This is a genomic window from Pseudomonas sp. C5pp, from assembly GCF_000814065.1.
Taxonomy (GTDB): Bacteria; Pseudomonadota; Gammaproteobacteria; order Pseudomonadales; family Pseudomonadaceae; genus Aquipseudomonas; species Aquipseudomonas asiatica.
This window is the reverse complement of record NZ_JWLN01000001.1, coordinates 1-113240: the sequence shown is the minus strand read 5'-3', so window position 1 is coordinate 113240 and position 113240 is coordinate 1. Positions and strand designations below refer to the sequence as shown.

Below are 113240 nucleotides of genomic sequence, written 5' to 3'. Positions count from 1 at the left end.
GCTCCGGCGCCAGGAAACCCGGCGACTGCTGGCTGTCACGCCAGTTCTTGATGTCGAGCTTCTGCTGCGCCACGTAGAACGAGCCGCAGTAGATGTATTCGCGACGCTTGCGACGCTGTTTGTCCAGGTACTTGGCGAAGTCGTCCATCAACTTGAACTTCTGGTTCAAGTCTTCGTCGCCGTTCATACCCGAAGGCAGCAGCAGGCTGGCAATACTGACTTTGTCGAAATCTGCTTGCAGGTAACGCCCGTAGCGGTCGGCTGTCTCGAAGCCCAGGCCGGTGATGACTGCCTTGGGCTGCATGCGCGAATACAGGGCCACACCACCTTGGGCAGGCACCTCCGCGTCGCAGGCATAAAGGAAATAGCCATCGAGCTGGAAAGCTGGGTCATCGAGTTCAAAGGCCGAGGCGCGGGTATCCTGAAGGCAGATGACGTCGGCATTCTGGGCTTGCAGCCAGCTGAGCAAACCACGCTCGGCCGCAGCCTGAATGCCATTTACGTTCACACTGATGATCCGCATAAATGGCCCCAAAAATCTCGTGCGTGTATGATACCCGAGCTCAACCCATTTAGCTAAATCCGTGGTGTCCGGGACTATCCATGCAGCCGTATCAGCGCGACTTCATCCGTTTTGCCATCGATCGCGGGGTACTGCGTTTCGGTGAATTCACCCTGAAATCGGGGCGTACCAGCCCGTATTTCTTCAATGCCGGCCTGTTCAACACCGGTTCCGCCCTGGCCGAACTGGGCCGTTGCTATGCCGCAGCCATCGTCGACAGCAAGATCCCGTTCGATGTGCTGTTCGGCCCGGCCTACAAGGGCATCCCGCTGGCAGCGACAACTGCCGTGGCCCTTGCCGATCAGCATCAGCTCGATGTGCCATGGTGCTTCAACCGCAAGGAAGCCAAGGACCACGGTGAAGGTGGCAGCCTTGTCGGTGCACCGCTGGCCGGTGACGTGCTGATCATCGACGACGTGATCACCGCCGGTACCGCCATTCGTGAGGTCATGCAAATCATCAATGCCCAGCAGGCCAAGGCCGCTGGCGTGCTGATCGCGCTGAACCGCGAAGAGCGTGGCAATGGCGAGCTGTCGGCGATCCAGGAAGTGGAACGCGACTTCGGTATTCCGGTGGTCAGCATCGTTTCGCTGACCCAGGTGCTGGAGTTCCTGGCCGATGATCCACAGCTGAAGCAGCATCTGCCGGCGGTCGAGGCTTACCGGGCGCAGTACGGTATCTGATCCGGGCCTGGAAATGAAAAAGGCGACCTTCTTGTGAAGGTCGCCTTTTTTTGTGTCGCCTGTTCCGGCCTCTTCGCGGGTAAACCCGCTCCCACAGGATCTCCACAGCCCTCAAAGGCGGTGCTGTACCTGTGGGAGCGGGTTTACCCGCGAAGAGGCCGGGACAGGTTAACGATCAGCGCTGCTTGCGGTTGGTAATCAGGGTACCCACGCCGCTGTCGGTGAAGATCTCCAGCAGCACCGCGTTCGGCACGCGGCCGTCGATGATGTGGGAGCTATTCACACCGCCCTGCACGGCATCCAGCGCGCACTTGATCTTCGGCAGCATGCCGCCGTAGATGGTGCCGTCGGCGATCAGTTCATTGACCTGCTCGGTGGTCAGGCCGGTCAGTACCTCGCCCTGCTTGTCCATCAGGCCGGCAATGTTGGTCAGCAGCATCAGCTTCTCGGCCTTCAGTGCCTCGGCTACCTTGCCCGCCACCAGGTCGGCATTGATGTTGTACGACTCACCGTTGGCACCCACGCCGATCGGCGCGATCACCGGGATGAAGTCGCCCTTCACCAGCATGTTCAGCAGGTCGGTGTTCACACTCACCACTTCGCCCACGTGGCCGATGTCGATGATTTCCGGGGTGGTCATCTCGGGCGTCTGGCGGCTGACGGTCAGCTTGCGGGCGCGGATCAGCTCCGCGTCCTTGCCGGTCAGGCCGATGGCGCTGCCGCCGTGGCGGTTGATCAGGTTGACGATGTCCTTGTTGACCTGGCCACCCAGCACCATCTCCACCACGTCCATGGTCGCCGAGTCGGTGACGCGCATGCCGTCGATGAAGTGGCTTTCGATCGACAGGCGCTTGAGCAGGTCGCCGATCTGCGGGCCACCACCGTGGACCACCACCGGGTTGATGCCCACAGCCTTCATCAGCACGATGTCACGGGCGAAGCCGGTCTTGAGCTCCTCGCTCTCCATCGCGTTGCCGCCGTACTTGATCACCAGGGTCTTGCCGACAAAGCGGCGGATGTAAGGCAGTGCTTCGGACAAAACCTCGGCTACATGGGAAGCGGCATCGCGATCGAGGGTCATGCAGGGCTCCTGTAAGGAACAGATAGTCGGTCAGAACGGCAGTTGCAGCTCAGGCTCAACCCGCAGCAACTGGGTACGGAAAACATCCTTGATACGTTGCAATTCGGCGTTGCTGTCAGCCTCGAAGCGCAGCACCAGCACCGGGGTGGTGTTGGAGGCGCGAACCAGGCCCCAGCCGTGGGCGTAGTCCACCCGCACACCGTCGATGGTGGTCAGGTTGGCTTCGCCCCAGTCGGCGTCGCGTTGCAGTGCATCAATGATGCTGAATTTACCCTCGTCGGTCACATCAATATTGATTTCCGGCGTGGAAATATCGTTTGGGAACGCGGCGAACAGGTTTTCGGCACTCTCCCCGGCCTTGCTGAGGATCTCCAGCAGGCGCGCGGCGCTGTAGATGCCGTCGTCGAAACCGTACCAGCGTTCCTTGATGAAGATGTGACCGCTCATCTCGCCGGCCAGCAGCGAGCCGGTCTGTTTCATCTTCTTCTTGATCAGTGAGTGGCCGGTCTTCCACATCAGTGCGCGGCCGCCGTGCTGCTCGATCAGCGGGGTCAGGCGACGGGTGCATTTGACGTCGAAAATGATCTCGGCACCCGGGTTGCGCGACAGTACGTCCTGGGCAAACAGCATCAGCAGGCGGTCGGGGTAGACGATGCTGCCGGTGTTGGTCACCACGCCGACGCGGTCGCCGTCACCGTCGAAGGCCAGGCCGATGTCGGCGCCGGTTTCCTTGACCTTGGCGATCAGGTCTTCGAGGTTCTCCGGCTTGCCCGGGTCCGGGTGGTGGTTGGGGAAGTTGCCGTCGACTTCGCAGAACAGCGGGATCACTTCGCAGCCCAGGGCTTCGATCAGTTGCGGCGCGACCACGCCGGCGGCACCGTTGCCGCAGTCCACGACCACCTTGAGCTTCTTGGCCAGCTTCACGTCCTCGACGATCTGCTGGAAGTAGCGGTCAAGGATCTCGACCTTTTCCACTCGGCCTTTGGCGCGGGTCAGGTCGTTGGTTTTCAGGCGGGTCAGCAGGGCCTGGATCTGTTCGTTGGCCAGGGTATCGCCAGCGATGACGATCTTGAAGCCGTTGTAGTCCGACGGGTTGTGGCTACCGGTCAGCATCACGCCGGACTTGCCGGCCAGCACGTTGGCTGCGTAATACAGGGCGGGGGTGGGCACCAGACCGACGTCGCTGACCTGGCAGCCGGCATCGACCAGGCCCTTGATCAGCTGTTCGACCAGCATCGGGCCGGACAGGCGGCCATCGCGGCCGACCGAAACCTGCGGTTCGCCCTGGGCCAGGCTCTGCGCGCCGATGGCGCGGCCGATCCAGTAGGCGGTTTCGGCGTGAAGGGTTTTGCCGACCACGCCGCGAATGTCATACGCGCGGAAAATGCTGTCTGGCAGTGCGGCGGGGACCAGGTGGGCCATGTCGTTCATCTCTGGAAGCTCCATTAGTCAAAGGCTTTCTGGGCAGGCGCAAACTGAACGCTTGGACGGTGGTTTCGCCAGAGAGTTCGCCATCCTTGGCCTGAACGGTCATTTCTCGGCTCAGTGGCTGCCGGAATGGCCGAAGCCGCCAGCGCCGCGCTGGCTTTCATCGAACGCTTCGACGATGTCGAAATGGGCCTGTACCACCGGTACCAGCACCAGCTGGGCAATGCGCTCGCCAACGGCGATGGTGAACGGTGTGTTGCCGCGGTTCCAGCACGACACCATCAACTCGCCCTGGTAGTCCGAGTCGATCAGCCCGACCAGGTTGCCAAGCACGATGCCGTGCTTATGGCCCAGGCCCGAGCGCGGCAAGATCACCGCCGCCAGGCCAGGGTCGCCGATGTAGATCGACAGGCCGGTGGGGATCAGCAGGGTCTGGCCTGGCTCGAGGACGGTGTCTTCCTTGAGCAGGGCGCGCAGGTCCAGGCCGGCGGAGCCGGGGGTGGCGTACTGCGGCAGGGGGAATTCGGTGCCCAGGCGTGGGTCGAGGATCTTGGCTTGAAGAGCGTGCATGTAACTTATTGAACCTGATTGAGTCGTTCGGCGATGAAGGCGACCAGTTGCCGGGCAATCTTGCCCTTGCTGGTCTGCGCGAAGAGGGTCTGGTGCTGCTGGCGGTCGATCACGGTCAAGGCGTTCTCCTCGCTGTTGAAGCCGATGCTGGGGTTGGCCACATCATTGGCGACGATCAGGTCGAGGTTCTTGTCCTTGAGCTTGCGCGTGGCGTAATCGAGCAAGTGCTCGGTCTCGGCGGCGAAACCGACGCTGAACGGGCGGTCGGTGCGGCCAGCGATGGTGGCAAGGATATCGGGATTGCGCACCATCTGCAGCAGCATGCCGTCGCCGGTCGTAGGATCTTTCTTCAATTTTTGCGTGGCAACGACTTCCGGGCGGTAGTCCGCAACCGCCGCAGAGGCGATGAACAGGTCGCACGGCATGGCCGCTTCACAGGCCGCGAGCATGTCCCGCGCGCTGACCACGTCGATACGGCTGACCCGGTCGGGGGTCGGCAGGTGCACCGGGCCAGTGACGAGGGTGACCCGAGCCCCGGCTTCGGCGGCCGCTTCAGCCAAGGCGAAGCCCATCTTGCCGGAGCTATGATTGGTGATGTAGCGCACCGGGTCGATGTTTTCCTGGGTCGGGCCGGCAGTGATCAGCACGTGCTTGCCGGTCAGTGCCTGGCGCTTGAAGCTTTCCGCGGCACACCAGGCCAGGTCGGTGGCTTCGAGCATGCGGCCCAGGCCGACGTCGCCACAGGCCTGGCTGCCGGACGCTGGGCCGAACACCTGGATGCCCCGGCTCTTGAGCAGTTCGAGGTTGGTCTGGGTGGCCGGGTCGCGCCACATGGCCTGGTTCATGGCCGGGGCCACGGCGACAGTGGCATCGGTAGCCAGTACCAAGGTGGTCAGCAGGTCGTCGGCCATGCCTTGGGCCATGCGCGCCATGAGGTCGGCGGTGGCCGGGGCGATCAGCACCAGGTCGGCCCACTTGGCCAGTTCGATGTGGCCCATGGCCGCTTCGGCGGCAGGGTCGAGCAGGTCCATGTGCACCGGGTGGCCCGACAGCGCTTGCAGGGTTAGCGGGGTGATGAACTCTGCACCACCACGGGTCATGACGACGCGCACCTGCGCGCCGTGCTCCAGGAGTCGGCGAATCAGTTCGGCGCTTTTGTAGGCGGCAATGCCACCACCCACGCCGAGAACGATGCGCTTGCGATACAGCCGCTGCATAGGCTTGCCTTTTTCCAGTGAGAGCGGGCGACGACGTTTGAAAATGCCTGCGGCGGAACGTCGCATGTACGAGGCGAAATAGATTAACACAGGGCCGAAATGGGCCGCAGCAAGGGCAGAGGAGCGGGATGAATATCAGGGAGTGGCCGGCTGAAGAGCGGCCGAGGGAGAAGTTGCTGCAGCGTGGGGCCGGAAGCCTGACGGACGCGGAATTGCTGGCTGTATTTCTCGGTTCAGGTGTGCGAGGGCGCAATGTCGTGGAGCTGGCGCGAGGTCTGCTCGTGAAGTTCGGGGGGTTGCGCCAGTTGCTGGAGGCCGACCGAGAGGCCTTCGTCGGCGAGCTTGGGTTGGGCCCGGTGAGGTACAGCCAGCTGCAGGCGCTGCTGGAGATCGGGCGCAGGCACCTTGCAACTTCGATTGAGCGTGAATCCGCGATGGACAGCCCGGCAACGGTGAGGCGCTATTTGAAAGCGATGCTGCGACATGAAGTCAGCGAGGTGTTCGGGTGCCTCTTTCTCGATACCAAGCACAGGCCGTTGGCGTTTGAAATCCTCTTCCGAGGCACGATAGATCGGGCCAGCGTCTACCCGCGGGAAGTGGTGCGGCGGGCATTGCTGCATAACGCAGCGGCCTTGATCCTGTGCCACAACCACCCCTCGGGCAACAGTGAGCCCAGCCAGGACGATGTGCATTTGACCCTGTCGTTGAAGCGGGGGCTGGCGTTGATCGATGTGCGGGTGCTGGATCACATCATCATCGGTGACGGGGAGCCGCTGTCGATGGTCGAGCATGGGTGGATTGTGGCCTGATGGAAAACTGGAGCTTTGTGCTGCCAGTACCGGCCCTTTCGCGGGTAAACCCACAGGGATAGCGCCATGTTGAAAGTTGGCGCGGTCCCTGTGGGAGCGGGTTTACCCGCGAAGAGGCCGGTGCAGGCTTACTTGTTCACAGACACCTTGCTGAAATCCAACCGCCCGAACGGGCTCACCTGATACCCCTCGACCCCTTGGCGCAGCAGGGCCGCCGCCGTCGGGTGCGCCAGCGGCACCCACAGCGCCTGTTGCTGAATCAAGGTTTGCGCCTGCTGGTAAAGCCGGCTGCGCACACTCTGGTCGTTGGTGGTGCGCCCGGCGCTGATCAACTGGTCCAGGCGGCTGTCGCAGAAGCGTGCGAAGTTGGTCCCCGACTTCACCGCGGCGCAGGAAAACTGCGGGCTGAGGAAGTTGTCCGGGTCGCCGTTGTCGCCCGCCCAGCCCATGAACAGCAGGTCATGCTCGCCCGCCTTGGCGCGGCGGATCAGCTCGCCCCACTCGATCACGCGGATCTCTGCCTTGATGCCGATCTTGGCCAGGTCGGCCTGCAGCATCTGCGCACCGAGGCTGGGGTTGGGATTGAGCAGGCTGCCCGACGGGCGGGTCCAGATCGTGGTGCTGAAGCCCTCGGCCAGGCCGGCCTTGGTCAGCAGGGCCTTGGCTTTCTTCAGGTCCAGCGGGTAGCCGGGCAGGTCCTTGGCGTAGCTCCAGGTATTGGGCGGGTAGGGGCCGTTGGCGGCCACCGCGGAGTCTTCGAACACGGCCTTGAGGTAGGCCTGCTTGTCGAAGGCCAGGTTGATGGCCTGGCGCACCTCCGGCTTGTCCAGCGGCGGGTGCTGGCTGTTGATGGCGACGAAGGCGGTCATGAACGCTGGGGTGGTGGCCACCTTGAGGTTGCCGTCCTTGCCAGCTTCGGCAATGTCCAGCGGCTTGGGCGACAACGCGACCTGGCACTCGCCGCGCTTGAGCTTCTGCAGGCGCACGTTGGCATCGGTGGTGATGGCGAAGATCAGCGGGTCGACCGCCGGCTTGCCGGCGAAGTAGTCAGGGTTGGCGCGATAGCGTACTACGGCGTCCTTCTGGAAGCGCTGGAAGATGAACGGCCCGGTGCCGATCGGCTGGCTGTTGAGCTTCTCCGGCGTGCCGGCCTTGAGAAGTTTGTCCGCGTACTCGGCGGAGTAGATCGATGCGAAGCCCATGCTCAACGTGGCCAGGAACGTGGCGTCCGGGTGGTTGAGGGTGAAGCGCACGGTGTTTGGCGCGGGTGCCTCGATCGCCTTGATCAGGCTGCCTAGTTGCAGCGACTGGGCATGCGGGTAGCCGCCCGGCGCGGTCTTGTGCCAGGCATGGGCGGGGTAGAGCATGCGCTGGAAGCTGAACAGCACATCGTCGGCGTTCAGTGGGCGGCTTGGCTTGAAGTAGGCGGTAGTGTGGAAGTTCACATCATCGCGCAGGGTGAAGTCGTAGATCAGGCCGTCGGCCGATACCGTCCAGCTGGCCGCCAGGCTCGGCACCACCTTGCCTTGCGCCGCGTCGAACTCCACCAGGCGGTTCATCAGCACATCGGCTGTGGCGTTGGTGGTGGTCAGTGAGTTGTACTGCACCACGTCGAAGCCTTCGGGGCTGGCCTCGCTGCAGACGCTCAGCGGGGCGGCCTGGGCAACGCTGGCGGCGATCAGGGCGCCTGCGGCGAACAAGGAGTTGAACAATAAGGAAAGGGCGGCGGCACGCATAGTGGCTCCTTGGCTGTCAGTGGCCCATCTGCCAGTGCAGTCTGGAAAAGGCCTACCCTAGTGTGCCCGTCGGGAAATGACCACACCCTTTTTTACAAAATTGGCGACGAGCGGTCGACGGCTGGCGGGGCCTGCCGCTATGCTGGCCCGGCGCGTCGGGGCTCGTGTCAATATTCATCTAATGTTGTTGCGGCCGAGTCTTTCTGGTATAAAGCAGCGCTCTTTTCTAGGGGCTCGGCCTGTCGCATCAGCGAATGCGGCCGATAAGACCTCCAGAATCACGGCGCCCAGGCGCCAAAGACTGAGAGATTAAGCGGCCAACCCATGCCGGGTTGGGCATGTGGTTTTAGAGGGCTGAGTCATGTCGAGAGTCTGTCAAGTTACTGGTAAGGGTCCAGTAACCGGGAACAACATTTCCCACGCAAACAACAAAACCCGTCGTCGTTTCCTGCCGAACCTGCAGCACCACCGTTTCTGGGTTGAATCCGAGAAGCGTTTCGTGCGTCTGCGCGTATCTGCCAAAGGCATGCGCGTTATTGACAAGCGTGGTATCGACGTAGTGCTGGCCGAGCTGCGCGCTCGCGGCGAAAAGTTCTAAGGAGAACGTCATGCGTGAATTGATCCGTCTGGTTTCGAGTGCTGGCACTGGCCACTTCTACACCACCGACAAGAACAAGCGCACCACTCCGGACAAAATCGAGATCAAGAAATACGATCCGGTTGTTCGCAAGCACGTGGTGTACAAGGAAGCCAAGATCAAGTAATTGTTCGGCGACCTGAAAAAACCCGCCTCCGAAAGGATGCGGGTTTTTTTATGCCTGTTCGGGCCTCAGATCATTTCTGCTCGAACATCACATAGATCTTGCGGCAAGGCTCCAGCACCTCCCAGGTGCCCTTGAAGCCAGCCGGGATGACAAACCGGTCACCGGCACGCAGGGTCTTGGCTCCGCCATCCTGGTCACGCAGCACCGAGACGCCCTGGACGATCTCGCAGTACTCATGCTCCGTGTAGTTCACCGTCCACTGCCCGACCTCGCCTTCCCACACGCCCGCGGCAAACTGCCCGCACGGGCTGGAATAATGGTTGTAGACCGCCTGGTCGGGCTCGCCCTTGAGGATTTTTTCCGCCGCCGGACGGTAGCGTTCGGCCTCGGTAATGACCTGCGCGAAGTCGATTATGCTGTCGATACTCATGGTTCGGCTCCTGTTGTTGTTTAATAAAATGCACATGAGTAGGCTTTTGAGCCTTTCGTGTCAAATATATTGATAGTTTACACCGGCTGGTTTAGGGTGTCGGTAGCCAAAATGCCCTCGACGCTGGGGCAGAATTCTGACAACGCCTGTGAGTCCTCAGTGCGGCGTTGCACCTAAACAAGAGGAGGAGTTTCGTATGACCACCCTGACTCGTGCGGACTGGGAACAACGTGCCCAGCAACTGAAGATCGAAGGCCGTGCCTTCATCAACGGCGAATACACCGATGCCGCATCCGGTGAAACCTTCGAGTGCCTGAGCCCGGTCGACGGACGCTTCCTGGCCAAGGTTGCCAGCTGCGATCTGGCTGATGCCAATCGCGCTGTGGAAAACGCCCGTGCCACCTTCAATTCCGGCGTGTGGTCGCAGCTGGCCCCGGCCAAGCGCAAGGCCAAGCTGATCCGCTTCGCCGACCTGCTGCGCAAGAACGTCGAAGAGCTGGCGCTGCTGGAAACCCTGGACATGGGCAAGCCGATCGGCGACTCCTCCAGCATCGACGTACCTGGCGCGGCCAATGCCATCCACTGGACTGCCGAAGCCATCGACAAGGTCTACGACGAAGTCGCCCCGACCCCGCATGACCAGCTCGGCCTCGTCACCCGCGAAGCGGTGGGTGTGGTCGGTGCCATCGTACCGTGGAACTTCCCGCTGCTGATGGCCTGCTGGAAGCTCGGCCCGGCCCTGGCCACCGGTAACTCGGTAGTGCTCAAGCCGTCCGAAAAGTCGCCGCTGACGGCCATTCGCATCGCCCAGCTGGCCATCGAAGCCGGTATCCCGGCTGGCGTGCTGAACGTGCTGCCAGGCTACGGCCACACCGTGGGCAAGGCCCTGGCCCTGCACATGGACGTCGACACCCTGGTATTCACCGGTTCGACCAAGATCGCCAAGCAGCTGATGGTTTACGCGGGCGAATCGAACATGAAGCGCATCTGGCTGGAAGCCGGCGGCAAGAGCCCGAACATCGTCTTCGCTGACGCTCCGGACCTGCAAGCTGCCGCCGAAGCTGCCGCCAGCGCCATCGCCTTCAACCAGGGCGAAGTGTGCACCGCCGGCTCGCGCCTGCTGGTCGAGCGTTCGATCAAGGACAAGTTCCTGCCGATGGTGGTCGAGGCCCTGAAAGGCTGGAAGCCAGGCAACCCGCTGGACCCACAGACCACTGTCGGTGCCCTGGTCGACACCCAGCAGATGAACACCGTGCTGTCGTACATCGAGGCTGGCCACAAGGACGGCGCCAAGCTGCTGGCCGGCGGCAAGCGCACCCTGGAAGAAACCGGTGGCACTTATGTCGAGCCGACCATCTTCGACGGCGTGACCAACGCCATGAAGATCGCCCAGGAAGAAATCTTCGGCCCGGTGCTGTCGGTGATCGCCTTCGATACCGCCGAAGAAGCCATCGCCATTGCCAACGACACGCCGTATGGCCTGGCCGCTGGCATCTGGACCTCGGACATCTCCAAGGCCCACAAGACCGCCCGCGCCGTGCGCGCTGGCAGCGTCTGGGTCAACCAGTACGACGGCGGCGACATGACCGCGCCGTTCGGTGGCTTCAAGCAGTCGGGCAACGGCCGTGACAAGTCGCTGCATGCGCTGGAGAAGTACACCGAGCTGAAGGCGACCTGGATCAAGCTGTAATCCCGTGGGGCCGCTTCGCGGCCCATTCGCGGCACAAGGCCGCTCCTACAGGGGTATGCGTTTCCCTGTAGGAGCGGCCTTGTGCCGCGAATGGGCTGCAAAGCAGCCCCAAGAACTCAAGAGGTCAAGGATGCGTTGGGGTACCTACTTCGCCGTACTGGCATCGGTGCTAAGCGTCGGGCTGGCACTCGGCGTGAGCATGCCGCTGGTATCCCTGCGGCTGGAGGCCTGGGGCTACGGCAGCTTCGCCATCGGTGTAATGGCCGCGATGCCGGCGCTGGGCGTGCTGGTAGGTGCCAGTCTGGCCAGTCGCCTGGCCGGCTGGGTCGGTGTGCCCTCGGCCATGCGCCTGTGCCTGTGGGGCGGGGCGCTGTCGATTGGCCTGGTCGCACTGCTGCCCAGTTACCCGCTGTGGCTGCTGCTGCGGTTGCTGATCGGTATGTCGCTGACCGTGGTGTTCATCCTCGGCGAAAGCTGGATCAATCAGCTGGTGGTCGAGCAATGGCGCGGCCGCCTGGTGGCGTTGTACGGCAGCAGCTATGCTCTCAGCCAGCTCGCCGGGCCGCTGGTGCTGGGCTTTCTCGGCTCGGATGACGATTTCGGCTTCTGGGCCGCTACCGGCCTGCTGCTGGTGGCGCCGCTGATTCTCCTGGGCCGTGGCGGGGCACCCAGCACAGAGGCCTGCAGCGTCACCTTCGGCGACCTGTTCGCCTTCTGCCGGCGCTTGCCGGTGATCGCCTGGGCCATTGCCCTGTTTGCCTCGTTCGAGGCGATGATCCTGACCTTGTTGCCGGTGTATTGCCTGCAACAGGGCTTCAGCACCGAAATCGCCCTTTTCATGGTCAGTACCGTGGTGGTGGGCGACGCGGTGCTGCAGCTGCCCATCGGTGCGCTGGCCGATCATATGTCGCGGCGCGCTCTGTTCACTGGCTGTGCGGTGACTCTTCTGGTATCCAGCCTGGCGATCCCGGTGCTGCTGCATACACCAGCGATCTGGCCGCTGTGGGTGCTGTTCGGGGCCAGTGCGGGGGGCTTGTTCACCTTGTCGCTGGTGCTGATTGGTGAGCGCTACCGGGATGATGCGCTGGTGCGGGCCAACGCCCATGTGGCGCAGCTGTGGGGTATCGGCTGCCTGCTCGGGCCGTTGCTGGCTGGGGCAGGGAGCCAGTGGATCAGCGGGCATGCATTGCCGTTGCTGATGGCGGCGGGGGCTGCGGGGTTGGTGGTGTTGACCCGGCGGCGCGGAGCGTTTGAGCCGGCTTCTGCCTGATTGTTTTTTGGGGCCGCTTTGCGGCCCATCGCGGCGCAAGGCCGCTCCTACAGGAGATACGCGATCCCATGTAGGAACGGCCTTGTGTCGCGATGGGCTGCAAAGCAGCCCCAAAATCGCCGCTACAACATCTTCTCCAGGCCAACCGCCTTGCTGATCCAGGCATTGAACCGCCGCCAAATCCCGCCCGGCTCGGACGTGAGCATGCGTCGCCTGCCATTTTCTTCGGTCACCCACACCATCTGGTTACCCACCAGCGTCGGCTGGTAGCTCAAGGCCGGGGCCATGCCCTGTACCGCCAGTGCGCGGGTGTACTCGGCCAGCTCCGGGCTGTCCACCAGCACCCCGACCTCGGTATTCCACAACACCGAACGTGGGTCGAAGTTGAACGAGCCGATGAAGGTCTTGCGCCGGTCGAACACGATCGCCTTGCTGTGCAGGCTCGAGTCCGAACTGCCATGGAAGCTCAAGCTGTGCCGGGCGCTGGGGTCACCGGGTTGGCGGCGCAGCTCATACAGTTGTACGCCATGCTCCAGCAGTGCCCGCCGGTATGGTGCATAGCCGCCATGCACTGCCGGCACGTCGGTGGCCTCCAGCGAGTTGGTCAGCAGCTTGACCGAGATACCCGCGTCGGCGCTGTGGGTGAGGTACAGCAGGCCGGACTCGCCGGGCACGAAGTACGCCGATACCAGGATCAGCTCGCGTTGCACCTTGCTCAAGTCAGGAGCCAGTTGCTGGGTCAGCAGTAGTTGCGGGTCCGGTTCGTCATCGGCCAGCACCTTGCTCGGCGCATCCCACAGCGCCTGGGCATGGGCCCAGATCAGCTCGTTGCGCCAAACATCCAGGCGTGGCTGCGACTGGTAGGCCATCAAGCGGTCATACAGGGCTTTGCGCTGGGTCCTGGCTTCGGCCAGTGACACTTCCAGGCGGTGGCGGCTGGCGCGCAGGTCGCTGGCATCCGGGTCGTGCCAAAGGAAGTCGGTAATCGGCCGGCTCAGGGCGCTGTTCCAGTATTGGTCGAAACTGTGACCGAGCTGTTCGGCCACCGGGCCGACACCCAGCAAGTCGATGTCGGTGAAGTTGAGGTTGGGTTCGGCATCGAAATACTCATCGCCCAGGTTGCGCCCGCCGACGATGGCCATGCTGTTATCCACCAGGAACAGTTTGTTGTGCATGCGCCGATGCTGGCGCGACAGGTTGAACAGGCGGCCCACCGCGCGCGTCACGCCGGTGCTGCGGCCCAGGTGTAGCGGGTTGAACACCCGTATCTGGATGTTCGGGTGGGCATCGAGGGTGCCCATGATGACGTCCAGGCCATCGCTGGTGGTGTCGTCGAGCAGGATGCGCACACGCACGCCACGGTCGGCGGCGCGCAGCAGTTCATGAACCAGTGCACGAGTGCTGAGGCCATCGTGGACGATGTAGTACTGCAGGTCGATGCTCGCCTGGGCGTTGCGGATCAGTTCGGCACGGGCGCGGAACGCCTCGTTGCTGTTGGGCAGCAGGCGAAAGCCCGAGCGGCCGTCGTACGGCGCGGCCTGGCGCAGTACCGAGCGGCCGAAGGCCGAGTCGTTGGCGGGTAACGCCTGGCTGGTTTCGCGGGGCGTGCCGACGCTGGCACAGCCGGCAAGACCAAGCAGTAGCACCAGCAGCAGAGGCAGGGCTCGCTGGAGTCTCAAGGGTGGATCGTCCTGTGCAGCAAAGGCTTAAATGGTTGGACCGTGGCGGGCGGCGCAAAGTTACGCGCCGGCGCTTTCTTCTTCCAGTAGACGAAGGGCGGTTTCACCAACCCTGCGCACGGCAGCTTCGATCTGCGGCGTGGGCCGTGCGGCGAAGTTCATGCGCAGGCAGTGGCGGAACTTGCCCGAGGCCGAGAAAATACTGCCCACGGCAACCTGCACGTCCTGCTCCAGTAAAGCCCGGTTCAGGCGCAGCGTATCGAAATGTTCGGGTAATTCCACCCACAGCATGAAGCCACCTTGCGGTCGACTGACCCGGGTGCCCGTCGGGAAGTAGCGGGTCACCCAGTCGCTCATCAGATCGCGGCCACGCTGGTACTGGCTGCGCATGCGCCGTACGTGGGGCTGGTAGTGCCCACCGGCGATGAAGTCGGCAATGGCCAACTGTGGCTGGCTGGCCGTGCTTCCAGTGCTGATGTATTTCATGTGCAGCACCCGCTCCAGGTAACGACCGGGCGCCACCCAACCAACCCGCAGGCCGGGGGCGAGGGTCTTTGAGAAAGAGCTGCAGAGCAACACGCGGCCGTCGTCGTCAAACGACTTGACGGTGCGTGGGCGCGGGTAGGTGTAGGCCAGGTCGCCGTATACATCATCTTCCAGGATGGCCACATCGTAGCGCTGGGCCAGGCTCAGCAGTGCCTTCTTGCGAGCCTCGGGCATGATGTAGCCGAGAGGGTTGTTGCAGCTGGGGGTGATCTGGATGAGCTTGATTGGCCACTGCTCCAATGCCAGCTCCAGCGCCTCCAGGCTGATGCCGGTAACCGGGTCTGTGGGGATTTCCAGGGCTTTCATGCCCAGGCCCTTGAGGGTTTGCATGGCGCCGTGGAAGCTGGGGGAGTCGACCGCGACGATATCGCCCGGCTCGCATACCGCTCGAATGCTGCAGGACAGCGCCTCATGGCAGCCAGTGGTAATCACCAGGTCGGCCGGGCCAAGGCGGCAGCCGGAGTCGAGCATCAGCCGGGCCACCTGTTCGCGCAGGGCCATGTTGCCGTGGATGTTGTCGTAGTACAGCCCGGGCATGTCCTGCCGCCGGCTCAGTTGGGCAAGGCTGCGCAGCAGTGGCTTGAGGGTGGGGCTGTCGATGTCGGGCATGCCGCGACCGAGTTGAATCACGCCCTGGCGTGGGGTACTGCGCACCAGCTCGAGCACCTGCTCCCATTGCGAGATGTCCACCGGGCGCTGGGCCGGGCGGCTGACGGCGGGCAGGGCCGGCAGGTGGCGGTGGTCGTTGACGAAGTAGCCGGACTTGGGCCGGGGCGAGACCATGCCGCTGTCTTCCAGCATGCGGTAGGCCTGCTGCACGGTGCTCAGGCTGACCCCGTGCTCCACACTCAGGGCGCGCACTGACGGCAGGCGCTGGCCGGGGCGGTAGAGGCCCTGTTCGATACGGGCACCGAGCAGTTCGGCGAGGTTCAGGTAAAGGGTCACGGCATACTCCTGCGCTGCAATAGCGTGGCGACCGGTACAGTTGCGCTGAAAATACAGCATTCAGTCGGCCTGCGGCCAATTCTGTATGGGAATAATAAGGCTGTATTGGATCTGTATTGCCGGTGCTGTCGACGCGCATGCTTTCTCCACAGTATCAACTGAACGAGAGGATGCGGTGATGGGTGGCATGAGCGATGTGCGCTTGCAACTGTTGGCCAAGGAACTGGAAGCCGGGCAGCAAGCCAAGGTGTTCAACGCGCCGGAAGGGTTGGGGCGTTGGGGGCTGATGCTGCATCGCTGGCACACCCGCAGGGCGCTGTTGCAGTTGACTGATGACGAGTTGCGCGATATCGGGCTGAGCTGGGAGCAGGCCCGGACCGAGGGGCGTAAGCCCTTCTGGAAGGACTGATGCGATCGTTGTGGGAGCGGCCTTGTGTCGCGAAAGGGCCGCACAGCGGCCCCAGGATATTTGCATCACTGCATGAATTGCCGGGGCTGCTTCGCAGCCCTTTCGCGACACAAGGCCGCTCCCACAAGGGGCAGTGCGCGGCTTTCAGATCAGCTCTTTCAGGCGATGCCACAGCATCCCCAACGCCAGCAGCGGCGAGCGCAGGTGCTGGCCGCCGGGGAAGGTGATGTGTGGCACCTTGGCAAATAGGTCGAAACGCCCGCTTTCCTGGCCGCTGATGGCCTCGCCGAGCAGGCGTGCAGCCAGGTGGGTGGCGTTGAGCCCATGGCCGGAGTAGGCCTGGGCGTAATACACGTTCGGCTGGCTTGCCAGGCGGCCAACCTGCGGCAGGCGGTTGGCGCCGATGCCGATCATGCCGCCCCACTGGTAGTCGATGCGCACGTCGGCCAGTTGCGGGAATACCTTGAGCATTTTCGGCCGCATGTAGGCGGCGATGTCCTTCGGGTCGCGGCCCGAATAGTGGCAGGCACCGCCGAACAACAGGCGCTGGTCGGCGGACAGGCGGTAGTAGTCCAGTGCCACACGCTGGTCACATACCGCCATGTTCTGCGGTAGCAGCGAACGGGCACGTTCTTCGCCCAGTGGCTCGGTGGCGATGATGTAGCTGCCGGCTGGCAGCACCTTGCCGCCCAACTCGCGGTTGAGGTCATTATGGTAGGCGTTGCAGCACAGCACCAGGGTTCTGGCGCGTACCCGGCCTTGGGCGGTGTGCACCTGTACTTCCGGGCCGTAATCGATGTGTGTGACCTCGGACTGCTCGAACAGCTTCACGCCCAGGCGGCTGGCCACGGCGGCTTCACCCAGGGCCAGGTTGAGCGGGTGCAGGTGCCCGGAACCCATGTCGACCAGCCCGCCGACATAACAGTCGGCACCGACCACGCTGTGGATATCGTCCTTGCCGACCAGGCGCAGTTCATGTGCGTAGCCAAGGCTGCGCAGTTCTTCAGCATCCTCGGCAAAGCCCAGCAGCTCGGCAGGTTTGTTGGCCAGGTCGCAGTAGCCCCAGGTCAGGTCGCAGGCGATGGCATGCCTTTCGACGCGCTCGCGGACGATCTGCACCGCTTCCAGGCCCATCAGTTTCAGGCTGCGCACGCCTTCCTCGCCGATGATCGGGAGGAATTGCTCCAGGCCGTGGCCGACGCCACGGATCAGTTGCCCACCATTGCGCCCACTGGCGCCCCAACCGAGCTTGCGCGCCTCCAGCAGGATGACCGAAAAGCCGCGCTCGGCCAGTTCGATGGCGGTGTTCAGGCCCGAGTAGCCGCCGCCAACGATACACACGTCGGCGCTGTGCTCGCCTTGCAGGAAGGAGTGGTCGGGGTGTGGCGCGCTGCTGGCGGCGTAGTAGGAGACGGCGTGCTGCGCGCTGTGGATCATTGGGCAGGTCCTGAGGCTGGTGGGCTGAGGGGGAGGAGGATAAGCCGGGGCTTCGGGGAGGGGCAACCGGCCTCATCGCCGGCAAGCCAGCTTCCACAGGGTCCGCGTGGCACTTGAGACCGACGGTGTCCCTGTGGGAGCCGGCTTGCCGGCGATTGGCCTTATAATTCAACCTCAGTTCTCAGACTTGTACCCGGCCATGTCCTGCAACCGCCACAAGATCCACTTCCTGCGCGAACTCATCCCTTCCTTCGAGTGTGAGCCCGGCTGCCACGACTGCTGCGGCCCGGTCACCACTTCGGCGGAAGAAATGGCCCGCCTGCCGCGCAAGTCCCAGGCCGAGCAGGACGCCGCCCTGGAGCACCTGGACTGTGTGCACCTGGGCCCCAACGGCTGCACGGTGTATGAAGAGCGCCCGATGATCTGCCGCCTGTTCGGCACCACCCCGCGCCTGGCCTGCCCGCGTGGCCGTGGCCCTGAACAGATGATCGAGCCCGCTGCCGAGCAGCTGGTCCACCAGTTCATTGCCACCACCCGCCAAGTGCTGGTCTGACTTCAGTCCGGGATCGGCAGGCAAAGGCTCTCCTTCACCTCTTCCATCACGATGTAGCTCTTCGATTCGCGCACGTGCGGCAGCTTCAGCAGGATGTCGCCTAGCAGCTTGCGGTAAGAGGCCATCTCGGAAATACGCGCCTTCACCAGGTAGTCGAAGTCGCCTGAAACCAGATGGCATTCCAGCACGTGGGGCAGTTTCAGCACCGCGCGGCGGAACTCCTCGAAGGTGTCGCCCGATTTGTAGTCCAGGCTGATTTCCACGAACACCAGCAGGCTGCCCTTGAGGTGCTGCGGGTTAAGGCGGGCGTTGTAGCCCATGATGATGCCCTCGCGCTCCAGGCGGCGGACCCGCTCGGTGCAAGGGGTGGTGGAAAGCCCAACTTTCTCGCCCAGTTCGGTGAAGGAAATACGCCCGTCATTCTGCAGGATACGCAGGATGTTACGGTCGATCTTGTCCAGTTCACGCTTGCTCTGGTGCTGGGTTCTCATAGGGGATGCCCCTCCGTGAAAGGCGATTTTGCCGAGAATTCTCGCCAATAATAGGCTTTTATATAGTGAATTGCACTGCCTTCAAATTCCTATACTGCGCGCATTCATGCCATTTCAATAAAAGTCTGCGGCGCGCCGCGTGCGAGGGATAAAACGATGCGAGTTCTGGTACTTGGTAGCGGTGTGATCGGAACCGCCAGTGCCTACTATCTGGCCCGGCAAGGTTTCGAAGTAACGGTGGTCGATCGCCAGCCGGCGGTGGCCATGGAAACCAGCTTTGCCAACGCCGGCCAGATCTCGCCCGGCTATGCCTCGCCCTGGGCCGCCCCAGGCGTGCCGCTGAAGGCCATCAAATGGCTGCTGGAGCGCCACGCGCCCCTGGCCATCAAGCTCACCGGCGACGTCGACCAGTACCTGTGGATGGCACAGATGCTGCGCAACTGCACCGCCAGCCGTTACGCGGTGAACAAGGAGCGCATGGTGCGCCTGTCCGAGTACAGCCGTGACTGCCTCGACGAACTGCGCGCCGAAACCGGCATCGCCTACGAAAACCGCAGCCTGGGCACCACCCAGCTGTTCCGTACCCAGGCCCAGGTGGATGCCGCGGCCAAGGACATTGCCGTGCTGGAGCAGTCCGGTGTGCCTTACGAGCTGCTCGACCGCGACGGCATTGCCCGCGTCGAACCGGCCCTGGCTGGCGTCAAGGGCATCCTGGCCGGCGCCCTGCGCCTGCCAAACGACCAGACTGGCGACTGCCAGCTGTTCACCACCAAGCTTGCCGAAATGGCCGTGAAGCTGGGCGTGGAGTTCCGCTTCGGCCAGGACATCCAGCGCCTGGACTTCGCGGGTGACCGCATCAATGGCGTGTGGATCGACGGCAAGCTGGAAACCGCCGACCGCTACGTGCTGGCGCTGGGCAGCTATTCGCCGCAGATGCTCAAGCCGCTGGGCATCAAGGCCCCGGTGTACCCGCTGAAGGGCTACTCGCTGACCGTGCCGATCACCAACGCCGACATGGCCCCGACCTCGACCATTCTCGACGAGACCTACAAGGTCGCCATTACCCGTTTCGACAACCGTATCCGCGTCGGCGGCATGGCGGAAATTGCCGGTTTTGACCTGTCGCTGAACCCGCGTCGGCGCGAAACGCTGGAGATGATCGTCAACGACCTTTATCCTCGCGGCGGTGATCTGAGCCAGGCCAGCTTCTGGACCGGCCTGCGCCCGGCGACCCCGGACGGCACGCCGATCGTCGGTGCAACGGCGTTCCGCAACCTGTTCCTGAACACCGGTCACGGTACTTTGGGCTGGACCATGGCGTGCGGCTCCGGTCGCCTGCTGGCCGACCTGATTGCGCGTAAGAAGCCGCAGATCAGTGCCGAAGGCCTGGACATTTCCCGTTATGGCAACAGCCCGGAAGTGGCCAAGCACGGGCAGACTGCGCCGGCTCACCAGCAGTAATAGCCTGCACCGGCCTCTTCGCGGCTAAAGCCGCTCCCACAGGGATCGCATGTGCTTGGGCATTGTGCGGTCCCCTGCGGGAGCGGCTTTAGCCGCGAAGAACCCAACACCGTTTTCAACCTGTGAACCACCATAAGGCAGCCGCCATGCGTCCCGCCCGCGCCCTGATCGACCTCCAGGCCCTGCGCCACAACTACCGTCTGGCCCGTGAACTGACCGGTGCCAAAGCCCTCGCCGTGATCAAGGCCGACGCCTACGGCCACGGCGCCGTGCGCTGTGCCCTGGCCCTGGAGGCCGAAGCCGACGGCTTTGCCGTGGCCTGCATCGAAGAAGCGCTGGAGCTGCGCGCCGCCGGTATCAAGGTCCCGGTGTTACTGCTGGAAGGTTTCTTCGAAGCCAGCGAACTGGCTCTGATCGCCGAGCACGACCTGTGGTGTGTGGTGCACTCGCTGTGGCAACTGGAAGCGATCGAAAAGACCCAGCTGCACAAGCCGCTCACCGTCTGGCTCAAGCTCGACAGCGGCATGCACCGCGTCGGCCTGCACCCCAAGGACTACCACGAGGCCTACCAGCGCCTGCTGGCTAGCGGCAAGGTCGCGCGCATCGTGCTGATGAGCCACTTCGCTCGCGCCGACGAACTGGATGCCGACGCTACCGCCCAGCAGATCGCCGTGTTCGAGGCCGCACGCCAGGGCCTGGCCGCCGAGTGCAGCCTGCGCAACTCTCCCGGTGTACTGGGCTGGCCGCACGCCCCCAGCGACTGGGTGCGCCCGGGCCTGATGCTGTACGGTGCCACACCGTTCGAAGTGGCCCAGGCCGAGGCCGAGCGCCTGCAACCGGTGATGACCCTGCAATCGCGGGTGATCAGCGTGCGCGAACTGCCTGCCGGCGAGCCGGTGGGCTATGGCGCCAAGTTCGTCAGCCCACGGCCAACCCGCGTTGGTGTGGTTGCCATGGGCTATGCCGATGGCTACCCGCGCCAGGCGCCCAACGGTACCCCAGTGCTGGTCGCCGGCAAGCGCACCCAACTGATCGGCCGAGTATCGATGGACATGCTCAGCATCGACCTGACCGATGTGCCGGAAGCCACCGTCGGCAGCCCCGTCGAACTGTGGGGCAAGCATGTGCTGGCCAGTGAAGTGGCTGCGCACGCGGGTACCATTCCGTACCAGATTTTCTGCAACCTGAAGCGGGTACCTCGGGACTACGTCGGCGAATGACACGCTGAAGCGGACAGGTTGAGGGGCGGTGTGTTGTAAATACTGAACGGCATTGCCATGATATCGTTCACATCCACCCCCCTTTCCACCGTTTCAGGAGGCTCCAGCTTTGGACGTCGGCGAACGACTGCAAGCCATCCGCAAGCTCAAGGGCCTGTCCCAGCGTGAACTCGCCAAGCGTGCCGGCGTGACCAACAGCACCATCTCGATGATCGAGAAGAACAGCGTGAGCCCGTCGATCAGCTCGCTGCGCAAGGTGCTGAGCGGCATTCCCATGTCGATGGTCGAGTTCTTCTCGGTCGAACTGGAACCTGAAAGCCCCACGCAGATCGTCTACAAGGCTCATGAGCTAATCGATATCTCCGACGGTGCGGTGACCATGAAGCTGGTCGGCAAGTCGCACCCCAACCGTGCCATCGCCTTTCTCACCGAGGTGTATCCACCGGGTGCCGACACCGGCGCCGAAATGCTTACCCATGACGGTGAAGAAACCGGCATCCTGCTCGAAGGCCGCCTGGAGCTGGTGGTCGGCAACGAGATCTTCATTCTTGAAGAGGGCGACAGCTACTACTTCGAAAGCACCCGCCCGCACCGCTTTCGCAACCCGTTCGACCGGCCGGCGCGGCTGATCAGTGCGGCGACGCCTTCAAACTTTTGATCCAGCGCAGTGCATTGATTCGGCAATACCCCTTTCCCGTGTGGGGTCGTTTCACGGCCTCTGGGTTCCCGCTATACTTTTCAACGCTCGCCGATCCGTGGCCGCGAGCGTGATTAGCCACCATGAGGGTGTTCGCGTGAACCAAATCAAGAAGATGCTGGCCGTACCAGCAGCCGTATTCGCCCTCTGGGCAATGAGCGCAACCGCTGCGACCAATGATGACATCGCCAAGCGCCTGGAGCCGGTTGGCCAGGTGTGCGTCCAGGGCCAGGAGTGCAAAGGCATGGAAGTGGCCGCCGCCGCAGGTGGCGGTGGTGCCAAGACGCCGGACGAGATCATCGCCAAGCACTGCAATGCCTGCCATGGCTCCGGCCTGCTCGGCGCACCGAAGATTGGCGATACCGCGGCGTGGAAGGAACGCGCCGACCATCAGGGCGGCCTGGACGGCATCCTGGCCAAGGCCATTACCGGCATCAACGCCATGCCACCGAAAGGCACCTGCGCGGACTGCTCGGATGACGACCTGAAAGGGGCGATCAAGAAAATGTCCGGGCTGTGAGAAACAGCTGAATTGCATGAAGCCCGCCGTTGATGGCGGGCTTTGTTTTTGTGGTGCCTTTACCGGCCCTTTCGCGGCTAAAGCCGCTCCCACAGGTACAGTGCAGGCTTCAAGGATTGTGGGGCCCCTATGGGAACTCACAGGTGCAGCACAGGACTCAAGGGCAGTGAGGTCTCTGTAGGAGCGGCTTTAGCCGCGAAAGGGCCGGCACAGGCAACCAACCCACCAAAGCCCATGTCCAACCCCTGAACCCATGGATGTCTCAGGAGGCCCAGATGCACCTCTGCTCCATCGACCAGGCCGTCGAGCAAGTCCTGTCGCGCCTGCCAGCCCACATCCACATGGGCCTGCCGCTGGGCCTGGGCAAGCCCAACGCCTTCGTCAACGCGCTTTACGCCCGCATCCGCGAGCTGCCCGAACGGCGCCTGACTATCTACACCGCCCTGTCCCTCGGCCGCCCACCGCTGGGCGATGGCCTGCAGCGGCGCTTTCTTGAGCCCTTCGTCGAGCGCGTCTTCGCCGACTATGAAGAACTTACCTACCTCGCCGACCTGCGCAACGACAGCCTGCCGCCGAACATCCAGGTGGAACAATTCTTCATGCAGCCCGGCAGCCTGCTGCATAGCGATTCGGCCCAGCAAAGCTACATCAGCAGCAACTACAGCCACGCAGCACGTGACATCAACGCCAAGGGCCTGAACCTGATCGCGCAGTTGGTGGCCGCCACGCCCGAGAGGCCGGTGCACCTGAGCCTGGCCTGCAACCCCGACATCACCCTCGACCTGCTGCCGATGATCGCCAAGCGCCGCGCCGCCGGCGAGACCATCCTCATGCTCGGCCAGGTGCATGCCGAGCTGCCTTACATGCCGGGTGACGCCGAGCTACCCATCGATGCGTTCGACCTGCTGATCGATACAGCCGAGCAACGCCGCCTGTTCTCCACGCCGAACATGCCGGTCAACACCCAGGACCACTGCATCGGCCTGCACGCCAGCAGCCTGGTTCGCGACGGCGGCACGCTACAGATCGGCATTGGTGCCATGGGCGATGCGGTAGCTGCCGCACTGCTGGCGCGCCAGGGTGACAACGCCTGTTATCGTGCCGTGCTCGACGCGCTGGGTGCTGGCTCGTGGCAAGCGCTGATCGAACGGGAAGGGGGCCTGGATACCTTCGCCCAAGGCCTGTACGGCTGCAGCGAGATGTTCGTCAACGGCTTGCTGGCGCTGGCCGAAGCGGGCCTGTTGCGGCGCCCGGCGGACGAGCAGGGGGCGGCAGTGCTGCATGGCGGTTTCTTCCTCGGCCCCCAGGCGTTCTACCAGCGCTTGCGCGACATGCCGCTGGAACAGCGCGCACGGTTTGCCATGACGCGTATCAGCTTCATCAACGAGCTGTACGGGCAGGAGGAACTCAAGCGCCGCCAACGCCGTGATGCGCGCTTCATCAACACCGTGTTCGGCATGACCCTGCTCGGCGCCGGGGTGGCCGACCAGCTGGAGGATGGCCGTGTACTCAGTGGCGTGGGCGGGCAGTACAACTTCGTTGCCCAAGGCCATGCGCTGGAGAGCGGGCGTTCGATCCTGCTGCTGCGCAGCTGGCGTGAGGCGGGCGGGGAGGTGACCTCGAACCTGTTCTGGAACTATGGCCATTGCACCATCCCCCGGCACCTGCGCGATATCGTGGTGACCGAGTACGGCATTGCCGACCTGCGTGGGCAGACCGACAGCGAGGTGATTGCGCGGTTGCTGGCGGTATGTGATTCGCGGTTCCAGCAGGGGCTGATCGAGCAGGCAAAGGACGCCGGCAAGCTGGCCAGGGATTTTCAACTCGAGGCGTGCTTTACCGACAATACGCCGCAGCGGCTGGAGGCGATCAGGGCGCGGCATTCGCGGTTGTTCCCGGAGTATCCGCTGGGCACGGACTTTACGGCTGAAGAGCGGGATTTGCTGCGGGCGCTGAACTGGTTGAAGAGCAAGTTCAAGCTGAGCGAGGTGCTGGAACTGGGCAAGGCAGCGCTGGATGCGCCGGGGCCGGAGGGGTATGAGCGGCATCTGGGGCGGATGCAGCTGGACCAGCCGCAGGGGCTGAAGGAAGAGCTGTACCAGAGGCTGTTGCTGGCGGGTTTACAGGCTACAAGATAATTCCAGAGGCACACCGTCCCCTGTGGGAGCGGGTTCACCCGCGAATGCGATGGCACATTCGAAATCGCATTCGCGGGTAAACCCGCTCCCACAGGGATCGCGGTGTGGTATCACTCGATGAAGCTGACCACACCACCTTCCAGCGACTTCACCCGGGCCAGCGACTCGACGCGATAGCCCTGGCTGTCCAGCTCGGCACGGCCGCCCTGGAACGACTTCTCGATCACGATACCCAGGCCGGCCACGGTGGCGCCGGCCTGCTTGATGATCGAGATCAGGGCCTGCGACGCCTTGCCGTTGGCCAGGAAGTCGTCGATCACCAGCACGCGGTCGCTGCTGTTGAGGTGACGCGGCGAGATGGCCACGGTGTTCTCGGTCTGCTTGGTGAAGGAATACACCGAGGCGGTCAGCAGGTTCTCGGTCAGGGTCAGCGACTGGTGCTTGCGGGCGAAGATCACCGGCACGCCCAGCTTCAGGCCAGTCATCACCGCCGGGGCAATGCCCGAGGCTTCGATGGTGACGATCTTGGTCACGCCCGCGTCGGCGAACAGGCGGGCGAACTCGTCACCGATCAGCTGCATCAGCGCCGGATCGATCTGGTGGTTGAGAAACGCGTCGACTTTGAGAACCTGATCGGAAAGCACGATGCCTTCTTCGCGAATCTTCTGATGCAGTGCTTCCACTTTGTTTTCCTCGATGTAGCAAAGGTGGCCGCAAATAGCGGCAAAGTTAAAGAGTAATGGTTGATCAGCGTTTGAGCATTGCCCGGATATCGGCCAAGGCGTTGTTGCCCCGTGCAGCCTTTACCTCGACCGGCGCATCGTCCAGGCCTTCCCAGGCCAGGTCGTCCGGTGGCAGTTCGTCGAGGAACCGGCTGGGCGTGCAGTCGATGATTTCACCGTACTGCTTGCGCTTGGCGGCGAAGGTGAAGGCCAGGGTCTGGCGCGCCCGGGTGATGCCCACGTAGGCCAGGCGGCGTTCCTCTTCGATGGTGTCCGCCTCGATGCTGGAGCGGTGCGGGAGGATTTCCTCTTCCATGCCCATGATGAACACGTAGGGGAATTCCAGGCCCTTGGAGGCATGCAGGGTCATCATCTGCACACCTTCGGCGTTCTCTTCCTCTTCCTGCTGGCGCTCGAGCATGTCGCGCAGCACCAGCTTGCCGATGGCGTCCTCGATGGTCATGTCACCCTCTTCGTCCTTCTTGAGGGTGTTCTTCAGCGCTTCGACCAGGAACCAGACGTTGCTGATGCGGAACTCGGCAGCCTTGTCGCTGGCGGTCTGCTGGCGGATCCAGTTCTCGTAGTCGATATCGCGGATCATCTCGTGCAGCGCGGCAATCGGGTCTTCCAGGGCAACCTTGTGGCGCACCCCGTCCAGCCAATGCTTGAAGCGCTGCAAACGCTCGGTGTAGCGGGCGTCCAGATGCTCGCCCAGGCCAAGCTCCTCGCTGGCGGCGTACATCGAAATACCGCGCTCGGTGGCGTAGTTGCCGAGCTTTTCCAGGGTAGTGGAGCCGATTTCGCGGCGCGGTACGTTGATCACCCGCAGGTAGGCGTTGTCATCGTCCGGGTTCACCAGCAGGCGCAGGTAGGCCATCAGGTCCTTGACCTCCTGGCGGCCGAAGAAGCTGTTGCCGCCCGACAGGCGATACGGCACCTGGTGGTGCTGCAGCTTCAGTTCGATCAGCTTGGCCTGGTAGTTGCCGCGGTAGAGGATGGCAAAGTCGCTGTACGGGCGGTTGGTGCGCAGGTGCAGGGTGAGGATTTCCATGGCCACGCGTTCGGCCTCGGCTTCCTCGTTCTTGCAGCGGATGACGCGGATCTCGTCGCCCACGCCCATCTCGCTCCACAGCTGCTTCTCGAACGCGTGCGGGTTGTTGGCAATCAGCACGTTGGCGCAGCGCAGGATGCGGCTGGTGGAGCGGTAGTTCTGCTCCAGCATCACCACCTTCAGGGAGGGGTAGTCCTCCTTGAGCAGCATCAGGTTTTCCGGCCGGGCGCCACGCCAGGCGTAGATCGACTGGTCGTCGTCGCCCACCACGGTGAACTGGTTGCGCATGCCGATCAGCATCTTCACCAGCAGGTACTGGCTGGCGTTGGTGTCCTGGTATTCGTCCACCAGCAGGTAGCGCACGCGGTTCTGCCAGCGCTCCAGCACATCGGGGTGTTCCTGGAACAGCTTGACCGGCAGCAGGATCAGGTCGTCGAAGTCCACCGCGTTGAACGCCTTGAGCGTGCGCTGGTAGTGGGTGTAGACGATGGCGGCAGTCTGCTCGCGCGGGTTGCGCGCCTTCTCCAGGGCCTCGGCGGGCAGGATCAGGTCGTTCTTCCAGGCACCGATCATGTTCTTGATCTCGTCGATGCCGTCGTCGCCGGAGTATTCCTTCTGCATGATGTCCGACAGCAACGCCTTGATGTCGGACTCGTCGAAGATCGAGAAACCCGGCTTGTAGCCCAGGCGCTCGTGCTCCCTGCGGATGATGTTCAGGCCCAGGTTGTGGAATGTGCACACAGTCAGGCCGCGGCCTTCCCCCGGGCGCAGCAGGGTGGCGACCCGTTCCTTCATCTCGCGGGCGGCCTTGTTGGTGAAGGTCATCGCCACGATGTACTGGGCACGGATGCCGCAGTTCTGGATGAGGTGGGCAATCTTGCGCGTGATCACGCTGGTCTTGCCCGAGCCTGCACCGGCGAGCACCAAAAGAGGGCCGCCGACATAGTCACGGGCTTCCTGCTGCCGGGGATTGAGTCGGGACATGCTAGAAACCGGGGGTCGCCAGAAAATAGCCGCGCATTCTAACAGGCATGGGGCGTTTGTGGCGCGACCGTCTGACGTCTGAGTCAAATATGTAAACGGGATTTGCCGGCTGGCGCAGTTTCGCGCAGGATGCACGACAAAATACGTCGGGATGCTACACCCGTAAAAACATGTATTAAATTGAAAATCATTTTCATTAATGCAGTAGCATACCTGGCAGTTTCCGTTGCACCGTGAAGCCTAAGGAGCCCGCTTGTCCACGCCTGTCGAACCATTGCGTTTGCTGCTGTTGGCCGATGAGCCGGAATGGGGCGCGCTGCTACGCGAGTGCATGCCTGCCCAGGGTGGCAGCGCCGTGCTGCTGACGGCGCCGAACTGGGACTCGGTCGACAGCCTGTTCAACCAGGACCGCCAGGCTGTCGTGCTGGCAACCCCGGCCCTGCAGCCCGCGCCTGGGCGCTGCGAGCTGCCGACCATCCTGCTGCTCGACCACGAGCCTCAGTTAGCGCCCAGCGCCGTCAGTGATTGGCTGGTGCGTGACCAGCTCAATGCCGACACCTTGCGTCGCTCGCTGCGCCATGTGCGCGAGCGCGGCGTGCTGGTGGCCACCTTGCAGCGCCTGGCCGAGCAGGACCCGCTGACCGGCATCGCCAACCGCCAGGGCTTCCAGGCCTTGCTGACCGCGCGCCTGGCCGAGAACGACGGCCGTGGCCTTGCCCTCGGCCACCTGGACCTGGACAACTTCCGCCACGTCAACGACGCCCTTGGCCACCAGAGCGGCGACCGCCTGATCCTGCAGGTGGTGGCGCGGCTGAAACAGCAACTGGAGGCGGGCGACCAACTGGCGCGCCTGGGCAGCGACGAGTTCGCCCTGCTGATCGACACCCGACGCGACCCCAACCGTGCCGAGTGGATTGCCGAGCGGATTGTCGAGGCGTTGGCCGAACCCTACTGGATTGACGGCGAAAGCCTGCTGCTGGGCTGCAGTCTGGGCCTGGCCCATGCCCGCGCCCAGGGTGGTGCCGACCCGCTGATGTGGCATGCGCACATCGCCATGCGCCAGGCCAAGGGCAGCCAGGGCTGCACTTTTCATGTGTTCAACGAACGTATCAACCGCAACGCCCGTAGCCTTGCCGATCTGGAAAGCGAATTGCGCCGCGCCCTGCGCCGGGATGAGCTGGAGCTGCATTACCAGCCGCGGTTGAACCTGGCCGACGGGCATATCGTCGGCCTCGAGGCGCTGGTGCGCTGGCGGCATGCCGAGCGTGGCCTGTTGCCGCCCAGCGAGTTCGTGCCGCTGGCCGAGCAGAGCGGCCTGATCGTGCCGCTGGGCTACTGGGTGATTTCCCGAGCCCTGCGCGACATGCAGGCGCTGTGCGAGCGCGGCCTGGAGCCGCTGCACATGGCGGTCAACCTGAGCTTCCGCCAGTTCCAGGACAGCCAGTTGCTGGCGACCTTGAGCCGCCTGATTCTCGAACATGGCGTGGATGCCCGCTGGCTCGAATTCGAGCTCACCGAAACGGCGGTGATGCGCCGCAACGAGCTGGTACGTCAGACCATGGACGCCCTGGGGCGCCTGGGCGTGCGCTTCTCGCTCGATGATTTCGGTACCGGGTTCTCTTCGTTCGTGCACCTAAACAGCCTGCCGATCACCTTGCTCAAGGTGGACCGCAGCTTTGTCGCGGAGATGGAAATGCGCGAGGAGAACCGCAAGCTGGTGCACGCCATGATCAACCTGGCGCACAACCTCAACCTGGAGGTGGTGGCCGAAGGGGTGGAGAGTGAAGAGCAGATGGCGTTGCTGCGCGGGTTTGGCTGTGACCAGGTGCAGGGCTTCCTGGTCAGCAAGCCGCTGCCGGTGGGGGAGTTGATGGAGTTCTTGCTGCAGGCGACCGGCTGCCAGTTGGGCACAGCCCTTTAGGGCCCTTTCGCGGGTGAACCCGCGAAGAGGCCCGCAAGTCAGGCCGAAGCCGTCGCCGCTCCACCAATCCCGGCCTTGCCCAAAAGCCGCTTCATCCGCCACTCAAAGCCAAAGGTCAGTGCCACCGCCGCACACGCCAGCCCCAACGCCAGCCCCCACCACACCCCGACCGCGCCACCGCCCAGGGTAAAAGTGAACAGCCAGGCGCTCGGCGCCCCCACCAGCCAGTAGCACACCAGGCCGATCAGGAAGGTCGTCTTGGCATCCTTCAGCCCACGGATCGAGCCCATCGCGATCGTCTGCATGCCATCGAACAGCTCGAACCACGCAGCCACCATCAGCAACTGCACCGCCAGCTGGAAGATCGCCGCAAATGCCGGGTCGTCACGGTCGATGAACAGCCCCACCAGCGCATCGGGCAGCAGCCAGAACAGCGCGGCGAAGGCAAACATGATCATCGCCCCGAAGCCGATGCCCACCCGCCCGGCGCTGCGCGCCGCCAGCAGGTTGCCGGCGCCGTAGTACAGCCCCACGCGCATGGTCACCGCATACGACAACCCGGTTGGCACCATGAACGCTGTGGAGACGATCTGCAGGGCGATCTGGTGCGCCGCCAGCTCGGTACTGCCCAGCACGCCCATGCACAGCGCGGCGAAGGCGAACAGGCCGACTTCCACCATGTAGGTGCCGCCAATCGGCAAGCCCAGCCGCCACAGCTCGCGCAGGGCCGGCAGCGAAGGGCGCGACAGGCCCTTACGTAATGGGTAGGCGGCATAGGCCGGGTGCCAACGGATATACAGCGCCAAGGCAATGGCCATGCCCATCGACACCACTGCGGTGACCAGGCCGATGCCCATCAGGCCCAGCTTGGGCAGGCCGAACATGCCTTCGATCAGCGCCACGTTGAACAGGTAGTTGAGCACCGTGCCGACCAGGCTGATGACCATCACCGGCGTAGACCGGCCTAGCGCGCTGGTGAAGCCGCGTAACGCCATGAAGGTCAGGTAGCCGGGCAGCGCCAGTGGCAGCAGGGTGAGGAATTCGGCGGCCGATGCAACGTTCTCGGGCTTTTGCCCGAACAGCAGCAGTACCGGCTCAAGGTTCCACAGCACCAGCGCAGCGAACAGCGCCAGGCCCCAGGCCAGCCACAGGCCACCTTGCGCCAGGCGGGTGGCGCCCTCGATGTCGTTGGCGCCCTTGCGAATGGCCACCAGGGTGCCGACCGCAGCGATCACGCCAAGGCAGAAGATCGACACGAACGAGTAGCTCGCCGCGCCCAGGCCGCCACCAGCCAGGGCTTGCGGGCTGATGCGGGCCATCATCAGGGTATCGGTCAGCACCATCAGCATGTGCGCCAACTGCGAGGCGATCAGCGGCCCGGCCAGGCGCAGCAAAGCCTTGAGTTCTGTGGTGGGCGCGACATGCATGGGGGCAGTCCTTTTCCTGGGGTGATCAACGAAGGGCGATTCTGAGGCTTTGGTCAACTTTGCACAAAAAGATAAATGCGATCATTGGCATGAGTCTGACTCATGTATATATGCTTCCCGGTGATTCATTTCTCAGCCCCGTATGGCAGGTGCCTCATGTCTCGTCAGCTCCCCCCGCTGTATGCCCTGCGCGCATTCGAAGCCGCCGCGCGGCTAAGCTCCTTCACCCGTGCCGGCGAAGAGCTGTCGATTACCCAGAGCGCGGTCAGCCGGCATATCCGCACGCTGGAGGAGCACTTTGCCTGCCGCCTGTTCGTGCGCAGCGGCCGCAGCCTGCAACTGACCGAAGCGGCGCGGGTGCTGCTGCCCGGTGTGCGTGAAGGCTTTGCCGCGCTGGAACGGGCTTGCGATACCTTGCGCGGTGAGGATGACATCCTGCGCATGAAGGCTCCCTCGACCCTGACCATGCGCTGGTTGCTGGCGCGCCTTAGCCGCTTTCGCCACTTGCAGCCTGGCAACGAGGTGCAGCTGACCAGCGCCTGGATGGATGTCGACCATGTGGACTTCAACCAGGAGCCGTTCGATTGCGCGGTATTGCTCAGCGACGGGGTGTTCCCGCCGGAGTGGGAAGTGCGCAGGTTGTTCCCGGAGCTGCTGATCCCCGTGGGTGCGCCAGACCTGCTCGACGAGGAACCCTGGGACGAGCGTCGGCTGGCCTGCATAGAGCTGCTGCACCCCACGGTGGACAAGCGCGACTGGCGGGAATGGTTGGAGCGCATGGGGTTGAGTGACAAGGTTTCGCTCAAGGGCGGGCAGGTGTTCGACACCCTGGAGCTGGGCATGATTGCCGCTGCGCGTGGCTATGGCATTTCCATGGGTGATTTGCTGATGGTGGCCGAAGATGTGGCGCAGGGGCGCTTGAGCTTGCCTTGGCCGACGGCGGTGCCCAGCGGGATGGATTATTACCTGGTGTGGCCGCGCACTCGGCCAGGGGGCGAGCGGTTGCGGCGTTTGAGCGCGTTTCTGGAAGAGGAGGTGGCGGCGATGGATTTGCCGGATGTGCAGATCCTGCCGGCCCTCTGATCGCCTGTACCGGCCTCTTCGCGGGTAAACCCGCTCCCACCGGTACAGTACTGGCCTCAAGGCCTGCGCCGAAGCTTCCACAGGACAGCGCTGGCCTCAAGGACTGCACCGAGCCTGTGGGAGCGGGTTTACCCGCGAAGAGGCCGCAATGCCTTACATCGAGCCCAGGTTCAACGCCTGTGCACAAGCCTGCAGCGACCGACGCTCGCTCTGCGCATACAGCGCCAGCTCATCCTGCACCTGCAGCCCCAGCGCCGCTTCGAACGCATCGCGGTTGGCGTTGCTGCCGTACTCGGCCTGCGCATCGTCACCCAGGTTGGACTGGAAGATCCCCGCCGCGCTCACCGGCAGGAAGTCCTCGTACACCAGCGCCTCGAAGTGCACATGGCCTGCCTCGATCAACCCTTCCAGCGTGGTTGGGCGGTCGTCCTGGTCACGCGCAGCCAGGCCTTTCTCGGTGGCGAAGTAGCGGAAGTAGGCCAGCCCTTGTTCACGCATCTGCGCCAGGTCGTCCGGGAACTCGGCAAAGGTGTCCTTCAGCAACGCCATGTAGCGTTCGGCATTGGCCTCGGCCGGGGCGCCACCCAGGGCGGCGCGGGTGGCGTCGAGCAGCTTGTCGTACAGCTGGCGGCCTTTCGGCGTCAGCGCCGCGCCGCGTTGCTCGATTTCGCCGAAGCGCGCGGTGTGGCTGCCTTCGCTGCCCTGCTGGTCGCTGAACGCAACCTTTTCCTGCAGGGCCTTGAAGCTGGTCTGGCGCAGCAGGATCGGGTGGCGGCGAGTGGGCGGGCCTTCGACCACGGCCTTTGGCGGGATGCCCTTGGCCGGCATGCCGAGCTGGATTGCATCGATGTCCAGGGTGCGCGGGGTCAGATGGTTGATGTGCGGGCCCTTGAAGGCCACCACATCGGCGATCAGGCGGTGCTGGTCGTGCAACTGCTGGTACTGCTCGGCAGTGACGGTGGCGTCATGGTGCCAGCGGAAGGTGTGCAGCGCTTCCTGCACGAACGCTTCGGCATCGGCGGCGTTCAGGCCACCATCGCGCTCGCATTGGGCGATCAGTTCGAGGGCACGGGCGGTGAAGATCTGGCGCTTGGCCAAGATGCTCTCTGCCAGCTCGCGCAGCTGCGGGTTGTCGATCAGTTCCAGGCGCAGCAGCGAGGTGAACACGCGGAACGGGCTGACGTGCAGCGACTGCTCGTGCACCGCGCGGAAGGCGGTGGAATGCACCGGCACACCGGCGGAACTGAGGTCGTAGTAGCCGACCGGCTGCATGCCCATGACCGCGAACAGTCGGGCGATGGTGGCCAGCTCTGCGGCGGTGCCCACACGGATGGCGCCGTGGCGCTCCTGATCCAGGCGCTCGATTTCGCCGGTCCAGCGCAGGGCTTCGGCAACCTCGGGTTGCTTGGCCATGACCTGCTGGTTGATTTCGCTCACCAGCTCCAGCAGCGTGCCGTACAGGGGCACTTCCTGTTTGTACATGAGCGACATGGCGGCAGAGAACTGCGCGCGGATGCTGTCGGGGCTGACGAAATCGTGGGCGGGCATCGCTAGCTTCCTGGTTGGGTTCGGACGCTTACATGAAAGCTGGGAATGCACTTTGCTCACAAGCGAAAAAAAGTGAGTGTGTCATTCCTTTTTTGATCGACCTCAAGGGCCCTTTCGCGGGTAAACCCGCTCCCACAGGGTACCTCACAGGGTTCAGGCCTTGCGTGATACCTGTGGGAGCGGGTTTACCCGCGAAGAGACCCTCAGGTCGATAGCTGCTCGCGAATCCATTCCACCAACGCCCTTACCTTGGGCACCTCCGCCGCATGCTCGGCATACGCCAGGTAATGCGCCCCGGCACTGCGCATCGCATGGTTCCACGGCACCACCAAACTCCCCTCGGCCAGCTCCTTCGCCGCCAGGTAGCGCGGCACCAACGCCACCCCGCACCCGGCCTGCGCCGCGCTCAAGGCCATGTAGAAGGTATCGAAGCGCGGCCCGTGGTAGGCGCTGACGCTCTGCAAGCCCAACTCCAGGAACCACTCGTGCCAGGCCTCTGGCCGCGAGGTGCTCTGCAGCAACACCAGTTCGGCCAGCTCCCCGGCATCGTTCAGTTCACGCCCGGCCAGCAACTCCGGCGCACATACCGGCACCACCTCTTCACCGAACAGCTCCACGCAGGTGGCCCCCGGCCAAGTGCCCTGGCCATAGAAGAACACCACGTCCGCCGAGCCCTGCAGCAGGGCGAACGGCTCCATCTCGTTGCGGATGTCCAGGTGGATGTTGTTGTGGCGCTTGCCAAAACCCTTGAGGTGCGGGATCAACCAGCGCACGCCAAAACTCGGCTGAGTGGCTACCTTCAATATCTCGGTCTGCTCGCCGTACGTGAGCACGTAGCGGCTGGACATATCCACCTGAGTGAGGATCTTGTTGACCTCGGCCAGGTACAGGCTGCCCGCCGGCGTCAGCTGGAGGCGGCGACGGATACGCAGGAACAGGTGATGGCGCAGCATGTCTTCAAGCTGCGCCACCTGCTTGCTGACCGCGCTCTGGGTCAGGTGCAGCTCTTCGGCGGCACGGGTAAAGCTCAAATGGCGGGCTGCAGCTTCGAAGCACTGCAGGGCGGTCATGGAGGGCACCAGGCGTTTGGACATAGCGGTCTCTGCGGCTCAAATCATTACCTGACGGAATGATATGCGGAATAAAGGTCGTTTGTTGCACCGGTGTGATCGGATTAATACTGATCCACATCATTTTTCCACCCCATCACCCGATGTAGGAGATGCACAAATGGTTGCTGGACTGCTCGAGCGCCTTGGCGTTGCTGCCGAGGCTTACACCCAGGGCGACTACCCTGTTCACACGCCGATCGACGGCAGCCAGATCGCCTCGGTGAAACTGCTCGGCAAGGCCGAGACCATCGCCCGCATCGATCAGGCCCAGAGCGCCTTCGAAGCCTGGCGCAGCGTGCCGGCTCCGCGCCGTGGCGAACTGGTGCGCCTGTTCGGCGAAGTATTGCGTGAGCACAAGGCCGACCTCGGCGAGCTGGTTTCGATCGAAGCCGGCAAGATCACCCAGGAAGGCCTGGGCGAAGTGCAGGAAATGATCGACATCTGCGACTTCGCCGTTGGCCTGTCGCGCCAGCTGTACGGCCTGACCATCGCTTCCGAGCGCCCTGGCCACCACATGCGTGAAACCTGGCACCCGCTGGGCGTGGTCGGCGTGATCAGCGCCTTCAACTTCCCGGTCGCAGTCTGGGCCTGGAACACCGCCCTGGCCCTGGTCGCCGGTAACTCGGTGGTATGGAAACCGTCCGAGAAGACCCCGCTGACCGCCCTGGCCTGCCAGGCGCTGTTCGAAAAAGCCCTGAAAGCCTTCGGTGATGCCCCGGCCGGCCTGGCACAACTGGTGATCGGCGGCCGTGAAGCCGGCGAAGCCATGGTCGACGACCCGCGTGTACCGCTGGTCAGCGCCACCGGCAGCACCCGCATGGGGCGCGAAGTCGGCCCACGTGTGGCTGCCCGCTTCGGCCGCAGCATCCTCGAACTGGGCGGCAACAACGCCATGATCCTGGCCCCGAGCGCCGACCTCGACCTGGCCGTGCGTGGCATCCTGTTCTCCGCAGTCGGCACCGCCGGCCAGCGTTGCACCACCCTGCGCCGCCTGATCGTGCACCGTTCGATCAAGGACGAAGTGGTTGCCCGCGTCAAAGCCGCCTACGGCAAGGTTCGCATCGGTGATCCACGCAAGGACAACCTGGTGGGCCCGCTGATCGACAAGCAGTCGTTCGACGCTATGCAGGGCGCGCTGGCCAAGGCCCGCGACGAAGGTGGCCAGGTATTTGGTGGCGAGCGTCAGCTGGCCGACCAGTACCCGAACGCCTACTACGTATCGCCTGCCATCGCCGAAATGCCGGCGCAGAGCGACGTGGTGCGCCACGAAACCTTCGCCCCGATCCTGTACGTGCTGGCCTACGACGACTTCGAAGAGGCCCTGCGCCTGAACAACGAAGTGCCACAAGGCCTGTCGTCGTGCATTTTCACCACCGACATCCGTGAGGCCGAACGCTTCCAGAGCGCCTCGGGCAGCGACTGCGGCATCGCCAACGTCAACATCGGCACCAGCGGCGCCGAGATCGGCGGTGCGTTCGGTGGCGAGAAGGAGACTGGTGGTGGCCGTGAGTCCGGTTCGGACGCCTGGAAAGGCTACATGCGTCGCCAGACCAACACCGTGAACTACTCGCGCGAACTGCCGCTGGCGCAGGGTATCGTGTTCGACTGATCGGCTGATGCTGCATGGCCGGGGGCCTGGCCCCCGGTTCGCGGGTAAACCCGCTCCCACAGGTACAACACAGTTCTTGAAACCTGTGATGCACCTGTGGGAGCGGGTTTTCCCGCGAATGGGCCGCACAACGGCCCCAAACAAGAACAAATTGCTGGAGCCGGGCCATGTCCGAACTGCGTCAAGAATGCTTGTGGGAATTCGTCAGCAAACCGACCGTCGCCGCCCAGGCCCTGGCCGGTGAGCACAAGGCCGATGTCTGTGTGATCGGTGGCGGCATTACCGGCCTGTCGGCGGCCATCCACCTGCTCGAACAGGGCAAGTCGGTGATCCTGCTGGAGGCCTGGAAGATCGGTCACGGTGGCTCCGGGCGCAACGTCGGCCTGGTCAACGCCGGCACCTGGATCCGCCCGGACGATGTCGAGGCCACCCTTGGCCTGCAGCAGGGCAGCCGCCTGAACAAGGTGCTCGGCGAGGCCCCGGCTGAAGTGTTCGCCATGATCGAACGCCTCGGCATCGACTGCCAGGCCCAGCACAAAGGCACGCTGCACATGGCGCACAACGCCACCGGTATCGCCGACCTCGAGGCCCGCCACGAACAATGGCGCCGCCGTGGTGCCGATGTGGAGCTGCTGACCGGCGCCCAATGCCAGGAGTACTGCGGTACCGACAAGATTTCCGCCGCGCTGCTCGACCGCCGCGCCGGCACCATCAACCCCATGGGCTACACCCAGGGCCTGGCCGCAGCGGTGGCACGCCTGGGTGGCAAGCTGTTCCAGCAGTCTTCGGTCGAAGGCCTGGAGCGTGACGGCGATGCCTGGCGGGTGAAGACCGCACGTGGTTCGGTGCGCGCCGACAAGGTGGTGATTTCCACCGGCGCCTACACCGAAGGCGACTGGAGCAACCTGCAGAAGCAGTTCTTCCGTGGCTATTACTACCAGGTGGCATCCAAGCCGTTGCAGGGTGCTGCAGCCGACAAGGTGCTGCCACATGGCCAAGGCTCGTGGGACACCCGCACCGTGCTCAGCAGCATCCGTCGCGACGACCAGGGCCGCCTGCTGCTCGGCAGTCTGGGCCGGGTCGACAACAAGCCGGCGTGGTTCGTGCGCAGCTGGGCCGACCGCATCCAGAGCCACTATTATCCGGAGCTGGGCAAGGTCGAGTGGGAAATGCACTGGACCGGCTGCATCGACTTCACCCCGGACCACCTGATGCGCCTGTTCGAACCGGCGCCGGGGCTAGTGGCCGTGACTGGGTACAACGGGCGGGGCAATACTACTGGGACCGTGATTGGCCGGGCGTTTGCCGAGTTCCTGCTGAAGGGGGAGGCGGGCAGCCTGCCGATTCCGTTTTCGCCGATGAAGGGCGTGAGTGCGCCCTCGCTGCGGACTGCGTTCTATGAGTCCGGGTTCTCGCTGTACCACGCGGGGCAATGTTTGAGAGTTGTGTTGTAAATACTGGCCTCTTCGCGGGTAAACCCGCTCCCACAGGTACTGCGCAGCGTTCAGATTTTGCGCAGTCTCTGTGGGAGCGGGTTTACCCGCGAAGAGGCCGGCACAGGCTTACTTGTGCAACCAGCTGAGAAAACCGCCCTTCTTGATCGAAACCGGCTTCTGCAGCAACAACGACTCCCGGCTCTGCCGCCGAAACCGCTGCAACTTGCTCAACGCCGTCTGCACATCGCCGCGTTGCACCAGGCAGCTCTTCACCTGCTCCTTGTCGATCCGGTACAGCACGCAACCGGTCAATGTGCGGAATTCGGCAAACGACTGCTCATCGTCGATGATCCCCTCGATCCCGAGCACCTCGCCCGGCCCCATGCGCCCGGCCTCGACCAGCTTGTCGCCATCGCGGATCGACGCCGAAACCACCCCGCTGCCAATCACCAGCAAATGATCGGAATGCTCGCCCACGCCCAGGATTACCTGGTCGGCCAGGTATTCCACCGCCGTCATGCGCTGGCTCAACGCATCGCGCTCTTCAGCGCTCAGCGAGCGGAACACCCGCACCTCGTCCAGCACCTCGCGCTGGCGGCTGCGTGGTGGCATGGCCAGGTCGGTGTTCCACATTACCCCGCTGGCCTCCAGGTGCCGGTGGGCCAGGTCGAACAGTTGGTTGCGCGCGTCGCCCTTGGCGCCCGCGTCGGCCACGAAGCCGCTGGCTTCGTACTCCACTGATTCCAGCGTCGAGGCTTTCACCGTCACCTTTGGTCTTGGTGTAGCCAGGATGGCACTGACGCCTTGCAAGGCTTTTTCCAGAGCATCGAACACCCGTTTGGGCCGCACCTTGGCCGGTACCACCACGCTGACCGACACCCCGTGCACATCGGCCGGGCGGCTGTGGTTGAGCAGCCGGGCCTTGGCCGCCACCGAGTTGGGGATCACCGCCAGGCTGCCGGTGCTGGTGAGCAGGCGGGTGGCACGCCAGTCGATTTCCAGCACCTTGCCTTCGGTGCTATCGATGGAGATCGAGTCGCCAATCTGATACGGCCGCGTGGTGTTCAGGATGATGCCACTGAACACGTCGGCCAATGTGCTCTGCAGCGCCAGGCCGATGACGATGGCCATTACCCCCGATGTAGCCAGCAGGCCCTTCACCGGCAACTGCAACACATAACCTGCGGCGGCGACCACCGCAGCCAGGAAGATCAGCGCCCCCAGCACATCCTGCAGCAAACGCCCGCCATGGCTGCCACGGGCACCCAGCAACAGGCCGAACACCACCGTCACCGTGCGTGCGCCGAACAGCCACCAGCCGATCGCCAGTACCGTGGCGATCAGGTTGCGCGAGACATCATCGGGCCAGGGTGGTGGTTGCATCGGGCTCATGCCGGCAGCCACCAGTACCGAGCTGAACAGCAGGAACAGCACCAACCGCGTGCCGATACGCCAGGCGCGTTGCTGGAGAGGAATCAGTTGCCAGAGCACGAGGTCGAGCAGGACCAGGGCGGTGCCGAGCAACAACGGGTATGACTGGATGAACGCCAGCATGGTGATCTCGGGTGAGGGGAGGGCTGTGGGTAGTAATAGAGCAGGTTGGCCGGGCAGGCAATGACAGCCCACAGGTACTGCGCACGATTCAAATCCAGCGCAATCCCTGTGGGAGCGGCTTTAGCCGCGAAAGGGCCGGTCGAGCCCATACAAAACCATCGTTCATAAAACAGAACGCTAGAGCCAAAAATCGCTATCTACCGCCCAAAAGGTCATGGTTTTAATCTTCTCCCATCAACGCGAAACACCCAACTTACTGAAAAGATCAAAACCCTTAGGAGCAACGACCATGACCAACTTCAAATACAACCGCCTGAACAAAGACGACGCCGCTGTCCTGCTGGTCGACCACCAGGCTGGCCTGCTGTCCCTGGTCCGCGACATCGAGCCGGACGCGTTCAAGAACAACGTATTGGCCCTGGCCGACCTGGCCAAGTTTTTCAACCTGCCGACCATTCTCACCACCAGCTTCGAACAAGGCCCCAACGGCCCGCTGGTACCAGAGCTGAAAGCCCTGTTCCCGGACGCCCCCTACATCGCCCGCCCAGGCCAGATCAACGCCTGGGACAACGAGGACTTCGTCAAGGCGGTGAAGGCCACCGGCAAGAAGCAGCTGATCATCGCCGGCGTGGTAACCGAAGTGTGCGTAGCCTTCCCGGCGCTGTCGGCCCTGGAAGAAGAGTTCGAAGTGTTCGTGGTCACCGATGCCTCCGGCACCTTCAACGCCATGACCCGCGACGCCGCCCACGACCGCATGAGCCAGGCCGGCGCACAACTGATGACCTGGTTCGGCGTGGCCTGTGAGTTGCACCGCGACTGGCGCAACGACATCGAAGGCCTGGCCGCGCTGTGCTCCAACCACATCCCGGACTACCGCAACCTGATCACCAGCTACAACGCTTTCAACGCCAGCAAGTAAGCCAGATGCGCGGGCACCGCCAGCCGGTGCCCGCCAAGGCAGCACACCTGTCCAATCCAGCGCCCGTCCGCCGTTGCACAGTGGATGCGGGCAAGCTCATCCCAAGGAACGCCGATGAACACCGCACCCCAAGACAACCGCGACGTAGTGACCGTATGCCTGCAACACAAGGTAATCGCCAGTTCGAAGGGCGCTACGCCGGCGCAACCGCCGCGCTGGAAGCAGGCGCTGCTGACCTACCTGGTGATCTGCCCGATGACCATGATCATTCCACAACTGCTGGCGCCGCTGTTCGCACGCTTCCCTCAGCTGGGGGGCGCGATCACCGGCAACCTGATCGTCAACCTGTTCGTCATCCTGCCCGTGGTGTTCTACATCATGCCTTGGGTAACCCGCCGCTGCGCCAACTGGCTACGTGGCTGAGCCAGGCCTTTACCTCGACATTTTCAAGGAGATACCGACATGAGCACGTTCGTTACCCGCGATGGCACTTCGATCTACTTCAAGGACTGGGGCAGCGGCAAACCTGTGCTGTTCAGCCACGGCTGGCCACTGGATGCCGACATGTGGGATTCGCAGATGGAATTCCTGGCCAGCCGCGGCTACCGCGCCATCGCTTTCGACCGCCGTGGTTTCGGCCGTTCGAGCCAGCCGTGGAGCGGCTACGACTACGACACCTTCGCCGATGACATCGCCCAGCTGATCGAACACCTCGACCTGCGCGATGTGACCTTGGTGGGCTTCTCGATGGGTGGCGGTGACGTCAGCCGCTACATCGCCCGCCACGGCAGCGAGCGGGTGGCCGGGCTGGTGCTGCTGGGCGCGGTAACGCCGGTGTTCGGCAAGCGTGACGACAACCCTGAAGGTGTCGACCTGTCGGTGTTCGAGGGTATCCGCGCCGGCCTGCGTGCCGACCGCGCGCAGTTCATCGCCGATTTTGCGGCGCCGTTCTATGGCATCAACCATGGGCAGCAGGTGTCCCAGGGTGTGCAGACCCAGACCTTGAACATTGCGCTGATGGCATCGATCAAAGGCACCCTGGATTGCGTGACCGCGTTCTCCGAAACCGACTTCCGCCCGGATATGGCCAAGATCGATGTGCCGACCCTGGTGATCCACGGTGACGACGACCAGATCGTGCCGTTCGAGAGCACCGGCAAGCGGGCGGCGGAGCTGATTCGTGGGGCTGAGCTGAAGGTGTATGCGGGGGCGCCGCATGGGTTTGCGGTGACTCATGCACAGCAACTCAACCAAGACTTGCTGGCGTTCCTTCAGAAGTAACTGTGCTGGGGCATTCGCGGGTAAACCCGCTCCCACAAGGGGCACCACAGTCTTCAAGGCCGGTGGTGTCCCTGTGGGAGCGGGTTCACCCGCGAAGAGGCCAGCCCAGGCAGCGCAAATGCTGAACAAGGCTAACCTTCAACAACCCACCGCACATCCATCCAAGCCTTGTCCCTACACCAACCGGCATGCTCCGCAGTTGCGCCTGCCCGCTGCCGCACCAGACGGAGAACCCCATGTCCCAGGACCGCAACGACAAGACCCGTCGCCAGTTCCTCGCCACCAGTACCGTGCTCGGTGCCGCTGGCGCGCTCTGGTCCGCATTGCCTTTTACCGGTTCCGCCGGTTCCGCTCACGCATCCACCCAAGGAGGTTCCATGACCGCCGATCTGATCCTGTTCAACGGCAAACTGCACACCGTTGATCGTGAAAAGCCCACCGCGACCGCCGTCGCCATCAAGGATGGCCGTTTCATCGCCGTGGGCAACGACGCCGAGGCCATGGCCCACAAGGGCGCCACCACGCAGATCATCGACCTCAAGCAGCGTACGGTCATCCCTGGCCTGAACGACTCGCACCTGCACCTGATCCGTGGTGGCCTGAACTACAACCTGGAGCTGCGCTGGGAAGGCGTGCCTTCGGTGGCCGATGCCCTGCGCATGCTCAAGGACCAGGCCGCGCGCACGCCGACCCCGCAGTGGGTGCGTGTGGTCGGCGGCTGGAACGAGTTCCAGTTCGCCGAAAAACGCATGCCCACCCTGGAGGAAATCAACCAGGCCGCACCTGACACCCCGGTATTCCTGCTGCACCTGTATGACCGCGCACTGCTCAACCGCGCCGCGCTCAAGGCAGTCGGCTACACCAAGGACACGCCCAACCCGCCGGGCGGCGAGATCCAGCGTGACAAGTTCGGCAACCCGACCGGCATGCTCATCGCTCGCCCCAACGCGATGATCCTCTACGCCACCCTGGCCAAGGGGCCGAAGCTGCCGCTGGAATACCAGGTCAACTCCACCCGCCAGTTCATGCGCGAGCTCAACCGCCTGGGCCTGACCAGCGCCATCGATGCCGGTGGTGGCTACCAGAACTACCCGGACGACTATCAGGTGATCCAGGAGCTGGCCGACAACAACCAGTTGACCGTGCGCATTGCCTACAACCTGTTCACCCAGAAGCCCAAGGAAGAGCTGGACGACTTCCGCAAGTGGACCTCCAGCGTGAAGCTGCACAGCGGTACCGACTTCCTGCGCCACAATGGCGCCGGCGAAATGCTGGTGTTCTCCGCCGCCGACTTCGAGGACTTCCTCGAACCGCGCCCGGACTTGCCGCAAACCATGGAACAAGAGCTGGAGCCGGTGGTACGCCACCTGGTCGAGCAGCGCTGGCCGTTCCGCCTGCATGCCACCTACAACGAATCGATCACGCGCATGCTCGACGTGTTCGAGAAGGTCAACCGGGACATCCCGTTCAATGGCCTGCCATGGTTCTTCGACCACGCCGAAACCATCACCCCGCAGAACATCGAGCGTGTGCGTGCGCTGGGCGGCGGTATCGCCATCCAGGACCGCATGGCCTTCCAGGGTGAGTATTTCGTTGACCGCTACGGCGCCAAGGCCGCCGAGCAAACCCCGCCGATCAAGCGCATGCTCGACATGGGCGTGCCGGTGGGCGCGGGTACCGACGCCACCCGCGTGTCCAGCTACAACCCGTGGACCTCGCTGTACTGGCTGGTCAGCGGCAAGACCGTCGGTGGCATGGAGCTGTACCCGGAAGGCCTCAGCCGTGACACCGCGCTGCAGATGTTCACCCAGGGCAGCGCCTGGTTCTCCAGCGAGCAGGGCAAGAAAGGCCAGATCAAGGTGGGCCAGCTGGCTGACCTGGCGGCGCTGTCGCTGGACTTCTTCAGTGTCGATGAAGAGGCGATCAAAGGCATCGAGTCGGTGCTGACCGTGGTCGATGGCAAGGTGGTGTATGGCGCGGCGGAATTCGACAAGCTCGGCCCGCCCCAGGTGCCGGTGCTGCCGGAGTGGTCGCCGGTGACCAAGGTGCCGGGCCACTGGCGCGTGGGCACGCCGTCGCTGGCAGCGGTGGCGCACCAGTGTGTCGGGCCTTGCGGGGTGCACGCGCACAGCCATGAGAAGGCACGGCATTCGAACGTGCCGGTGAATGACTTCCAGGGCTTCTGGGGGGCGTTGGGTTGTTCGTGCTTTGCTTTCTAAGCTGAGCTGATGTGAAAAAGGGGGCCAGTTATTGGCCCCCTTTTTTGTTCCATCAGTGCTGGCCTCTTCGCGGGTAAACCCGCTCCCACAGGTACGGCAGCGCCCTTCAGGTCTGTGTTGTCCCTGTGGGAGCGGGTTTACCCGCGAAGAGGCCACAGCAGACATCAATGGTGAGCCTTGTGCTCAGCTCCAGCCAACAGATGCCGAATCTTCACTCCCACCCCATCGGTCTGCAGCATCCGCACCCTGGCCTCGATCTTCAGCTCACCCCGGGTAACCCGGTGGTGATGCCTCAAATGCTCCAGCCACGATTCCTCGAAGAAGAACTCCAGCCACAACGCCGGGTCCGCACTGTCGCGCATCAACCCCCACGACAACGCGCCATTGCGCTTGCGCATCGCCTCCAGCTCCCGCGCTGCCTGCTGGAAGGCCTCGGCCTTGGCCGGGTCGATGTGGTATTCCACGGTGACCATCACCGGCCCGCTTTCCTTGTCCATGTCGTCGCTCAGCAGCGGCACCGGCCAATGCAGTGACGGCGTCAGCTCCTCGGCTGCGGTTTCCGGCAGCGTCACCTTGCAGGTCAGCAGCGTGCCCAGTGCCAGGCCTCCTGCGGCCAGCAGCAGGCTCAAGGTGATCGTTGCATGGCTGGCCAGCGTGCCCCACAGCAAACCGCCACTGGCCATGGCACCAAAGAAGATCAGGATGTACACCGACAGCGCCCGCGCCCGTACCCAGGCCGGCACCGAGGTCTGCGCCGCCACCTGCAGGTTGGACAGCACGGCAATCCACGCCGCGCCGCTGAGCAGCATTGCCGGCAGCAGCACATAGAAGTTGCGCACCAGCGCCAGGGCGAGCAGGAACAGGGCATACAGCAGGCTGGCCAGCAGCACCAGGCGGTCGCGGCTGATGCGTTCGCGCAGGCGGGGCAGCAAGGTGGCGCCGGCCACCGCGCCGATGCCGATGGCTGCCAGCAGCAGGCCGAAATCGGCGGCGCTGCCGTGCATCTCGCCACGCACGATCAACGGCAGCAGCGAGGTGCCGGCGCTGGCGCAGAAAAAGAATGCCAAGGCGCGCAATATCACCGCCTGCAAGGGCTTGGCACTGCGCGCGAAACGCAGCCCGGTGCGCATGGCGCCGACGAAGCGCTCGGCCGGCAGCAGTGGCTCCTTCACCTCGCGCTTCCACAGGAACAGCACCAGGATCACCCCGGCGAACGAGATGGCATTCAAGGCGAAGGTCAACCACGGGCCGACCATGCTCACCACCACGCCCGCCAAAGCCGGGCCGATGGCGCGCGACACGTTGATACCGACACTGGAAAGCGCCACCGCGTTGGCCAGGTCGTCCTTGCCTACCAGCTCCGGTGTCAGCGCGCTCCAGGCCGGCATCATCAGTGCCGTGCCGATGCCCAACGCCAGGGTAAGCACCAGCAGCAGGGTGACGTTCATCAGCCCGAGCAGGGTCAGGGCCGCCAGCACCACGGCCACCGAAGACATCCACAGTTGCACCAGCAACAGGTAGCGGCGCTTGTCGACGATATCCGCCGCCGCGCCGGCCGGCAGGGCAAGGAAGAACATTGGTAGCGAGCCGGCTACCTGGATCAGGGCCACGTGCAACGGGCTGGCCGACAGCGTGGTCATCAGCCAGCCGGCGCCCACCTCATGCATCCAGGTGCCGATGTTGGAAGCGATGGTGGCGATCCACAGCATGCGGAAGGTGGCGTTGCGCAATGGGCTCCAGGCGCCTGAAGGGGACGTGCTCATATCAGAAGCTGCCTTTGAGTGGGTATTCGATGATCAGGTAGATCCGGTCGATGTCATCGCCGGCCTGGGCCTGGTTGGCGCGGTGGCTGACGTGGGAAAACGACAGGCTCAGGTCCTTGGCGGCGCCCGACTGCACCACGTATTTCAGGTCGATGTCGCGCTCCCAGTGCTCGCCGCCGTCGCCGTACTGGCCCACATAGGCGCCGCCTGCCGGGGCATGGCTACCGTCGATGCCACGGCCGCTGACGTAGCGGCCCATCAGGCTCAGGCCGGGGGCGCCGAGGGTGGCGAAGTCGAGGTCGTAGCGCAGTTGCCACGAGCGCTCGCCGGGGCCGTTGAAGTCGGCGTACTTGATCGAGTTGGCCAGGTAGATGGAGTCGCCGCCGACGAAGTCGAACGGGGTATCGCCCTCGACCTTCTGGTAGGCCAGGCTCAGCGCCTGGGCGCCAAAGCTGTACCTGGCCAGCAGGCTGTAGGCGAGGGTGTCGATTGCCCCGGCACTGGCATTGCCGGTGTCGCGGGTCTTGTACAGGTTGCCGTCCAGGCGCCAGTTGCCCTCGGCCAGGTTCAGGTTGAGGTAGGCCTGGCGCCAGGTGTCCTCCAGCTGGCCTGCGTACAGTGCGCCGCCGAATGGCCCATCGGGTGCGAACGCGGCACCGGCCAGGCTGATGGCACGGTTGTCGGTGGTGGCGCCGTAGCCGCTGAAGTCATCATGGCTGGAGCTGTTGTCCTGGTTGTTGAAGGCGGTGAAGTGCCCGGCCTGCAGGCGCCAGTCGGGCAGGTCGGTGTTGTCCAGGAACCAGCCGGTGGCGTACTCCGGGTGCAGGCGTTTGTCGCTGGTGTCGAACACCGGGGTTTCAACGGTCATTTCGCCGTAGTGCAGTTGGGTGTTGCCCAGGCGCAGCTTGAGCGCGGCGCCGGCGCTGGAGTAGTCGGACTCGGCGCGGCCATCGCTGTCGCGCGGCAGCAGGCCGGTGCCGGCGTGGCCGCGGCCGCCGTCCAGCTTGAGGCCGAGAAAACCATGGGCATCGATGCCGAGGCCGAGTGTGCCCTCGGTAAAGCCGGAGCGGATTTCGCCAATGAAGCCCTGGGCCCATTCCTGGCGGTAGTTCTGGCCACTGCCGGAGGGCGAGCGGAAGTCGCTGTGCAGGAAGTAGTTGCGGCTGAGCAGCGACCAGCTGGGCTCTTCGGCCTGGCTGAGCGCCGGGCACAGGGCGAGGGTGGCGAGCAGGGCGCGGCCTGGTCCGTGGGTGGCGCGGATCATGGGGGCTCCGGGAGGGATGATCCGGGACTGTGGAGGAAGGATAGGCCAGGGGTCTTGTATGCGTGTGCTCTGGCTGGCCTTGCCTGTGCCGGCCTCTTCGCGGGTGAACCCGCTCCTACAGGTACTGCACAAACCTTGGGGCTAGTGGTGACCCTGTGGGAGCGGGTTTACCCGCGAAGAGGCCGGCACAGGCGGTAACCGGCTCAAGCCATGTCGCTGATGGCGAATTCCTCGGCCAGATGATCGATCAGCGCCCGCACCGACGGCAGCAAGCCCCGCCGCGACGGGAAGATCGCATGCACGATGCCGCAACGCGGGTGCCAGTCCGGCAACAACTCCACCAGCCGACCCGCCGCCAGGTCTTCGCGCACCGCCACCCGCGGCAGGTGCGCGATACCCACCCCGGCCACCACGAAATGGCGCAGGGCGAACAGGTCGTCCGTCACCATGCGCGGTGTGTGCGGGATGACGATGCTGTGGCTGCTGTCCTCACCCTGGAACAGCTCCCACTGGTACTCACGCTGGGCGCTGCCCCAATGCAGGCTCGGCAGCGTGCCGAGCAGCTGCGGGTCGAAGCCCTTGGGCAACTGCTCCAGGTACTGCGGCTGGCCGACCAGGCACTGGGTGCTGTTGCTCAGTACCTTCATCACCATGTCGGTGTTCTCCAGCGGCGGAAAGCGCACCCGCAGGGCGATGTCGAAGCCCTCGTGCAGCAGGTCGACGCGGCGGTTGGTGCTCTCGATGAACAGCTCCACCTGCGGGTACTTGAGCATGTAGCGGGTCAGCATCGGCCCGACCCAGGAATTGAGCAGGGTGGTCGGGCAACTGATACGCACCAGGCCGCGCGGTTCGCTGCGGTTGCGCTCGATGATCTCCGCCGCGCCCTCGGCCTCCACGCGCATGGCCAGGCAGCGGTTGTAGTAGGCCTGGCCGATCTCGGTGAGCGAACAATGGCGGCTGGTGCGGTGCAGCAGGCGCACGCCCAGGCGGTCTTCGAGATCGGCGATGCGCCGGCTTAGCTTCGACTTGGGCATGTCCAGCGCCCGGCCAGCCGGGGCGAAGCCGCCGTGCTCGACTACCTGGGTGAAGTAGTAGAGGGAGTTGAGGTCTTCCAATGATCGGTCTCCGGGTGTTTGGTTGCCTGTGCCGGCCCTTTCGCGGCTAAAGCCGCTCCTACAGGTAATGCACAGGGCTCAAGCCCGGCGCCATCCCTGTGGGAGCGGGTTTACCCGCGAAGAGGCCGGCACAGCCCCTACAAATCCATCGTTCATAAAACGGAACGCTAAAGCCAAATTCTGCTATCTACCGCCAAAAAGGTGATGATTTTAATCTGTGCCCATCAACGCGAAACACCCCCGAATGCTGAAAAATTCATAACCCTCAGGAGCACAGACCATGAGCAAATTCACCTACAACCGCCTGAACAAAGACGACGCCGCTGTCCTGCTGGTCGACCACCAGGCTGGCCTGCTGTCCCTGGTCCGTGACATCGAACCGGACAAGTTCAAGAACAACGTGCTGGCCCTGGCCGACCTGGCCAAGTTCTTCAACCTGCCGACCATCCTCACCACCAGCTTCGAACAAGGCCCGAACGGCCCGCTGGTACCAGAACTGAAAGCCCTGTTCCCGGACGCCCCCTACATCGCCCGCCCAGGCCAGATCAACGCCTGGGACAACGAAGATTTCGTCAAGGCGGTGAAGGCCACTGGCAAGAAACAGCTGATCATTGCTGGCGTGGTGACTGAGGTCTGTGTAGCGTTCCCGGCGCTGTCGGCCCTGGAAGAGGAGTTCGAAGTGTTCGTGGTGACCGATGCTTCCGGCACCTTCAACGAAATGACCCGCGATGCTGCCCATGACCGCATGAGCCGCGCCGGCGCGCAAATGATGACCTGGTTCGGCGTGGCCTGTGAGCTGCACCGCGACTGGCGCAACGACATCGAAGGGCTGGCGGCGCTGTGCTCCAACCACATTCCGGATTATCGCAACCTGATTACCAGCTACAACGCGTTGACTGCGGGTAAGTAACAGCCCGTTAGTTGAATGCAAAAAGGCCGGCTCCCTCTGTAGGGAGCTGGCCTTTTTTGTTTGCTGCGCTGGCCCTTTCGCGGGTAAACCCGCTCCCACAGGTACTGCACAGTTTCAGCGCCTGTGGTGATCCATGTGGGAGCGGGTTCACCCGCGAAGAGGCCAGCAAAGACAACATCAATTCATGGGCTGCGACTCAATCCCATCCAGCAATGCCTCAACCAACCCTTCCGCCATTTCGACTGCATTCAGGTTGCTCCAGAACAGACTCTTGCCGGTTTCATCCAGGTGTTCCAGGGCTTTGTAGCCACAGTCGTAGGCGCCGCGCAGGTACTGGGCGACATGCACTAGGGCGTCGTGGGCAGAGACGCCTGGGTTTACTGTGAACAAAGGTGGATGGCCGGCATCGCAGCGGCTGAAAGCGCGTTGTGTGGTGCTGGGGAGGGGTGGATTGGGGACGATTCTTTTCATGGCAATTCCTTCTCTCGGGTTGAACTGCAACCACCCGTTTCCACGCAGAAGGCGGCAGTTGTGCGCGGGGTGGAAAACCGGTGAGAAGGCAAGCCGGTAGGCCAAAAGGCCTCACGCGCACAACTGCCATAACGGCAGCCCTTCATCACATCCGGGTTTCCACACCCGATCGCTGAACCGACAGCGACCCGGCAAGCCTAGAGAGCAGGCTTTCCCCGGACAATCAGACGGGCTTCGACACGGTGCGTAGGATAATTCGTCAGATGGTATGGCTGAGTAGGAAATGGCTCGCAACGAAGTAGGATGCTGCTGATATTTTTGTGCACTGGGTCCGCTGCGCGGCCCTTCGCGGGCACGCCCGCTCCCACAGGAGTGCGCAAGCCTGGCAAGCGGTGCAGTACCTGTGGGAGCGGGCATGCCCGCGAAGGGCTGCATAGCAGCCCCAGTTGTGGGAAGGATCAGGAACGCTCTGACAATGCGGTCAGACGTTGCGACCTGATGTCTAGGGCTGAAAGGGAGGAGCATTGGGAAGCCAATCTAGGAGATTTCAAATGTCCCTCTATAACCCACCGCATCCGGGAGAGTCGCTGCTCTGCGACGTATTGCCAGCTATCGAAATGACTATTTCGGAACTAGCCCAGCACCTTGATTATCCACAGCCACAATTGGCTGCTGTACTTAATGGGCATGCCGCCATTTCAGCAGACCTTGCTTATCGCCTTGAGTTGGCGGGCCTCGGTGATGCCCGCCAGTATCTTGCGGAGCAGGCTGCTTATGATCTCTGGCAGGCCGCGCACCGTGAGCACCCGCAAATAGTACGGCTAGTGTTTGCCTGATAGCTCAATCCGCATCCGAATCAAACAACCGCTCCAACTCCGCCCGGGCCTCCTTGGCCGTCTGCATCACCTTGGCCCGGTCATCACGCACCTGCCCCTGGGCCACCAGCACTTCTTCGTCATGCTGGGTAAACCGCGCAATCCGGTCCGCCGCCTGCGCCTCGCTCAACCCCAAACCCACCAATGCCCGGCGGGTCATCTCCAGGCTGGAGTAGAACGTCTCGCGAATCGGCTCGGCGCCGACATCCGCCAACTTGTGCACATGCTGGCGGTTACGCGCGCGGGCCAGCACTTTCAGGTGCGGGTACAGGCGTTTCACCCGTTCCGCCGTGTGAATGGCAGCTTCCGGGTCATCGATGGTGATGATGAAGTATTCCGCCTCGCCCACCTTGGCCGCATGCAGCACCTCGGGGCGAAGCGGGTCGCCGTAGAACACGGGTACCTGTTCGAACATACGGGTCATCTCGATGGTGTCCACCGAGGTTTCCAGGGCAATGAACGGAATCTTCTGTGCCCGCAGGATGCGCGCGACGATCTGGCCCATGCGGCCCATGCCAACGATCACCACCCGTGGCGTGTCAGCCTGGATCTGCTTGTAATGCTCCGGCACCTCACGCGCTAGTTGCGGGCGCTTGAGGGCGTGGGCGCAGCCAATCATCAGCAGCGGGGTAATGGCCATCGACAGGGTGATGGTCATCAGCAGCAGGTCGTAGGTCTGGGTGTCGAACAGGCCTTGGTCCTTGCCCAGCTTGAATACCACGAAGGCAAATTCGCCACCGGCAGCCAGCACCATGCCCAGGCGCAGGGCGCTGGCGCTGTTCAGGCCACCGGCCAGGCGCCCGACGCCGATCAGCAGTACCAGCTTCACGGCCACCAGCAGCAGGGTCAGGCCCAGCACCACCAAAGGCATTTCCAGCAGCAGGCGCAGGTTGGCGCCCATGCCGACGCTGATGAAGAACAGCCCCAGCAGCAGGCCCTTGAACGGTTCGATCTGCGATTCCAGCTCGTGGCGGTATTCCGAGTCGGCCAGCAGCAGGCCGGCGAGGAAGGCACCCAGGGCCATGGAAATGCCGGCTTCTTCCATCAGCCAGGCAGTGCCGATCACAACCAGCAGCGCGGTGGCGGTGGACACTTCCGGCAGGCCGGTGCGGGCCACGGTGCGGAACACCGGGCGCAGCAGGTAGCGGCCACCGACGATGACCACGGCGATGCTGGCGAACACCTTCAGGCCATGCTCCAGGCTGTCGCCGTGGCTGGTGTCCGGGCCACTAGCGGCCAGCAGCGGAACCAATGCGATCAGTGGGATGGCGGCGATGTCCTGGAACAGCAGGATGGCGAACGCCAGGCGGCCGTGCGGGGCGTTGAGCTGCTTGCTTTCGGCCAGGCTCTGCAGGCCAAGGGCAGTGGACGACAGCGCCAGGCCCAGACCGAGCACGATGGCCGCCGGTAGCGTCTGGCTGAAGCCGAACAGGGCGATGGCGCCGATCAGCGCACCGGTCAGCAGCACCTGGGCGGTGCCGACGCCGAATACGGACTTGCGCATCAGCCACAGGCGCTTGGGCGACAGCTCGAGGCCGATGATGAACAGCAGCAGGACCACGCCCAGCTCGGAAATGTGCGCCACGCTTTCGGTATCGCGGATCAGGCCCAGCGCCTGCGGGCCAATGATCACGCCGGCGAGCAGGTAACCGAGCACGGCCCCCAGGTGCAGGCGCTTGGCCAGGGGGACGGCGAGGACAGCGGCGAGCAGGAAGATCACCGCGGTTTGCAGAAGGCTGCCTTCGTGTGGCATTGGCTCGTACTCCATGAGCTGCCGGGGCAGCGTTAGATCAGTTTGGCGGACAATTCTGGGCAATGTGGGAGTGCCAGACAATCTGCTGTGAGGAAGACACATTGTCCTGAATCAGGTGACAGTCGCGCTGGTCTCTTCGCGGGTGAACCCGCTCCCACAGGTACAGCGGTGTCTTCAAGCCTGCGCAACACCTGTGGGAGCGGGTTCACCCGCGAAGAGGCCGGCACAGGAAATCTGCATACTCAACTGCCACCAAACTGCGCCCGATACTGCGCCGGCGTCATGCCAATCCGCTCGCAGAAAACCTTGCGCAAATGCCGGTCACTGCCAAAACCGCACTGCGTCGCCACCACTTTCAATGGCAGGTCGCTGCTTTCCAGCAGCTTGCGCGCGCGGTCGATGCGTGCGTTCTGCAAGTATTGCAGCGGCGTGATGCCCACCTCGCGCTGAAAGGTGCGGGCGAAGTTGCGCCCACTCATGGCTACCAGGTCGGCCATCTTCTGCACAGTGAAGCCTTGCTCGATATGGTCGACGATATACGCCTGCACCCGTGCAATCGGCGAATCATCCCGCGGTACAGCCGCCAGCAGTGGCCCGTAGGGTGTCTGCCCGCCCTGGCGATGGCGGGCGACCAGCAGCACCTTGGCCACTTCCAGGGCCAGCGCCTTGCCGTGGTCCTCGGCCACCACTGCCAGTGCCAGGTCGATGCCTGCGGTGATGCCGCCCGAGGTAATCAGGCAACGGTCGATCACGTAGATCTGCTCGGTCTCGACCTTCGCCTCGGGGAACGCTTGTGCCAGGCGCTCCACGTAGTTCCAGTGGGTGGTGCAGCGAAAGCCGTCCAGCAGCCCGGCCCGGCCCAGCAGGAATACCCCAGTGCATATTGCACCAAAGCGTTTGGCCCGGCGCACGGCCTGGGGCAGCCAGCGTTCGATGCCTGACAGGGCGACGTCATAGGCGCCCGGGCCGCCTGGCACCAGCAACAGGTCGACGGCTTCCGGCAAATCCTCCAGACGCAGGTCGGCTACCACTTTCAACCCGCAGGAGCCGCGCACCGCTGCTTGCCCTTCGGCCAGGGTCAGCAGCCGGTACTTCCGCTCGGCAGGAAGGAAGCGGTTAGCAATGGCAAACGCGTCCATGGGCCCTGTCACGTCCAGCAACAACACATCATTGAACAACACCATGGCCACGGTGCGGTGGGCGGGTTTTTCCTGCATCGCTCTTATGCCTTGAATGCCGGCCGCCACCAGCGGCCCGAAGCTGAATACGAAACGCATCTTAAGGTATCGGCAAAACCGTCAGGGCCAGCAGCGCGCAATTAACAACAATTCAGGTTTGGCTCAGGACTTTGTCATGTGCCGGAGGCGAGACTTTCTGCATTGAACAGGAGAGCCGCCATGCACCCCGGGACGCCCCAAGCGCCGCTGCAAACCCCCGGCGCACTGACGCCGGCGCGCTTGCGCCGGGCCAAGGAACTGATGTTGCACAGCCCGTTGTCGATCATCGAAATCGCCGGGTTATGCAACCTCACCCGCAGCCACTTCTCGCGCGCGTTCAAGGTCAACACCGGCCTCTCGCCCCAGGCGTGGCGCCTGCTGGCACGCATGGAAAAGGCCAAGCGCCTGCTCGCCACCGAGGCGCCGATCACCCACGTGAGCCTGGAATGCGGCTTCTGCGACCAGGCCCATTTCACCCGCGCCTTCAGCCGCCTGGTCGGCCAGCCGCCCAAGGCCTGGCGCCAGGCGCAGGCCCATCCTTAAGCCGAACCTATCCGCCGGTATAGCCCCTTGTGGACAGTGCCGGCCCGTTTTCCCAACCCAAGGAGTCACCCCGATGAGCCAACCCGATTACAAGCGCCTGAACAAAGACGACGCCGTGGTGCTGCTGGTCGACCACCAGACTGGCCTGATTTCGTTGGTGCAGGACTTCTCGCCCAACGAGTTCAAGAACAACGTGCTGGCCCTGGGCGACCTGGCCAAGTTCTTCGGCCTGCCGACCATCCTCACCACCAGCTTCGAGCAAGGCCCGAACGGCCCGCTGGTGCCCGAGCTGAAAGAGATGTTCCCGGATGCGCCGTACATTGCCCGCCCTGGCCAGATCAACGCCTGGGACAACGAAGACTTCGTCAAGGCGATCAAGGCCACTGGTCGCAAGCAGCTGATCATCGCAGGCGTGGTGACCGATGTGTGCGTGGCGTTCCCGACCCTGTCGGCGCTGGCGGAAGGTTTTGAAGTGTTCGTGGTGACCGATGCTTCGGGCACCTTCAACGAAACCGTGCAGCAGGCGGCCTGGGTGCGCATGACCCAGGCGGGTGCACAGATGATGAACTGGTTCTCGGTGGCCTGTGAGCTGCACCGCGACTGGCGTAATGACATCGAAGGGTTGGGTAACCTGCTGTCGCAGCGCATTCCCAACTACCGCAACCTGATGAACAGCTATGCGGCCCTGAGCGCCCGTTGATGTAAACCTGTACCGGCCCTTTCGCGGGTGAACCCGCTCCCACAAGAACCGTGCAGTTCTCAGGCTGTACACTATCCCTGTGGGAGCGGGTTCACCCGCGAAAGGGCCGGTACAGGCTCAAGAAGGATTCACAGGCAGCGTAAAGCGAATCCGACACCCCCCCAGCTCTGACACCAGCGCCTGCAACTGCCCACCATGGGCCTGCACCACCGAGTTGCAGATCGCCAAGCCCATCCCCATGCCGCCGATCTTGGTGGTATGAAACGCATCGAACACTCGCTCGCGCTCATCCGCTGCAATTCCCGGCCCGTTGTCGTCCACGCAGATTTCCACCTCATTCCCGACCACCGCCGACGCAATCCGCAGCACCCCGTCGCTGCGATACCCCGCCAGCGCCTCCAGGCCATTGGTAATCAGGTTGAACACCAACTGCTGCAACTGCACCGGGTCGGCCATCACGCTCACCCCCGCCTGCAAGCGCATCTGCACGTCCACCGGGCCCTTGGCGGCATCGGCCGATGTAAGGCGCACCACTTCGCGGATCAACTCGTCCAGCTTCACCACCTTGAGTTGCATCGGCGACTGTTTGGCCAGCGAGCGTAGCGCACGCACGATGTTGGCGGCCCGTTCGCTGTCGTTGCGTATATCTTCCAGGCCGGCAATCGCCTCTTCCAGGTCGGGCTTGGCGCGTTTCAACCAGCGCAGGCTGGCAGCGGCGTTGGAGGCTATGCCCAGCAGCGGCTGGCTGATCTCATGGGCGATGGACGCGGACAGCTCGTTCATCACCTGCAAGTGCGACGTGCGCGCCAATTCCGCGCGGGAGCGGCGCAACTCGGTCTCCATCTGGGCGCGGGTCTGGTTGTCTTCGGCCAGGCGTGTGTAGAACTTGGCGGTTTGCAGCGACACCGCCGCCTGTGAGGCGAGTATTTCCAGCATGGCCAGGCGCTGGCCGCCGAACAGGTTCGGCACCAGGCGGTTTTCCAGGTACACCAGGCCGATCAGCACGCCCTGGATCACCAGCGGCAGGCACAGCACCGAACGGGCCTTGCGCGCGTGCAACTGCTGGCGGAAGGCCTCGGGGCAATCGCTCTGGGCATCGTTGAGCACCAGGGGCTTCTTGGTGCGCATGGTGGCGTTGATGATCGACAGCGGTGCCTGGGTCATGAACTTCTGGCAGTCGTCCATGCTCACGTGCAGCCCGGCGTCGTCGATGTAGGCGAGGGCAGCCATCTGGAATTCGGCACCGCTGACGATCAGCAGCGCACCGTGGTCGGCGCCGGAATGCTGGGTCAGGTGGCCCATCAGGGTTTCGATAAGGCCTTCGAGCAGCACTTCCTCGGACAGCGCCCGTGCTGCCTCGATGCCGGCTTCCAGGTCGAGCTTGGCCTGGTGGGTTGCGCGTTGGCTTTCCTGGATTGGCTGGGTGCGCAGGAACGGGTGCAACGCCTCCAGCTGGTGCACCTTGCCGGTCGCGCCCCAGATATGGAAACAGTCGCGGGCGATGCGCAGGTGCAGGTTGGCGCCGGAGATCAGGCCGCTGGGGATGCATACCTCGGCCAGCTGTTCGTGGGCCAGCGCCTGCTCGTGGATGAAACCGGCGGCGGTGGCGGCGATCTGTGCCTGGTCGAAGCAGCGGATTGCGGCCAGGCCGTCGCCTTCGAGCTTGGCGATCACGCCTTCGATCAGCAACAGCTTGTTGCGGAAGGTGGCCGGGTTGAAGCCGGCCCAGCGGTCGAAGCGCTCGCGCAGGGCGTGTAGCTCGCGCAGCTTGTCGGCAAGGCTGCCAATGGCCTCGGGGCTGCCCAGGGCCAGGCCGCGGAATAGGTGATAGTCGGCCAGGTTGATGTGCGCTGGTACCGCCCAGGTGTTGTCCCCGGCCAGTGCCAGGTTGCGCATGGCCTGCGGGATGTTACCCAGGTAGAAGTCGCCCATGCCGGCCATGAGGTATTGGAAGAACCGCGTGGTGGGCGATTTCGAGGCTGTGGCCGAGGCCGGGCAGGGCGTGCCGCTCAATTTGGCGACGAACGCTTGCTGGGCCTGCAGGATCTGCTCGATGTCGCGGTAACCGTAGCGACGCACGGTGGCCAGGCCTTGCGCCAGTTCCTCCACCACGTCCGGCAGGTAGCGGCCCATGAACAGCGAATCGGAAACCAGGTGGTTGCAGGCATAGCAGCTCATCGCCAGGTCGCCGCTCAGGCGCCCCGAGTCGACCGCATCCAGTGCGGTACGGCGGGCGAACTCCATGGGCGAGGTCCAGGCGCTGACCTGGTCCAGGGCCAGCAGCGCGCTGGTCAAGTCAGCGTCGAAACCGTGCCGCTCTATCAGCTTGAGCGCAGCCAGGCAGCAAGCGTGGCCATCATGGTAGGCGCCGAAGCGCTCGGCAATCATCACCCCGTACCAGGCCATGCCGTAGGTGCTGCCCGGGGCGACGCCGTGCAGCAGTGACAGCTCCATGAGCTTGGCCAGGTGCAGGAAGCAGATGTCGTCCTTTACGAAAAACGATGACGACAGGGTGGCCAGCAGACTGATGGCAACTGTCACTTCCTCCGAATCGGTGCGCTGCAGCGATTCCAGGCAGTGTCGGCCTTTCTGTTCGACCAAGATCTGTACATGGGCATGACTGGCTTCGACCTGTTGCCAGTCGACACCTCGCACCGGGCTCATACCCAGCAAGTCCAGGCCGGAAATGGCGCTGTCGATGGCCGCCTGATAGTCGCCGCGCAAGGTGTACAGCAGCGCCTGCAGGCGGCATACCCGCGCCTGGTCCAACGCCGAGCGCGCGCGCAGGCGGCATTCAGTGATGCGGGCCTCGGCCGCGACCATTCGCGACAGTTGCATGTCGCACTCGGTGGCCATGCAGGCGATGGCAAAGCCATGCGTGGCGCGGCTTTCCAGCGTTGCGCCGCGCTGCAGCAACTGCTCGGCCGTGTGCAGGTAGCCAGCCGATTGTTCGAATGCGCCGCCATCGCGTGCGCGTGCTGCTGCCTCGCGTAAAAGCTGCAGAAAAGCTTCGCAGTCATCCGCTGCAAACCCGCATGGACTGGCGCGTTGCAGCTGGTTGGCAAGCTCGAACAGTACCTCGTGCAGGCGCCTCGGCCAGGCCTGGCGCATGGCCTGGGCAATACGTGCATGCAGTTGGGCACGTGCGCGCGCTGGCGTGAGAGCGTACGCAGCTTCCATCACCCGTTCATGGGCGAAGCCCAGGCCGTTCTGGCCCGGTTGCAGGAAACCCGCGCCAATCAAGGCTTTCAACGGCTCGCCGGGCGCGTGAGAGAGTACCTGGTGAAGCAGGCGTTCATCACAGCGGCTGCCAGCCGCACTGACCACCCGCAGCAGGTCGCGCTGCGGCTCGGGCAGGCGCGCCAGGCGGTGGATCATCAGGTCGGCAACATTGTCGGAATAGCGGTGGCGGGCCACGGCCTGCAGGCACCATGACCAGCGCATGGCCTGGGTATCGAAGGTGAACAGCTGGTCCTCGACCATGGCCCGGAGGATCTGATTGATGAAGAACGGATTGCCCGCAGTCTTGTCGTGTACCAGTTCGGCCACCTGCAATGCGTCCTCGGGGCCGACGTGGTAGCGCTCGCCGATCAACTCGGTCACCGCGCTCACCGCCAGGGGCCGCAGGTTCAGCGTGGTGCTGCGCACCGCTGCGGGCAGGGCAAGGGGTGTACTGCTGGCTGGCGCATCACTGCGCCGGGCGAAGATCAGCAACAGGTTGCCGGGCGCGTGAGCCAGAAGTTGCGCCAGCAGTTGCTGGCTGGAGTCGTCGACCCAATGCATGTCATCGAAGAACAGCACCAGCGACTGGTCGGGGCGGCTGAATACCTGCAGGAATTCGACGATCGCCCGCAGCTCCTTCTGCAGCGCCAGACGTGTGGGCTTGGCCGGCAACTCGGGCAAGGGGCCGAGGATCAGTTGCAGGTCTGGTGCCAGCTTGCCGAGCAGCCGGCCGTGGCCTTTGATACGGCGCAGAATCTCGTAGCGCAAGGCGTCGAGGTCCCGGCTGTTCTTGGCTAGCAACTGGGTGGTCAGCGCGCCGAGAATTTCGACCCAGGGCGCGTAGGGCACGGCCTGGGCAACGCCGTTGCACTTGCCGATGGCCCAGTAACCCTGGGCGTTGGCCCTGAGCGCTGCCTCGACCAGGCTCGACTTGCCCATGCCCGTAGCCCCATTGATGAACAGGGCTTGTGGCTTGCTGTCACGGCGCTGTGCCTTGAGCAGCAGGGCGATGGCCTTCTGTTCGGCACTGCGGCCATACAGGCGTGCGCGGTCGGGCGTCATCGGGTCGGCACAGCCTGGTTCGAAGGCATCCATGGACTTGCTGGCGGCCCACTGTCGCTGGCAATAGGCCAAGTCCACCGCCAGGGCGCGAGCACTCTGGTAGCGGGCGTCCGGCTCTTTGGCCAAGGCCTTGGCCAGGATCCGGCTGAGAGGTTGCGGCACATTGCTGTCCACTTCGCAGGCCGCTCGTGGCTGCACGCCGGCATGCAGCTGGCGCCAGTGCTGGGTGTCGCGCCCGGCCAGAGGCAATTCGCCCAGCAGTAGCTGGTAAAGGATCGCGCCCAGGGCATAGATGTCGGTGCGTCGGTCGCTGCTGCTGCCGTGCGGGCAGACCTGTTCAGGCGCCAGGTAAGCCCAGTTGCCGAGCGGGGTGCCTTGTTCGCTGATCAGTTCCGCCGGGTCGGCGCGAAAGCAGCCCAGTCGCACTCGCTGGTCCGCGCGCAGGCACACATGTTCGGGCTGCAGCGCGCCGTGCAGCACATTGCGTTCGTGTGCCTGGGCCAAGGCAGTGGCTGCATTCACCGCAATCTCGAGAAACGGCGCCAGGGCGGCAGGGCCCTCTGCGATAAGGTCGGCGATGGAGCGGCCGGCCGGGTACACCAGCAGGGGGCCTTCGGCCGAGCGCACGAACGCCGAGGGGATCACCGCCCATTGCGGGTCGAGTTGCAGGCGGTAGTCGCGTTCCAGGCGCTGGCAGGCGGCGGGGACCTCGCGCGGGGCGCGCACGGCGATCCATGCCTGGTCGGTGGCTGGATCGCGAAGGCGGAAGTAACTGAGTTCACCTTCCTGGCCCAGCGCGTTGATGTCGCACCGGTTCAGCCAACCCTCGTCGACGGACTGGTCGTAATCGATGGGCCTGTGGGCAAGGCGTTCATCGAGCATAAGGCACCCCTGCTAGCGACATCCTGACGCACGAGTATACGCAGCGGACCCAGCAGGGATGCGGGCTGCAGGCTGCTTGGCAGGAAAGGGTACGCTGTTGTCCGTTATCGTCCCCTGGGGGCTGGCGGGCTTTTGTATAGTCCTCAGGCCAACCTATCCCTCGGGATAATTGTCTGAAGGCGTACCCTGGCCTAGGCTGCCCTGGGCTGGGAAACGCCCGTGCCCGCGCGAGGAAGCCATGATCCGAATAGGTAATGCCCAGGTGTCGCTGGAGCGGCGCGAAGCCTTTGTTGACGGTAAGCCTGTCCTGTTGGGGGGGCGGGCATTCGAAGTGCTGGCGACGCTGATCAAGGCCAAGGGGCGGGTGGTCGACAAGGACGAGCTGTTCAGCCAGGTGTGGGCCGGCACGGTAGTCGAGGACAACAACCTGCAGGTGCAGGTGTCCTTGCTGCGCAAGGCCTTTGGCGACCGTGGCCTGATCCAGACCGTGCCACGCCGGGGCTACCGCCTGGCCGCCGAGATCAGCCTCGAGTTGCCTGGCAAGGCGGCGGGCAAATCGCCGCTGTGCGCCGCGGCCGAACCTGTCGAGTTGTTCGATGAGCACTTGAACGTGCCGGTGCTGGTGGTGGATGACGACCCGTCGGTGCGCACGGCGTTGGGCCGCCTGCTGCGCTCGCAGGACATTCCGCATCATTTGTTCGCCAGTGCCGAGGCGTTGTTCGAGGCCCGCCTGGAAACCCCCTATGCCTGCCTGTTGCTGGACATGCACCTGCCCGATACCAGCGGCCTGGAAGTCCAAGATGCGCTGCGCCGACTTGCGCTGCCCTGGCCGATCGTGTTCATGACCGGCTTCGGCACCATCCCGATGACCGTCCAGGCCATGCGTGCCGGGGCCGTGGAGTTCCTGACCAAACCGTTCGACGAAGACCAACTGCTGACACTGCTGCAGGCGGTGCGCACGCGTGCCGTGGCCGAAGGGCGCAAGTGGCACCATGCGCGGCAGGTCGAGGAAAAGTACCAGCGCCTGACCCAGCGCGAGCGTCAGGTGTTCTCGCTGGTGGTCGGTGGCCTGTCGCACAAGCAGATCGCCAGGCAGATCGGCACCAGCGAGGTGACGACCAAGGTGCACAAGAAGAACATCATGAACAAGATGCAGTCACGCTCGCTGCTTGAACTGGTGGCCATGCACAACGTTATCGGGGCGCAGCCTGAGGGCCTGGGCGGCGCATGAGCAGCACGGTGTGCATCGTTGACGACGATGCTTCGGTGCGCAAAAGCCTGGCCAACCTGCTGCGTTCGGCAGGTTTCGAGACCTTGTCTTTTGCTGCCGGGGACCTGTTCCTGGCCTCGGCACTGGCGCGGCAAGCGGGGTGTGTGCTGCTCGACCTGAGGATGCCCGGAATGAGCGGGCTGGCGGTGCAGCGCGAGCTGGCCAGGCTGGGGTGGCGGTTGCCGGTTATCTGCATGTCGGCGCACTGGGATGAAGGGGCGGTGCGGGCGGCGATGGCGCTTGGGGCGCTGGTCTGCCTGGGCAAGCCATTCTCTGAAGAGGTGCTGCTGAATGTCGTTGAAGATGCTTTGGTGGGCAGCCAGTGATGTTTTGCCTGTGCCGGCCCTTTTGCGGGCTTGCCCGCTCCCAAAGGGATCCACAACCCTTGAAACTGTGGTGACTCTTGTGGGAGCGGCCTTGTGTCGCGATGGGCTGCAAAGCAGCCCCGGCAATCTAACTGCTCCCCGGCCGGTACTGCAGGGCCTCGGCCAGATGCGCCCGGCCAATTGCCTGGTTACCTTCCAGATCCGCCAGCGTCCGCGCCACCTTCAGTAACCGGTGAGCCGCACGTAACGACAGGGTCAGCCGCTCACAGGCCCCCTCCAACCAGGCCTGGTCCGCCGCCGCCAACCCACAATGGCAGCGCAACCCCTCAAGGTCGAGAAATGCATTCGCACACCCTTGCCGCCGCTGTTGCAGTTCACGTGCCTCGGCTACCTTGGCCGCCACATCGGCACTGGTCTCGCCGCAGGGCTGGTTGTTCAGCGTGGTGCTCTCCCGGGCCACGGTCAGGTGCAGGTCGATACGGTCCAGCAATGGCCCGGACAGCTTGTTGCGATACCGCGCGATCTGCTCGGTGCTACAGCGGCAGCGGCCAGTGGGGTCGCCCAGGTAGCCGCAAGGGCAGGGGTTCATTGCCGCCACCAACTGGAAACGTGCGGGGAAGCGCACCTTGTCGCGGGCCCGGGCAATCACGATCTCGCCCGACTCCAGCGGTTCGCGCAACACTTCCAGCACGCGACGCTCGAACTCAGGTAGTTCATCCAGAAACAGCACGCCATGGTGGGCGAGGGTGATTTCGCCCGGTTGCGGCCGGCTGCTGCCGCCGACCAGTGCCGGGCCGGAGGCGGAGTGATGCGGATGGCGGAAGGGCCGCTGCGGCCAGCTGCTCAGTGGCGTATGGCCGCTGACCGACTGTATCGCCGCCACTTCCAGTGCTTCGTGCTCGTCCAGTGGTGGCAGCAGCCCCGGCAAGCGGCTGGCAAGCAAGGTCTTGCCGGTACCGGGAGGCCCGGTGAACAAAAGGTTGTGCGCCCCGGCCGCCGCTAGCAGCAGCGCACGCTTGGCCGCCAGTTGGCCCTGCACTTCGCTCAGGTCCGGGTACGGACGTTGCTGCAGGATCAGGCCGTTGGCGGCATACGGTGGCAATGGCACCTGGCCGTTCAGGTGGGCGACCAGTTCCAGCAGGTGCCCCACCGCATACACCACCAGCCCGCCTGCCAGGCTGGCTTCCTCGGCATTCTCCCGCGGCACCACCAGCGCCCGGCCTGCTTCGCGTGCCGCCAGTGCTGCGGGCAACACGCCCTGCACCGGGCGCAACTTGCCAGACAGCGCCAGTTCGCCCAGGCATTCGACCTCGGCAAGGGTGGCCGTTGGTACCTGGCCATCGGCGGCGAGGATACCCAGGGCAATTGCCAGGTCATAGCGCCCGCCATCCTTGGGCAGGTCGGCGGGGGCGAGGTTCTGGGTGATGCGCCGCTGCGGGTAGTTCAAACCGGAGTTGACGATGGCGCTGCGTACCCGGTCCTTGCTCTCTTTGACCGTGGTTTCCGGCAGACCGACCAGCGTGAGATGGGGCAAACCGTTGGCCAGGTGGGTTTCGACGCTGACCGCCGGTGCCTGCACGCCCACCTGGGCGCGGCTGTGGACGAGGGCTAGGGACATGGACGCTCCGTTGTCGCTGAAGAGGGCCGCTTCCTGCGGCTTTGCAAGAATAGCGAGCACGGCCCGGGCCGGCGAAAGAAGTGTGCGTCCTGGTTTTTCAGGCAGGGTTTTCCCCTGCATTGTCACCCCGTCAGGTTCGTGCCTGCTGTGCGCCGGAAGGGCTCAGGCGCGTACATAAACCCAGGCGGTCAGGCCCGATGCGAGCGTTACGGCCACGCGCTTGTAGTCTGCGACTTCATAGCGATCCGCCGCTGCCAGCTCTTCTTCGCTGATCTGGAAGACCATGCCGGCCACGCTGTCGTCTGTCTGGCTGCTGGGAGCGACGATAGGGTGATGGGACTTGCCGCTGGCTGCCAGCACGGCCGGGTCGGTGATCTCGACCCAGTCCTGGCGGTAGCCCAGCATGCGGTCGGCCTGGCCGCTCAGTTCGCGGCCGAAGTTGGCGAGCTGCACGGCTTTGTCCTGCAAGGTGCCGTAGGAAAACAACAGTACCGGGTATGCGCTGGAGGGTTGCATTCACTCATCCTGTGGGGTCGGGTTCAGCCGGGCTTCCAGCTCGGCCACTTGTTTTTCCAATGCCTCCAGGCGTGCGCGGGTGCGCGCCAGTACGACCATCTGGCTGTCGAATTCTTCGCGGCTGACCAGGTCCAGCTTGCTGAAGGCACCTTGCATCAGCACCTTGAACTGACTTTCCAGTTCGGCGCGGGGCTGGGCGGTATCGCTGCTGAACAGGCGCGATGCCTGGTCGCTCAGGGCATCGAGAAGGGCTTTGGGCGCGAGCATGGGGCTGTCCACTGATACTGGGAAATGGCCGGCAGTGTAACACGCATGCATGAGCATCCGGCCTCGTCGCTGGCTCCTACAGAAAGCAGCGCTCATCTGAGACTGCACATTTTTCGAGCGATGCGGCAGGTCGAAGTGCACCGAAATTGTGCATGTTTCCCATGCTGGCGACTGGCCAATCCCGACTGATTCACATAACTCCCTGTTTTCCCGAGCTTTGACGGAACTGGCAAGGTTTCTGCAAAGACCAGTGCGAGCCATGCACTGATGCAGTTCCTTGTGACCAGGCAGTGCGCACGCGGAGCCGGATGCCGACGACGCGTTACAAAGCCAACCGCTGCGCTTAGACTTGAGACGGGTTTGTTTTCCTGGGGCAAGTCCACCAAATCGGGAGAGAGTTTCATGAAGCTAGTCACAGCCATCATCAAGCCGTTCAAGCTGGACGACGTGCGCGAGTCGCTGTCGGAAATCGGCGTGCAGGGCATCACCGTCACCGAAGTCAAAGGTTTCGGTCGGCAGAAGGGCCACACCGAGCTGTATCGCGGTGCTGAATATGTGGTCGATTTCCTGCCCAAGGTGAAGATCGATGTCGCCATCGATGACAAGGACCTTGATCGGGTAATCGAAGCCATCACCAAGGCAGCCAACACCGGCAAGATCGGTGACGGCAAGATTTTCGTGGTGAATCTGGAGCAGGCGATCCGTATCCGTACCGGCGAAACCGATACCGACGCGATCTAAGCAGCAACAAAGCCTCACCAAACCCAACGCCCCAGGAGAAAACAACATGACTCTGCGTAAGATCGCAGGGCTAGGAGCCCTATTGTCCCTCGTAATGCCCGGGCTTGCCCTGGCAGAGGAAGCTGCCCCAGCGCTGAACTCCGGCGACACCGCCTGGATGCTCACCGCAACGGCGCTGGTGCTGTTCATGACCATTCCGGGCCTTGCCCTGTTCTATGGCGGCATGGTGCGATCCAAGAACGTGCTGTCGGTGATGATGCAGTGCTTTGCAATCACTGGCCTGATGAGCATTCTCTGGGTCGTCTACGGCTACAGCATGGCCTTCGATACCACTGGTATGGAAAAGGGCGTGCTCAACTTCAATTCCTTCGTCGGCGGCTTCTCCAAGGCGTTCCTCAGCGGCGTCACGCCCTCGAACCTGACCTCGGCTGCCGCGCTGTTCCCTGAAGCGGTATTCATCACCTTCCAGATGACCTTCGCCATCATCACCCCGGCGCTGATCGTCGGTGCCTTCGCCGAGCGCATGAAGTTCTCCGCGATGCTGGTGTTCATGGGCATCTGGTTCACCCTGGTCTACGCGCCGATCGCGCACATGGTCTGGAGCGGTGACGGTGCACTGATGTGGGACTGGGGCGTGCTGGACTTCGCTGGCGGCACGGTGGTGCACATCAATGCCGGTATCGCTGGCCTGGTCTGCTGCCTGGTGCTGGGCAAGCGCAAGGGCTACCCGACCACCCCGATGGCTCCGCACAACCTGGGCTATACCCTGATGGGCGCGGCCATGCTGTGGGTCGGCTGGTTCGGCTTCAACGCAGGCTCTGCCGCGGCTGCCAACGGCACCGCCGGCATGGCCATGCTGGTGACCCAGATCGCCACCGCCGCCGCGGCCCTGGGCTGGATGTTCGCCGAGTGGATCGGTCACGGTAAACCGAGCGCCCTGGGCATCGCTTCGGGTGTGGTCGCCGGCCTGGTCGCCATCACCCCGGCTGCCGGTACCGTAGGCCCCATGGGTGCCCTGGTGATCGGCCTGGTCTCGGGTGTGGTCTGCTACTTCTGCGCCACCAGCCTCAAGCGCAAGCTGGGCTATGACGACTCGCTGGACGCCTTCGGCGTGCACGGCATCGGCGGTATCGTCGGCGCCATCCTCACCGGTGTGTTCGCAGCTCCGGCGCTGGGCGGCTTCGGTGCCGTCACCGACATCGGCATGCAGGTCTGGATCCAGGCCAAGGGCGTGATCTTTACCGTGGTCTACACCGCCATCGTCACCTACGTGATTCTCAAGGTGCTTGATGTGGTGATGGGCCTGCGGGCAAGCGAAGAAGAAGAGTCGGTCGGCCTCGACCTGGCTCAGCACAACGAGCGCGGCTACAACCTGTAACCGCGACGCGGTAAAAACTTGCCCGGCTTGCCGGGCATTTTTTTGCCAGATTTTTAGCATTTCCCGCACGGCAAACGGTTTATCCGACACGTTCGCGACGTAGGCGGAAATCTTACAAAACGCAGAGCATTCATGGTGCTTTGCTTTTTCTGCTGGCGCGCTAGAATGCGCGCCGAAGGGTGTTTGACGAGTAGTCCACACGCTTCGCCAGCCTTTGCTAGGCTTGCCAATAGCGTGTGGCCAGCAGGGGCTAAAGGATTTGTCAGGTCCTGCCAGGAGCAGGGTCTGCTGGGTGCCGCCTCCCATCAGGAGCGCCGACCCTAGGGCAGTGGCCTAACCCACGGCCAGTTGAATTTTCACTGGTGGCTGCCGGTCTACGGCTGCACTGGTCTATAACTAACCTGCTTTTCGCAAGTCATGAGGTAGAACATGAGCGACGACGATCTGGAAAATGATGACCTCGAAGTAGGCGACGAAGACGAGGGCGATGAAGGCCTCGAAGCGGCAGCTGATGATGGCGCCGAAGACGCTGGCGATGACGACAGCAGCCCGGCACCCGCTGCCAAGGGCAAATCCAAGGCCGCGGTCTCGGTAGACGAGATGCCGAGCATGGAAGCCAAGCAGAAGGAGCGTGACGCCCTGGCCAAGGCCATGGAAGAGTTCCTCGCTCGCGGCGGCAAGGTTCAGGAAGTCGAGGCCAACGTGGTCGCCGATCCGCCCAAGAAGCCGGACAACAAGTACGGCAGCCGCCCTATCTGAGTGGCTGATCGAAAAAAAGCCCGCCGTCGCTGCGGGCTTTTTTGTGTCTGTCAGTTTTGTGTTGCCTGTACCGGCCTCTTCGCGGGCTCGCCCGCTCCCACAGGGAACGCGCAGAAGCTGAGAGGGCAGTAAACCTGTGGGAGCGGGCGTGCCCGCGAATGGGCCGTGAAGCGGCGCCTGTCAGCGCCAGCGCGCGAGGATGTCGGGTAACTGCGACAGGCGCTGGATCTCAGCGTCCGGCGCCTGTTCGCCTACCCACGCCTTGCCCTGGGGGTTGAACCACACCGCCCGCAGCCCGGCGCGCTGGGCGCCGGCAATGTCATCGCCCGGGTGGTCACCGATGTGCACCGCTGCGCTGGCCTCCACGTCACCGCGGCGCAGGGCTTCGAGGAACGGCGCCGGGTCCGGCTTGCCGATGCCGAGGTCTTCGGCACACAGGGCAAAGCGGAAATAGTCCGCCAGCCCCAGCCGGCTTACGTCGGCATTGCCGTTGGTGACCACGCCCAAGGTGTAGTGGTGGCGCAGGATCTCCAGCACCGGCTGCACCTCCGGGAAAATCTCCACCTGGTGGCGGGCATGCAGGAATACTTCGAAACCTTCGTTGGCCAGCTCTTGCGCATGTTTTTCGCTGTAGCCGACTTCTTCCAGGGCATGAAACAGCACCCGTCGACGCAGGGCGCTGATACGGTGCTTCAGGCCGGGTTCGGCTTGTACCAGGCGCTCGCGAATGGCGAACAGGTGCTCCACCGGTACGCCGCCAAGGATCGGGGCGTTGGCTTCGAGCCAGTCGCGCAGCACGACTTCCGCGCTGGCAATCACCGGCGCGGTATCCCACAGGGTGTCGTCGAGGTCGAAGGTGATCAGCTTGATGCTCATGAGTCTGTGCCTTTGCTGCGTTTGGCCCGAGGGTGGGCGCTGTCGTACACCGCGGCCAGGTGCTGGAAGTCCAGGTGGGTGTAGATCTGCGTGGTGCCGATGTCGGCATGGCCGAGCATCTCCTGCACCGCGCGCAGGTCCTGGGACGATTCCAGCACGTGGCTGGCGAAGGAATGGCGAAGCATGTGCGGGTGCAGGTGCTGGCCCAACTCGCGCTCACCGGCCGCCTTCACCCGTTGCTGAACGGCCCGTGGGCTGATGCGGTTGCCTTGGCGGGTGATGAAAACCGCGCGGTCGCGCGGGTTGCCGATGCCGCGCAGGCGGTACCAGGCCTGCAATGCCTCGCGGGCCTTGCGGCCGACCGGCAGCACGCGGGCCTTGCCGCCCTTGCCCAGCACGTGCACCAGGCCGGCGGCGAGGTCCAAGTGATCGAGGTCGAGATTGGTCAGCTCGGACAGGCGCAGGCCCGACGAATAGAACAGTTCGAGGATGGCCTGGTCACGACGGGCGATGAAGTCATCGTCGACACCGCCATCAAGCAGTTGCAGGGCGCGGTCGGTGTCCAGCACCTTGGGCAACCGGCGTTCGCCCTTGGGCGCGCTCAGGCCGCTGGCCGGGTCGTGCTGGCACAGGCCTTCGCGGTTGAGATAGCGGTACAGGCCACGCACCGCCGACAGCAGCCGGGCCAGGCTGCGCGAGGACTGGCCGTGGTGGTGCTGGCGGGCGATCAGCTGGCGCAGCTGCTGGATCTGCAGCGCCTGCCAATCGGCAATGCCGTGCTCCTTGCAGTAGGCGACCACCTTGTCGAGGTCGCGACGGTAGCCCAGCAGGGTGTGCTCGGACACCTGGCGCTCGTTGCGCAGGTGTGCGCAATAAGCCTCCAGCTGGCGTTCCATCAGCGTACCGGGCGCAGGGTCTGGGTAACGCGTGGCACAACGCGGCCAAGCACCTCGGCAATGTAGCCAAGGAACAAGGTACCGACGCTGCTCTTGTAGTGTTGCGGGTCGCGGCTGCCGATGGCCAGCACCCCGTGCAGGCCCTGGTATTCCAGGGCAGCCACGGCGCTGGAGCCCACTTCCCGGCGCTGTTCTTCACCGAACAGGAATGCCAGCTCGTGCTCGCGCAGGTTGCCGCTGACCGTCTTGCCGCCGCCCAGCAGGGCACCGATGGCCTGCTGCGCTTCGGCGTTGCTCACCCAGCGCCCGACCGGCGCGACGTTTTCGCCGAACAGGATCAGGCTGACGAAGGGTACCTGAAATTCCTGGCGCAGGCTGTCTTCGACTGCCATCACCACTTCCTCCAGGCTGCCGGCGTCGAGCAGGTCGAGGATCAGCCGGCGGGTCTTGTCGAAAAGCCGATCGTTGTCGCGGGCCACGTCCATCAGTTGCGACAGGCGGTGGCGCATCTCGATGTTGCGGTCGCGCAGCAACTTGAGCTGGCGCTCCACCAGCGACACGCTGTCGCCACGCTGGTGAGGGATGCGCTGTTCGATCAGCAACTCGTCGTGCTCGGCGAAGAAGGTGGGGTGGGCGCGCAGGTAGGCGACCACCGCTTCGGCATCGAGCTCGGCGGACTGCTGGGGTACAACCTGGGGCTGATCGGTCATGGCGGTTACTCGCTTAGAGACGAACCTGTCCTTCGTAGACGCGTACGGCCGGGCCGGTCATCAGCACGGGCTTGCCGGGGCCGGCCCATTCGATGTGCAGGCGGCCACCGGGCAGGTCGAGGGACACCGGGGAGTCCATCCAGCCCTGGCTGATCGCCGCCACGGCGGCGGCGCAGGCGCCGGTGCCGCAGGCCTGGGTTTCGCCCGCACCACGTTCCCACACCCGCAGGTTGGCGCGGTGGCGGTCGATGACCTGGAGGAAGCCGGCATTTACCCGCTGCGGGAAGCGTGGGTGGTTTTCGATCTTCGGGCCCAGTTCACGCACAGGGGCGGTACGCACGTCGTCGACACGCAGCACGGCATGCGGGTTACCCATGGACACGGCGGCAATCGAATGCACCTGGCCGTCGACTTCCAGTGGGTAGTTCAGCGCCTGCTCGTCGGCGACGAAGGGGATTTCGGCAGGGATGAAGCGCGGTGGGCCCATGTCGACACTTATCTGGCCGTCGTTCTGCACGTCCAGTTCGATGATGCCGCTCTTGGTTTCCACTCGGATACGCTTTTTAGCGGTCAGGCGCTTGTCCAGCACGAAGCGGGCGAAGCAGCGTGCACCGTTGCCGCACTGCTCGACCTCGGAGCCGTCGGCATTGAAGATGCGGTAGCGGAAGTCCACTTCCGGGTTGTTCGGCGCCTCGACGATCAGCAACTGATCGAAGCCGATGCCGGTGTGGCGGTCACCCCATTGCTTGGCGTGCTTGGGCTGGATGTGCGCGTGCTGGCTGACCAGGTCGAGGACCATGAAGTCGTTGCCCAGCCCATGCATCTTGGTAAAACGCAGCAGCATGGGCTTACTCCGGCAGCAGGCTTTCGCCAGCGTACAATTCGGCGATGGTCTCGCGGCGGCGTACTTCGAAGGCCTGGTCGCCGTCGACCAGGATTTCAGCGCAACGGCCACGGGTGTTGTAGTTGGAGCTCATGACAAAACCATAGGCGCCCGCGGACTGTACGGCCAGCAGGTCACCTTCGGCCAGGTTCAGCACGCGGTCCTTGCCGAGGAAGTCGCCAGTCTCGCAGATCGGGCCGACCAGGTCGTAGGCACGGCCTTCGCCTGCGCGTGGCTTGACCGCGCTGACACCCATCCAGGCCTGGTACAGGGCCGGGCGGATCAGGTCGTTCATCGCCGCATCGATGATGGCGAAGTCCTTGTGTTCGGTGTGCTTGAGGTATTCCACGCGGGTCAGCAGGACGCCGGCGTTGGCCACGATGTAGCGGCCCGGCTCGAACACCAGGGCCAGGTCGCGGTCGCCGACGCGCTCGCGGATTGCCTTGATGTAGTCGGCCACCAGCGGCGGCTCCTCATCGCGGTAACGCACGCCGACGCCGCCACCCAGGTCCAGGTGGCGCAGATGGATGCCGCACTCGGCCAGGCGGTCGACCAGCACCAGCAGGCGGTCAAGGGCATCGAGGAAAGGCTCGACGGTGGTCAGTTGCGAACCGATGTGGCAGTCGACGCCGACCACTTCCAGGTTCGGCAGCTGCGCGGCCCGCACGTAGATGGCCTCGGCGTCGGCGATGGCGATGCCGAACTTGTTCTCTTTCAGGCCGGTGGAGATGTACGGGTGGGTACCGGCGTCGACGTCCGGGTTGACCCGCAGCGAGACCGGGGCAACCTTGCCCATCTCGGCGGCCACTACCTGCAGGCGCTCCAGTTCGTCGGTGGATTCGACGTTGAAGCAGTGCACCCCGACTTCCAGGGCACGGCGCATGTCCTCGCGGGTCTTGCCGACACCGGAGAACACCACGCGGTCGGCACGGCCGCCAGCGGCCAGCACGCGCTCCAGCTCACCGCCGGATACGATGTCGAAGCCTGAGCCCAGGCGTGCCAGCACGTTCAGCACGCCAAGGTTGGAGTTGGCCTTGACCGCGAAACATACCAGGTGCTCGGTGCCTTGCAGTGCATCGGCGTAGCTACGGTACTGGGCCTCGATGTGGGCGCGCGAATACACGTAGGTAGGGGTGCCGTAGCGTTCGGCGATGGCCGACAGGCCCACGCCTTCCGCGAACAGCTCGCCGTCGCGGTAGTTGAAAGCGTTCATCTGGTTTCCTTACTGCGCTGGCGACTGCTCGGGCTCGGACTGCAGCTCGGGTTGCTGCTCCTGCGTCGGGGCCGGCTTGGCTTTTGGCTGGTACTGGTGCGACTTGTGGCTGGCCTTGCCGTCCTTGCCATCTTCAGGCAGATACAGCGGGCCTTTCTGGCCGCAGGCCGAAACGAGGCAGGCAACAGCGACCAGCGCCGCGAGGGAGGAAATCAGGCGCTTCATGGGTGAAATCCTTAGAAATATGCAGTATTGCGCCCGAGTATACCGAGCGACCGACGGCTTGCCTATGCAAGGGCCGGCCCGCCGGGCGGGCTATTCTTACCGCCTGCAAGGGCCCTTTCGCGGCTGAAGCCGCTCCCACCTCGACCGCATTGGCCTCACGCCATGTGCAGTACTGTAGGAGCGGCTTTAGCCGCGAAGGTGCAAGTGAAGGTAGCGGCTAAACCTTTGCATTCGGCGGCAAGCGCCCGTATCTTGCCGGGCTTGCCTGTAACGCAGCCAATTTCGAGGTTCCTGCAATGAGTTTGAGTGAAGCGCGTTTCCATGATCTGGTCGACGCGACCCAACAGGCCCTGGAAGACCTGTTCGACGAGAGCGGCCTGGACCTGGATATGGAGAACTCCGCTGGTGTCCTGACCATCAAGTTCGACAATGGCAGCACGCTGATCTTCAGCCGCCAGGAGCCGCTGCGCCAGCTGTGGCTGGCCGACCGTTCCGGCGGTTTCCACTTCGACTACGACGAAGAAAGCGGCAAGTGGGTGTGCGAGAAGAGCGAGGAACTGCTGGGCGAAATGCTCGAGCGCATCGTCTGGGAGCGGGCCGGCGAGAAGCTGGACTTCGACGAGATCTGACATGGGCAGTACCCAGGCCCGGCCGCCCAAACCGCTCTACAGCAACGTCAGCCCCGCCGTGCCGTCGCCGTGCATCAGCGTTTGCCGGCTGGACGAACAGCGGGTGTGCACAGGTTGCCACCGGCATGTCGAGCATATTCGTGAATGGCGTTCGGCCGATGACGAACGGCGCCGGCAGATTTGCCGCGAGGCCCAGGCCCTGCGCGACCAGGCTAAGGCACACTGATCGCAGGGGCTTGAGTATTTACCCGGCTGTGGTAACGTCGGGTTCTGCGTCGGTGACGCCAAAGCCTTCACAAACCCCGCCCTTGGGCGGGGTTTTGCTTTATCTGCACGATGAAAACCGCCTGTTCAAAGGAGTCTGACTGGATCATGAGCACCAAGCCTTCCCTCATCCTCACCCGATTGGACGTACAACGTCTGGAGCGTCTGATCGACAGCCTCGACGAGAGTACGCCGGGTGTGCTCGCCCTGCAGGGCGAGCTGGACCGCGCCGAGCAGGTGGTCGGTCACGAGGAAGTCCCGGCTGGTGTGGTGACCATGAACTCGCGTGTGCACTGCCGTGAGGAAGCCAGCGGCAAGGACTACCACCTGACCCTGGTGTACCCGAAGGATGCCGGGCCGGAAGGCAAGGTCTCGATCCTGGCGCCGATCGGTTGCGCCTTGCTGGGGTTGTCGGTGGGCGAACAGATCGACTGGCCGGCCCCGGGGGGCAAGACCCTCAAGCTGAAGCTGCTGGAAGTGGAATACCAGCCGGAAGCGGCGGGCGATTTCGACCTGTAAGGGCCAGGGGGGCCGCTGTGGGAGCGGGTTTACCCGCGAAGAAGGCGACGCGGTGTATGGCACCGGCTTCGCCGGTGTTCGCGGGTGAACCCGCTCCCACATGTGTCCCCCGGCAACTCAGGATCCTTCTGCCAAAACCTGCTCCAACCCCTCGTTCAAAGCCTGCTCCAGCTCCCGCTTGTAGCGCAGGTACAGCTGCGTCGACCCCAGCTGGTCATCCAGCAGCTCGGACAAATCCAGGTCCGTGATGTAGCAGCGGTACTGCCCTGCACCACGTCGCTGCCCGATGATCTGCCGGGCCACCACCGCATACAACTGCTCACCATGCTCCAGTTCGGAAAACTCCTGCTGGTCGCAATACAGCGTCACGTGCGCCGCGCCTGCCACCCCGGCCTGGATGATCGCCTGCACCTCATAGTAAGGCTGGTCGCTACCCTCGACCGGCGCCTGGCGCGGCTCGATGCTGCGCGCCTTGCCTGGCCCGGAAGGCAACAGTTGCGCGTAGTGGATGTCCAGTGAAGCCGCGCGCTGGGTGTCCAGCGGCAGCCGGGCATCACGGCGCATCACCACCGAGCGCAGAAAGCGCTGCAGCGGCAACAGCAAGTGAGCTTCGTCGTGCAGCGGCAGGCGTTGCTGCCACAGGGCATTGTATTCATCCAGCACGTACAACTCGGCCCAGCCACCCTGCAGGCGGTAGAACACCTGGATGCAGGACGGCCGGCCTTGCTCCAGCACCAGGTGCAGGTCGTGGTCCTGCAGGGCGTTGGCATCCAGGTACAGTGGGCTGTAGGCGCTGCGTTCTTCGCCCAGGTGGTTCAGCAGTGCCTCATGCTCGGCCAAGGTGGTGAGGCCGACATGCCCGGCCATCAGCTCCAGCACATGGGTGTGTTGGGCCACCTGCAGCAGGTAGCGGTGGTTCAGGCCCTGGTCCAGCAGCAGTTGTACGGTGTCGAATATTTCCTCCACGCGTTGGCCTATGGCCTGGGCGCGGCTCTGGCAGAAGCAACGCACTCGCACCTTCGGCCGGTGTCCGCGCGGCACGGGGCTGTTGAGGAAGTCGCGCAGGCAGCGCACCAGTGCGTGCTCGCCGTCATAGCGCTGGACCAGTACTTCGTTCCAGCTGTTGAGGATGATCTGGTCCAGGGTCAGGACCAGGTTTTCGCGCACGCCTGCGTAGCTCAAAGAGTCTGTGCGCTCGGTGGTCATCAGGATGTTCAGGTCGCGGTGGTGGCGCAGCGGGTCGATGGCGACGTTGACCAGCAACAGCACCTCGTCGGCAACGCTCGGCTGCAACAAGCGCACCTCGCTGACGGTCGGCAAGGGCAGGGGAATGCTCTGCTGCAGGCAGCCGATCAGGTTGAATAGCTCGAATTCGCTGAGGTCGCTGACACCCGGGTGCAGCGCCAGGCGCGTGCTGCTGTCGATCACTCCGTTGCGATAAGCCCAGGTCAGCAACTCGAGCACCTCGCGGCAGCGTTTGAGCGGGCTGAAGTGGTCCACCTCATGGGGGCTCAGGTTGCCGGTGTACAGCTCCCAGTGATGGCTGCCGGGCTCCTTGCGATTAGGCGCTTGTACCAGGGTCAGGGTGCTTTCGGCCAGGTCCGGGGCGATACCGGGGTTGATGACTTCGACCTTGCCGGCGCGGCGCTCGAAGGCGGCGTAAAGGCGCCGGCCCAGCACATTGAGATCGCGTTGGTCGGCGCGGCTGCTGGCGTTTTGGGTGCGAGCGAACTGGCTGAGAAATCGGTAGCTATGGTTCAGTTCGGCCACCAGTTCACGGCGCTCGATGGCAACCTGCTGCACCTTCCATTGGTTGCGACTGTCCAGCAGGGCCAGCTGGCGCTCGTCCCAGCCCCATTCGTCGGCCAGGCGCTGCAACAGCCGGCGTTGCCAGCCATTGGCCCGGGTCGGGTCGCTGAGCTTCTTGTTAACCTTCAGGTACAGGCTGCGCCGCACCAGCTCCAGGCGCGCGTGTTCGCCACGCTGCAGCAGGTAGCGCTCGATGCGCCGGTACACCATCACGTAGGGGTCCAGCTCGTCGAGGTCTAGCTGGTTGGCGAACACTGCCTGCTTGTAGTCCAGGCTCAGGCAGCGAACGGTGGGGTGCTCGCTGGCATAGGACTCGGTCAGCAGCAGCTTGAGCAGCGACTTGTAGGGCGAGTCGATGCCTTTGAACAGCTGCCACAAGCCGGCGCCGACGAACTCGCCGGGCGGGATGTGCGCCAGGTTGCCGAGATCGAGGGCGTCCTGGCTGCGGATGAAACGCTTGGACAGCAGGGTCTGGGTATAGGTGTGGTAATCGTGTTCCTGGTAGACCGGCACCAGCCACCACAGTGGCGTGCGCCCGGCCAGCCAGATAGTGGTGCGGTAGAACTCGTCCAGCAGCAGATAGTGCTGGGTGGTACCGCAATCGTCGGAGCCGAGCTGGCCTTCGCGCTGGCCCTGGGCGAAACCTTGCGTGTCGATCAGGAAGAAGTGCGCCTCGGCACCCAGGCTTTCCGCCCATGCCTCAAGCAGCTGGCATTTGCGGCGCAGTTCGTCCAGCAGCTCATCGGCCAGGCCCGGGGCGTGGCAAACCCACAGGTCCATATCGCTTTGCTCGGCCTGGGCCAGTGAGCCCAGGCTGCCCATCAGGAACAGGCCGTGGATCGGCCGCGGTGGGTTGCCATGGCGGGCCTTGTAGGTGAACGAGCGGGCAAGACGCTGTGCCTCGACTACAAGATCGGCGCCTGGCTCGTAGCCCGATACGCCGGCAGGGGTGCTGCCGGAAACATAGCCTGGCAGCAACGGGTGGTTCACATGAAACAGCAGCGGCAGCAGTGTCAGCACCTGTTGCTGGCGCGTCGACAGGCCCTCCAGGGCCCGCTGCAGCCGGCCTTGGTTGAGCCGCAGGAAGCGCGCACGCAATGTCGCCAGGACCTTGCGGTCGATGCCTTCGTCCAGGTCGGGGCGGATTTCGTGGGGGTGGTTCATTGCGCACTCGGGCAGGCCAGCGGGGCTGTGGCGAGTGTAGCCTGAGTGGCGAGGTCGGATAAGCGGCAATTGAAATATTGGCGCCATTTTTCCAGCGCCCATGGGTGACTGCTGCAGCTTTCGTTGCGCTTGAGGCATGATGGGGGCCTCAAGCTGATTGCGAGGTTTTCCGATGCGTGTGTGGATCGATGCCGACGCCTGCCCCAAGGCAGCCAAGGATCTGATCGTCAAGTTCGCCCTCAAGCGCAAGTTCGAGGTAGTGATGGTGGCGGGCCAGGCTGTGGCCAAGCCGGCGTTCGCTATCGTGCGCCTGATCGTGGTACCCAGCGGCATGGACGCAGCCGACGATTACCTGGTGGAGCACGCCGTGCCTGGTGAGTTGGTGATCTGCAGTGACGTGCCGCTGGCCGACCGCCTGGTGAAAAAGGGCGTGGCGGCACTGGACCCGCGCGGGCGCGAGTTCGACGAGCGCAACATGGGTGACCGGCTGGCGGCGCGCAACTTGTTTACCGAGTTGCGCGAGCAGGGCCAGGTGGGGGGAGGGCAGGCGCCTTATGGCGAGCGCGAGAAGCAGGCTTTTGCCAATGCGCTGGACCGGATCATTGCCCGGTTGTCCAAACCCTGAAGCGACCCGGCTGGCAGGATGGACACGACGTGTGGGAGCGGCCTTGTGTCGCGAAAGGGCCGCGAAGCGGCCCCAGGATTTCAGCTTCGCCGCATAAATTGCCGGGGCCGCGCTGCGGCCCTTTCGCGACACAAGGCCGCTCCCACAGGGACCGCGTCAGATTCTGAATCTTGCACCAGTTACTCGTGCGTCAGCTCCAGCACCCGATCCACCAGCTTGTAGATCCCGCCAGCCGCTTCACTGATCGACTTGGCCTCCATGTACGCCGGGGTGGTCACCAGCTTGCGCTGGGTGTCCTCGACAATATCGTGCACATCGCATTCTTCATGAGTGCCACCCATCTTCTGCACGGCCGCCGCAGTGCCAGCGTCGGTACCGATGGTGCAGACCACGCCTGGCCCGTAGATCTTCGCCGCCAGCGCCGGCGAGATGCAGATCAGGCCGACCGGCTTGCAGGCGTCGGCAAAGGCTTCGGCCAGGGCCAGCACATCCGGGTTAACGGTGCAGTTGGCGCCTTCCACGGCAAAGTTGGACAGGTTCTTCGCCGCCCCGAAACCGCCCGGCACGATCAGCGCATCGAACTCTTCGGCCTTGGCCTCGCGGATGTCCTTGACCTCGCCGCGGGCAATGCGTGCCGACTCCACCAGCACATTGCGCGATTCGGGCATTTCCTCGCCGGTCAGGTGGTTGATCACATGCATCTGCGCAATGTTCGGCGCGAAGCACTGCACCTGCGCACCACGCTGGTCGAGGCGCAGCAGGGTGATCACGCTTTCGTGGATTTCGGCGCCGTCATAAACGCCACAGCCGGAAAGAATCACCGCTACTTTTTTTGTCATGCTTTTTACTCCAGTGTCGAGGCGCTAAATGTCCTCTAGTTTGGCAGATGTAGCCATAGGGATTCCTGCAAGCGCGGCCTAATCTTGGCGGATAACGTCTGAGGTCGTACCCATGGACCTGATCCTGCTGGCCGTGCCGTTCTTCTTCGTGCTGATCGCCGTCGAACTGCTGGCCGACCGTGTGCGTGGCCAGCGCAACTTCACCCTCGCCGACTCGATCAACAGCCTCAGCACCGGCGCACTGTCGACCAGTACCGGGTTGCTGACCAAGGGGGTGGGGTTGGTGACCTATGCGCTGGTGTTCGAGCACATGGCGTTGCTGCGCCTGCCGCCGCAGGCCTGGTGGGTGTGGTTGCTGGCCTTTGTCCTGTACGACTTCTGCTACTACTGGCTGCATCGTCTTGGCCACGAGCGCAACGTGCTGTGGGCTGCGCATTCGGTGCATCATCAGAGCGAGGAGTACAACCTCACCACGGCGCTGCGCCAGACCAGCAGTGGGTTCATCTTTTCGTGGCTGTTCTACATGCCGCTGGCGTTGCTCGGTGTGCCGCCGCTGGTGTTCATCACGGTGGCATCGCTCAACCTGCTGTACCAGTTCTGGGTGCATACCCGGCACATTCCCAAGCTGGGCTGGTTTGAGTGGGTGTTGATCACGCCATCCAACCATCGCGTCCACCATGCGCAAAATCCTGCTTACTTGGATCGCAATTACGGCGGGGTGTTCATTCTCTGGGATCGTCTGTTCGGTACCTTCAAAGAGGAGGACCCAGCCGAGCCGGTGGTGTTCGGGGTGACCACGCCGCTGGCCAGCTGGAACCCGCTGTGGGCCAACCTGCAGTTCTATGCCCAGCTCTGGCACGACGCCCGGCGCGCCGACAGCCTATGGGACAAGCTGCGCATCTGGTTCATGCCCACCGGCTGGCGCCCGGCCGATGTGGCTGCACGCTACCCGCAGGCCAAGCAGGACCTGGCGTTGTTTCGCAAGTTCGAGGTTGCCCTGGGCCGTGCGCAGCAGGCCTATGTGGCGGCGCAATTCGTGGGTTACGTGGCGCTGGGCAGCTATCTAATGGAGGTGGCCGAACGCGTGCCAACCGCCGCCCTGGTACTCGGCTGGGCGCTGATGGCGTTTGGCTTGTTCGTGCTGGGCGCGTTGCTGGAGAACCGGCCATGGGCCATGCGCCTGGAGTTGGTACGGCTGCTGGCGAATGCGCCGGCGCTGTACCTGGCGGGTGCATTGGGCCTAGCGGTGGTCGTGCCGCCGACCTGGTTCGTGCTCGTGGCTTACAGCCTGCTCAGCCTCTGGGGCCTGGGCTTTGCCCGCCGCCTTGCGCTCCGCGCGCAACGTGCGGAAACGCCGGCGCAGCCACAACAGGCCGCCCAGCGCCAACAGGCCACCGAGCACCCATAGCTCGTAGCGTTTCACGTTGCCCAGCAGGCCTTCAAGGATGGCGCCGAAGTGATACGCGGCCGCGCCCAGGGCCACTGCCCAGATGGCCGCGCCGATACCGTTCAGCAGCAGGTAGCGGCGTGGCGGGTAGCCGGACAGGCCAATGGCCACCGGCATGACCGTGCGCAAGCCATAGACGAAGCGGAAACTCAGTACCCAGATGTCGGGGTGGCGACGGATGTGGTCCAGCGCCCGGTCACCCATCGCCTGCCAGCGTGGCTTGCGTGCCAGGATCCTGCGCCCGTGGCGGCGGCCCATGAAGTACCACAGCTGGTCGCCGGCATAGCTGCCGAAAAATGCCACCAGACACACCAGGTTTATGTCCATGTAACCGCGGAACGCAAGGAATCCTGCAAGCACCAGGATGGTCTCGCCTTCGAAGAAGGTGCCTAGAAAAAGGGCGAAGTAGCCGAAATCCTGCAGGAATTGTTGAAGCATTTTCTGAGGTGCTGGCGAAATGAACGCGAAGCCTACCCCTTCGCGCGCGTTCGTGAAAGTGTCCAGATGTGTCTCGACATGAACAATTCCTGCTTGGAGAATGCCAGAAGCCACGCGCCACGGCTTGCCCTGGCGTGTAACACAGGCGTCATAATGGGCGCTTATCTTGCCGCTCAATAGATGATAGGGCGTTAACGTCCTCAGGAACGCCAGATGAATAATGAAGTGCTAACCCCTGTCGCGATCAAGGATGCTCAGGAACTCCCCGAAGAGATGGTGCAGACCCCGCCAGACCTGCCGCCAGCGCCCCTGCCTGCCGAACCGGTGGCAGAGACTGCGGCCCCGGCCCCTGCGCCGGCCCCGGCGATCGTCATCCCAGGCCTGGACGACAGCAGCCTGTACATTCATCGCGAACTCTCGCAGCTGCAGTTCAATATCCGTGTGCTGGAACAGGCGCTGGACGAGAACTACCCGCTGCTCGAACGCCTCAAGTTCCTGTTGATCTTCTCCAGCAACCTCGACGAATTCTTCGAGATTCGCGTCGCCGGCCTGAAGAAGCAGATCAACTTTGCCCGTGAACAGGCTGGTGCCGACGGCCTGCAGCCGCACCAGGCGCTGGCGCGCATCAGCGACCTGGTGCACAGCGAAGTGGAGCGCCAGTACGCGATCCTCAACGACGTGCTGCTGCCCGAGCTGGAAAAGCACCATATCCGCTTCATCCGCCGGCGTTACTGGACGCCGAAGCTCAAGACCTGGGTGCGCCGCTACTTCCGCGACGAAATCGCCCCGATCATTACCCCGATCGGCCTCGACCCGACCCACCCGTTCCCGCTGCTGGTGAACAAGAGCCTCAACTTCATCGTCGAGCTCGAGGGTGTCGACGCCTTCGGCCGCGATTCGGGCCTGGCGATCATCCCGGCCCCGCGCCTGCTGCCGCGGGTCATCCGGGTTCCGGAAGAGGTGGGTGGCCCGGGCGCCAACTATGTGTTCCTGTCGTCGATGATCCACGCGCACGCCGACGACCTGTTCCAGGGCATGAAGGTGAAGGGCTGCTACCAGTTCCGCCTGACCCGTAACGCCGACCTGGCGCTGGACTCCGAAGAGGTCGATGACTTGGCCCGCGCCCTGCGCGGCGAGCTTTTCTCGCGCCGCTACGGTGACGCCGTTCGCCTGGAGGTGGCCGACACCTGCCCGAAACACCTGTCGGACTACCTGCTCAAGCAGTTCAGCCTCAGCGAAAGCGAGCTTTACCAGGTCAACGGCCCGGTCAACCTTACCCGCCTGTTCAGCATCACCGGCCTGGACAGCCATCCCGAGCTGCAGTACACGCCTTTCACGCCGGCGATCCCCAAGCTGCTGCAGAATGCCGACAACATATTCAGCGTGATCGGCAAGCAGGACATCCTGCTGATGCACCCGTTCGAGTCCTTCACCCCGGTGATCGACCTGCTGCGCCAGGCCGCCAAGGACCCGCATGTGCTTGCCGTGCGCCAGACTCTGTACCGTTCCGGGGCCAACTCGGAAATCGTCGATGCGCTGGTGGACGCGGCGCGTAACGGCAAGGAGGTCACTGCGGTGATCGAGTTGCGGGCGCGCTTCGATGAAGAGTCCAACCTGCAGATGGCCAGCCGCCTGCAAGCGGCCGGTGCGGTGGTGATCTACGGTGTGGTCGGCTTCAAGACCCACGCCAAGATGATGCTGATTCTGCGCCGCGAGCACGGCGAGATCGTGCGTTATGCGCACCTGGGCACCGGTAACTACCACGCCGGCAACGCCCGTCTGTACACCGACTACAGCCTGCTGACCTCCGACGACGCCCTCACCGAGGACGTCGGCAAGCTGTTCAGCCAGTTGATCGGCATGGGCAAGACCCTGCGCATGAAGAAGCTGCTGCACGCGCCGTTCACCCTGAAGAAGGGCATGCTCGACATGATCGCGCGGGAAACCCAGTTCGCCCTCGAAGGCAAGCCGGCGCATATCATTGCCAAGTTCAACTCGCTGACCGACGCCAAGGTCATCAAGGCGCTGTACAAGGCCAGCCAGTCGGGCGTGAAGATCGACCTGGTGGTGCGTGGCATGTGCTGCCTGCGCCCAGGCATTCCGGGGGTTTCGCACAACATTCAGGTGCGCTCGATCATCGGCCGCTTCCTCGAGCACACGCGGGTGTTCTATTTCCTCAATGGCGGCGAAGAGCAGATCTACCTGTCCAGTGCCGACTGGATGGAGCGCAACCTCGACAAGCGCGTCGAGACCTGCTTCCCGGTGGAAGGCAAGAAGCTGTTGCTGCGGGTGAAGAAGGAGCTGGAAGGCTACCTGACCGACAACACCCACGCCTGGACCCTGCAGCCGGACGGGCGCTACGTGCGCAGCACGCCAACCGGCAACCAGAACCCGCGCAGTGCCCAGGCGACCCTGCTGGAGCGCCTGAGCAACCCGGTCCTCAACGTACGCTGAGGACGAAGCCGACCCGGGCCAGCCACTCCGCCTCGTTGGCGAAGTCGGCCTGGGTCAGCTGGTTCTGTTCCAGCCAGCCCTCCGGGAAGGCGACATCGAGGCTGCTGTCGGCAGCCTTGAGCTCGACCTTCGGCATCTGCTGATTGCCACGGATGTGGTGGAACAGGATGGCGAAGCGCAGCAGCACGCACAGGCGCAGCAGTTTGACCCCTTCCTCACCCAGTTCGGCGATCTTGTCCTTGGGGATGTTGCGGCGATGGCCGCGTACCAGCAAGGCCATCATCTGCTGGTCCTCGCGGGAGAAGCCCGACAGGTCGGAGTGCTCGATCAGGTAGGCGCCGTGCTTGTGGTAATGGTAGTGGGCGATATCCAGGCCGATTTCGTGCACTTTCGCCGCCCAGCCCAGCAGATCGCGCCAATTCCCGTCTTTCAGGTCCCACGCGTCGGCCACTTGGTCGAAGGCGTGTAACGCCTTGCGCTCGACGCGCGCAGCCTGGCCCTGGTCCACGTGGTAGCGCTCCATCAGCGAGTTCAGGGTGCGTTCGCGCACGTCTTCGTGGTGGTGGCGGCCCAGCAGGTCGAACAGTACGCCTTCGCGCAGGGCGCCGTCGCAGTGGTCCATGCGCTGCAGTTCCAGGGCATCGAAGATCGCTTCGAGAATCGCCAGGCCCGCCGGGAAGATGGTGCGGCGGTCCGGCTTGACGCCTTCGAAGTCGATCTTGTCGACCTCGCCAAGCTTGAACAGCTTGCGCTTGACCCAGGCCAGCCCTTCGGCGTTGACCTCGCCATTGCCCAGGCCGCCTGCCTTGATGGCGGCGCCGATGGCACGAATGGTACCGGACGAGCCGATGGCCTCGTCCCAAGTCAGGCGGTGCAGGGCATTCTCGATGCTCATCAGCTCCAGGCGCGCGGCGGTGTAGGCCTGGGCGTAGCGGGCCGGGGTTATCTTGCCGTCGCGGAAGTAGCGCTGGGTGAAGCTTACACAGCCCATCTGAAGGCTTTCGCGCAGCAGCGGCTCGAAGCGCTGGCCGATGATGAACTCGGTACTGCCGCCGCCGATATCGGCCACCAGGCGCTTGCCGGGGGTATCGGCCAGGGTGTGCGACACGCCCAGGTAGATCAGGCGCGCTTCTTCACGGCCGGAGATCACCTCGACCGGGTGGCCAAGGATGGCTTCGGCGCGCTGGATGAATTCGTTGCGGTTGCGGGCTTCGCGCAAGGCGTTGGTACCGACGATGCGCACGGAGCCTGCCGGCATGCCGTTGATCAGTTGGGAAAAGCGCTTGAGGCAATCCAGGCCTCGTTCCATTGCCTCTTCACTGAGCATGCGTTCTTCGTCGATGCCGGCGGCCAACTGAACCTTCTCGCCGAGCCGCTCGAGAATGCGGATTTCGGTATGGTGGGCCTTGGCCACGACCATGTGGAAGCTGTTGGAGCCAAGGTCGATGGCGGCGATCAGGGACAGGTTCTTCGCGATGGTATGCGGCATGATCTGGTTGTTCTCGGTCGTTAACCCGGCAATCGTGCCACGATAGCAGGCTGTCGCCAACGCGTGGCACACAGCCGTTGAGCTGGCCTTGATGTAAGGCAATGTGCCATTCGATGCTATGACGTCTGTATGACAGTTTCGATTCGTGGCGTCTTGCACAACTATAGTTACACTCAATCGTCCGCGGCTTCCTGTAGGAGACGGGTGCGGCTATGATGGGCAACGTTTTTTATTGCTTACGACCTTGGAGATTTCCATGAGCGACAAAATCAAACACGTCACCGACGCCAGCTTCGAAGCCGACGTACTGCAGGCTCAAGGCCCGGTGCTGGTCGACTACTGGGCTGAATGGTGCGGCCCATGCAAGATGATCGCTCCGGTTCTGGACGATATCGCTGCCACCTACGAGGGCAAGCTGACCGTCGCCAAGCTGAACATCGACGAGAACCAGGAAACCCCGGCCAAGCACGGCGTGCGTGGTATCCCGACGCTGATGCTGTTCAAGAACGGCAACGTCGAAGCCACCAAGGTCGGCGCCCTGTCCAAATCGCAGCTAGCCGCGTTCCTCGACGCCCACCTGTGATGTGAAAAAGCCCCGCAGATGCGGGGTTTTTTTTGCCTCTGCAAAGGCAGTCTTGCCCATGTAGGAGCAGCCTTGTGCTGCGAAAGGGCCGGTAAGGCTGACGTTGTCGCTGCGGCTGATGGCCTCTTCGCAGCACAAGGCTGCTCCTACAGACAGGTGTGTTGCAGCTGAAAATGGCAGGGCAAAACCACTAGACGCAGAAAAAAGCAAGTGTTACATTCGGCCTCGCACTGCTTCTCCAGTGCCCTCTACACGCCGTCGCCGAAGCATCCCTAATTCGAATCAGTACGCGATCCTGTCGCCATCTAGCGGCGCGGCCTCATTAAGCCAGAAGCTTAATTCTCCCTTCTTACATGATTACGTCATTCCCCTTATGAACCTGACTGAACTCAAGCAAAAGCCGATTACCGATCTTTTGGAAATGGCCGAACAGATGGGCATCGAAAACATGGCCCGTTCGCGCAAACAGGACGTGATTTTCGCCCTGCTGAAGAAGCACGCGAAAAGCGGCGAAGAGATCTCGGGTGACGGCGTGCTGGAGATTCTCCAGGATGGTTTCGGTTTCCTGCGTTCGGCTGATGCGTCCTACCTGGCCGGCCCTGACGATATCTACGTCTCGCCCAGCCAGATCCGCCGCTTCAACCTGCGTACCGGCGACACCATCGTCGGCAAGATCCGCCCGCCGAAGGAAGGGGAGCGTTACTTCGCCCTGCTGAAGGTCGACACCATCAACTTCGACCGCCCGGAAAACGCGAAGAACAAGATCCTGTTCGAAAACCTGACGCCGCTGTTCCCGAACAAGCGCCTGAAGATGGAAGCCGGTAACGGCTCCACCGAAGACCTGACCGGCCGCGTCATCGACCTGTGTGCCCCGATCGGCAAAGGTCAGCGTGGCCTGATCGTTGCTCCGCCGAAAGCGGGCAAGACGATCATGCTGCAGAACATCGCGGCCAACATCACCCGTAACAACCCCGAGTGCCACCTGATCGTCCTGCTGATCGACGAGCGCCCGGAAGAAGTGACCGAAATGCAGCGCACCGTGCGCGGCGAAGTGGTTGCCTCTACCTTCGACGAGCCGCCAACCCGCCACGTGCAGGTTGCCGAAATGGTAATCGAGAAGGCCAAGCGCCTGGTCGAGCACAAGAAGGACGTGGTCATCCTGCTGGACTCGATCACCCGTCTGGCGCGTGCCTACAACACCGTGATCCCGAGCTCCGGCAAGGTACTGACCGGTGGTGTCGACGCCCACGCCCTGGAGAAGCCGAAGCGCTTCTTCGGCGCCGCGCGTAACATCGAGGAAGGCGGTTCGCTGACCATCATCGCTACCGCGCTGGTCGAAACCGGCTCGAAGATGGACGAAGTGATCTACGAAGAGTTCAAGGGCACCGGCAACATGGAGCTGCCTCTGGACCGCCGCATCGCCGAGAAGCGCGTGTTCCCGGCCATCAACATCAACCGCTCCGGTACCCGCCGCGAAGAGCTGCTGACTGCCGACGACGAGCTGCAGCGCATGTGGATCCTGCGCAAGTTGCTGCACCCGATGGACGAAATCGCCGCCATCGAGTTCCTGGTCGACAAGCTCAAGCAGACCAAGACCAACGACGAGTTCTTCCTGTCGATGAAGCGCAAGTAAGCGTTTCAGGCCGGAATTTATGGGGCCGCTTCGCGCCCCATCGCGACACAAGGCCGCTCCTACAGGATTACGCATTCCCTGTAGGAGCGGCCTTGTGTCGCGATGGGGCGCAAAGCGGCCCCAAGTCATTTTTGGCTATTAAGCACTGAACGGCGCTACACTCTGCACCCCCGACCGATACGGCCAACATGAGGCTTCTGCATGCAGTATCGCGACTTGCGCGACTTCATCCGTGGCCTGGAACAGCGCGGCGAGCTCAAGCGCATCCAGGTTCCGATCTCCCCCGTCCTGGAAATGACCGAGGTCTGCGACCGCACCTTGCGTGCCAAGGGCCCTGCATTGCTGTTCGAAAAGCCCACCGGCTTCGATATCCCGGTGCTGGGCAACCTGTTCGGCACCCCGGAACGTGTGGCCATGGGCATGGGTGCCGAGTCGGTCGATGAACTGCGGGAAATCGGCAAGCTGCTGGCCTTCCTCAAGGAGCCGGAGCCGCCGAAGGGTCTGAAGGATGCCTGGTCCAAGCTTCCGATCTTCAAGAAAGTCGTGTCGATGGCGCCGAAAGTGGTCAAGGACGCGGTGTGTCAGGAAGTGGTCATCGAGGGCGATGACGTCGACCTCGGCGCTCTGCCAATCCAGCACTGCTGGCCGGGCGACGTGGCACCGCTGATCACCTGGGGCCTTACCGTCACCCGCGGCCCGAACAAGGACCGTCAGAACCTGGGCATCTACCGCCAGCAGGTTATCGGCCGCAACAAGGTCATCATGCGCTGGCTCAGCCACCGTGGCGGCGCCCTGGACTACCGCGAATGGTGTGAGAAGAACCCTGGCCAGCCGTTCCCGGTCGCCGTGGCCCTGGGCGCCGACCCGGCCACCATCCTCGGCGCCGTGACCCCGGTGCCGGACACCCTCTCCGAGTATGCCTTTGCCGGCCTGCTGCGTGGCAACCGCACCGAACTGGTCAAGTGCCGCGGCAGCAACCTGCAGGTACCAGCCACCGCCGAAATCATCCTGGAAGGCGTGATCCACCCGGGCGAAATGGCCCCGGAAGGCCCGTATGGCGACCACACCGGCTACTACAACGAAGTGGACAGCTTCCCGGTGTTCACCGTCGAGCGCATCACCCATCGGCAGAAACCGATCTACCACAGCACCTACACCGGCCGCCCGCCAGATGAGCCGGCGATCCTCGGCGTGGCGCTGAACGAAGTGTTCGTGCCGATCCTGCAGAAGCAATTCCCGGAAATCGTCGATTTCTATCTGCCACCGGAAGGCTGCTCGTATCGTATGGCGGTGGTGACCATGAAGAAGCAGTACCCGGGCCACGCCAAGCGCGTGATGCTGGGTGTGTGGTCGTTCCTGCGACAGTTCATGTACACCAAGTTCGTTATTGTCACCGATGACGATATCAATGCCCGTGACTGGAATGACGTGATCTGGGCCATCACCACACGCATGGACCCCAAGCGTGATACGGTGATGATCGACAACACCCCGATCGATTACCTGGACTTCGCGTCACCGGTATCCGGGCTGGGGTCGAAGATGGGCCTGGATGCCACGCACAAGTGGCCGGGCGAGACTACACGCGAATGGGGACGGGTCATCGTCAAGGACGAAGCCGTCACCCGCCGTATCGATGAGCTGTGGGATCAGTTGGGAATAGATTGATGCAGGTAACGTTGCAGCCGTCCGGGGCGGTGCTGGCGCTCGAACCCGGGGAACGGATCCTGGATGGAGCGCGGCGGCTGGGCTATGACTGCCCGAACAGCTGCCGCAATGGCAATTGCCATGTCTGCGCCGCGTTGTTGGTCGAAGGCCGGGTACGCCAGGACGGCGAAGTCCGCGACCATGGCGAGCTGTTCACCTGCATTGCCGAACCGCTGGAGGACTGCGTGTTGCTCTGGGATGGTGTGCTCGCCCTTGGCGAGCTGCCGGTGCGCAAACTGGCGTGCAGTGTCAGTGAGTGCGTCGAGGTCGGTGGCGACGTCTGGCGCGTGCGGTTGCGCGCGCCGGCTGGCAGGCCGCCGCGCTATCACGCGGGGCAGTACCTGATGATCGAGCGCGAAGGCGGCAAGCAGGCGGCGTTTTCGCTGGCTTCCGCACCCCATGCCGGACGCGAGCTGGAGCTGCATGTGCTGGCGCGCGAGCCCAGTGCGCTGCAACTTATCGAGCAGCTCAAGCGCGACGGCCTGGCGCGCATTGAAATGCCGTTCGGTGACACCCACCTGGCCGAGTTGCCCGATGGGCCGCTGGTGCTGATCGCTGCTGGCACCGGCATGGGTCAGATGCACAGCCTGGTCGAGCATTGCCGGGCACAAGGTTTCAAGCACCCGGTGCACCTGTACTGGGGCGTGCGTCGGCCCGAGGACTTCTACCAGATCGAGCACTGGGACGAATGGCAGCGCCTGCCCAACCTGTTCCTGCACCAGGTGGTCAGCGACCTGTGCGGTTGGGAAGGCCGTTGCGGCATGCTGCATGAGGCGGTCTGCGAAGACATCGCCGACCTAAACAGCGTGCATGTATATGCCAGCGGCTCCCCGAACATGATCTATGCCACGCTCGACGCCTTGGTCGAAGCCGGCATGGATGCGCATCGCATGCGTGCCGATGTGTTTGCCTACGCACCGCGCGGCTAATAACTGAAGTTTGAAAGTATTGGTATAAGGCGGTAATTGTTACCGCCTTGGCTAATAACTTTCACAGTTGCTGAAACAGTACTTTCCAGTCGTCGGGAGCGCGGATGAAACTCTGGCGGGAGGGCTTGAGTATTCCTGCACTTCTGTCCTATGGTTACTGCAAGCGCCCCTGGTACAGAGGCTTGGGGTCGCATCTTAATCGAATCTCGCTACATCCGTAGTTCACAGGGATAATGGCGGCAGCTTATGTCGGCACTTGAAAGTATGTCCTGGGAAGTTTCATATCCACCGACACTCGACTTCGGTCAGCAACATACTCGCGAACAGTTGTTCAACTCCATGAAGACAACCATGTCTCGCCATCAGGGTGGGCCGGTGTGGCTGTTCGCCTATGGTTCGTTGATCTGGCGGCCGGAATGCAACTCGGTGGAGCGCCAGCGCGCGCGGGTGCATGGTTACCACCGTGGCTTGTACCTGTGGTCGCATGAGCACCGTGGCACCCCGGAAACCCCTGGCCTGGTGTTCGGCCTGGACCGTGGTGGCTCCTGCAGCGGTTTTGCCTATCGGCTGGATGACAGCAGCCTGGACGATTCGCTGATGGCCTTGTGGCAGCGCGAGATGCCGTACCCGGCGTACCGGCCGCACTGGCTCAGCTGCCGGTTGGGTGATGGCAGCAAGGTGCAGGCCCTGGGCTTCGTGCTGGAGCGGCATTTGCCGTGCTATGCCGGGAACCTGCCGGACACCCTGCTCAGCCAGATCCTGGCCAGTGCCAAGGGGCGCTATGGCACCACGCGTGATTATGTCGAACAGACCCTGAATGCCCTGCGCAGCCACCAGATGCCCGATCGCAACCTGGAGGCGCGTTTCAGGCGCTGCCATAACCTGCGGGATGTTTGATCACCTGTGCCGGCTTCTTCGCGGGTGAACCCGCTCCCACAGGTACTGCACCTTCCTTGAGGGCGGTGCGGTCCCAGTGGGAGCGGGTTCACCCGCGAAAAGGCCAGAACTGTCTTACCTGGCCAGCACCACCAACTTACCCACAGCCTGACGCTGCCCCAACTTTTCAATGGCAGCCCCAGCCTCTGCCAGTGGATAAGTCTGCGACACCAGTGGCTTCAACTTGCCTTCGGCATGCCATGCAAACAGCTGCCGGAAGTTGGCCGCATTGTCCTCCGGCTGACGCTGGGCAAACGCCCCCCAGAACACCCCGAGCACCGCCGCGCCCTTGAGCAACACCAGGTTGGCCGCCAGCTGCGGGATGGTCCCGCTGGCAAAGCCCACCACCAGCAACCGGCCATTCCAGGCCAGCCCGCGCACGGCCTGCTCGAACAACTCGCCACCCACCGGGTCGTAGATCACGTCTACGCCCTGGCCGCCAGTCAGGCGCTTGATCTCTTCACGCAGGCTGGCCTGGCTGTAGTCGATCAGTTCATCCGCGCCGGCTGCCTTGGCCACGGCCAGTTTTTCCGCACTGCTGGCGGCCGCGATCACCCGCGCGCCCATGGCCTTGCCGATCTCCACCGCCGCCAGGCCGACCCCGCCGGACGCACCCAGCACCAACAGGGTCTCGCCCGCCTGCAACTGGCCGCGCTGGCGCAGGGCGTGCATGGAGGTGCCGTAGGTCATGCCGAATGCCGCGGCAGTGGTGAAGTCCATGCTCGCCGGGATCGGCAACACATTGTAGAACGGCACCGCCACCTGCTCGGCGAATGCACCCCAGCCGGTCAGCGCCATGACCCGGTCACCGACCTTGAACGCGCCGGCCTTTTCCCCGACGGCGGCCACCACGCCCGCTGCCTCGCCGCCGGGGGAGAACGGCAACGGTGGCTGGAACTGGTACTTGCCTTCAATGATCAGGATGTCGGGGAAGTTGACCCCTGCGGCCTGCACATCCAGCAGGATCTCGTTTTTCTTCGGCACCGGGCTGGCCACCTCTTCCAGCACCAGGTCGCGCGCCGGGCCCAGGGTTTTGCACAACACAGCTTTCATCGGGGCTATTCCTTTGCGGGTCGTGGCCGATAAGTGTAGGAGGGCCGCCTGCCCGGTCAACGAGCATGGGGCGCCCTGATGTGCAGGCATAAGCGGCGGCACAAGCACGGGCTTGGGTTTGAGCGGCATGCTGGGTAAGCTGGCACCAACTGTATTGAGGAGCGAATTCTTGAAAGCGTGGATCTTGATGGTGCTGGCGCTGCTGCTGCCGGCTGCGGCCATGGGCGAGGAAGCCAAGGAAGGGGCGCCGAAAGTCGCCTACATCAGCCTGAGCCCGCCCTTTGTGGGCAACTACGCCCTCGACGGTAGCCCGCGGCTGCGCGTGTACAAGGCCGACGTGGCCCTGCGCGTGACCGGCGACGAAGCCGCCAAGGCGGTGAAGCACCACGAGCCGCTGATCCGCAACCAGCTGGTGGCGCTGTTCACCCAACAGTCGGTGGACAGCATGAGCAACGTCGAGGCCAAGGAGCATCTTCGCCAGGAAGCGCTGAAACAGGTGCAGCAGGTGATGGAAGCCGAAGAGGGCAAACCGATCGTTGAAGACTTGCTGTTCAACAACCTGATCGTGCAGTGACCGGCAAGCCGGCTCTCTCAGGAACAGCGCAGTCCGCACTGTGGCGCGATCCCTGTGGGAGCGGCTTTAGCCGCGAAGAATCCAACGCGGTGCATGGCACCGGCTGCGCCGGTGTTCGCGGGTAAACCCGCTCCCACAGGAATCGCGCAATCTTTCAGATTTTGAGCCGGGTATGCGCGGATCAAGACGCCAGGCTTCGGCGAAACCGCGCCAGCGCCACGCCGAAGAACACCAGCCCGATCACGGCCAGCGCCAGGATGTCCGGCCACACCACCGTCCAACCGGCATCACGAAACAGAATTGCGGCGCCAAGGCTGACAAAGTGCGTCGACGGCGACCCCTGCATCACCCACTGCAGCCACTGCGGCATGCTGTCCAGTGGTGTGCTGCCGCCGGACAGCAACAGCATCGGGATGATCACCGGGATCGCCAGCAGGCCGAATTGTGGCGTCGAGCGCGCCAGGGTGGCGAGGAAGATGCCCAGTGCGGTACTGGCGAACAGGTAGAGCGCCGTCACGGCCAGGAACAGGCCCATCGAACCGGACAGCGGCACGCCAAGCGCGCCCTTGACCACCACCACCAGCGAAATCCAGGTACAGATCACCACTACCAGCGCGTTGCTGGCAATCTTCGCCAGCATGATTTCCAGCGCGGTCAGCGGTAGCACCAGCAGGTGGTCGAGGGTGCCGTGCTCGCGCTCGCGCAGCAACGCGGTGCCGGTGAGGATGATCGCCAGGATGGTGATGTTGTTGACGATCTGGATCACCGCAAGGAACCAGCCGCCCTCCAGGTTGGGGTTGAACAGAGCCTTGGCGTTTATTACCACCGGGCTCTGGGTGTTGCTGCGCTGGCTGTAGTCGAGCAACTCGCGTTCGAAGATGCGGCCGATGTAGCCGGCACCCATGAACGCCTGGCTCATGGCCGTGGCGTCGACATAGATCTGCAGTTCCGGCGAGCGCCCGGCCAGCAGGTCGCTCTGGAAGTTCACCGGCACGTTGATCACGAAGGTGTACTGGCCGCTGTCCATGGCCTGGTCCAGACGCTGCGGGGCCAGTGGCACGGCGGGCTGGAACTCGGGTGGTTGCAGGGCTTCACCAAGCTTGCGCGATAGCAGGCTGTGGTCTTCGTCCACCATCGCGACACTGGCGTTGTGCACGCCGATCACCGAGCCGGCTGCCGGCATGTAAATGGCCACGCTGAAGGCATACAGCAGGAACAACAGCAGCACGCTGTCATGGCGCAGGCTGGTCAGCTCTTTCAGGCCAAGACGCAGGGTGTGGTTCAGGCGTGACATATCAGGCCTCCTGCTTCTTCAGCATGGCCAGGCTCAGGCCGGTGAACACGGCAAAGAAGCTGAGCAGGATCAGGCACTGCGGCCACAGCTCGCGCAGTCCCAGCGCTTTGGTGAATGTGCCGACCGCGATATCGAGGAAGTAGCCCGCCGGGAACAGTTGGCCCATCACCGCCGCCGCGCCGTCCAGCGACGAGCGTGGCACGATCAGCCCGGAGAACTGGATGGTCGGCAGGCTGGTGATGATCATGGTGCCCAGGATGGCGGCGATCTGGGTGCGGGTGAAGGCCGAGATCAGCAGGCCCAGGCTGGTGGTAGCCAGCAGGTAGGCGACGCCGCCGCAGGCCAGGGCGAGCACGCTGCCTTTTAGCGGCACGGCGAACAGCCAGCGGTTCATCGCCACCAGCAGTGCCAGGTTGACCAGGCTCACGGCCAGGTAGGGCATCTGCTTGCCGAGGAGGAACTCCAGGCGGGTGAGGGGTGTGGCGTAGAAGTTGGTGATGGAGCCGAGCTCTTTCTCGCGGACGATACCCAGCGCGGTGAGCATGGCCGGGATGAAGGCGAGGATCAGCGCCATTACCCCTGGGCCGATGGCGTTCACGCTGACCACATCCTGGTTGTAGCGAAAACGGGTTTCCAGGCGCACCAGGTCCTGGCGCGGCTGCGGCTGTGGGCTGGCTTTGGCCAGTTGCTCGAGGTTGGCCTGGTGCACGGCTTCCACGTAATTGCGGCTGGTTTCGGCGCGGAACGGCATACCGCCATCGAGCCAGGCGGCCACCACCGGTTGACGCCCGGCATAGAGGTCGCGGCCGAAGCCGGGTGGAATTTCCAGTGCCAGTTTGATTTCCGAGCGCTGCAGGCGCTGGTGCATTTCGCGGGTGTCGCGGATGGGCGCCTGTTCGGCGAAATAGCGTGAACCACGGAAGGCTTCGAGGTAGGCCCGGCTTTGCGGGCTCTGGTCCTGGTCGTGTACGGCGAAGGCGAGGTTTTCCACATCCAGTGAAATGCCATAGCCGAAGATCACCATCATGAACATCGCCCCCAGCAGGGCGAAGGCCAGGCGCACCTTGTCGCGTAACAGCTCCTTGCCCTCACGGCTGGCCACCGCCAGCAGGCGACGCAGGCTGAAGCCCTGGCGCAGCGGCGGCGCAGGCGCGGCGGCCTGTTCCAGCACGGCGTTGCCGGTGGCTTGCGGCGCCAGTTCCTGAGCCTGTTCCAGGCAGCGCACGAACGCGTCTTCCAGAGTGTTGCCCTGGTAGTGGCGTTGCAGGGCATCCGGCGTGTCGCAGGCCAGCACCCGGCCTGCATGCATAAGCGAGATACGGTCGCAGCGCTGGGCTTCGTTCATGAAGTGGGTAGAAAGGAAAATGGTCACGCCCTGCTCGCGTGAAAGCTCCACCAGCAGGCGCCAGAAGTCGTCACGGGCAGCCGGGTCGACACCGGAGGTGGGTTCGTCGAGGATCAGCACTTCCGGTCGGTGCAGCACCGCTACCGCCAGTGACAGGCGCTGACGCAGGCCGAGGGGCAGGGCGCCGGATGGCTGGTCGGCGATGGCAACCAGGTCGAAGCGCTCGATCAGCTCGTCGATGCGCTGGGCGCTCTCGGCCTTGGGCAGGTCGAACAGGCGTGCATGCAGAGTGAGGTTCTGCCGGGTGCTCAGCTCGCCATACAACGAAAAACTCTGCGACATGAAACCGACCCGTTTGCGCGTGGCCAGGTCACTGGCATCCACCGGGCAGCCGAGCAGGCTGGCGCTGCCTTCGCTGGCCGGCATCAGCCCGGTAAGCACTTTCATGGTGGTGGTCTTGCCGCAGCCGTTGGAGCCCAGGAAGCCGAAAATCTCGCCGCGGCCAATGGCGAAGCTGACCTTGTTCACAGCAGTGAAATCGCCAAAGCGCAGGGTAAGTTCGTGAGCCTCGATGGCGACCGGGCTGTCAGCGGCCGGGCGCGGCGGGATGATGAGCGGAGGGTGTTGTGCCTTGCCCGCGCCCTGGTAGTGAGTGAAGGCGTCGTCCAGCTTGCCACTGGGGGTGACTGCGGCAAGTTCATGGCTGGGGCCGGCGGCCAGCAGGCGGCCGCCATCGAGCATCAGGCAATGCTCGAACTGTTCGGCCTCTTCCATGTAGGCGGTGGCCACCAGCAGGGTAAGTTGCGGGCGCTGTGCGCGTACCTGTTCGACCAGCTCCCAGAAGCGCCGCCGTGACAGCGGGTCGACGCCGGTGGTCGGTTCGTCGAGGATCAGCAGGTCTGGTTCGTGGATCAGTGCGCAGCACAGGCCCAGCTTCTGTTTCATGCCGCCCGACAGCTTGCCCGCCGGGCGCTCGGCAAAGCGCTGCAGGTCGGTGGCCTGTAGCAGGTTGGCCATGCGCTGTTCGCATTCGCGACGGCCGAGGCCGAACAAGGTGGCGAAAAAGCGGATGTTCTCGCTGATCGACAGCTCCGGATACAGGTTGTTGCCCAGCCCCTGCGGCATGAACGCCACTTTCGGGTACAGCGCCGCGCGATGGCGCCGCTGGCGGATCGAGCCACCCAGCACCTGCAGTTCGCCCTGTTGCAGGCGCTTGACGCCGGCGATCAGCCCCAGCAGGGTCGATTTGCCAGCCCCGTCAGGGCCGATCAGCGCGCAACGGGTGCCCGCCGGCAGGCTGAACCCGAGGGGATGCAGGGCCACCAGGTCGCCGTAGCGATGGCTGATACCCTCGGCCAGCAGTGCCGGGGCGCTCATTGCAGGTTGGCCGGCCAGTCCACCTCAGCCGTGCGTACATAGCCGGCGCCTGGCATGCCCGGTTTGGCCTGCGGCACGGCGCCCGGGTCGGTCAGGCGCAGCTTGACCCGGAACACCAGCTTCTGCCGCTCGTCGCGGGTTTCCACCTGCTTGGGGGTGAACTGGGCCTTGGCCGCGACAAAGGCCACCTTCGCCGGCAGCGCCCGCTCGGGCAGGGCGTCGAGCACGATCCGCGCCTGGTCGCCGACGGTCAGTCGGCCGCTGGTGGCCGCCGGCAGGTAGAGGTTCATGTACTGGTCGCTGGGGTCGATCAGCATCAGCACGCGGCCGCCGGCACCCAGCACTTCACCGGGCTCGGCCAGGCGCAGCTGGATGATGCCACTGATCGGTGCGCGCAGACTGCTGTCGTCGATTTCGCTGGTGAGCTGCGCTACCTGAGCCTCGGCGGCGCCGATGGCGGCCTTGATCGCCGCCAGTTGGGCGCGGGCGGCGACCACGGCGGCGTTGGCTGTGTCGAAGCGCGCCTGCTGTTGGTCGAGCAATTGCTGGCTAGCGTATTTGCGCTGGAAGATCTCACGCACGCGCTTGAGCTCCTGGCTGGCCAGCAGCAGTTCACTTTGGCGCAGCTGCACGCTGGCCTGGGCGGCGGCGTAGTTTTCCCGGGCGCGCAGCACTTCGGCTTCGGCCTGGCTGCGCTGGGCTTCCATGGTACGGGTGTCGATGCGCGCCAGCAGTTGGCCGCGAGACACCTTGTCACCTTCGTCGACCAGCACCTCGGCCAGGCGGCCAGGGATTTTGCTGGCGATCTGCACTTCGGTGGCTTCCAGGCGGCCGTTGCCCATGCTCAGGCCTTCGGGCAACTGGTCGTGGATCGACTTCCAGTACCCCAGCCCACCGGCTGCTGCAAGTAGGGCGATCAGCGCGGTGGCGAAGATCCTGGGGGCGTATCGGTTCATCGGTCTGCATCCTTGCGGTCATGCACACTGCATCATGGCCTGCGGCCATTGGCGATGTGTTGATATCAATCAAAGGCCCCCACAGTCCCTGTAGGAGCGGCCTTGTGTCGCGAAAGGGCTGCAAAGCAGCCCCGGCAATTCATGGGGTGACGCTGATATCCCGGGGCCGCTGTGCGCCCCATCGCGACACAAGGCCGCTCCTACAGGGGACCGCGCCGGTCAGCAAGATCTGACCTTAGCCGCAGTTTCAACGCAAAGCGACAATCACCGCCCATTGCTCTGGCGTCACCGGCATCACCGACAGGCGGCTGCCCTTCTGCACCAGCGGCAGTTCGGCCAGGCCTGTCTGCTGTTTCAGCCAGCCTAGCTCCAGCACCCGTGGCAGGGTTTGCACATGGGCCACATCGACCGCGCTCCAAGGGTTCTTGTCGGCCGTGGCCTTGGCATCGTAGTAGGGGCTCTGCGGGTCCAGCGCGGTTGGGTCCGGGTAGGCTGCGCGGGTGATCCTGGCAATGCCGGCGATGCCCGGCTGCGGACAGCTGGAGTGGTAGAAGAAGAACTCGTCGCCAACGCTCATGGCCCGCAGGAAATTACGTGCCTGATAGTTGCGCACGCCATCCCAGCGCGCTTCGCCAAGCCGGCCGAGGGCTTCGATGGAGAGCTCGTCGGGCTCGGATTTCATCAGCCAGTAGGCCATGGGTGCTGCTCCTGAAAAGGTTTGAAATAACCTGTTGCACGAAACCGACAGCCGGTTGGCGTCAAGGTTTGCGTGCAGACGCAGGTTGTCGGAAAATGCGCCCCGTTTAAAGCGCGATGCTCCGGCAATACCCAGAAAGTTGCCGAGCGTGAACAGTTTGCCTGGGGGGCAATCTTCGATGAATCAACGTAACAAGCCGGATCTGTTGTGGGTCTTGGTGTTCATTTTCGGCCTGGGTGTGGTCACTACCGGTTATGCGCAAGGGTTCTGGGAGCGCAAGCTGGACAACGCCTATCAGATGCCGGTCGACGCCAGCCAGCCGCAACGTTGATGCCCCCGCTGGCGCCGCTCAACGCGGCGCCAGGTACCAGCCACGGTCCGAGACCGTCCCCTGCAGCGGTACATCCCAACTGGCCTGAGCCAGCCGCTCGACCTTCTGGCATTCATGTGCCAGCCCTAACAGCAACGGCTTTTTCCAGGTCTGGCGACGCGCCTGGTAGGCTAGGCTGCGATCATAGAAACCACCGCCCATTCCCAGGCGACCGCCCACTTCGTCGAAACCGACCAGCGGTAGCAGGATCAGGTCCAGCGACCAGATCGGGCGCTGGCGCTTGCGCTCGGTGACCGGCTCGGGAATGCGAAAGCGGTTGGGCTTGAGCTTCTCGCCCTGCTCGAAGCGCTGGAACACCATGCGCGTGCGCGGCCAGGCGTGCAGCACCGGCAGGTAGGTGCGCTTGCCGCGGCGCTGGGCTTCGCGCAGCAGCAGGTAAGGGTCGATCTCGCCGTCGTTGGGCAGGTACAGGGCAATGTGCCGGGCGCGTCGGAACAGCGGGTGCTGCGCCAGCTGGCGATACAGGCCAAGGGCGGCCTGGCGTTGCTGGGCAGGGGTAAGGGCGCGGCGGGCATTGCGGAGCAGGCGACGGAGCTGGGGGCGGGTGAGCTGCGCGGTGTCGGTCATGGCACGGGCGATCCCAGGTGCTGGCCGACGTGGTCGGCCAATACGAATTGCCCGCCGGAAGGGGCGGGCAAGAGAATTCAGGCTCCCCGATAAGACCGCTATCGGTGTAGCCCTTGAACCCGAAAGTTCAAGGTGGAGATTGCAGGGGGCGTTAAGGCTTTCCGTCGGGCGGACATGCACACCGGCCCCAGCGTGCAACCCCCGTGGTTGTGCGTATCGGCTCAGGGACATAACCGACTGGCGCATCCCCCAGGGAGTGGCGCCAGTATACCAATCTCAGCCGATTTTGGTATCCGCGTCGTCGGACAGTGCCTGGTCGACCCGTTCCAGCAGGTCGCGCACCTGTTCGCGGGTGGTGCCGCCTGCCGGGGCATCGTTGCGGTCTTCCTGGCGGTGCAGCATTTCGTGGGTGATGTTCAACGCTGCCATGACCGCGATGCGGTCGGCGCCGATCACCTTGCCGCTGCTGCGGATTTCGCGCATCTTGCCGTCCAGGTAGCGCGCGGCACTGACCAGGTTGTTGCGCTCTTCCGGCGGGCAGATGATCGAATATTCCTTGTCGAGGATCTGCACGGTGACGCTATTGCTTGAACTCATGAGTCTTGCTCCAGAGCCTTGAGGCGTAAAATCATCGACTCGACCTTGCGCTTGGCGATCTCGTTCTTTTCGATGAGGTGGGCGCGCTCTTCGCGCCAGGACTTTTCCTGAGCTACTAGGAGTGCATTTTGCCGTTTTAGTTGCTCGACACGTTCGATCAGCAACTCGAATCGGCTCATCAGTGCCTGCAGGTCGTTCTCTTGCGTGGGTTGCACTCGATTCGCTCCGTCGTTGAGTCACCTGGCGATGATGCCTCTCCCTGGGCGGCGACGGCCAGTGCCGATGGTCTTGGCGCGCCTGCCGGTGCTAGGATACAAGGTCTCCATTCTAGTCATTGCGCCGTCTGGCGCCTAGCTGCCCATGCCCAATACCCAATCGCCCTACATCGCCTTCGCCATGCTGCTGTCCAGCAATGGCCATCCTGTAACCCCGGCCGAACTGCACGGCCTGCTGATCGGCCGCAGCTGCGCCGGTGCCGGCTTCGACGCCGACGGCTGGCTGGCCGATGCCGCCCAGCTGCTGGAAACCGAGCCCGGTGACACTGTGCGCAACGCCCTGGTCGGCCTGCAGGAAATGGTCAAGGGCGAACTGACCAGCGACGAAATGGCGATCGTCCTGCTGCTGCCTTCCGACGACGCCGCCCTGAGCGATCGCGCCACCGCGCTGGGCCAGTGGTGCCAGGGCTTCATCACCGGTTTCGGCCTGAATGCCGGTGGCAAGGACCTGTCCGACGAGGCCAAGGAAGTGCTGCAGGACCTGGTGGCCATTTCCCAGGTCCAGGAAGCCCTCGAGGAGTCCGAGGATGGCGAGAGCGATTACATGGAAGTCATGGAATACCTGCGTGTGGCGCCGTTGCTGCTGTTCTCCGAGCTGGCCAAGCCGGCCGCCCCTGCACCCAAGCCATCGCTGCACTGATCAACCAGGGGTAGTCTGCCCATGAGCCACATTCCCAAGGCCGAGTATGCCCGTCGGCGCAAGGCGCTGATGGCGCAGATGGTCCCCAACAGCATCGCCATCCTGCCCGCCGCCGCGGTTGCCATCCGTAACCGCGACGTCGAGCACGTTTACCGCCAGGACAGCGACTTCCAGTACCTCAGCGGTTTCCCCGAGCCGGAAGCGGTGATTGCGCTGATCCCGGGTCGCGAGCATGGCGAATACGTGCTGTTCTGCCGTGAACGCAACCCCGAGCGCGAGCTGTGGGATGGTCTGCGGGCCGGCCAGGAAGGTGCGGTGCGCGATTTTGGCGCAGACGATGCCTTCCCCATCACCGACATCGACGAGATCCTGCCGGGCCTGATCGAAGGCCGTGAGCGGGTGTATAGCGCCATGGGCAGCAACCCCGAGTTCGACCGCCGGCTGATGGACTGGATCAACGTGATCCGCTCCAAGGCCCGCCTGGGTGCCCAGCCGCCGAACGAGTTCGTTGCGCTGGATCATCTGCTGCACGACATGCGTCTGTATAAATCGGCAGCGGAAGTGAAGGTGATGCGCGCTGCCGCAGACATCTCGGCGCGGGCCCACGTGCGAGCCATGCAGGCCTGCCGGGCCGGGTTGCACGAATACAGCCTGGAAGCCGAGCTGGACTACGAATTCCGCAAGGGCGGGGCGAAGATGCCGGCCTACGGCTCGATCGTCGCGGCCGGGCGCAATGGCTGCATCCTGCACTATCAGCAGAACGACGCCCCGCTCAAGGATGGTGACCTGGTGTTGATCGACGCCGGCTGCGAGATCGACTGCTACGCCAGCGACATCACCCGTACCTTCCCGGTCAGCGGGCGTTTTTCGCCCGAGCAGAGGGCCATCTACGAGCTGGTGCTCAAGGCCCAGGCAGCGGCGTTTGCCGAAATCGCCCCTGGCAAGCACTGGAACCACGCCCATGAGGCGACCGTGCGGGTCATTACCGAGGGTCTGGTGGAACTGGGCCTGCTGACGGGCGAGGTACAGGCGCTGATCGACAGCGAGGCCTATCGTGCCTTCTACATGCACCGCGCCGGGCACTGGCTGGGCATGGATGTGCACGATGTGGGCGAGTACAAGGTGGGCGGCGAGTGGCGGGTGCTCGAACCCGGCATGGCGCTGACCGTCGAGCCGGGCATCTACATAGGTGCCGACAATCAGGCCGTGGCCAAGAAATGGCGCGGCATTGGTGTAAGGATCGAGGACGACGTGGTAGTGACCAGGCAAGGCTGTGAAATCCTGACTTCGGGCGTGCCGCGCACGGTCGCCGAGATCGAGGCGCTGATGCAGGCCGCCCGCAAGGACGCGGCATGAATCGGGTAAACCTGGCGATCATCGGTGGCGGCCTTGTGGGCGCGAGCCTGGCCCTGGCCCTGCAGGCGGGGGCCAAGGCGCGAGGTTGGAAGATCCTGCTGATCGAGCCGTTCGCCCCCGGTGACAGCTTCCAGCCCAGCTACGACGCGCGTTCGTCGGCACTGTCGTTCGGTACCCAGCAGATCTACCAGCATCTGGGCCTGTGGCAGGCCATCGGCCATCGCGCCGAGCCAATCCGGCAGATTCACGTGTCCGACCGCGGCCGTTTCGGTGCCACCCGCCTGGATGCCCGGGAAGAGGGTGTGCCGGCGCTTGGCTACGTGGTGGAAAACGCCTGGCTTGGCCAGTGCCTTTGGCAAGGGCTGGACAGCGAGGTGGTGAGCTGGCGCTGCCCGGCGGAAGTGACTGCGATGCAGGCCATCGAAGGTGGTTACCGCCTGCTGCTGAACGATGACACCCAGTTGGAGTGCGACCTGGCTGTACTGGCCGACGGTGGCCGTTCCGGCCTGCGCGAACAACTGGGTATCCACGTGCGCCACACGCCCTACCAACAGAGCGCGCTGATCGCCAACATAACCCCGGGCGAGGCCCACGGCGGCCAGGCCTTCGAACGTTTCACCGAAGAAGGCCCCATGGCCCTGCTGCCGCTGCCGGATAACCGCTGCGCGCTGGTCTGGACCCGCCAGGGCATGGACGCGCGGCGTCTGGCCGACATCGACGAGCGCAATTTCCTGCGTGAACTGCAGGGCGTGTTCGGCTATCGCCTGGGCGCCTTGCGCCAGGTCGGCGCGCGGCACCTCTACCCACTGTCGCTGATCGAGGCTCAGGAGCAGGTGCGGCCGCATCTGGTGGTGCTGGGTAACGCCGCGCACAGCCTGCACCCTATTGCCGGCCAAGGCTTCAATCTGTCGCTGCGTGACGTGCAGGCGCTTGCCGAGGCGCTGCTGGCCGGCCCGCAGCAGCCTGGCGACCTGACAACATTGCAGGCCTACCACCAGCGCCAGCGTGTGGACCAGGCCATGACCATCGGCTTTTCCGACCAGGTCACCCGTCTGTTCGGCAGCAGCCAGCCATTGCTGGCCGCCGGCCGCAACCTTGGCCTGCTCGGGCTCGACCTGCTGCCACCGGCCAAAAGCTGGTTCGCCCGCCAGGCCATGGGCCTGGGCACCCGCCCCGATCCGCGAGGTCAGGCATGAGTGACAACACGCGCAGGCTGGCGCGCCGGGCGTGCCTGTTGCGCTGGCGGCTGAACCTGTTCCCGCCGCACCTCGGCGCTGGTATCCGCGTACAGCACATCAGCCCGGACCTGCGCAGCGTCAAGGTGGCGATGAAGCTGACCCGCTGGAACCGCAACTACGTCGGCACCCAGTGCGGCGGCAGCCTGTACGGCATGGTCGACCCGTTCTACATGCTGCTGTTGATCGAGCAGCTGGGGCGTGACTACATCGTCTGGGACAAGGCCGCCAGCATCGATTTCATTTCGCCGGGCAAAGGCCCGGTGTATGCCGAACTCCACGTCGATGACGCGCTGCTGGACGAAATCCGCCAGCAGACTGCCACCGGCAAGAAGTGCCTGCCGCGTTTGCAGGTCGATATCCGCGACGGCGCCGGCGAGCTGGTGGCGCGGGTCGATAAAACCCTATATGTGCGGCTCAAGCCGCAAGCGAGGCTGGCGTAAGGCATGGAAATGCGCGCAGATCTGTTGATTGTCGGTGCCGGTATGGTCGGCAGCGCCCTGGCCCTGGCGTTGCGCCACAGTGGCTTGCAAATCCTCTTGCTCGACGGCGGCCCGCTGACGGTCAAGCCGTTCGATGCCCAGGCCCCGTTCGAGCCGCGTGTCAGCGCGCTGTCGGCAGCCAGCCAGCGCATCCTCGAGCGCCTTGGCGCTTGGGATGGCATCGCCCGCCGGCGTGCCACGCCATACTCGGACATGCATGTATGGGATGGCAGCGGCACCGGGCAGATTCACTTCTCGGCGGCCAGCGTGCATGCCCAGGTGCTCGGCCACATCGTCGAGAACCGGGTGGTGCAGGATGGCCTGCTGGAGCGCCTGCATGACAGCGATATCGGCCTGCTGCCCAATGCGCGGCTCGAACAGCTGCGACGCTCCGGCGATGAGTGGCTGCTGACCCTCGCCGATGGCCGCCAGCTGCGTGCGCCGCTGGTGATCGCGGCCGACGGTGCCAACTCGGCAGTGCGGCGCCTGGCCGGCTGCGCAACCCGCGAGTGGGATTACCTGCACCACGCCATTGTCACCAGCGTGCGTTGCAGCGCCGGGCACCAGGCCACGGCCTGGCAGCGCTTTACCGACGAAGGACCATTGGCGTTCCTGCCGCTGACCCGCGACGGCCAGCAGGACTGGTGCTCGATCGTGTGGTCGACCACCCCGGAGCATGCCGAGCAGTTGATGGCGCTGGATGAAGCTGCGTTCCTGAAGGCCCTTGAGCGGGCATTCGAGGGGCGCCTGGGTGATGTACTGCAGGCCGACCCTCGGGTGTGCGTGCCGCTGCGCCAGCGCCACGCCAAGCGCTATGTGGATGAAGGCCTGGCATTGATCGGCGATGCCGCGCACACCATTCATCCGCTGGCCGGGCAGGGCGTCAACCTGGGCTTCCTCGATGCTGCGGTGCTGGCCGAGGTGCTGGTCAACGCCTGTGAGCGTGGCGAGCGGCTGGCGGATGTGAAGGTGCTGAGCCGTTACGAGCGGCGGCGCATGCCGCACAACCTGGCGCTGATGGCGGCGATGGAAGGGTTCGAGCGGTTGTTCCAGGCCAACCCGTTGCCGTTGCGCTGGTTGCGTAACAGCGGGTTGAAGCTGGTGGAGCAGATGCCGGAGGCCAAGGCGATGTTCGTGCGGCAGGCGCTGGGTTTGAGCGGTGACCTGCCGGATCTGGCCAAAGCCTGAGCTTGCTGGAGTCCTGTGGGAGCGGGCATGCCCGCGAAACAGGCAACGCGGTGTATGGCACCGGCTTTGCCGGTGTTCGCGGGCTTGCCCGCTCCCACAGGAACCTTGCAACTGTTATCCCTCTGCAACATCCGGTAACGCCTATGTAGATGAGTCGGAAAATGGGATTCACTACCATTTGCGCCTCTCATACGATCCGAGGAGTGCTTTCCATGTTGCCACGCAAGCCCCTACTGGCCGCCCTGGCCCTGACCCTGTTCGGCGGCACCGCCCAGGCAGCGGACGAAGTGGTGGTGTACTCCTCGCGCATCGACGAGCTTATCAAGCCGGTGTTCGATGCCTATACCGCCAAGACTGGGGTCAAGATCAAGTTCATCACCGACAAGGAAGCCCCGCTGATGCAGCGCATCAAGGCCGAGGGCGAAAACGGCGTGGCCGATCTGCTGCTGACCGTCGATGCCGGCAACCTGTGGCAGGCTGAGCAGATGGGCATCCTGCAGCCGATCAAGTCAGACATCATCGACCAGAACATCCCGTCGCAGTACCGCGCCTCGTCCCACGACTGGACCGGCCTGAGCCTGCGCGCGCGCACCATCATCTACTCCACCGAGCGGGTCAAGCCGCAAGAGCTGAGCACCTACGAAGCCCTGGCCGACAAGCAGTGGGAAGGCCGCCTGTGCCTGCGCACGGCGAAGAAGGTATACAACCAGTCGCTGACCGCCACCCTGATCGAAACCCACGGCGAGGCGAAGACCGAGCAGATCGTCAAAGGCTGGGTCAACAACCTGTCCACCGACGTGTTCTCCGACGACAACGCAGTGATCCAGGCCATCGAGGCCGGCCAGTGCGACGTGGGCGTGGTCAACACCTATTACTACGGCCGCCTGCACAACCAGAACCCGAAACTGCCGGTGAAAATCTTCTGGCCCAACCAGGGTGACCGTGGCGTGCATGTGAACCTGTCGGGCATCGGCCTGACCAAGCATGCGCCACACCCGGAGGCGGCGAAGAAGCTGGTGGAATGGATGACCGGTGAAGAGGCGCAGAAGCTGTTCGCCGACATCAACCAGGAGTTCCCGGCCAACCCGAAGGTCAAGCCATCGGAAGAAGTGGCAGCGTGGGGCAGCTTCAAGGCTGACAGCATTCCGGTTGAAATCGCTGGCAAGCGCCAGGCTGAAGCGATTCGCTTGATGGATCGGGCTGGCTGGAACTAAGCGCCAGGCTTTATCCTTCCGGGGCCTGCAAGGGCCCTTTCGCGGGTAAACCCGCTCCCACAGGGACCGCACAACCCTCAAAGGCAGTGCAGATCCTGTGGGAGCGGGTTTACCCGCGAACGACCGCGCAGCGGTCGCCATCGCAATCGAGAATCAAACCTTGCCCCACGCCCCCCAACGCCGCTGGTACCTCCCGGTCACCCTGGTCGCCGCCCTGGTGCTCCTGCCCCTGAGCGTCCTGCTGCTGTCCTGGCAGTCGATCGACCTGCAGATCTGGTCGCACCTGCTCGACACCCAGATGACTCGCCTGCTGGGCAATACCCTGACGCTGGTGGCGGGTGTGGGCTTCGGCGTCACGGTACTGGGGGTCAGCCTGGCCTGGTTGACCAGCCTCTGCGAGTTCCCTGGCCGGCGCTGGCTGGACTGGGCGCTGATGCTACCGTTCGCCATCCCGGCCTATGTGCTGGCGTTCGTCTTCGTCGGCCTGCTGGACTTCGCCGGCCCAGTGCAGAGTGCCCTGCGCGAGGTGTTCGGGCCGATTCGCCTGCCGCGGGTTCGCTCCACCGGCGGGGTGATCGTCGTACTGGTGCTGGTGTTCTACCCCTATGTCTACCTGTTGGCGCGCAGCGCATTCCTGGCCCAGGGCAAGGGCCTGATGGAAGCCGCGCGGGTGCTGGGGCTGTCCCCGCTGCAAGCGTTCTGGCGCGTGGCCCTGCCCATGGCTCGGCCTGCGATCGGCGCCGGTATTGCCCTGGCCCTGATGGAAACCTTGGCCGACTTCGGGGCGGTGGCGGTATTCAACTTCGACACTTTCACCACGGCCATCTACAAGACATGGTACGGCTTCTTCAGCCTGTCCAGCGCTGCCCAGCTGGCCAGCCTGCTGCTGCTGGCGGTGATGCTGGTGCTGTATGGCGAGCGCCGTGCCAGGGGGGCCAGCCGCAGCGGCAACGAGCGGCCGCGCGGGCAGGCGCTGTACCACCTGCACGGGGTCAAGGCGTTGCTGGCCAGCGGTTGGTGCTTGCTGGTGTTCGCCTGCGCCTTCGTCATCCCGCTGCTGCAACTGCTGGCGTGGTTCTGGCAGCGTGGCCGACATGACCTGGACGAGCGCTATGTCGGCCTGGTGTTGCACACCCTGTACCTGGGCGGTATGGCGGCGCTGGTCACGGTGTGCGTGGCGTTGCTGCTGGCCTTCGCCCGGCGCCAGGCGCCGACGGGCGGTATCCGCGCCGGAGTAGGCCTGGCCAACCTGGGCTATGCCTTGCCCGGCTCGGTGCTGGCGGTGTCGATCATGCTGGCCTTCAGTTACCTCGACAACCACCTGGTCATCCCGCTGTCCAACTGGCTGGGCGGTGCCGGCAAGCCGCTGCTGCTGGGCAGCCTGGCCGCATTGCTACTGGCCTACCTGGTGCGCTTCATCGCGGTGGCCTACGGGCCGCTGGAGAGCAGCCTGGAGCGTATCCGCCCGTCACTGCCCGAGGCGTCCCGCAGCCTGGGCGTCGGTGGCGCGGGGTTGTTTTTCAAGGTGTATCTGCCGCTGCTGGTGCCTGGCGCGCTCAGCGCCGCCCTGCTGGTGTTCGTCGACGTGCTCAAGGAAATGCCGGCCACCTTGCTGATGCGCCCGTTCGGCTGGGATACCTTGGCGGTACGGGTGTTCGAGATGACCAGCGAGGGTGAGTGGGCGCGTGCATCGCTGCCGGCACTGACCTTGGTGCTGGTGGGCCTGCTGCCGGTCATCGGCCTGATCCGCCGTTCGGCACGTCGACCTGGTCACAGTCACTGAGGGTGCCAGCCCGCGCCCTTGCGGCTACAATGCGCGGCATTCGCGCGGCGGGTCCTACACAAGAAGAGCTGACGACCCGACGTCATCGACCGCCGCCGCTTCGCCACGCCCGGAAGGAGAAACCCATGGGACAGCGCACGCTTTTGTATGACCTGCACCTGGCGCTTGGCGCCAAGACGGTCGATTTCGGTGGCTGGGACATGCCCCTGCACTATGGCTCGCAGGTCGAGGAGCACCATCAGGTGCGCAGCGATTGCGGGGTGTTCGATGTTTCCCACATGACCGTGATCGATGTCGATGGTAGCGACGCCACTGCCTGGTTGCAGCGTCTGCTGGCCAACGACGTGGCCCGCCTCGACGACACCGGCAAGGCGCTGTACAGCCCGCTGTTGCAGGAACAGGGCAGGGTGATCGACGACCTGATCGTCTACCGCACACAACCTGGCTATCGCCTGGTCACCAACGCCGCCACCCGTGCCAAGGTACTCGACTGGCTGCAGCGGCAGCGTGAAGGTTTTGCCGTGGACTTCCAGGTCCGCCCAGACCTGGCCATCCTTGCCATCCAGGGCCCGCATGCTCGAGAAAAGGTTGCAGCCCTGCTCAGCCCCTCGCGTGCTGCGCTGATCCGCGAACTGCGTCCTTTCGAAGGCTTTGCCGAAGGCGACTGGTTCATTGCCCGCACCGGTTATACCGGTGAAGACGGCCTGGAGATCATCCTCCCCGGCGAGCAGGCCGTGGCCTTCTTCAACGACCTGGTCGGTGCCGGCATCGCCCCCAGCGGCCTTGGTGCCCGCGATACCCTGCGCCTGGAAGCCGGCATGAACCTGTACGGCCAGGACATCGACGAAAACCACACACCGCTCACCTCCAACCTCGGCTGGAGCATCGCCTGGGAGCCTGCCGAGCGCGACTTCATCGGGCGCGCCGGGCTGCTGGCGGAAATCGAGCACGGCGTGCAGGAAAAACTGGTCGGCCTGGTGCTGGAAGAGCGTGGCGTGCTGCGTGCCCACCAGGTGGTGCGTGTAGCCGGGATTGGCGAAGGGGAGATCACCAGTGGTAGTTTCTCGCCTACGCTGAGCAAGTCCATTGCCCTTGCACGCGTGCCCATGGCCACCGGCGACCGGGCCGAGGTGGAAATTCGCAGCAAGTGGTACCCGGTGCGGGTGGTCAAACCGACCTTCGTGCGCCACGGCAAGATTTTGATCTGAACAATATTTAACCGGCGGGTGTACCGCTGAGCCAATCGAGGAATTCAAGACATGAGCAATATCCCCGCCGACCTGCGTTTTGCCGAAAGCCACGAGTGGGCTCGCCTGGAAGCCGACGGCACCGTGACCGTGGGTATCAGCGATCACGCCCAGCAAGCCCTGGGTGACGTGGTGTTCGTCGAGTTGGCCGAAGTCGGCAAGGTATTCGCCGCTGGCGATGCGGCCGGTGTGGTCGAGTCGGTCAAGGCCGCTTCGGACATCTACGCCCCGGTCGGTGGCGAAGTGATTGCGGTCAACGAAGAGCTGGCTGACAGCCCTGAGCTTCTCAACGAAGAACCTTACGATTCGTGGATCTTCAAGCTGAAGCCAAGCAACCCGGCCGAGCTGGACAAGCTGCTGGATGCTGCGGGCTACAAGGCCGCGATCGGCGAGTAAGACCGCGTCGCCTTCTTCGCGGCTAAAGCCGCTCCCACAGGGACTGCACAGCGTCTGATACCTGTGCGGTCCCTGTGGAGCGGCTTTAGCCGCGAAGAGGCCGGGCCTGCGAGCAACTTTCCCCGCAGAATCGGCAATCCCTTCCTAGACTTGTAAGTCTCCATGAGAGCTGTTCCAGGAAGAGAGCGTCGTCATGTCCCAGTCGCCATCCCTGCATCAACTGCAAGAGCTCAACCCGTTCCTGCGTCGCCACCTGGGCCCGGATGCCACGGAGCAGCAGGCCATGCTCAATGCGCTGGGTGTCGCCAGCCGCAGTGAGCTGATCGAGCAGACCGTACCGCCAGACATCCGCCTCAACCGCCCCCTCGACCTGCCGCCGGCACTGGACGAACAGGCCGCTCTGGCCAAGCTCGCCGGTTACGCCGGGCAGAACCAGGTCTGGACCAGCCTGATCGGCATGGGCTACCACGGCACCATCACCCCCACGGTCATCCTGCGCAACGTGCTGGAAAACCCGGGCTGGTACACCGCCTACACGCCCTATCAGCCCGAGATTGCCCAAGGCCGGCTGGAGGCGCTGCTGAACTTCCAGCAGATGGTCATCGACCTCACCGGGCTGGCCCTGGCCAATGCCTCGCTGCTCGACGAAGCCACCGCCGCCGCCGAGGCAATGGCCCTGGCCAAGCGGGTGGCGCGCAACAAGAGCAATGCCTTCTTCGCCGATGAGCACTGTCACCCGCAAACCCTGTCGGTACTCAAGACCCGTGCCGAGGGCTTCGGCTTCGAGCTGATCGTCGACTCTGTGGATAACCTTGGCAAACACGCGGTTTTCGGGGCCTTGCTGCAGTACCCGGATACCCACGGCGAGGTGCGCGACCTGCGCCCGCTGATCGACCATTTGCACAGCCAGCATGCCCTGGCCTGCGTTGCCGCCGACCTGCTCAGCCTGGTGGTGCTGGCACCGCCTGGGGAGCTGGGTGCCGATGTGGTGCTGGGCTCGACCCAGCGCTTTGGCGTACCGATGGGCTATGGCGGCCCCCACGCGGCCTATTTCGCCTGCCGCGATGACTACAAGCGAGCCATGCCGGGGCGCATCATCGGCGTGTCGCGCGATGCCCGTGGCAACACCGCGTTGCGCATGGCCCTGCAGACCCGCGAGCAGCATATCCGCCGCGAGAAGGCCAACTCCAACATCTGCACGGCCCAGGTGCTGCTGGCCAACATTGCCGGCTTCTACGCGGTGTACCACGGCCCGGAAGGCCTGCAGCGCATTGCCCAGCGCGTGCACCGGCTGACCTTCATCCTGGCCGCCGGCCTCGAGGCCAAGGGCATCAAGCGCCTCAACCAGCACTTCTTCGACACCCTTACCCTGGACGTCGGCGGTGCCCAGGCGGCCATCATCGAAAGCGCCGAGGCCGCCCAGATCAACCTGCGAATCCTTGGCCGCGGGCATCTGGGCGTGAGCCTGGACGAGACCTGCTCGGAGCAGACGGTGCTGCGCCTGTTCGATATCTTCCTGGGGGTGGACCACGGCCTGGATATAGCCGCACTCGACCAGCTGGCCCTGCCCGAAGGCATTCCTGCCAGCCTGGTGCGGCGCACGCCGTTCCTCGGCCACCCGGTGTTCAACCTGCACCACAGCGAAACCGAGATGCTGCGCTACCTCAAGCAACTCGAGAACAAGGACCTGGCGCTGAACCAGTCGATGATCCCGCTGGGCTCGTGCACCATGAAGCTCAACGCTACCAGCGAGATGATCCCCATCACCTGGCCCGGCTTTGCCCAGCTGCACCCGTTTGCCCCGGCGGCCCAGGCCACCGGCTTCAAGGCGATGATCGACGAACTGGAAAGCTGGCTGTGCGCCATTACCGGCTTCGATGCCATCTGTATGCAGCCCAACTCCGGCGCCCAGGGCGAGTACGCCGGCCTGATGGCCATTACCCGCTACCACCGTAGCCGCCACCAGCCGCAACGCACGCTGTGCCTGATCCCGTCGTCGGCCCACGGCACCAACCCGGCATCGGCGCAAATGGCCGGCATGGAGGTGGTGATCGTCGATTGCGACGACGATGGCAACGTCGACCTGGCCGATCTCAAGGCCAAGGCCCACTCGGCCGGGGATCGGTTGTCGTGCCTGATGATCACTTACCCATCGACCCACGGCGTGTACGAGGAGGGGATTCGCGAAATCTGCGAAGTGGTCCACCAGCATGGTGGCCAGGTGTACATGGATGGCGCCAACCTCAATGCCCAGGTGGGCCTGGCGCGTCCGGCGGATATCGGCGCCGACGTTTCACACATGAACCTGCACAAGACCTTCTGCATCCCCCACGGTGGTGGCGGCCCGGGCATGGGCCCGATCGGCATTCGCGCGCACCTCAAGCCGTTCGTTGCCAGCCACCCGGTGGTACCGGTACCCGGCCTGGACCCGAACAACAGCGCGGTCAGTGCTGCGCCCTGGGGCAGTGCGAGCATTTTGCCGATCAGCTGGATGTACATAGCCATGATGGGCCCGCAACTGGCCGATGCCAGCGAGGTGGCGATCCTCTCGGCCAATTACCTGGCCAGCCAGCTGGGTGGTGCCTTCCCGGTGCTCTACCGCGGGCGCAACCAGCGGGTGGCGCATGAGTGCATCCTCGACCTGCGGCCGCTGAAGGCGCTGACCGGCATCAGTGAAGAGGACGTGGCCAAGCGCCTGATGGACTATGGCTTCCATGCCCCGACCATGTCGTTCCCGGTGCCGGGCACGCTGATGGTCGAGCCGACCGAGAGTGAATCGAAGGCTGAACTGGACCGCTTCGTCGAGGCGATGCTGGCGATTAGGGCGGAAATTGGCGAAGTTCAGGAGGGCAACTGGCCGGCGGAGAACAATCCGCTCAAGCATGCGCCGCATACCCTGGCCGATGTGCTAGCGGAGTGGGACAGGCCTTACAGCCTGGAGCAGGCGGTGGCGCCCAGTGCTCACGTGCGCCAGCACAAGTACTGGCCAGCGGTGAACCGGGTCGACAACGTTTATGGGGACAGGAATCTGTTCTGTGCTTGTGTGCCGGTGGAGGCGTATCGCTAATTGTGGTTTGCCTGTGCCCGCCCCTTCGCGGGTAAACCCGCTCCTACAGGGCTTGTACAAGTTTCGAATACTGTGCAGTACCTGTGGGAGCGGGTTCACCCGCGAAGCAGGCGACGCGGTTACTCGGCTACCGCATTCTTGGCCAAGATGGCATTGGCCAGTTCCATGTCGGAAGCCTGCATCCCTGGGTTCTCCGCGCGGGCCTGACGAATCGCCGCTTCGAGGAACGGCCCACGGATCGCGCCTTCGCTGGCCACGAAGCTGCCGGCGTCATCCTGCGCCGCCATCACCAGCTTGTGATCCCCGGAAGTCAGGTAGCTCGATGCCGTGGTAGCACCAGTAGTCATCACGTTACGCCAGAAGGTATCGGCCATGGCCGAGCCGATAGGCAGCGAAAGCAAGGCAGCGGCAGCGATGGCGGTTTTGAAACGCATGTTGAAACACCTCGAAGGGTGAGGGTTGAAGATGCGCGATTTGATCCTGTCGCAGGGGTGCAAGTTCCTTGAATACAAAGGATTTTTGCTCAGGAACAGGCCCGTAGCACTTCCTCTTGGCGGGTCTGCCCGCAGGCTACCTTGGCATCGCCGCAGCGACGCAGATCGAGCAATCCGTCGGCCACGGCCTGACGACGCAAACTGGCCAGATCGCTGTCCGGGCCTATCAGGGCGCGCAGGCTGTCGCTGGGTATCAGCAGCTCGAACAACCCTGTGCGGCCATGGAACCCCGTGCCACGACAGGTACGGCATGGCTGCCCTTCGCGCAGCGCTGTATCACCCCGGCAATCCGCGCACAGTGTGCGCACCAGTCGCTGGGCCATGACCCCCACCAGCGTCGCCTTGATCAGGTAGTCGGCCACACCCAGTTCCTGCAGGCGGGTGATCGCGCCACAGGCGTCGTTGGTATGCAGGGTCGACAGCACCAGGTGCCCGGTCAGGGCTGCCTGCACCGCCACCAGGGCGGTCTCGCGATCACGGATTTCGCCGATCATGATGATGTCCGGGTCCTGGCGCAGCATGGCCCGCACACCATTGGCGAATCCCAGGTCCAGGGCGGGTTGCACCTGCAACTGGTTGAAGGCGGGTTCCAGGCGCTCGATCGGGTCTTCGATGGTGCACAGGTTGACCTGCGGCGTGGCCAGCAGCTTGAGGCTGGCGTAGAGCGTGCTGGTCTTGCCGGACCCGGTAGGGCCGGTAACCAGGATGATGCCCTGACGATGATGCAGCAGGCCTTGCCACTGGTCCAGTTGCGCCCCGTCCAGGCCGAGCCGGTCGAAGCCTTCTTGCAACTGATGCGGGTCGAACAGGCGCAGCACCAGTTTCTCGCCGAACGGCGTCGGCAAGGTCGACAGCCGCAGTTCCACCTCGCCGCCGCCAGGCAGGCGGCTTTGCAGCCGGCCATCCTGCGGCCGGCGCTTTTCCGCGACGTCCATGCGCCCCAGGTGTTTCAGGCGGCTGACCAGCGCCAAGGTCACGCCGGCAGGGAAGGCATAGACGTTGTGCAGCAGGCCGTCGATGCGGTAGCGCAGCTGGCCCTGTTCGCGGCGTGGTTCCAGGTGGATATCGCTGGCGCGTTGCTCGATGGCGTACTGCAGCAGCCAGTCGACGATATGCACGATGTGCGCGTCGTCCGCACTGGCCTCGGCCTGGCGCTTGCCCAGCTCCAGCAGCTGTTCGAGTTCGCCCAGGCTGGCTGACTGCTGGTGTTGCGCGCCCTTTACCGATTGGGCCAGGCGGTGGAACGACTGCCCTGCCTGGCGGACCTGCTGCGGGCTGGCCAGAACGCGCCGGATCGGCCGGCCCAGGCTGCGGGTGAGGTCGGCCAGCCAGTCGTCCTGGTAGGGCTGGGCGCTGGCGACGGTGACGCTGGAGGCGTCTGCGGCGACGATAAGGATGCCGTGGCGCTGGGCGAAGGCCGGGGATATCAGGCCGGTGACCTGGGGCAGGTCCAGTTGCAGCGGGTCGATGCGCAGGTAGGGCTGGCCGACCTTGTTGGCCAGCCATTGGCAGAGGCGGTCCAGGTCCAGGGACTGGCCAGGGTGCCGGCGGTCTTCCAGGGCGCAGGCGGCGATCTGTTCCAGCGGGTGGGCGGTGGGGTGATTGGCGGCGTGCTCGAGTACCTGCAGGGTGTCGTTGGCGTACAGGTGCTGGTCGGCGAGCAGGACCTGGAGCACGCGCTTGAGGTCGAGTGCCGGGTTGTCGGGGGTATGCATGGTTGGCGTCCGTGCCTGATAGGGGAGTGCTGATCAAGGCTAGCCGGGCGAGGGAGGGTTACCGAGGGTGAAAGGTTTCGAAATTTTGCTTTGCTTGTGCCGGCCTCTTCGCGGGTAAACCCGCTCCCACAGGACCGCACAAACTTGAATGTTGTGCAGTACCTGTGGGAGCGGGTTTACCCGCGAAGAGGCCGGCACAAGCACCGAGCATGGCTCAGACCACCGCCAGCTCCACCCGCTGCAGGTTGCTCAGGCTCACTTCACCCACACACACCAGGTTACGCAGTTTTTGCGCAATCACCTCAGCCCGGTGCCAGCTCAGGCCGCCGATGCCGACCTCGATATCCAACCAGTCATCCTGCTGGCTGACCTGCACGCTGTGCGGGGTCAGGAACTGCAAGGCAAACAGGTTGAGCACCCGGCACAGGCTGTCAGGCTCGGCCTCGGCCTGCAGGCGATAGTGCACGGTGCTGTGGGCGCTGCTGGCGGCCCAGGCGTCGGTACGGGGCTGTGCGTTCATGCTGGTCTCCGCAAATGTTGGGGAAATTCTTGCACGTTGGTGGCGGTATTTTTTCGCTATGATTTGATCATTTCGCTGTATTGGCGAATTGATCTATTCATAAAGTTATTCTCCGGAGAATTGTTTATGCACAGCGATCTGGATGCCTACGACCGCCGTATCCTTGAACTGCTGCAGGAGGACGCTTCGCTGTCCAGCGCGCAGATCGCCGAACGCGTGGGGCTGTCGCAATCGCCGTGCTGGCGGCGTATCCAGCGGTTGAAGGAGGAGGGAGTGATTCGTGGGCAGGTGACCTTGCTGGACCGCAAGAAGGTCGGCCTGAACACGCAGATTTTCGCCGAGGTGAAACTGAACGCCCACGGGCGCTCCAACTTCACAGAGTTCACCGACGCGATCCGCGGGTTTCCGGAGGTGCTGGAGTGTTATGTGCTGATGGGGTCGGTGGACTTTCTGTTGCGCATCGTCACCCCGGATATCGAGGCTTATGAACGGTTCTTCTTCGAAAAGCTGTCGAACGTGCCGGGGATTCAGGAGGTGAACTCGATCGTGGCGCTGTCGGAGATCAAGTCCACCACCAGCCTGCCACTGTCGCGCTGAGGCATTCGCGGGTAAACCCGCTCCCACAGGGTTATCAGTGAGCCAGAGAGCAGCGCGA

General features: G+C 63.9%; 100 protein-coding genes, 1 other RNA gene and 2 pseudogenes (1 of these 103 running past the window's edge). 54 read left to right on the top strand and 49 right to left on the bottom strand.

Annotation, left to right across the window (positions count from 1 at the left end; genetic code table 11):
- Positions 1–523, bottom strand: the 5' portion of a protein-coding gene (locus RR51_RS00505; protein ID WP_003253401.1) for an exodeoxyribonuclease III. The gene continues 257 nt to the left of window position 1, outside the view; only the first 523 of its 780 coding nucleotides appear in the window; it begins with the start codon at positions 521–523; the stop codon falls past the left edge of the window.
- 80 nt (positions 524–603) lie between these two features.
- Here RR51_RS00505 and pyrE point away from each other — a divergent pair, with 80 nt between their 5' ends.
- Positions 604–1245: an orotate phosphoribosyltransferase gene (pyrE, locus tag RR51_RS00500; protein ID WP_003253405.1), complete on the top strand. Its 642-nt coding sequence runs from the start codon at positions 604–606 to the stop codon at positions 1243–1245.
- A gap of 175 nt (positions 1246–1420) precedes the next feature.
- Here pyrE and argB read toward each other — a convergent pair whose 3' ends face one another.
- The 4 genes and pseudogenes from argB to coaBC form a co-directional block, all read right to left on the bottom strand.
- Positions 1421–2326 carry an acetylglutamate kinase gene (gene argB, locus RR51_RS00495; protein ID WP_003258198.1) on the bottom strand — a complete coding sequence of 302 codons (906 nt, stop codon included), beginning with the start codon at positions 2324–2326 and terminating at the stop codon, positions 1421–1423.
- 30 nt (positions 2327–2356) lie between these two features.
- A pseudogene (locus RR51_RS00490) lies at positions 2357–3724 on the bottom strand (phosphomannomutase/phosphoglucomutase); the annotation flags it as partial.
- A gap of 144 nt (positions 3725–3868) precedes the next feature.
- Positions 3869–4324 (bottom strand): dUTP diphosphatase, encoded by a 456-nt coding sequence (gene dut / locus RR51_RS00485; RefSeq protein WP_015272329.1) that lies wholly within the window; start codon positions 4322–4324, stop codon positions 3869–3871.
- A 5-nt stretch (positions 4325–4329) separates the two neighbouring features.
- Positions 4330–5541 (bottom strand): bifunctional phosphopantothenoylcysteine decarboxylase/phosphopantothenate--cysteine ligase CoaBC, encoded by a 1212-nt coding sequence (gene coaBC, locus RR51_RS00480; protein WP_039612334.1) that lies wholly within the window; start codon positions 5539–5541, stop codon positions 4330–4332.
- 128 nt (positions 5542–5669) lie between these two features.
- On the opposite strand from coaBC, the gene radC reads away from it, so the two are divergent.
- Positions 5670–6350, top strand: a complete 681-nt coding sequence (radC, locus tag RR51_RS00475) for a RadC family protein (RefSeq protein ID WP_039612333.1) — start codon at positions 5670–5672, stop codon at positions 6348–6350.
- Between the two features lie 128 nt (positions 6351–6478).
- Here the strand turns inward: radC and RR51_RS00470 are convergent, their stop codons facing one another.
- Positions 6479–8086 (bottom strand): ABC transporter substrate-binding protein, encoded by a 1608-nt coding sequence (locus tag RR51_RS00470; protein ID WP_024087914.1) that lies wholly within the window; start codon positions 8084–8086, stop codon positions 6479–6481.
- Between the two features lie 361 nt (positions 8087–8447).
- Here RR51_RS00470 and rpmB point away from each other — a divergent pair, with 361 nt between their 5' ends.
- Both rpmB and rpmG read left to right on the top strand, forming a co-directional pair.
- Complete coding sequence (rpmB, locus tag RR51_RS28730; protein WP_003258972.1) at positions 8448–8684, top strand: 50S ribosomal protein L28; 237 nt, start codon at positions 8448–8450, stop codon at positions 8682–8684.
- A gap of 10 nt (positions 8685–8694) precedes the next feature.
- Positions 8695–8850 carry a 50S ribosomal protein L33 gene (rpmG, locus tag RR51_RS00460; protein WP_003253507.1) on the top strand — a complete coding sequence of 52 codons (156 nt, stop codon included), beginning with the start codon at positions 8695–8697 and terminating at the stop codon, positions 8848–8850.
- 70 nt (positions 8851–8920) lie between these two features.
- Here the strand turns inward: rpmG and RR51_RS00455 are convergent, their stop codons facing one another.
- Positions 8921–9280, bottom strand: a complete 360-nt coding sequence (locus tag RR51_RS00455; RefSeq protein WP_003258971.1) for a cupin domain-containing protein — start codon at positions 9278–9280, stop codon at positions 8921–8923.
- Between the two features lie 196 nt (positions 9281–9476).
- On the opposite strand from RR51_RS00455, the gene RR51_RS00450 reads away from it, so the two are divergent.
- Both RR51_RS00450 and RR51_RS00445 read left to right on the top strand, forming a co-directional pair.
- A complete protein-coding gene (locus RR51_RS00450) occupies positions 9477–10970 on the top strand; it encodes an aldehyde dehydrogenase (RefSeq protein WP_039612332.1) in 1494 nt (497 codons plus the stop codon).
- 130 nt (positions 10971–11100) lie between these two features.
- Complete coding sequence (locus RR51_RS00445; RefSeq protein WP_039612331.1) at positions 11101–12240, top strand: MFS transporter; 1140 nt, start codon at positions 11101–11103, stop codon at positions 12238–12240.
- Positions 12241–12362: 122 nt separating this feature from the next.
- Here the strand turns inward: RR51_RS00445 and RR51_RS00440 are convergent, their stop codons facing one another.
- Both RR51_RS00440 and RR51_RS00435 read right to left on the bottom strand, forming a co-directional pair.
- Entirely contained in the window at positions 12363–13919 is a 1557-nt protein-coding gene (locus RR51_RS00440; protein ID WP_039612330.1) for a phospholipase D family protein, read from the bottom strand.
- A 60-nt stretch (positions 13920–13979) separates the two neighbouring features.
- On the bottom strand, positions 13980–15410 hold the full coding sequence (locus RR51_RS00435) for an aminotransferase-like domain-containing protein (protein WP_161795730.1): 1431 nt from the start codon (positions 15408–15410) through the stop codon (positions 13980–13982).
- Positions 15411–15588: 178 nt separating this feature from the next.
- On the opposite strand from RR51_RS00435, the gene RR51_RS00430 reads away from it, so the two are divergent.
- Positions 15589–15819 carry a DUF1127 domain-containing protein gene (locus RR51_RS00430; RefSeq protein WP_039612328.1) on the top strand — a complete coding sequence of 77 codons (231 nt, stop codon included), beginning with the start codon at positions 15589–15591 and terminating at the stop codon, positions 15817–15819.
- Positions 15820–15963: 144 nt separating this feature from the next.
- On the opposite strand, the gene RR51_RS00425 is transcribed toward RR51_RS00430, so the two are convergent.
- Complete coding sequence (locus RR51_RS00425; RefSeq protein ID WP_039612327.1) at positions 15964–17256, bottom strand: NAD(P)/FAD-dependent oxidoreductase; 1293 nt, start codon at positions 17254–17256, stop codon at positions 15964–15966.
- Between the two features lie 199 nt (positions 17257–17455).
- On the opposite strand from RR51_RS00425, the gene RR51_RS00420 reads away from it, so the two are divergent.
- Positions 17456–17809 (top strand): YkgJ family cysteine cluster protein, encoded by a 354-nt coding sequence (locus RR51_RS00420; RefSeq protein WP_039612326.1) that lies wholly within the window; start codon positions 17456–17458, stop codon positions 17807–17809.
- A gap of 2 nt (positions 17810–17811) precedes the next feature.
- Here the strand turns inward: RR51_RS00420 and dadR are convergent, their stop codons facing one another.
- The gene (dadR, locus tag RR51_RS00415) at positions 17812–18300 is read right to left on the bottom strand and encodes a transcriptional regulator DadR (RefSeq protein WP_003258963.1); all 489 of its coding nucleotides are present in this window, start codon (positions 18298–18300) and stop codon (positions 17812–17814) included.
- A gap of 156 nt (positions 18301–18456) precedes the next feature.
- On the opposite strand from dadR, the gene dadA reads away from it, so the two are divergent.
- The 5 genes from dadA (at position 18457) to RR51_RS00390 (ending at position 24336) form a co-directional block, all read left to right on the top strand.
- Complete coding sequence (dadA, locus tag RR51_RS00410) at positions 18457–19761, top strand: D-amino acid dehydrogenase (RefSeq protein ID WP_039612325.1); 1305 nt, start codon at positions 18457–18459, stop codon at positions 19759–19761.
- Between the two features lie 146 nt (positions 19762–19907).
- Positions 19908–20981, top strand: coding sequence for an alanine racemase (gene alr / locus RR51_RS00405; RefSeq protein ID WP_039612324.1), 1074 nt, complete (start codon positions 19908–19910; stop codon positions 20979–20981).
- Positions 20982–21090: 109 nt separating this feature from the next.
- Positions 21091–21639 (top strand): cupin domain-containing protein, encoded by a 549-nt coding sequence (locus RR51_RS00400; RefSeq protein WP_013974777.1) that lies wholly within the window; start codon positions 21091–21093, stop codon positions 21637–21639.
- A 154-nt stretch (positions 21640–21793) separates the two neighbouring features.
- A complete protein-coding gene (locus RR51_RS00395) occupies positions 21794–22198 on the top strand; it encodes a c-type cytochrome (RefSeq protein ID WP_038408395.1) in 405 nt (134 codons plus the stop codon).
- Positions 22199–22473: 275 nt separating this feature from the next.
- Positions 22474–24336 carry an acetyl-CoA hydrolase/transferase C-terminal domain-containing protein gene (locus RR51_RS00390; RefSeq protein WP_039612323.1) on the top strand — a complete coding sequence of 621 codons (1863 nt, stop codon included), beginning with the start codon at positions 22474–22476 and terminating at the stop codon, positions 24334–24336.
- A 110-nt stretch (positions 24337–24446) separates the two neighbouring features.
- Here the strand turns inward: RR51_RS00390 and RR51_RS00385 are convergent, their stop codons facing one another.
- Together RR51_RS00385 and rep are read right to left on the bottom strand one after the other, a co-directional pair.
- The gene (locus RR51_RS00385; protein ID WP_003253535.1) at positions 24447–25019 is read right to left on the bottom strand and encodes a xanthine phosphoribosyltransferase; all 573 of its coding nucleotides are present in this window, start codon (positions 25017–25019) and stop codon (positions 24447–24449) included.
- Positions 25020–25083: 64 nt separating this feature from the next.
- A complete protein-coding gene (rep, locus tag RR51_RS00380; protein WP_039612322.1) occupies positions 25084–27093 on the bottom strand; it encodes a DNA helicase Rep in 2010 nt (669 codons plus the stop codon).
- Between the two features lie 253 nt (positions 27094–27346).
- Between rep and RR51_RS00375 the strand changes: the two genes are divergently transcribed.
- Entirely contained in the window at positions 27347–29014 is a 1668-nt protein-coding gene (locus RR51_RS00375; RefSeq protein WP_039612321.1) for a putative bifunctional diguanylate cyclase/phosphodiesterase, read from the top strand.
- Between the two features lie 38 nt (positions 29015–29052).
- On the opposite strand, the gene RR51_RS00370 is transcribed toward RR51_RS00375, so the two are convergent.
- A complete protein-coding gene (locus tag RR51_RS00370) occupies positions 29053–30441 on the bottom strand; it encodes a NorM family multidrug efflux MATE transporter (protein WP_024087906.1) in 1389 nt (462 codons plus the stop codon).
- 156 nt (positions 30442–30597) lie between these two features.
- Here RR51_RS00370 and RR51_RS00365 point away from each other — a divergent pair, with 156 nt between their 5' ends.
- Positions 30598–31524: a LysR substrate-binding domain-containing protein gene (locus RR51_RS00365; protein ID WP_013974772.1), complete on the top strand. Its 927-nt coding sequence runs from the start codon at positions 30598–30600 to the stop codon at positions 31522–31524.
- A 153-nt stretch (positions 31525–31677) separates the two neighbouring features.
- On the opposite strand, the gene hglS is transcribed toward RR51_RS00365, so the two are convergent.
- The gene (gene hglS, locus RR51_RS00360) at positions 31678–33072 is read right to left on the bottom strand and encodes a 2-oxoadipate dioxygenase/decarboxylase HglS (protein WP_039612320.1); all 1395 of its coding nucleotides are present in this window, start codon (positions 33070–33072) and stop codon (positions 31678–31680) included.
- Between the two features lie 203 nt (positions 33073–33275).
- On the bottom strand, positions 33276–34166 hold the full coding sequence (locus RR51_RS00355) for a LysR family transcriptional regulator (protein ID WP_039612319.1): 891 nt from the start codon (positions 34164–34166) through the stop codon (positions 33276–33278).
- Between the two features lie 136 nt (positions 34167–34302).
- On the opposite strand from RR51_RS00355, the gene amaB reads away from it, so the two are divergent.
- Together amaB and amaA are read left to right on the top strand one after the other, a co-directional pair.
- Positions 34303–35793, top strand: a complete 1491-nt coding sequence (gene amaB, locus RR51_RS00350) for an L-piperidine-6-carboxylate dehydrogenase (protein WP_003253547.1) — start codon at positions 34303–34305, stop codon at positions 35791–35793.
- Between the two features lie 167 nt (positions 35794–35960).
- A complete protein-coding gene (amaA, locus tag RR51_RS00345) occupies positions 35961–37247 on the top strand; it encodes an L-pipecolate oxidase (RefSeq protein WP_013974769.1) in 1287 nt (428 codons plus the stop codon).
- A 108-nt stretch (positions 37248–37355) separates the two neighbouring features.
- On the opposite strand, the gene RR51_RS00340 is transcribed toward amaA, so the two are convergent.
- A complete protein-coding gene (locus RR51_RS00340) occupies positions 37356–38783 on the bottom strand; it encodes a mechanosensitive ion channel family protein (RefSeq protein ID WP_039612318.1) in 1428 nt (475 codons plus the stop codon).
- A gap of 289 nt (positions 38784–39072) precedes the next feature.
- On the opposite strand from RR51_RS00340, the gene ycaC (RR51_RS00335) reads away from it, so the two are divergent.
- The 4 genes from ycaC (RR51_RS00335) (at position 39073) to RR51_RS00320 (ending at position 43202) form a co-directional block, all read left to right on the top strand.
- Positions 39073–39702, top strand: coding sequence for an isochorismate family cysteine hydrolase YcaC (ycaC, locus tag RR51_RS00335; RefSeq protein WP_015272313.1), 630 nt, complete (start codon positions 39073–39075; stop codon positions 39700–39702).
- Positions 39703–39816: 114 nt separating this feature from the next.
- Positions 39817–40125: a hypothetical protein gene (locus RR51_RS00330; protein WP_039612317.1), complete on the top strand. Its 309-nt coding sequence runs from the start codon at positions 39817–39819 to the stop codon at positions 40123–40125.
- Between the two features lie 39 nt (positions 40126–40164).
- Positions 40165–40983, top strand: a complete 819-nt coding sequence (locus tag RR51_RS00325; protein ID WP_039612316.1) for an alpha/beta fold hydrolase — start codon at positions 40165–40167, stop codon at positions 40981–40983.
- A gap of 377 nt (positions 40984–41360) precedes the next feature.
- Positions 41361–43202: an amidohydrolase gene (locus RR51_RS00320; RefSeq protein WP_161795731.1), complete on the top strand. Its 1842-nt coding sequence runs from the start codon at positions 41361–41363 to the stop codon at positions 43200–43202.
- 164 nt (positions 43203–43366) lie between these two features.
- On the opposite strand, the gene RR51_RS00315 is transcribed toward RR51_RS00320, so the two are convergent.
- The 3 genes from RR51_RS00315 to RR51_RS00305 form a co-directional block, all read right to left on the bottom strand.
- On the bottom strand, positions 43367–44965 hold the full coding sequence (locus RR51_RS00315) for an MFS transporter (protein ID WP_039612314.1): 1599 nt from the start codon (positions 44963–44965) through the stop codon (positions 43367–43369).
- 1 nt (position 44966) lies between these two features.
- Positions 44967–46229 carry an OprD family porin gene (locus RR51_RS00310; protein WP_039612313.1) on the bottom strand — a complete coding sequence of 421 codons (1263 nt, stop codon included), beginning with the start codon at positions 46227–46229 and terminating at the stop codon, positions 44967–44969.
- Positions 46230–46432: 203 nt separating this feature from the next.
- Positions 46433–47344, bottom strand: coding sequence for a LysR substrate-binding domain-containing protein (locus RR51_RS00305; protein ID WP_039612312.1), 912 nt, complete (start codon positions 47342–47344; stop codon positions 46433–46435).
- A 280-nt stretch (positions 47345–47624) separates the two neighbouring features.
- On the opposite strand from RR51_RS00305, the gene ycaC (RR51_RS00300) reads away from it, so the two are divergent.
- Positions 47625–48254, top strand: coding sequence for an isochorismate family cysteine hydrolase YcaC (gene ycaC, locus RR51_RS00300; RefSeq protein ID WP_013974760.1), 630 nt, complete (start codon positions 47625–47627; stop codon positions 48252–48254).
- Positions 48255–48431: 177 nt separating this feature from the next.
- Here ycaC (RR51_RS00300) and RR51_RS00295 read toward each other — a convergent pair whose 3' ends face one another.
- Positions 48432–48725, bottom strand: a complete 294-nt coding sequence (locus RR51_RS00295; RefSeq protein ID WP_039612311.1) for a hypothetical protein — start codon at positions 48723–48725, stop codon at positions 48432–48434.
- A 551-nt stretch (positions 48726–49276) separates the two neighbouring features.
- Between RR51_RS00295 and RR51_RS00290 the strand changes: the two genes are divergently transcribed.
- Positions 49277–49561 (top strand): HigA family addiction module antitoxin, encoded by a 285-nt coding sequence (locus tag RR51_RS00290; RefSeq protein WP_039612310.1) that lies wholly within the window; start codon positions 49277–49279, stop codon positions 49559–49561.
- A gap of 4 nt (positions 49562–49565) precedes the next feature.
- On the opposite strand, the gene RR51_RS00285 is transcribed toward RR51_RS00290, so the two are convergent.
- Positions 49566–51353, bottom strand: coding sequence for a monovalent cation:proton antiporter-2 (CPA2) family protein (locus RR51_RS00285; protein WP_039612309.1), 1788 nt, complete (start codon positions 51351–51353; stop codon positions 49566–49568).
- 242 nt (positions 51354–51595) lie between these two features.
- Positions 51596–52570, bottom strand: coding sequence for a GlxA family transcriptional regulator (locus tag RR51_RS00280; protein ID WP_039612308.1), 975 nt, complete (start codon positions 52568–52570; stop codon positions 51596–51598).
- Between the two features lie 180 nt (positions 52571–52750).
- Between RR51_RS00280 and RR51_RS00275 the strand changes: the two genes are divergently transcribed.
- Positions 52751–53113 (top strand): helix-turn-helix domain-containing protein, encoded by a 363-nt coding sequence (locus RR51_RS00275; RefSeq protein ID WP_013974756.1) that lies wholly within the window; start codon positions 52751–52753, stop codon positions 53111–53113.
- 73 nt (positions 53114–53186) lie between these two features.
- On the top strand, positions 53187–53813 hold the full coding sequence (gene ycaC, locus RR51_RS00270; protein WP_004375560.1) for an isochorismate family cysteine hydrolase YcaC: 627 nt from the start codon (positions 53187–53189) through the stop codon (positions 53811–53813).
- Between the two features lie 117 nt (positions 53814–53930).
- Here the strand turns inward: ycaC (RR51_RS00270) and RR51_RS00265 are convergent, their stop codons facing one another.
- On the bottom strand, positions 53931–58979 hold the full coding sequence (locus RR51_RS00265) for a trifunctional serine/threonine-protein kinase/ATP-binding protein/sensor histidine kinase (RefSeq protein WP_039612307.1): 5049 nt from the start codon (positions 58977–58979) through the stop codon (positions 53931–53933).
- A gap of 238 nt (positions 58980–59217) precedes the next feature.
- Between RR51_RS00265 and RR51_RS00260 the strand changes: the two genes are divergently transcribed.
- Positions 59218–60210 carry a response regulator gene (locus tag RR51_RS00260; RefSeq protein ID WP_039612306.1) on the top strand — a complete coding sequence of 331 codons (993 nt, stop codon included), beginning with the start codon at positions 59218–59220 and terminating at the stop codon, positions 60208–60210.
- Entirely contained in the window at positions 60207–60575 is a 369-nt protein-coding gene (locus RR51_RS00255; protein ID WP_177328632.1) for a response regulator transcription factor, read from the top strand. The genes RR51_RS00260 and RR51_RS00255 overlap by 4 nt, the downstream gene beginning before the upstream one ends.
- Positions 60576–60702: 127 nt before the next feature.
- Here RR51_RS00255 and RR51_RS00250 read toward each other — a convergent pair whose 3' ends face one another.
- From RR51_RS00250 to RR51_RS00240, 3 genes are all read right to left on the bottom strand, one after another.
- A complete protein-coding gene (locus tag RR51_RS00250; RefSeq protein ID WP_024087897.1) occupies positions 60703–62193 on the bottom strand; it encodes a YifB family Mg chelatase-like AAA ATPase in 1491 nt (496 codons plus the stop codon).
- 162 nt (positions 62194–62355) lie between these two features.
- Complete coding sequence (locus RR51_RS00245) at positions 62356–62709, bottom strand: gamma-glutamylcyclotransferase family protein (protein ID WP_039612305.1); 354 nt, start codon at positions 62707–62709, stop codon at positions 62356–62358.
- Positions 62710–62976 carry an accessory factor UbiK family protein gene (locus tag RR51_RS00240; protein ID WP_015272255.1) on the bottom strand — a complete coding sequence of 89 codons (267 nt, stop codon included), beginning with the start codon at positions 62974–62976 and terminating at the stop codon, positions 62710–62712.
- Between the two features lie 402 nt (positions 62977–63378).
- On the opposite strand from RR51_RS00240, the gene glnK reads away from it, so the two are divergent.
- From glnK to sutA, 3 genes are all read left to right on the top strand, one after another.
- Positions 63379–63717 (top strand): P-II family nitrogen regulator, encoded by a 339-nt coding sequence (glnK, locus tag RR51_RS00235; protein ID WP_002555808.1) that lies wholly within the window; start codon positions 63379–63381, stop codon positions 63715–63717.
- Positions 63718–63763: 46 nt separating this feature from the next.
- Complete coding sequence (locus tag RR51_RS00230) at positions 63764–65095, top strand: ammonium transporter (protein WP_015272254.1); 1332 nt, start codon at positions 63764–63766, stop codon at positions 65093–65095.
- 429 nt (positions 65096–65524) lie between these two features.
- Entirely contained in the window at positions 65525–65854 is a 330-nt protein-coding gene (gene sutA, locus RR51_RS00225; protein WP_013974748.1) for a transcriptional regulator SutA, read from the top strand.
- 180 nt (positions 65855–66034) lie between these two features.
- On the opposite strand, the gene RR51_RS00220 is transcribed toward sutA, so the two are convergent.
- Genes RR51_RS00220 through lptM form a run of 6 tightly spaced genes read right to left on the bottom strand, consistent with a single transcriptional unit; the run spans position 66035 to position 70657 of the window.
- A complete protein-coding gene (locus RR51_RS00220; RefSeq protein ID WP_013974747.1) occupies positions 66035–66730 on the bottom strand; it encodes an HAD family hydrolase in 696 nt (231 codons plus the stop codon).
- Positions 66727–67626, bottom strand: a complete 900-nt coding sequence (gene xerC, locus RR51_RS00215; protein ID WP_039612304.1) for a tyrosine recombinase XerC — start codon at positions 67624–67626, stop codon at positions 66727–66729. Before xerC ends, RR51_RS00220 begins: the two co-directional genes overlap by 4 nt.
- Entirely contained in the window at positions 67626–68336 is a 711-nt protein-coding gene (locus RR51_RS00210; protein ID WP_015272252.1) for a DUF484 family protein, read from the bottom strand. The genes xerC and RR51_RS00210 overlap by 1 nt, the downstream gene beginning before the upstream one ends.
- 13 nt (positions 68337–68349) lie before the next feature.
- Entirely contained in the window at positions 68350–69180 is an 831-nt protein-coding gene (dapF, locus tag RR51_RS00205) for a diaminopimelate epimerase (RefSeq protein WP_039612303.1), read from the bottom strand.
- Positions 69181–69184: 4 nt separating this feature from the next.
- The gene (gene lysA / locus RR51_RS00200; RefSeq protein WP_039612302.1) at positions 69185–70432 is read right to left on the bottom strand and encodes a diaminopimelate decarboxylase; all 1248 of its coding nucleotides are present in this window, start codon (positions 70430–70432) and stop codon (positions 69185–69187) included.
- Positions 70433–70441: 9 nt separating this feature from the next.
- Positions 70442–70657 carry an LPS translocon maturation chaperone LptM gene (gene lptM, locus RR51_RS00195; protein WP_004375542.1) on the bottom strand — a complete coding sequence of 72 codons (216 nt, stop codon included), beginning with the start codon at positions 70655–70657 and terminating at the stop codon, positions 70442–70444.
- Positions 70658–70953: 296 nt separating this feature from the next.
- Between lptM and cyaY the strand changes: the two genes are divergently transcribed.
- From cyaY to rnk, 3 genes are all read left to right on the top strand, one after another.
- A complete protein-coding gene (gene cyaY / locus RR51_RS00190) occupies positions 70954–71286 on the top strand; it encodes an iron donor protein CyaY (RefSeq protein ID WP_004375540.1) in 333 nt (110 codons plus the stop codon).
- Position 71287: 1 nt separating this feature from the next.
- On the top strand, positions 71288–71512 hold the full coding sequence (locus RR51_RS00185; protein ID WP_039612301.1) for a DUF1289 domain-containing protein: 225 nt from the start codon (positions 71288–71290) through the stop codon (positions 71510–71512).
- Positions 71513–71658: 146 nt separating this feature from the next.
- Positions 71659–72069 carry a nucleoside diphosphate kinase regulator gene (gene rnk / locus RR51_RS00180; RefSeq protein WP_023661830.1) on the top strand — a complete coding sequence of 137 codons (411 nt, stop codon included), beginning with the start codon at positions 71659–71661 and terminating at the stop codon, positions 72067–72069.
- 117 nt (positions 72070–72186) lie between these two features.
- Here the strand turns inward: rnk and RR51_RS00175 are convergent, their stop codons facing one another.
- Positions 72187–75042, bottom strand: a complete 2856-nt coding sequence (locus tag RR51_RS00175) for a class I adenylate cyclase (RefSeq protein ID WP_039612300.1) — start codon at positions 75040–75042, stop codon at positions 72187–72189.
- A 172-nt stretch (positions 75043–75214) separates the two neighbouring features.
- Between RR51_RS00175 and RR51_RS00170 the strand changes: the two genes are divergently transcribed.
- Positions 75215–75667, top strand: coding sequence for a YaiI/YqxD family protein (locus RR51_RS00170; protein WP_013974739.1), 453 nt, complete (start codon positions 75215–75217; stop codon positions 75665–75667).
- 179 nt (positions 75668–75846) lie between these two features.
- Here the strand turns inward: RR51_RS00170 and elbB are convergent, their stop codons facing one another.
- Positions 75847–76506: an isoprenoid biosynthesis glyoxalase ElbB gene (gene elbB, locus RR51_RS00165; protein WP_013974738.1), complete on the bottom strand. Its 660-nt coding sequence runs from the start codon at positions 76504–76506 to the stop codon at positions 75847–75849.
- A 112-nt stretch (positions 76507–76618) separates the two neighbouring features.
- On the opposite strand from elbB, the pseudogene RR51_RS31455 reads away from it, so the two are divergent.
- Positions 76619–77245, top strand: a pseudogene (locus tag RR51_RS31455) (sterol desaturase family protein); the annotation flags it as partial.
- Positions 77246–77746: 501 nt separating this feature from the next.
- On the opposite strand, the gene RR51_RS28725 reads toward RR51_RS31455, so the two are convergent.
- The gene (locus RR51_RS28725; protein WP_161795729.1) at positions 77747–78391 is read right to left on the bottom strand and encodes a DedA family protein; all 645 of its coding nucleotides are present in this window, start codon (positions 78389–78391) and stop codon (positions 77747–77749) included.
- 213 nt (positions 78392–78604) lie between these two features.
- Between RR51_RS28725 and ppk1 the strand changes: the two genes are divergently transcribed.
- Positions 78605–80845, top strand: coding sequence for a polyphosphate kinase 1 (ppk1, locus tag RR51_RS00150; RefSeq protein WP_013974735.1), 2241 nt, complete (start codon positions 78605–78607; stop codon positions 80843–80845).
- Here the strand turns inward: ppk1 and ppx are convergent.
- Positions 80832–82334: an exopolyphosphatase gene (gene ppx / locus RR51_RS00145; RefSeq protein ID WP_004375529.1), complete on the bottom strand. Its 1503-nt coding sequence runs from the start codon at positions 82332–82334 to the stop codon at positions 80832–80834. The genes ppk1 and ppx overlap by 14 nt on opposite strands.
- Positions 82335–82590: 256 nt before the next feature.
- Here ppx and trxA point away from each other — a divergent pair, with 256 nt between their 5' ends.
- The 5 genes from trxA to RR51_RS00120 all read left to right on the top strand — a co-directional run bounded on the left by trxA (position 82591) and on the right by RR51_RS00120 (position 88083).
- Positions 82591–82917, top strand: coding sequence for a thioredoxin TrxA (trxA, locus tag RR51_RS00140; RefSeq protein WP_012274768.1), 327 nt, complete (start codon positions 82591–82593; stop codon positions 82915–82917).
- A gap of 373 nt (positions 82918–83290) precedes the next feature.
- Positions 83291–84550, top strand: coding sequence for a transcription termination factor Rho (gene rho, locus RR51_RS00135; RefSeq protein ID WP_003253661.1), 1260 nt, complete (start codon positions 83291–83293; stop codon positions 84548–84550).
- A gap of 201 nt (positions 84551–84751) precedes the next feature.
- Positions 84752–86218, top strand: coding sequence for a 4-hydroxy-3-polyprenylbenzoate decarboxylase (gene ubiD, locus RR51_RS00130; RefSeq protein WP_013974733.1), 1467 nt, complete (start codon positions 84752–84754; stop codon positions 86216–86218).
- Positions 86218–87186 (top strand): CDP-6-deoxy-delta-3,4-glucoseen reductase, encoded by a 969-nt coding sequence (locus RR51_RS00125; RefSeq protein ID WP_013974732.1) that lies wholly within the window; start codon positions 86218–86220, stop codon positions 87184–87186. The genes ubiD and RR51_RS00125 overlap by 1 nt, the downstream gene beginning before the upstream one ends.
- Before the next feature lie 246 nt (positions 87187–87432).
- Positions 87433–88083 carry a gamma-glutamylcyclotransferase gene (locus RR51_RS00120; RefSeq protein ID WP_039612297.1) on the top strand — a complete coding sequence of 217 codons (651 nt, stop codon included), beginning with the start codon at positions 87433–87435 and terminating at the stop codon, positions 88081–88083.
- A 114-nt stretch (positions 88084–88197) separates the two neighbouring features.
- On the opposite strand, the gene RR51_RS00115 is transcribed toward RR51_RS00120, so the two are convergent.
- The gene (locus RR51_RS00115; protein ID WP_039612296.1) at positions 88198–89175 is read right to left on the bottom strand and encodes an NADPH:quinone oxidoreductase family protein; all 978 of its coding nucleotides are present in this window, start codon (positions 89173–89175) and stop codon (positions 88198–88200) included.
- 169 nt (positions 89176–89344) lie between these two features.
- On the opposite strand from RR51_RS00115, the gene RR51_RS00110 reads away from it, so the two are divergent.
- The gene (locus tag RR51_RS00110) at positions 89345–89749 is read left to right on the top strand and encodes a flagellar basal body-associated protein FliL (protein WP_003259380.1); all 405 of its coding nucleotides are present in this window, start codon (positions 89345–89347) and stop codon (positions 89747–89749) included.
- 181 nt (positions 89750–89930) lie between these two features.
- Here RR51_RS00110 and RR51_RS00105 read toward each other — a convergent pair whose 3' ends face one another.
- The 4 genes from RR51_RS00105 to RR51_RS00090 all read right to left on the bottom strand — a co-directional run bounded on the left by RR51_RS00105 (position 89931) and on the right by RR51_RS00090 (position 95418).
- Entirely contained in the window at positions 89931–91043 is a 1113-nt protein-coding gene (locus RR51_RS00105; protein ID WP_039612295.1) for an ABC transporter permease, read from the bottom strand.
- 1 nt (position 91044) lies between these two features.
- Positions 91045–93765 carry a ribosome-associated ATPase/putative transporter RbbA gene (gene rbbA / locus RR51_RS00100; protein ID WP_039612294.1) on the bottom strand — a complete coding sequence of 907 codons (2721 nt, stop codon included), beginning with the start codon at positions 93763–93765 and terminating at the stop codon, positions 91045–91047.
- A complete protein-coding gene (locus tag RR51_RS00095) occupies positions 93762–94721 on the bottom strand; it encodes an HlyD family secretion protein (RefSeq protein WP_039612293.1) in 960 nt (319 codons plus the stop codon). Before RR51_RS00095 ends, rbbA begins: the two co-directional genes overlap by 4 nt.
- A gap of 247 nt (positions 94722–94968) precedes the next feature.
- On the bottom strand, positions 94969–95418 hold the full coding sequence (locus RR51_RS00090; protein ID WP_039612292.1) for an EVE domain-containing protein: 450 nt from the start codon (positions 95416–95418) through the stop codon (positions 94969–94971).
- Positions 95419–95596: 178 nt separating this feature from the next.
- Here RR51_RS00090 and RR51_RS31160 point away from each other — a divergent pair, with 178 nt between their 5' ends.
- Positions 95597–95749, top strand: a complete 153-nt coding sequence (locus tag RR51_RS31160; RefSeq protein WP_170033651.1) for a hypothetical protein — start codon at positions 95597–95599, stop codon at positions 95747–95749.
- A gap of 18 nt (positions 95750–95767) precedes the next feature.
- Here RR51_RS31160 and RR51_RS00085 read toward each other — a convergent pair whose 3' ends face one another.
- The 4 genes from RR51_RS00085 to RR51_RS00075 all read right to left on the bottom strand — a co-directional run bounded on the left by RR51_RS00085 (position 95768) and on the right by RR51_RS00075 (position 97152).
- Positions 95768–96376 carry a 5-formyltetrahydrofolate cyclo-ligase gene (locus RR51_RS00085; protein WP_003259369.1) on the bottom strand — a complete coding sequence of 203 codons (609 nt, stop codon included), beginning with the start codon at positions 96374–96376 and terminating at the stop codon, positions 95768–95770.
- Between the two features lie 79 nt (positions 96377–96455).
- Positions 96456–96635, bottom strand: a non-coding RNA gene (ssrS, locus tag RR51_RS28645) — 6S RNA.
- 17 nt (positions 96636–96652) lie between these two features.
- Positions 96653–96973, bottom strand: coding sequence for a cell division protein ZapA (locus tag RR51_RS00080; protein WP_003259368.1), 321 nt, complete (start codon positions 96971–96973; stop codon positions 96653–96655).
- On the bottom strand, positions 96970–97152 hold the full coding sequence (locus tag RR51_RS00075; RefSeq protein ID WP_029886233.1) for a TIGR02449 family protein: 183 nt from the start codon (positions 97150–97152) through the stop codon (positions 96970–96972). The genes RR51_RS00080 and RR51_RS00075 overlap by 4 nt, the downstream gene beginning before the upstream one ends.
- A 181-nt stretch (positions 97153–97333) precedes the next feature.
- On the opposite strand from RR51_RS00075, the gene RR51_RS00070 reads away from it, so the two are divergent.
- From RR51_RS00070 to gcvP, 10 genes are all read left to right on the top strand, one after another.
- Positions 97334–97888 carry a YecA/YgfB family protein gene (locus tag RR51_RS00070; protein ID WP_013974723.1) on the top strand — a complete coding sequence of 185 codons (555 nt, stop codon included), beginning with the start codon at positions 97334–97336 and terminating at the stop codon, positions 97886–97888.
- A 21-nt stretch (positions 97889–97909) separates the two neighbouring features.
- On the top strand, positions 97910–99244 hold the full coding sequence (gene pepP / locus RR51_RS00065; protein WP_015272234.1) for a Xaa-Pro aminopeptidase: 1335 nt from the start codon (positions 97910–97912) through the stop codon (positions 99242–99244).
- The gene (gene ubiH / locus RR51_RS00060) at positions 99241–100440 is read left to right on the top strand and encodes a 2-octaprenyl-6-methoxyphenyl hydroxylase (protein ID WP_039612291.1); all 1200 of its coding nucleotides are present in this window, start codon (positions 99241–99243) and stop codon (positions 100438–100440) included. Before pepP ends, ubiH begins: the two co-directional genes overlap by 4 nt.
- Complete coding sequence (locus RR51_RS00055) at positions 100437–100922, top strand: DUF4442 domain-containing protein (protein WP_013974720.1); 486 nt, start codon at positions 100437–100439, stop codon at positions 100920–100922. Before ubiH ends, RR51_RS00055 begins: the two co-directional genes overlap by 4 nt.
- Positions 100923–100931: 9 nt before the next feature.
- Positions 100932–102149, top strand: a complete 1218-nt coding sequence (locus RR51_RS00050; RefSeq protein ID WP_177328631.1) for a 2-octaprenyl-3-methyl-6-methoxy-1,4-benzoquinol hydroxylase — start codon at positions 100932–100934, stop codon at positions 102147–102149.
- A 212-nt stretch (positions 102150–102361) separates the two neighbouring features.
- On the top strand, positions 102362–103363 hold the full coding sequence (locus RR51_RS00045; RefSeq protein WP_013974718.1) for an extracellular solute-binding protein: 1002 nt from the start codon (positions 102362–102364) through the stop codon (positions 103361–103363).
- Positions 103364–103523: 160 nt separating this feature from the next.
- On the top strand, positions 103524–105146 hold the full coding sequence (locus RR51_RS00040) for an ABC transporter permease (RefSeq protein WP_039612289.1): 1623 nt from the start codon (positions 103524–103526) through the stop codon (positions 105144–105146).
- Between the two features lie 125 nt (positions 105147–105271).
- Entirely contained in the window at positions 105272–106354 is a 1083-nt protein-coding gene (gene gcvT / locus RR51_RS00035; protein WP_039612288.1) for a glycine cleavage system aminomethyltransferase GcvT, read from the top strand.
- Between the two features lie 51 nt (positions 106355–106405).
- Complete coding sequence (gcvH, locus tag RR51_RS00030; protein WP_039612287.1) at positions 106406–106789, top strand: glycine cleavage system protein GcvH; 384 nt, start codon at positions 106406–106408, stop codon at positions 106787–106789.
- A 193-nt stretch (positions 106790–106982) separates the two neighbouring features.
- On the top strand, positions 106983–109856 hold the full coding sequence (gcvP, locus tag RR51_RS00025) for an aminomethyl-transferring glycine dehydrogenase (RefSeq protein ID WP_039612286.1): 2874 nt from the start codon (positions 106983–106985) through the stop codon (positions 109854–109856).
- 119 nt (positions 109857–109975) lie between these two features.
- On the opposite strand, the gene RR51_RS00020 is transcribed toward gcvP, so the two are convergent.
- The 3 genes from RR51_RS00020 to RR51_RS00010 all read right to left on the bottom strand — a co-directional run bounded on the left by RR51_RS00020 (position 109976) and on the right by RR51_RS00010 (position 112585).
- On the bottom strand, positions 109976–110290 hold the full coding sequence (locus RR51_RS00020) for a DUF2388 domain-containing protein (protein ID WP_003259356.1): 315 nt from the start codon (positions 110288–110290) through the stop codon (positions 109976–109978).
- A gap of 89 nt (positions 110291–110379) precedes the next feature.
- The gene (locus RR51_RS00015) at positions 110380–112065 is read right to left on the bottom strand and encodes a GspE/PulE family protein (RefSeq protein ID WP_039612285.1); all 1686 of its coding nucleotides are present in this window, start codon (positions 112063–112065) and stop codon (positions 110380–110382) included.
- 214 nt (positions 112066–112279) lie between these two features.
- Entirely contained in the window at positions 112280–112585 is a 306-nt protein-coding gene (locus RR51_RS00010; RefSeq protein WP_003259353.1) for a hypothetical protein, read from the bottom strand.
- Between the two features lie 126 nt (positions 112586–112711).
- Here RR51_RS00010 and RR51_RS00005 point away from each other — a divergent pair, with 126 nt between their 5' ends.
- The gene (locus RR51_RS00005; RefSeq protein ID WP_039612284.1) at positions 112712–113182 is read left to right on the top strand and encodes an Lrp/AsnC family transcriptional regulator; all 471 of its coding nucleotides are present in this window, start codon (positions 112712–112714) and stop codon (positions 113180–113182) included.
- The last annotated feature ends 58 nt before the right edge of the window (positions 113183–113240 follow it).

What these genes read in the sequence shown, in the direction of transcription:
- RR51_RS00005 (WP_039612284.1), top strand. Translation starts at nt 112,712, where the DNA reads ATGCACAGCGATCTGGATGCCTACGACCGCCGTATCCTTGAACTGCTG.
- ubiD (WP_013974733.1), top strand. Translation starts at nt 84,752, where the DNA reads ATGCAGTATCGCGACTTGCGCGACTTCATCCGTGGCCTGGAACAGCGC.
- alr (WP_039612324.1), top strand. Translation starts at nt 19,908, where the DNA reads ATGCGTCCCGCCCGCGCCCTGATCGACCTCCAGGCCCTGCGCCACAAC.
- trxA (WP_012274768.1), top strand. Translation starts at nt 82,591, where the DNA reads ATGAGCGACAAAATCAAACACGTCACCGACGCCAGCTTCGAAGCCGAC.
- RR51_RS00395 (WP_038408395.1), top strand. Translation starts at nt 21,794, where the DNA reads ATGCTGGCCGTACCAGCAGCCGTATTCGCCCTCTGGGCAATGAGCGCA.
- ubiH (WP_039612291.1), top strand. Translation starts at nt 99,241, where the DNA reads ATGAATCGGGTAAACCTGGCGATCATCGGTGGCGGCCTTGTGGGCGCG.
- RR51_RS00105 (WP_039612295.1), bottom strand. Translation starts at nt 91,043, where the DNA reads ATGTCACGCCTGAACCACACCCTGCGTCTTGGCCTGAAAGAGCTGACC.
- RR51_RS00370 (WP_024087906.1), bottom strand. Translation starts at nt 30,441, where the DNA reads ATGCATGTCGCGCCCACCACAGAACTCAAGGCTTTGCTGCGCCTGGCC.
- lptM (WP_004375542.1), bottom strand. Translation starts at nt 70,657, where the DNA reads ATGAAGCGCCTGATTTCCTCCCTCGCGGCGCTGGTCGCTGTTGCCTGC.
- RR51_RS00265 (WP_039612307.1), bottom strand. Translation starts at nt 58,979, where the DNA reads ATGCTCGATGAACGCCTTGCCCACAGGCCCATCGATTACGACCAGTCC.
- RR51_RS00310 (WP_039612313.1), bottom strand. Translation starts at nt 46,229, where the DNA reads ATGATCCGCGCCACCCACGGACCAGGCCGCGCCCTGCTCGCCACCCTC.
- RR51_RS00090 (WP_039612292.1), bottom strand. Translation starts at nt 95,418, where the DNA reads ATGGCCTACTGGCTGATGAAATCCGAGCCCGACGAGCTCTCCATCGAA.
- RR51_RS00450 (WP_039612332.1), top strand. Translation starts at nt 9,477, where the DNA reads ATGACCACCCTGACTCGTGCGGACTGGGAACAACGTGCCCAGCAACTG.
- RR51_RS00230 (WP_015272254.1), top strand. Translation starts at nt 63,764, where the DNA reads ATGACTCTGCGTAAGATCGCAGGGCTAGGAGCCCTATTGTCCCTCGTA.
- RR51_RS00340 (WP_039612318.1), bottom strand. Translation starts at nt 38,783, where the DNA reads ATGCTGGCGTTCATCCAGTCATACCCGTTGTTGCTCGGCACCGCCCTG.
- rpmB (WP_003258972.1), top strand. Translation starts at nt 8,448, where the DNA reads ATGTCGAGAGTCTGTCAAGTTACTGGTAAGGGTCCAGTAACCGGGAAC.
- RR51_RS00250 (WP_024087897.1), bottom strand. Translation starts at nt 62,193, where the DNA reads ATGTCCCTAGCCCTCGTCCACAGCCGCGCCCAGGTGGGCGTGCAGGCA.
- RR51_RS00325 (WP_039612316.1), top strand. Translation starts at nt 40,165, where the DNA reads ATGAGCACGTTCGTTACCCGCGATGGCACTTCGATCTACTTCAAGGAC.
- ycaC (WP_013974760.1), top strand. Translation starts at nt 47,625, where the DNA reads ATGAGCAAATTCACCTACAACCGCCTGAACAAAGACGACGCCGCTGTC.
- RR51_RS00220 (WP_013974747.1), bottom strand. Translation starts at nt 66,730, where the DNA reads ATGAGCATCAAGCTGATCACCTTCGACCTCGACGACACCCTGTGGGAT.
- RR51_RS00050 (WP_177328631.1), top strand. Translation starts at nt 100,932, where the DNA reads ATGCGCGCAGATCTGTTGATTGTCGGTGCCGGTATGGTCGGCAGCGCC.
- RR51_RS00070 (WP_013974723.1), top strand. Translation starts at nt 97,334, where the DNA reads ATGCCCAATACCCAATCGCCCTACATCGCCTTCGCCATGCTGCTGTCC.
- rep (WP_039612322.1), bottom strand. Translation starts at nt 27,093, where the DNA reads ATGTCCCGACTCAATCCCCGGCAGCAGGAAGCCCGTGACTATGTCGGC.
- rnk (WP_023661830.1), top strand. Translation starts at nt 71,659, where the DNA reads ATGAGCACCAAGCCTTCCCTCATCCTCACCCGATTGGACGTACAACGT.
- RR51_RS00175 (WP_039612300.1), bottom strand. Translation starts at nt 75,042, where the DNA reads ATGAACCACCCCCACGAAATCCGCCCCGACCTGGACGAAGGCATCGAC.
- dut (WP_015272329.1), bottom strand. Translation starts at nt 4,324, where the DNA reads ATGCACGCTCTTCAAGCCAAGATCCTCGACCCACGCCTGGGCACCGAA.
- pyrE (WP_003253405.1), top strand. Translation starts at nt 604, where the DNA reads ATGCAGCCGTATCAGCGCGACTTCATCCGTTTTGCCATCGATCGCGGG.
- cyaY (WP_004375540.1), top strand. Translation starts at nt 70,954, where the DNA reads ATGAGTTTGAGTGAAGCGCGTTTCCATGATCTGGTCGACGCGACCCAA.
- RR51_RS00095 (WP_039612293.1), bottom strand. Translation starts at nt 94,721, where the DNA reads ATGAACCGATACGCCCCCAGGATCTTCGCCACCGCGCTGATCGCCCTA.
- dapF (WP_039612303.1), bottom strand. Translation starts at nt 69,180, where the DNA reads ATGCTGCTGCGTTTTACCAAGATGCATGGGCTGGGCAACGACTTCATG.
- hglS (WP_039612320.1), bottom strand. Translation starts at nt 33,072, where the DNA reads ATGCCCGCCCACGATTTCGTCAGCCCCGACAGCATCCGCGCGCAGTTC.
- amaA (WP_013974769.1), top strand. Translation starts at nt 35,961, where the DNA reads ATGTCCGAACTGCGTCAAGAATGCTTGTGGGAATTCGTCAGCAAACCG.
- amaB (WP_003253547.1), top strand. Translation starts at nt 34,303, where the DNA reads ATGGTTGCTGGACTGCTCGAGCGCCTTGGCGTTGCTGCCGAGGCTTAC.
- RR51_RS00255 (WP_177328632.1), top strand. Translation starts at nt 60,207, where the DNA reads ATGAGCAGCACGGTGTGCATCGTTGACGACGATGCTTCGGTGCGCAAA.
- RR51_RS00010 (WP_003259353.1), bottom strand. Translation starts at nt 112,585, where the DNA reads ATGAACGCACAGCCCCGTACCGACGCCTGGGCCGCCAGCAGCGCCCAC.
- RR51_RS31160 (WP_170033651.1), top strand. Translation starts at nt 95,597, where the DNA reads ATGAATCAACGTAACAAGCCGGATCTGTTGTGGGTCTTGGTGTTCATT.
- RR51_RS00425 (WP_039612327.1), bottom strand. Translation starts at nt 17,256, where the DNA reads ATGATCCACAGCGCGCAGCACGCCGTCTCCTACTACGCCGCCAGCAGC.
- ppk1 (WP_013974735.1), top strand. Translation starts at nt 78,605, where the DNA reads ATGAATAATGAAGTGCTAACCCCTGTCGCGATCAAGGATGCTCAGGAA.
- gcvT (WP_039612288.1), top strand. Translation starts at nt 105,272, where the DNA reads ATGGGACAGCGCACGCTTTTGTATGACCTGCACCTGGCGCTTGGCGCC.
- RR51_RS00185 (WP_039612301.1), top strand. Translation starts at nt 71,288, where the DNA reads ATGGGCAGTACCCAGGCCCGGCCGCCCAAACCGCTCTACAGCAACGTC.
- xerC (WP_039612304.1), bottom strand. Translation starts at nt 67,626, where the DNA reads ATGGAACGCCAGCTGGAGGCTTATTGCGCACACCTGCGCAACGAGCGC.
- RR51_RS00390 (WP_039612323.1), top strand. Translation starts at nt 22,474, where the DNA reads ATGCACCTCTGCTCCATCGACCAGGCCGTCGAGCAAGTCCTGTCGCGC.
- RR51_RS00285 (WP_039612309.1), bottom strand. Translation starts at nt 51,353, where the DNA reads ATGCCACACGAAGGCAGCCTTCTGCAAACCGCGGTGATCTTCCTGCTC.
- RR51_RS00055 (WP_013974720.1), top strand. Translation starts at nt 100,437, where the DNA reads ATGAGTGACAACACGCGCAGGCTGGCGCGCCGGGCGTGCCTGTTGCGC.
- RR51_RS00320 (WP_161795731.1), top strand. Translation starts at nt 41,361, where the DNA reads ATGACCGCCGATCTGATCCTGTTCAACGGCAAACTGCACACCGTTGAT.
- RR51_RS00045 (WP_013974718.1), top strand. Translation starts at nt 102,362, where the DNA reads ATGTTGCCACGCAAGCCCCTACTGGCCGCCCTGGCCCTGACCCTGTTC.
- RR51_RS00080 (WP_003259368.1), bottom strand. Translation starts at nt 96,973, where the DNA reads ATGAGTTCAAGCAATAGCGTCACCGTGCAGATCCTCGACAAGGAATAT.
- RR51_RS00020 (WP_003259356.1), bottom strand. Translation starts at nt 110,290, where the DNA reads ATGCGTTTCAAAACCGCCATCGCTGCCGCTGCCTTGCTTTCGCTGCCT.
- RR51_RS00355 (WP_039612319.1), bottom strand. Translation starts at nt 34,166, where the DNA reads ATGTCCAAACGCCTGGTGCCCTCCATGACCGCCCTGCAGTGCTTCGAA.
- coaBC (WP_039612334.1), bottom strand. Translation starts at nt 5,541, where the DNA reads ATGCAGCGGCTGTATCGCAAGCGCATCGTTCTCGGCGTGGGTGGTGGC.
- RR51_RS28725 (WP_161795729.1), bottom strand. Translation starts at nt 78,391, where the DNA reads ATGCTTCAACAATTCCTGCAGGATTTCGGCTACTTCGCCCTTTTTCTA.
- RR51_RS00445 (WP_039612331.1), top strand. Translation starts at nt 11,101, where the DNA reads ATGCGTTGGGGTACCTACTTCGCCGTACTGGCATCGGTGCTAAGCGTC.
- rbbA (WP_039612294.1), bottom strand. Translation starts at nt 93,765, where the DNA reads ATGAGCGCCCCGGCACTGCTGGCCGAGGGTATCAGCCATCGCTACGGC.
- RR51_RS00260 (WP_039612306.1), top strand. Translation starts at nt 59,218, where the DNA reads ATGATCCGAATAGGTAATGCCCAGGTGTCGCTGGAGCGGCGCGAAGCC.
- RR51_RS00330 (WP_039612317.1), top strand. Translation starts at nt 39,817, where the DNA reads ATGAACACCGCACCCCAAGACAACCGCGACGTAGTGACCGTATGCCTG.
- dadR (WP_003258963.1), bottom strand. Translation starts at nt 18,300, where the DNA reads ATGAGAACCCAGCACCAGAGCAAGCGTGAACTGGACAAGATCGACCGT.
- RR51_RS00170 (WP_013974739.1), top strand. Translation starts at nt 75,215, where the DNA reads ATGCGTGTGTGGATCGATGCCGACGCCTGCCCCAAGGCAGCCAAGGAT.
- gcvH (WP_039612287.1), top strand. Translation starts at nt 106,406, where the DNA reads ATGAGCAATATCCCCGCCGACCTGCGTTTTGCCGAAAGCCACGAGTGG.
- RR51_RS00315 (WP_039612314.1), bottom strand. Translation starts at nt 44,965, where the DNA reads ATGAGCACGTCCCCTTCAGGCGCCTGGAGCCCATTGCGCAACGCCACC.
- rpmG (WP_003253507.1), top strand. Translation starts at nt 8,695, where the DNA reads ATGCGTGAATTGATCCGTCTGGTTTCGAGTGCTGGCACTGGCCACTTC.
- ycaC (WP_004375560.1), top strand. Translation starts at nt 53,187, where the DNA reads ATGAGCCAACCCGATTACAAGCGCCTGAACAAAGACGACGCCGTGGTG.
- RR51_RS00295 (WP_039612311.1), bottom strand. Translation starts at nt 48,725, where the DNA reads ATGAAAAGAATCGTCCCCAATCCACCCCTCCCCAGCACCACACAACGC.
- RR51_RS00120 (WP_039612297.1), top strand. Translation starts at nt 87,433, where the DNA reads ATGTCGGCACTTGAAAGTATGTCCTGGGAAGTTTCATATCCACCGACA.
- glnK (WP_002555808.1), top strand. Translation starts at nt 63,379, where the DNA reads ATGAAGCTAGTCACAGCCATCATCAAGCCGTTCAAGCTGGACGACGTG.
- ycaC (WP_015272313.1), top strand. Translation starts at nt 39,073, where the DNA reads ATGACCAACTTCAAATACAACCGCCTGAACAAAGACGACGCCGCTGTC.
- RR51_RS00290 (WP_039612310.1), top strand. Translation starts at nt 49,277, where the DNA reads ATGTCCCTCTATAACCCACCGCATCCGGGAGAGTCGCTGCTCTGCGAC.
- argB (WP_003258198.1), bottom strand. Translation starts at nt 2,326, where the DNA reads ATGACCCTCGATCGCGATGCCGCTTCCCATGTAGCCGAGGTTTTGTCC.
- RR51_RS00125 (WP_013974732.1), top strand. Translation starts at nt 86,218, where the DNA reads ATGCAGGTAACGTTGCAGCCGTCCGGGGCGGTGCTGGCGCTCGAACCC.
- rho (WP_003253661.1), top strand. Translation starts at nt 83,291, where the DNA reads ATGAACCTGACTGAACTCAAGCAAAAGCCGATTACCGATCTTTTGGAA.
- RR51_RS00210 (WP_015272252.1), bottom strand. Translation starts at nt 68,336, where the DNA reads ATGACCGATCAGCCCCAGGTTGTACCCCAGCAGTCCGCCGAGCTCGAT.
- RR51_RS00430 (WP_039612328.1), top strand. Translation starts at nt 15,589, where the DNA reads ATGGGTGGCATGAGCGATGTGCGCTTGCAACTGTTGGCCAAGGAACTG.
- RR51_RS00245 (WP_039612305.1), bottom strand. Translation starts at nt 62,709, where the DNA reads ATGCAACCCTCCAGCGCATACCCGGTACTGTTGTTTTCCTACGGCACC.
- RR51_RS00470 (WP_024087914.1), bottom strand. Translation starts at nt 8,086, where the DNA reads ATGCGTGCCGCCGCCCTTTCCTTATTGTTCAACTCCTTGTTCGCCGCA.
- RR51_RS00015 (WP_039612285.1), bottom strand. Translation starts at nt 112,065, where the DNA reads ATGCATACCCCCGACAACCCGGCACTCGACCTCAAGCGCGTGCTCCAG.
- RR51_RS00365 (WP_013974772.1), top strand. Translation starts at nt 30,598, where the DNA reads ATGTCTCGTCAGCTCCCCCCGCTGTATGCCCTGCGCGCATTCGAAGCC.
- RR51_RS00420 (WP_039612326.1), top strand. Translation starts at nt 17,456, where the DNA reads ATGTCCTGCAACCGCCACAAGATCCACTTCCTGCGCGAACTCATCCCT.
- sutA (WP_013974748.1), top strand. Translation starts at nt 65,525, where the DNA reads ATGAGCGACGACGATCTGGAAAATGATGACCTCGAAGTAGGCGACGAA.
- lysA (WP_039612302.1), bottom strand. Translation starts at nt 70,432, where the DNA reads ATGAACGCTTTCAACTACCGCGACGGCGAGCTGTTCGCGGAAGGCGTG.
- RR51_RS00115 (WP_039612296.1), bottom strand. Translation starts at nt 89,175, where the DNA reads ATGAAAGCTGTGTTGTGCAAAACCCTGGGCCCGGCGCGCGACCTGGTG.
- RR51_RS00240 (WP_015272255.1), bottom strand. Translation starts at nt 62,976, where the DNA reads ATGCTCGCGCCCAAAGCCCTTCTCGATGCCCTGAGCGACCAGGCATCG.
- ppx (WP_004375529.1), bottom strand. Translation starts at nt 82,334, where the DNA reads ATGCCGCATACCATCGCGAAGAACCTGTCCCTGATCGCCGCCATCGAC.
- pepP (WP_015272234.1), top strand. Translation starts at nt 97,910, where the DNA reads ATGAGCCACATTCCCAAGGCCGAGTATGCCCGTCGGCGCAAGGCGCTG.
- RR51_RS00085 (WP_003259369.1), bottom strand. Translation starts at nt 96,376, where the DNA reads ATGACCGACACCGCGCAGCTCACCCGCCCCCAGCTCCGTCGCCTGCTC.
- elbB (WP_013974738.1), bottom strand. Translation starts at nt 76,506, where the DNA reads ATGACAAAAAAAGTAGCGGTGATTCTTTCCGGCTGTGGCGTTTATGAC.
- RR51_RS00455 (WP_003258971.1), bottom strand. Translation starts at nt 9,280, where the DNA reads ATGAGTATCGACAGCATAATCGACTTCGCGCAGGTCATTACCGAGGCC.
- radC (WP_039612333.1), top strand. Translation starts at nt 5,670, where the DNA reads ATGAATATCAGGGAGTGGCCGGCTGAAGAGCGGCCGAGGGAGAAGTTG.
- gcvP (WP_039612286.1), top strand. Translation starts at nt 106,983, where the DNA reads ATGTCCCAGTCGCCATCCCTGCATCAACTGCAAGAGCTCAACCCGTTC.
- RR51_RS00275 (WP_013974756.1), top strand. Translation starts at nt 52,751, where the DNA reads ATGCACCCCGGGACGCCCCAAGCGCCGCTGCAAACCCCCGGCGCACTG.
- dadA (WP_039612325.1), top strand. Translation starts at nt 18,457, where the DNA reads ATGCGAGTTCTGGTACTTGGTAGCGGTGTGATCGGAACCGCCAGTGCC.
- RR51_RS00280 (WP_039612308.1), bottom strand. Translation starts at nt 52,570, where the DNA reads ATGCAGGAAAAACCCGCCCACCGCACCGTGGCCATGGTGTTGTTCAAT.
- RR51_RS00075 (WP_029886233.1), bottom strand. Translation starts at nt 97,152, where the DNA reads ATGAGCCGATTCGAGTTGCTGATCGAACGTGTCGAGCAACTAAAACGG.